The organism is Rheinheimera sp. SA_1, assembly GCF_001669775.1.
Classification (GTDB): domain Bacteria; phylum Pseudomonadota; class Gammaproteobacteria; order Enterobacterales; family Alteromonadaceae; genus Pararheinheimera.
Genome location: NZ_LXWK01000016.1, coordinates 634,386 through 749,728, shown reverse-complemented (window position 1 = coordinate 749,728; position 115,343 = coordinate 634,386). Strand labels below are relative to the sequence as shown.

The window sequence follows — 115,343 nt, the reverse complement described above, 5'->3', positions numbered from 1 at the left end:
AATTGGCGACTTGGTACTGCAGCACTTTGCCGCCATCATTCTGCAACAATTAAAACCGGCAGATTTGCTGGTTCGTTATGGGGGAGAAGAGTTCGCGTTGTTGTTGCCGGATTGCGCGATTAGCGGTGCCGTGTTGTGGATCCATCGATTACAGACGCAGATCCATCGGCAACCTTTGGTCCAGCAGCTTTCTTTCGCCCAGCCTTCATTACCACTGGCGGAGATGCCAGCCGAACCAGCCACAGCGTTGCCACCGCTAAGCATACCCTTGACGGCTAGTTTCGGTGTTACCCAAATTCAGCCTGGAGTCGATTTGGATCAGGCATTTAAACAGGCCGACGCAGCGCTGTACCAAGCCAAACTGGCTGGGCGAAACCGGTTGGAAATCGCCTGAGAACGGAGCGGGTCACTGGTTAAATCAAGCAGCAAAGGCTGCCAGCCTTGCTTTCAAAGCCAATTTTCCATGGTATAGTCATGCGCTGTTATACCCGCATCTGCAATGATTTTGGGTATATACCTCTTGTTCACCCAAACCATAATTAAAAATACAACTAATTCAGGAATGCTATGACGACTTCTACCTTTGTAGTGCCCAATCAACGGCAATGGCTTGGCCACCCGATCGGGCTTTACGTCTGCTTTTTTACCGAAATGTGGGAACGTTTTGCGTTCTATGGTTTAAAAGCACTGCTGTTTTTATATCTGACACAACATCATTTATTTACCGATAAAACCGGTTATATCCTGCTGGGCACTTATGCCGGCCTGGCATATGCGTTGCCGGTGGTCGGTGGATTGCTGGCAGACAAATATCTGGGGATGCGTAAAGCCGTCACTTTTGGTGGCGCGCTGATGGCATTGGGGATGCTTGGCATGGCCTACAAAGGAACCCAGGCAAGTACTGAAGGTGGTGCTGATCAGCTGGCATTACAGGTGATGTATGCATCTTTAGCCTTAGTGGCGGTTGGGGTTGGTTTTTTAAAGCCGAATATTTCGACCATTGTTGGCCGTTTATACAACGACCAGGATCCACGGCGTGACTCTGCATTCACCTTGTTTTATATGGGCATTAATTTAGGTGCGGTTATTTCCAGTTTATTTGTTGGCTGGATTGGTCAGGCGTATGGCTGGGAATACGGATTTGGCTCGGCCGGTATTGGCTTGTTGTTGGGACTGGTGGTGTTTGTCAGCGGTACTAAATATTTGCACGGTCAGGCAGAACCGGCCAATCCTGAGCTGTTAAAAGAAAAAGTCGCAGGTTTGTCACGGGAATGGCTGATTTATATTCTGGCACTGGTTGGCGTGGTCGCGGTGCAACAGATTTTGCAAACCACCATTAACTTCGGTGCACTCGGCCAGTTATTGGGAATGGCGGAAGGTGCTGAAATTACTGCCACTGAAGTGGTCGCCGTGGTAATGACTATCGCGCTGTTAGTGTGGTGGTTTAAATTCGTGTTTATTGAATGCAATGTATTAGAACGCGCCAGTATGATCATGCTGATGGTATTAACCGCCATTTCTGCCGTGTTCTGGGGCTTATACGAACAAACTTACGGTAGCTGGCTGGCCTATTCCGACCGGGTAATGAACAGCCCGACTTTTGATTTGGGCTTTGTCAGTTTTGCCTTTAACTCGTCACAGCTCACTTTTGTGGCCTCGTTATTTATTATTATCCTGGCGATCCCCTTTGCCTGGTTATGGCCATGGTTGGATCGCAAAGGCTTAAACCCGTCGTCGCCGGTAAAGTTTGGTTTTGCTTTATTACTGGCCGGTTTAGCGCACTTTATTCTGCAATACGCAGCGTTGAATCCGGAAGCGAACGGCCTTGCCGGATTCTGGTGGTTTATTCTGGCGTATTTTGTATTAGTGGTTGGTGAGATGGCATTGTCGCCGATTGGCCTGTCAGCGGTAACGGCGTTATCCGTACCAAGGGTCGTCAGTCTGATGATGGGCGTCTGGTTCCTGGCCTCGGCCTTTGGTGAAATTATTGCCGGTCGGTTGGGCGCTCTGGCCTCAATGCCAGCCGGTACACCGGTTCCCGATGCACTGGCGTTGTATGGCGAAGTGTTTGCCGTACTCGGGTGGGTTGGGGTGGGGACTGCCGTCTTTATGTTTGCCATTGGCCCGCTATTGAATCGACTGATCGTGCGGGCGCAACAGCAAACGCAGGCACAGACTGCTAATACTGTGCCGGTTTAATCTATATACCCGCTACGGCTACAACTACGCCTCTGGCGGTAAAGACGCTGGTTGGCGATAGCCGACCGAACCACAAAGCCGGACCTGGTATTGATAACCAGATTCGGCTTTTTTATCCGGGGTGATCACCAGCACTTCGTAGTCATTGATATGGACCAGATGTTCTTGCCCGGACATCACACAACTTGAACGGCCCATACTTTCCAGCTGATACAAAAAGCCAGCCAGAGTGCGGTTCAGCCACGGGATGGTTGGGATGGCACTACCTAAATTGATTTCCACCTGATTGCTGCCTTTGGCATTATGGCTGGCCGTCACTTTAGTGTTTGTAGCTGTTGTTGCCGTTGAATCAGTGGTGGCAGAACCGGTGAGATCATCGCTAGCCACGGTGTTTTGAGGCGTCACGGCTGCATTCGCCGCACTGCGGGCATCGGCAGCACTTATTGCATCGTCGTTGTTTTTAACCGGGACTAACGTTGGCTCGCCATTAAACAGATTAGTTAACTGCGAGCTATCACCGGTTAAATAAGCGCTGGGCAGTACTGCTAAACAACTCATAAACACCGGTAAATAAACAATACGCGCCAATAAAGTTTTCACCGGATAGGCTTCATCACCGAGAAGATGGTGGCTGCGTATGCCAATTGGCCGGAGCAGCAACAACAGCATAATTTTGCCGGTATGCAGGATGGTGTATAACGTTAACACCACCAGCGACAGGCTAAAACTCCAGATCGGTGCCAGCAATAACACCGTCAGATTGACGGTATAAGGCACAACGTCGGTGCGAATACCAATCAGATTGTTGACCTGACTTTCTGCCATCGCAAAGCAAAAGTTACCCAATATTGCATAAAACACCACGATCACGGCTTTACCAGCCAGACTGTTCCAGATCCGCAAAAAGCCTTGCCACATATCCTGGGTTACCGCGCAAAGTAATGCCAGCGCCATGCCATATAACAACCATTGCTGACTGCAAAAGCTCAGAAGCCATAACCCCACACAGACAGTCGCCAGTGCATAACCACGTTGTGCCGGTTGCAGTTTTTGCCAAATCGGCTGGATTTTATTTGTTAACCACATCAGAACTTCCTTGATTGCAATTTATTTACAGCATGGTAGGGGTTGGTTGCGACGTGGTAAATCAATTTTTACCAATGGTCGAAGTTGACCGGGGATTGATCGCAAGCAGTTGCCTTTTGTTGCTGACTGCAAGTAATCTGCAGCGCTATTTTTAACGATCCGTACAGGGAATCTATGAAGTATCTGCTGTTCACAACTGCCATCCTCGCCAGCCTTGCTGTTACTGCCGACGAAGGCCAGTGGCAACCACATCAACTTAAACAATTACAACCGCAACTGGATGCCCGCGGCATTCAACTGAGCGGTGAGCAATTGGCTGATTTATCGCAATATCCAATGAACGCTATCGTCAGTCTTGGTTATTGTTCGGCGTCTTTTGTGTCGGCGACCGGCCTTGTGATCACTAATCACCACTGTGGTTATGGTGCCATTCAGCAAAATTCCAGCAAAGAGCGCAATTTAATGGCGCAGGGCTTTCTGGCCAAAACGCTGGCCGAAGAATTACCGGCCGGCCCACAAGAGCGGCTGTATATCACCGAGCAGGTGCTGGATGTTACCGCGAAAGTCAGTGGTGGGCTGGCAGCTGATATAACGCCGTTAGCGCGTTACCAGGCGATTGAAAATAATCGTAAAACAGTGATCAAAGACTGCGAAACCGACGCGAACTATCGCTGTAATGTGGTGAGCTTTCACCATGGTATGGAATATTTTCTGATCAAACAGCTGATGATCCAGGACGTGCGCCTGGTGTACGCGCCGCCAGAATCGGTGGGCAATTTTGGTGGGGATATTGATAATTACGAATATCCACGCCATACCGGCGACTTTACCTTTTTACGTGGTTATGTAGCGAAAGATGGCAAACCGGCAGCCTACTCCGTCGATAACGTGCCGTATCAGCCAAAAAATTTCCTGAAAGTAAATGCCAGTGGTGTGCGGGCCGGTGATGGTATTTTGCTGGCCGGTTATCCTGGGAAAACCAGCCGTTACCGCTTAGCCGAAGAAATCGACTTTGCCGCGAGTTGGGAATATCCGGCAAACATTCAGACATACACCGAGTTGATTGGCACCATTGAGCGGTTAGGGCAGCAAAATGCCGATTATCAGGTGAAGTATGCCTCGGTGGTGAAAGGTCATCACAACCGGATGAAAAAGCTCAAAGGTTTACTGGATGGCTTTAAGGCCACCGATATTCAGAGCATTAAGCGCCAGCAGCAGCAAGAACTGCAACAGTGGATTGCCAGCTCAGAAGTACCTGCTTATCAACAGGCGGTAACGCAGCTTGGCGCCTTGGTTGCCAAAGAGCAGCAGTTTTTGCAGCAAACCTATTATTTTGATAACGCCAGACGCAGCGATTTATTGCAGACTGCCAGTGATTTGTACCGGTTAGCTGTCGAGCAACAAAAACCAGATGCGGCGCGGGAAATGGGCTATCAGGACCGTGATCTGACGATGTTTCAGGGCAAGTTAAAACGGCTCGACACCCGGTTTGCCGCCGAAGTTGATCTGGCGTTATGGTCGGAGCAACTGGCGGTGTATCTGGCGCAGCCTGAAGCTGTACGCAGCAAGGCACTGGATCAGGCGTTACAGCTTAAGCCTGGCCAAACTCCGGCGCAAATCAGTACCTTATTGCAAGACTGGTATAGTCGCAGCGATTTAACCAGCTTAAGCGGCAGGATGGCTTGGCTGGGTAAAACGCCCGCCCAATTTGCGCAAAGTGATGATCCATTTATTAAACTAGCGGTGGCGTTATTTGAAACCCAAATGCAGCAGGAGCAGCAGAAAAATCAACTGGCCGGTGAATTCGCCAGCGTCAGACCGGCATACATGCAGGCGGTTATTGCCTACAACAAAACCTTAGGTCGCCCGGTGTATCCGGATGCCAACGGTACTTTGCGTATCACCTATGGTCATGTTGATGGCTATCCGGCGGCTGATGGGGTGTATAAAACACCATTTACCACTGTGGCCGGCATGCTGGCGAAACAACAACAAAGCGCGCCATTTCTGGTGCCGGACAAGTTAGTGCAAGCTTATCAGCAGCAACGGTATCAGGGGTTTTATCATCAGGATTTGGCCGCCAAGGCTGATGATAGCTGGTGGTGTGGTGTGGTGAACTGCGCTAAACCTGCCGCTGTGCCGGTAAATTCTGTACCGTTAAACTTCCTGTCCAGTGCCGATACCACCGGCGGCAACTCCGGATCGGCAGTGCTCAATGCCAAAGGCGAATTGATCGGACTGAATTTTGATTCTACTTACGAGTCAATCAGTAAAGATTGGTACTTTAACGAAGCGGTCACCCGCGCCATTCATGTCGACATTCGTTATGTATTGTGGCTGATGCAATATGTGGATAATGCGGATAATTTACTGGCGGAGATGAGCATAGTTCACAACTGACGATGTAGCTGGCAGACAAAAAAGGGCCCGGAAATGTATCCGGAGCCCTTTTTCAAAGATGAAACTTTTGGGGTACATCTATGGTTGGCAGCTGCTAAATAATCATTGAGCCTTTAGGGTTCAGCAGACTTAAAATCGACATCCCTTCGAGACTGGCAAAAGCACGCGCTTCATCGACATCACGGCGTTTTAAGCCCAGACCACTGATAATTTGCTGATCAATTAAATCTTCCAGTTCAAACTGACCAAAAGCAGCATTTAATAATGATAACCGGGACGCCAAATGCAGCACCTGCACCACTTTATTTTTCGGTTGCAGTTGTGGCGAATTAAGGTAATTCAGCGGTTCAATCAGGGAATCCGGCAAGCGCCAAAGTTTTAGCAACGCCACGCTGCAATCGGCATAGCTGAAACCAAGTAGCTCTTGTTGGCGCATCCATGGCAACACACCTTTTTTATAGTGAGCGCACAGCCTTGCCACATCAGGATTCACCTCAACCACCACCAGTTCACCGATATTGTGCAGCAGACCAGATAAATACAATGGCTCGCTTTGTTTGATGCCAACCACGGCGCCTAAAAATTTGGCAATCAACGCCGCATGAATACTGATTTCCCAAAATCTTTCTAAATCAATCACATCGGGCGGTGTTTTCGAAAAAGCCTCAGTGGAGCCATAAGCGACGACCAGGTTGTACACTTGCGTTTCGCCCAGCAGCAGCACGGCTTTGCTAACCGAATCAACCGGGTTGGGGAAATTATATAAAGCGCTGTTGGCAAGTTTTAGCAGACGGGAAGCCAGTGCCGGATCCAAAGCGATAATTTCCGCAATTTCATCCAGGCTACTGATTTTGTTGTCGATGACTTCTTTAATTTTTAAACAGGTATCGGGTAACACAAATACATCACCGACTTGTCTGGCAAATTCAAAAGCGCTCACGCTGTCTTCTCCTGCATCCTACCGGTTTCCTATAGTGTCGCTTTAAACCACCGTTTTACAAGCAAAGCCTTGGTTTTTTTTCCCCAAGCGGTAACATTGCAAACTGGGTTTCGTAAATGGCTGCTTTTTATAGCTTTGTTGGATATTATATAAAAGCTTCAACTATACTCAAAATCATTGAAGATGCAGGTAGGCGGCAACTGAACGAATTCCCATGAGCATAGTTGTCCTATGCGACTGGGATGAGTGAAGGCAGCCAACACCCCTGCAACTTCAAGGATGAAGAGTATATACTCTGCCAGATCCTGGTTGTGCAGACTTCGGCATCATTCCTAAACTGACCAAAATTCCAGAAGGACAGCGTGATTAAGTCAGCCAAAATCCTGTTGCTAATCTTCCCGAGCATGCTGGTGTATGCCGATAATCCACCACAGCCGCCGCTGGTAGTGGCGCATACCGCTGTCGCAGTCGATCGCCTGAGCAAGTCACAACTTCGCAGTATTTATTTAAAACGACAAGTGATCTGGCCGAACGGCGATAAAATCAAAGTTTATATGCTGCCCGCAAAATCGGTGACCCATCAGCAATTTAGCCAGGCCGACCTGCAAATGTTTCCTTATCAGCTGGAGCAAACCTGGCAAAAACTAACCTTTTCTGGCATTGGCACACCACCCATTGAAGTTGCGACCGCAGCGCAAATGTTACAACTGATCCAGACTACCCCTGGTGCCATTGGTTATTTACCGCACGGAAATGAGATAAACAATGCAAAAGTTATTGAAATTCAACCCTAAGTTACTGGCAAAAGCGTTGCTTGCCGTGACATTAGGGCAGGCGCAGCTGGCTATGGCAGCCGACGACTGGCACTGGCATGGTTTTGTCGCACAAGGATTAATGCAGGCCAAAGACAGCAACTTCGTCAATAACGATGGTGATGTGTCGGCCAAACTAACCGAATTTGGTCTGAACTCGGTCTGGCAACTGGACCCATCGTTCCGATTGGCCGGTCAGCTGATGTACCTCGATGGCGGCAACAGATTTCAGCAAGGTTTGCGGATTGATTATTTGTTTCTGAACTGGACCGCCATCAATACCCTGGATTGGCAGGTCGATTTATATGCTGGCCGCTATAAAAACAGTCATTGGCTCTTTTCCAGTACCCGTGATGTAGCGATCACCAGGCCGATGATCGTGTTACCGCAGTCTGTATATTTTGATTCATTCCGTGATATTGCCGTTGGTTCCGATGGGATTGCCCTGCAATCAACCTACAGCAGCACTCTGGGCGAGCTTGATTTGAACTGGAGCCTTGGCGCGACGCCCACCCCGAAAGAGCAAAGTCAGCGCATTATCAGCAATTTTATTACCGGTGCCACCAAGCAAGATTTTGTGCATCAGATCAGTAGTTTTTTCCGGCCGACCGGTTCAAAAAGTCAGTGGGGTGTCAGTTTACTGGATTCAGATTTTAACTACCGTCGCACCATGACCGATATTTTCGCCGATGGTGATTTTACCGTACAGCGGGTGATGCTGAACTGGCGTTACAGTGAAGAGAACTGGGAACTGTCGAGCGAGCTGTTTCAGGAACGGGTATCGGTGTATGGGTTTTACGCCCCAGGTGTGCAGCGCACGCAGTTCGCACAGGGCGCTTATCTACTGGCGCGGTACAACCTGAGTCCACAAACCACACTCTATGCCAGTTATGATCATTTTTATGGCAATAAAGACGACAAAGGAGGCAGTCTGTTACCTCTGCAAACCGGCGGTTTGGTTGCAGATTACTTTGGTTATCAACGTGATACTGCGCTTTCAGTCAGCCATGACTTTGGCGGCAACTGGCGCATCACGGCGGAATACCACTGGGCTATCGGCACCGGTCGGTTGGGGCCGAATGTGGTGCCGGATACCGTTGTGAACCGTTCGAAATACCATCAGCTCTGGGCAGTCCAGCTCATGTACTGGTTCTGATCATGCGGCCGTTTTTAAGCCTGCCGTGGAAAATATTGGGCATTACGCTGGGCGCGTTATTGCTGATGAGTATTTTGCTGACCAGTTTTACCTTGGTAAAAATGGAGCAGGATTTCCGGCTGCAACAGGACAAACAGCTGCAGCTGCGACAACAACAGTTTAACCATCTGAATTTACTGCTGGAAAATCAACTACGCAGTTGGCTTGAGTCTTTTACTGACTTAGTGGAACTGCGCTCGCAACCCGATTTCACCGCTTTTGCCAAAGCTTTGGCCAGTCACTACGATGCGATTGCGGTCCATTTGAATGTCGAAAGTATCTGGTTATTGGATGCCAATCTGAATTCGTTGTATGCCTCGACCGAGCAAATTCCGCCCTCGGTGCTGGATGTCGCGCGGCAGGTGATGACCGAGCAACAGCCGCAATCGGCGATTTTCTGCGCCACCCAATGCACTAAATTAATTCTGGTACCGGTGCAAAATGCCAATGCCGACATCGCAGTAGTAGCGCTCTCCACCACCTTATTGGATATTTTATCGTCGCTGAAACAAGGCATTGGCTCAGAAGTGGCAATAGTTCGAATTGACAGTGCGGACAACAGCCCGTTGCGGCAATTTGAACTATTGTCGTTGTCGAATCCGGAGCTGATGCGACCAGTGTTCCGGGCATTATCGAATCAACCCTCGCTGCAGGAAGCGCGGTCGCAGGGCATTGATGTAGAACTGGCTGAGCAACATTATTTGATTAGTTTACTGCCGCTGCTGGCGCAAAACCGCAGTTATTACCTGGCGCTGGTGGATGACACCACCAAGTTCGTGCAGGCGCAGGCGGCATATCAGCGGCAGATTATTTTGTTTGCCTGTGGTTGTTTTGTACTGCTGGCAGTGCTGATTTATTTCAGCACGCTGCGTTTAAGCCGGCGTTTGCTGGCGTTGGCACAACATTTACCCTTGTTGGCGCAGCGCCAGTTCCGGCAATTCCGGCAGCATAGCGCTTATGATCCTTTGTTATTTCAGGACGAACTGGATGTGTTAACCCAGGCCGCTTATCAGCTCAGTGTGGAATTGGAGCAACTGCATCAGCAAATTGAAGTGAATACCCAGGAGCTGGAAAACATCGCGATGTTTGACCTGCTGACCGGTTTACCCAATCGCAATATGCTGCAATTTCAGTTGAAAAAATGTCTGGCCGGGCTGGAGCGGCAAACAGGCTCTATTGCGGTGCTGTTTTTGGATCTGGATGATTTTAAAAAGATTAATGACAGTAAAGGCCACGCCGCCGGTGATCAGCTGCTGGTTGAAGTAGCACAGCGTCTGCGTGCTTGTATCCGCAGCGCCGATATTGCTTGTCGCTTTGGCGGTGATGAATTTGTAGTGGTGCTGACGCAATCAAACGAACTGGATTACCCCTATCAGGTGGCTGATCGGATTTTTGATGCGTTTAAACAACCGATAAGCCTGGGGGCGCAGCTATTTTACATCTCGACCAGCATCGGCATGACCACCACTGAACATCATGATGTGTCGCCGGATGAACTGGTGCGCCAGGCCGATATGGCGATGTATGAAGCCAAGGATCGTGGCGGCAATGTGGCGCTGCTGTACGATCAGGAAATGTATCAACGACTGGCGCAGCGGTTGGTGCTGGAAAGTGAAATTAAAGAAGCGATTAAATTCAAACAGTTCAGTTTAAGTCTGCAACCACAAATCGAACTGAGCACTGGCCGGCTGGCGGGTTTTGAAGCCTTGTTACGCTGGCAACATCCGGTACGGGGCACCGTGACGCCGGACGAATTTATTGGCATTTTAGAAAATTCACCACAAATGATTGAGCTGGGTTATTGGGTGTTCCAGCGCAGTTTTCAGCTGGCCAAAGAATTGATTGGTAAGGGTTATCCGGACATCCGTATTTCGATTAACCTGTCGGCCGAGCAGTTTTTAGATCCGGCGTTACCAGCGCTGCTGGAATTGTGGCTGGACGATTTGGGTTTATCGGCACAGCACTTTGAGCTGGAGCTGACCGAACGTACTCTGGTACAAAATATTGACATCACCTTAAGTGCAATGCGCCAGCTGAAAGCGCAAGGTTTTTACTTCTCGATTGACGATTTTGGCACCGGCTACTCGTCGTTAAGTTACCTCAAACAAATGCCGGTCGACATTATCAAAATTGATAAAAGCTTTATCTTTGGCATGCTCGAAAACGATGCCGACTATCAAATCATCGTCTCCACCATCGCCATGGTACAGAAGCTTGAACTCAAAGTGGTGGCCGAAGGCGTCGAAAACCGCGCCCAGCTGCAACTACTAAAACAACACCGCTGTGATTTTGGTCAGGGTTATTATTTCGCCCGTCCGTTAAATGAAGCCCAGCTGGCGGAGTTTCTGGAACATAAAGTTCCGAATGGGTATTTGATGCTGACTTGATCGGCGCTTGGCGAAGCGCTTTCGCTTTTGGTATGTTGGACAACGGTTTTGTTGTTTGAAACAACTGCGTTGCGCGGGTTTCGCCTACGGCGAGTTACTTATTTTGCTTCGCCAAAATAAGTAACCAACAAAAGGCGACCCCTGATCGCTCGAAAGCCCGGAAGTTTGGCTCGATTTTGAGGCAAATGCGCAAACTCGCGATTTGCTAACGTCAAATCGCTCAAACAGTGCGCATTTTTAAAACCTCAAAACCGGCCAAACCACCGGCTCGCTTTACGGGGACAAAAGCAGCTGGAAAGTAACTTTGTGCCAAGATCGTACTATTAGACTTTATGGATACAAACCTTAAATGCTTAAGTACTAACCATAAGTCAATTTTCTAAGTCTTGCGGGCGCAATGCCTTCTTTCTTGCCCCCCTGAAACGGGACGAGTATTTATATATTGTTGAAGTTTATATAAAAAGCGGATAGCTTGCTGCATTGAATGTAGCGAAAGGTTGCGGGTTGTTTGCCGTTGAAAAAATACTGTTAAATGCCCAACGAGGGGAAGTGATAATGGCAGAAAGGAATGTCGTAAAAAAAAGACCGAGGAGAACTAATCGGGATCTATTTCTCGACAAGCTCAAGTCGCTTGTGGACAAGGATAGCCCCCTTACAACCAACCAGGCACTGAGAGATGCGCTCGGGTGGGATGAAGACAAATATAGGCAAATAAAGAGGCAGCTTCTAGACGAGGAGCAGATTGTCAGCGGCCGGGGACATGGTGGAAAGATTGGGCTCTCCTTTGGAATAGGATCCAATCCGCTCAACATATTCATCTCGTACTCGCATGCAGACGAGGCACTCAAGGATCAGTTTGTGAAGCATTTGAATCCGTTGAAAAGAATGGGTCTGATTGCAGAATGGCACGATAGAAAGATACTCGCAGGAGACAAATGGGCTCAGGAAATTTCAAAAAACCTTGCAACTTCTAAAATCATTGTGTTGCTCGTGAGCATCGACTTCATAAACTCTGAATACTGCTACGATATTGAGCTAGAGAAGGCTCTTGATCTTCATGAAAAGGGCGCGTCAAAAGTCATTCCCGTTATTCTTCGGAGTTGTATGTGGCAGCACATGCCCTTTGCAAAGTATCAAGCCCTTCCCAAGGATGGAAAAGCCGTTAAGTCGTGGCTTGATGTAGATGAGGCATTTGCGAGTGTTGCGGAAGGTATAAAGAAGACAGTCGATGAGATTCTATTGAACGAGTGATATCGCACATAACAAACACCTTCAAAGTGACGCGCAAGCGCGCATTTGAGGCGAGCGTTATGCAAATCCACAGGGAGAATTGATCAATGACGATCAGAGATGAATTTAATGCGAGATTGCGAGCGGCAATGGACGAATGTGCAAACTTAGGTTACCCGCCCAATCGAATTAGGCAAATGTTTGATGCGTCTCACCCTGTAGAGGTGGCCAAAAGACTTGTGGTCTCTGGCGATTTTCAGGATGGGTTTAGAGCTGTTATAGCAATGGGGCGGCCCGACTTAACGATTGAATCAATAATGCTTGAAGAGCGGTACTCTTCATTATTTACAGCTCAGGAACTACAGGCCGCGCGTTGGCGGCTAAATAATGTCTAGGCAAGTATAATAAGGCGCATCAACTCGAGGCCTGCTGTCGATGGGACGCCAAACCGCAGGCAGTTTGTCGCCCGTGCGCTAATAGTTATGCAATATAAATAAGGTCAAATTATGCATCCAATACTAGAAAAAGCACTTAAGTTACTTTCAGTCACATGCAGTAAATCAGCTCTTCATCCAAGCGATGAAGATCGTATAAAAGTAACTCTTCGAGTTCTCATTAAGAATGGAGTTGTCATCGCTCCAGCTGCTATTGAACAATGGTTAATTGCTAATTCTTGGCAAGCGAAGCCTATTAAAAACATCATCTCTTGGGCAACTGCAATATCTAATGGCGGTCGAGTTCAGCTTAAAAATAAAACAATGGCTCCAACCGAGAAAGAAGTTTGGCAAAAATTAAATGCATAACAATGTGTGCCACAGGGACGCCAAACTGCAGGCGGTTTGTCGCTCATGCGCTAGTAGTTATATGAATACGGTAGATCCGAGGTATATAAATGGAAGGGAAGACAACCTTTGAACTAATTTATTGCTCTATTGAGTTGTTTATTAATTTCTGGGAAGTTACGGTTTGGCCGTTGGTTATATTCGTATCTTTGCTATTGTTTAAGCGTCAACTTCGTCAATTACTACCTAGCTTGAGTCGCTTTAAGTATGGGGACTTTGAAGCTGATTTTGACAAAGATTTGGCACAAGCTGAAGTTAGTTTGGCTCAAACTAACGAACAAATGGGGATACAAACGAATGGTGTCGGTAATAGCTATAACTATGTACTGAACAAGATTAATCAGCTAATTGAAATATCACCTCGCTCAGCTGTTACGGAAGCGTGGAGAGAAGTTGAGGCAAGTACAGCGATGTTAATTCAGGCGCATGGCTACGAGCCGTCAAACGTGCAAATGTCTAAAGTCTTCCGAGGCATTGTTTACGAGCAGAATCTTCCTGTTTCGTTGTATGAAGACTATCGCAGGTTAATGATGTTGCGAAACCAAGCAATACATAAAGAAGAGTTTGTACTTACTGAGAACGAAGCAGAACGGTATGTTAAAACTACTATTGAACTAGCTAGTCTAATTCGTTCGCTCATTCCAGAAAAACAGTAGAACAATTCAGTTCAAGAGGGGCTACCAACGCTTGGCGGATTTGATTTTAATGTGTTTCAGTGGTTAAGGCCGTTATTTTGTTTTTTTTGTAAAGTGTTGTTAGCATCTTAATCGGGCATTAGTTTGCAAAAGCAAAGTCGGTGCAATTGCGCATTTGCGGTACGTTCGGTGGGTTAACCCGTTCGTTACGGCAACGCCGGTTTTCATCGCGCAACTTGCCTTAAAGGGCAGTAAAAGTAATTCAAACCGTTGGCGTCTTGCGCCAACGACCCGGGGTCGGCAGCGTGGTTTTGTTATCGCGCAGTTGTTAGTTTTTAAATTGCACGGCAGGCGCTGGTTGCTGCACGGTTTGCTAACAAGGCGCCCGTGCGCTTGGTTTTAGATTTCGCCCATGTCGCAAGGCGTGAAAGAGAGGGCTCACATGTCCAAGTCAGATTATGCAGAAGAAGCAGTAGCGCTTGAGAAAACAGGAGGAGCATCAAAATCGAATGAGCACATCGTGAGCGTCTGCGCTCTCGTTTTATCGCTTGTTTCGATTTTTGTATCAGGCTGGCAACTGTTCGAAAACAAACGCCAAGCCGAATTTCTCATCTCACCGCACCTGAGTATTCGGACCCAGGTTGGGAACTTCGCTGAAGAAGGCATCTACCTTGATAACGGTGGGTTCGGTCCTGCAAAGGTTCTCTCATTCAAAGTCTACTTCTCTGAACAGGAGTTCGCTGATTTTGCTGGCGTGATGACTCACCTACTAGAGAACAAGACGAAACTTCGACTTTGGTATGGACTTGACGAAGGCACGATTGATAGGCTGTACAACGAAGCACCTCATGCGACCTGGAAGGCTGATGATGTCATTCCCGCAAACTATCGCGGGTCACTTCTCGTGACTCAAAGAGGGATCATGCCCTCGCGAATTACTAGCATACAGTTCTATCGGAAGGTAGTTGGCGTCAAGATTCAGTACTGCTCCATGTCGGGAGCGAACTGCAAGTGGGCGTGTCTCAACCGAGAATGTCAAAAAGACGAAACCTAACCCTTCCATCGAGAGGATTAGTCCCAGCCTGAAGCCGATGTCATTTCAGAAGGAGCGAATCGTTATGTCTATGGATTGGTATGAAGCGGAACAGGAGCAGGCATACTCTGAGTTTGTAAATTCCCTTGCCGCTGAACTATATGATGAACACAAAGAACAAGCAATCGCCGAATTTGTATCAGAGCGTCTCGCGTCATACTATAAAAAGGATGTTCATATGGCAGAGGAAGCAATAATTTTCCTGAAGAAGGCTCAGTCACTTCAAGAGAGTGAGCCCACTGCATCGCTAATATTTTCATCCACAGCTACAGAAGTTTTATTAAAGTCTGTTTTGATAAAACCGATAGTGTATGGCCTTGTCCATACGGAATCGTTGGCTGAGCTGATTTCATCTGGGCTTGTTAAACAAACAGGTATTGATCGATTTAAGGAATTGGTTTTCGGAATTCTCGAGCACCATATCGAGTTTGATAGTGGCGTTAGAAGCTATTGCCGTGAAGGTGCTAGTGTTCCTCTCTGGCAAGAAAGGGAAAGCATTCAAGGCTTGCGAAATAAAGTTCTTCATCAGGCTAAAACTTGCAGTAAAAGTGATGCAGAACAATCTATTAGCGTTACTATTGCCTTTGTAAATCTTACAAGTCTATTGCTGAGTAGCATTGGCTTAAAATTTTCAAAGGGAGGCTTGTTGGTTAGTGAGTGACTTTCATGCCGCTTCTAACAATCGCAGGCGCGGCGGAAAAACAGGGTCAGGTCTTGCGCCGTGCCCGACAGTAAAAAAGACTCACACTGTAAAATGTGGATGTCCGGCGTTGATCAGCTAACGTTTATTGTGGGGCACGGTGCACGGGGCAAGACCTGACCCCGTTGACCCTATGCCAAATCTTAGGCAAAGCAAATGGCTACTAAATCTTTCGCAAAAAGCATCGAGCCCTATGCAGGGCTTCTTGGAGCCCTGCTCGTTTTCTTTTCATGGGTTACTAATAGTTACCTAGTTGATCGAGCTGCATCAGATTCAAGAAGTGCGAATGCAATTGCAGCACAAGAACGACAGTTTGAGAATTTTCGTAGAATTTATGATTGGCAGACAAACGCTGAGCGTTCGTTATCTTTGCTTGTGCAGCGTGGAAACTTGGATGGTGATACATTTAAGACAGAAATGCAAAAACGTTTGTATTGGGCTACGGAACGATTGGGTAAGCTTAATGCTCCCAATTTAGAAGTTCAGTATCTTTTCTCATTTATTCATGAATTAACAAGAAATAGCAATGGGCTTTCCCAGACGCTGCAAATCTCGGATGAAATTCAGATCTTGAAGTTAAACTTTGATATATGGTTCCATGAGATTTCTGATTTGAATAAAGAGCGACGAAAAAGAGAGGGAGGGATAATCGGCACAGGCCTGAGCGTTAATGCTGTACGTGCAGATCAAGTCGAAGAAATGGAGACTTTGGCAAGAGATATAGTAAGCCGCTATGAAAATCTGTACAACAGTGGCTATCTTGACTTCGTTAATACTGCACTAAGGCTCTCATCCGAAATGGTAGTAACGGCAGAATCTATAGCGAGCGCAAGTGCGCGCCAAGCATCCATATTTACGACAATATCATTCTTCCTGTATTTTGTCGGAACAATTATGATCATTTACTCCAAATATCAAGATATCTAAAGAAAACAAGAGAAAAATGCGGACACCTAACAAGGCCATAAACTCGGACGCATTTTTCGTTCCCAGAAAAACAGCAGGAAAAACAGGATTAGGTCTTGCGCCGTGCCCGACAGTAAAAAAAGACACACACACTGTAAAATGTGGATGTCCGGCGTTGATCAGCTAACGTTTATTGTAGGGCACGGGGCAAGACCTGACCCCCGTTGGTTTTGCTACAGGGCGAAGAAATGATCCAACCAAATGTTTCTGTTACTCCATAGTGGTCGAAGTTTAAAACTCACAGGGCATTTTAACAAATGGTATATCAACCTGCCGCAATTGAGGAGATTACATAATGAATGACACTCCAACGCCAGAATTAAACATCGCTAGTGATCTTGACAAGTATGCACGGCGTTATTTAAAAAAAATGTGGGTTAGTAAAGGTTGCAGGTTTATTGCTCATCGGCGCCTTCGAGAAAGAAATCATGCTTCGCAGCTGGTCATATCATTGTTTTCTATTGGAGTTATTGCCGCAAGTATAAGCTTGCTTGTCGTAAGTCCTGACAACAAGAAGCTTTCGGACTTCATTAGTATACTTGCAATAAACGCTTCAATTTTCATTCTTGTCCTCAGCAATCTGGAATTTGCAAAGAATTATAGTGTTGAGGCTGAGAGAATGCTTCGTGGGGCGCAATTGCTGTCAAAAATGCATGACGATTTAGAACTAAATATCAACCAAGGCTCTATAGCGAAAGAAACATTGGCGGTAATAATCGAACATTACAACCAAGTATTGATGGATTTTGAGGTGAATCATGAGGAAATTGACTATCGTTATTTTCAGGTCAATCATCCGTCATACTTTGACCTTGAGAAACTAGGGCTAACTAAGCGTATATTTTATAGAGGTGAATACTTCTGGCATATATGGGGTCCTTACTCAATGTGCATTATTGTCCCACCAATTCTTATATACCTTGCCATTCGGTATATCCCAGAAATTTCATTTTTTAAAGTGTAATAACACTGTGGTTTCTTGGAGACGCTTTGCAATTTAGTTCCGATGGCATGCCTGGTTCTTAAAAAAACTAATATCCGCAACTAAGGCAAAGCTGAGATTCGTTATTTCGAGAGCACCTGATCTGAACGACTATAATTCGCTCAAATTAGATCTACGCAAAAATCTCTGCTTTTAAACCCGATAAAGTGTCACGTATTAAAACAACAAAGCCGCAATCAAACCCCTGATAACGTTTAGCCGCAAACAGCTAATTTGCTAAAATTAGCCAAATATGGCTAATGATCCATATTTCACTCACACACTCCGTCGCTCGTTATTAGCCGAAAATGGCTAAATTTGCATTTTTAGCTGAAAATGGCTAAATTTGGTTTCGGATATAAAAAGGAGTTTTTTTGTGGAGCTTACCCAGCAAGCTATTGCCGTGATCAGTGGTGATATTGTCAATTCAACGAAGCTGAGCTCAGCGCAGTTTGAAACACTGCTGCAGCGGATCAAAGATATCCAACAATTGATCACTGCGGGCAATGTAGCAAACGCACACAGTATTGAGCGGGGCGATGAGTTTCAGTCGGTGGTGCATGATATTGAATGCGCTTTGAAATATACCCTTATTTATCGAATTGGCATTAAAGCGCTTGGTAAAGAATTTGATAGCCGAATAAGTTTTGCCATCGCTTCGCAGGCTGATCTGCGGGCGTTGGTGTCACAATCGATGGGAAAAGCATTTGTGCTTTCTGGTCGTGGTTTAAAAGCCCTGAAGGGTGACAGGTTGGTTTTTAGCTCTGAGAGCCAAGAGCTGACTGAACAGTTTGAGTTGCTTTTTAAGTACCTTGACCGCCAACTCACTGCATTAACTTCGCGGCAATGTGCAGTCATGCTGCCGATGCTGCAAGCAACGGAAGTTTTATCGATTAACGAATTGGCCGAACAGCTGGATGTGGCAACCGCTACTGCGAGTAAGTCACTAAAAGCTTCAGGTTGGCCGCTGATTAATGAACTCAATTGGCGGTTTATCAACCAGGTTGCAGGGCTAAAACATGGCTGAATTTTTAAGTGTGCTGATGCTGTTCTTGCTGATGCACATCCTCTGTGACTTTTACCTGCAACCGCTGCAATGGGTCAAAGCCAAAAAAGCGCACACCTACCGCTCACCGGAGCTGTACTTTCACTCACTGTTGCATGGTGTGGCGATATTAATTCCGGCAATAGTGCTAGGCGTTGATTGGCGCGTCGCTGCTTGCTGGGTTGGTATCGTCGCAGTGAGCCATTTTATGATTGATCTGTGGAAGGTCACGATACCGAATGGTGAGACCTTTTCAGCCTTTATGATTGATCAGGCTTTACATGTATTGGTACTTGCGGCCATTGCGCTTTATCTGACTGGCGGTGTCACGGTGGATGCAGTATTGCAGCACCCGAAGTTCCCGGACGCGGTGATGGTACTGTTTGGTTATTTGCTTATTCTTAAACCCACCTCGATTGTGATTGGAAGCATCTTAAAAAAGTACCCAATATCCAGCGGCAGCGGGGGAAGTCAGGTCAGTGGTATTGTCGCTGGGGGCGAATTAATCGGCTATTTAGAGCGCTTGTTAATTCTGACCTTTACCCTGGTCGGAAGTTATGAAGCCGTGGGTTTTGTATTGGCGGCGAAATCAATTTTCAGATTTGGTGAATTGAATAAAAGCAAAGACCGCAGCATGACCGAGTATGTGTTGATTGGATCCTTAGTATCGGTGGTAATCACAACCCTGGTCGGCACTTTATTGGCACTGGGTTTGGGTCAAAAAATTGGGTAAACAAAAGCTAGTCGCAGGCTCAAACTTCAACCTTTACTACCAATCATAAAAAGCACCGCCCGCATCGCAGGCGGCGCCATCTCCTTAATCACTGAGCCGCTGACAGTTTTAAGTCAGGGACTGGTAATTCAATCAGGTGCTGGTTCACTTTTCCGGTGGCTAAAAACTGTTGGATAAGTGTGAGCACTTGCGGTGAACTTTCCAGCAAATTGTGGCCGCCGTAACGCACTGTCACCAGTTGTTTTGCGGTGAGTCCGGCCACTGCCTGTTGTTGCTCGGCCAGATAAGTGCGGCCGTCGAGGGTGCCACTGAGCACCAGGGTAGGGATAGCGTGGCTGGCTTCCTGACGAAAGGCTTCGCCCAAATCAAGCCCCGGGATGCTGCCGTTTAACTGTGGCATCGGGAAATTCAGCATGCCGCCGATCAGAGCGCTGGGTTGCTGCTGATTAAACAACAGCTGCCGCTTTGGGGAGATGCCGGATGCCAGATCGGTCATTAACGGCATTAATCGTAGCTGGATAGGGCCGGCGGCGAACCCGTCGAAGATGCCGCTGCTGATAAGTTCGGTCAGCATTGGTTTCATCGCCTCGGGTTGCGCTTGCAGACCTTGATATAACTGCAACAACTGACCCAAACGCTGATTCGGATCGGCCAAAGACATTGAGGTCAGCAGTTGTAAATGTAAGCTCTGAAATAAAAATGGGCTGGTTTTACCGTCAGCTTGCGGCAGATAAAGCTGAATGGGTTCACGTTTCAGTTGGGTTAGCACTTGTTGCATCAGCGCTGCAATGTCTGGCCAGCGTGCTTGCTGCGCCGGATCCAGTGCAATCAGTTGTTGCACGCGCTTTAGATAAAGGCTGGTTTGCTCGGGAAGTTTGACGGTTTGGTCTAACCCTTCAACACTGGCTAAGATCAGTTTATCCAGCCGTTCCGGCATTATTTTGCTGGCCGCCAACGCCAGATGAGTGCCATAAGAAATGCCCCATAATGTGAGTTTGTTGGCACCCAGATGCTGACGCAAATCATCTAAATCCAGCGCATTTTGCACTGTGGTATAACCGAGTACATCCGCGCCTTGTTGCTGCCAGAACTGGCTGCATTCCTGGGCTGCTTGTTGGTGCAGCGCCGCAAACTTTTGCTCATCCAGCGGTTGCTGCTCCTGAGCCGGCATGTTCAATACATAAGCCACGTCCACCACCACCTTCGACACACAATTTGGCATGTCGGCGGACAAACCGGTGCCGCGTTGGTCCAGCGCAATCACATCAGCATGTTGGCCGAGGCCAGTAAACAGCGGATAACGCGGGCCTTTCGCCGTGTGAATACCAGAACCGCCAGGTCCACCGGCCAGATAGACCACCGGTGAGCCCGGCTGATCGGTGTGTGCCGGGAAACGCACATAATGCAGTTTAAGCTGACGGCTACCAGCACGCTGGCGGTTTTCCGGCACCATAAAGAATCCACTGAACGCGGCAATGCTATCGCCGTTGCCAGCCGTAAACTTGATGGCTGTTTCGTTGGCGTACTGCCGTGGTTTTTTGGTGACTGCGGCTGTCGAAGCAATGCTGGTTGCGAGTGTCGCTACGCTGCTAGCTGTACCACTGACAGCCAGCGCATAGGCCGGAACAACGCTTGCCGCAACAGCACTGACGCTCAGCAATAATACCCGGCCAATCTTTTGGCGACATTGACTGCTTGTACTTATATATTTCAATAACATAACATGCTCTCCTTGGTTTACTTTGTCGAAGTAAAGCAAGCCCGTTACCGGCCGGCGAGTGCTATTCTGCCAGCGGTATTGGAAAGTACAGCGCAAACGCTGAGCGGTAGTGTTTTTTCCGCTAAATGGCGGACTTTTTCCCCACTCTGGAGTTGTAAATGCAGACGTTGCACCCGACCAAAGTTCATTTTTCCCGTTATGGTGGGATCACGCTGCTGTTGTTGTTATTGGCTTGCCTGTGGCTGGTATTGCGCCAGCCGATGATGCCAGCGCAGTTGCAACAGCTTGCGATTGTGGCCTGGTGTGATGGTCAGCAAGTTCAAGCAATGCCAACAGACTTTCAAGAAGTGGGCTGTCAGCAGCAAAGCGACGTTACTGCGGATCCACAAGGGCGGCTGCTGTGGTTGCAGTTACCATTTGAGTTGCCCTCAGCGCAGCCGCACGATCCCACAGTAGAACCAACAACGCCGCAGGCACTGTTTATTAACGCCAGAGCCTCCAGTGCGGTTTATCTGAATGGTCAACTGATTGGTCGCAATGGTCGTCCTGGTCTGGCGGCAGATGAAGTGCCGGGGGCGATGGATAGCCGTTTTTATCTGCCATCGTCCTTATTGCGCCCTGGCCAGAATCAACTGGTGGTGCAGATGTCGGCCCAACATGGCTGGCTGACACTGGCCCAGCCCATTCATTTTATTGGCATTGGCCCCTATCGCGATGCCAATGCATATCTGCAGCAACATAGCGAACTGGGTCTGGTACTGCTGGGCATTTTACTGACAGGGCTGTTGTATTTCAGTGTGTTGGCGCTGCGTAGTCAGCAATCAGCAACGTCGGTGTTTGCCAATTCGGCGATCATGCCACGACGCTGGCAGAATACACTGTTAGCGCTGCTCTGTTTTTTTGCTGCAGGTCAGTTATGGCTGGAAATGGTGCGGGGTCTGGTGGGATATCCTTATCCTATGCACGATCTACGGCTGCTGGCCATTTTGTGCTGTTCCTGCGGTTTTGGCGGTTGCCTGTTGTTACTTACGGCGCTACGGTATCAACGCGCACAATGGCACTACTGGCTGGTAGCGACTGTGCTGCTGACGCTGCCGGTGCTGCTTTGGCTGGACAGTTTTGATGCGCGCATTGCCGTCGCAACTTTTTTACCGGTGTGCATTGCCGCGGTGTTGGCTGCCTTACGCTGGCGCACGCCCGAGGACGTGGATTATCCGGTTGCGAACGGTGCCGGTAGCAGTGCGTTGTTATTGTTGTTGTATGTGCTGCTCGCGGTGCTGCTAACCGGTATTTTCCAGGAGATCCTGGCCTTTGTACTGATGACACTACTGCTGTGCGCGTTGTTTATTGAGCAGGCGGTGCAACATCAGCACCAGCAGCAATTGCAACTGGCCGATCAACAGTTAATTCTGCAATTACAGCAACAGCTGCAACAACATGGCGCCACCGAGCCAAAGGCGAATCTAACCTTAACCAGTGCCGGTAAAGTGCAGCTGTTGCCGATTGACGAGATTGCTTATTGTCAGGCAGCACGCGACTATACCGAAATCTTGCTGTTGGATGGTCGTCAGCAGCTCTATAGCGGAACGCTTAGAGCGCTGGAAGAGCAATTACCGGCGCGATTTATCCGGGTGCACCGCTCTTACCTGGTGAATGTCCGGCATGTCCGGCAATTTCGTACCACCACCGATACCGACAGTGGCAGTGGTGCGGTGTTGTTACTCGTTGGCGGGCAGCAGGTGCCAGTCAGTCGGCGGTTGATCCCTGCAGTGCGCAGCGCCATGCAGGAGGTTGTTGCGGCTTAGCGCTGATGCTTCAGTTGCTAATCTCAGCGGCCTGATATTCGCCCTCAGGAACTTCAAACTCGGCAGTGGATGCCGCAGCTTCCAACTCAGCAGCGCGTATAGCTGCCAGCCGTGCCAGAACCTGCAAGTTTTTCTCCAGCTTGCGGGCAGGGGGCACCACCATGGTGGTTTTCAGGTTCATCTCGGCGTCGGGTAATGCTGAGAGTGGTAAATGGGTGATCCGCGCTTGTTGAAAGGGCAGGCTGGCGGCTTCGTATAAAATAACTTCGTGGCTGAGCGGGTAGTGCTCGGCCAGCAAGTCAACCAACACCTGGCGATAGGCGGCGCCGGTGGCAAAACGGGCATGGCTTTTATCGCCGGCGATGCCTACTTGCCACAACACCAGATAGGCTGTTGGGTCGATATTACGTTGATAAAACATATACTGGCTGGCTTCAAAATACTGACAACCGACTTTACCCGGGTCAATACCTAGCGCAGCATGTAAACAGTCAGCAGAGCTGATGCCAGGCTCCATATGAGCGGCATAACCTTCGGCACGAGCCAGTTCAATCACTTTATGTGGTGCGTAAGCAAAGACGCCGGGGTGACCATAAAAAGCACAAACAACCTTTTTGCCGAGCCTCACTTCGACTAGCATTAAATCAATCATCTCTTGATAGGTTATATGGCGTGATTTACCTTCAGCATACAGCGGTGCAAAACTACGCACATCTGGATGCATTTCTTTGAGCCAAAGTTCGGTAATGCCATCGGCCACCCCGGCAAAGACCACATCGGCATTTTCAATATAACTGCGTGATAACGGACTGATGTGCGAGCCTAACGTAATACCGGTGCCAACGATCACAATGCTGCCTGGCTGCATGGGAATTCCTTAGAGTGTTATCAAATGAAACTGCTGTTAAGTTCAGGCTTCAGCCAGAGCGGGTTGCGGTTTGTCAAATTGTTGTTCGGAAAATTGTTGGCTGAGTGTGCGCAGGTAGCTGATGTTGTCAGCAGTTGCATGTAATAAATAGCTATTGAGCTCAGCACTTTTTTTAAGCACAGCAGGGGCGTCAACAAAACCAAAGTGTTTGATATGTTTCACGGCGCCAAGGTTGCGTGGGTCTACACAAGCCAATAAAGCCGGTACCTTGGCTCCAATAAAACAGTGTAAAAATAATGCCGTTAATGCTTCGTCGGCATAACCTAAACCCCGGGCGGTTGCACTTAATATAATGCCAAGCTCAAATGGAGCCTCAACAAATGGTTTTTTTATCAGCGATATAAACCCAATGGCATCTTTTTGGTTATGAAGCTGAATAGCAAAAAAATGCCAGCCGGAATCGGCTTTTTTGATCCTTTTCAGGCAGTTCTGAAAAAACACCGCACTTTGTTCTTTGTCAAAACAGGGACCGATATATTGCATCGTGACAGGATCAGCATACAAATTCTGGTACAGCGTCAGTTCTGCCTGGGTCATTGCAGATAAACTTAAACGGGCGCTTCGAATAAACTTTTGAATGGGATAAGTCATAGTGCTGCAGGGTTTTCTTTTTGTTGAGTGGGTTCAAATAAAGTCACTTTATTACGCCCCTGGTTTTTTGACAGATAAAGGGCGATATCGGCATCACGGAACAGTTGCCGCAGTTCATAACCAGAGCGGTCGGTGCAAGTGACCCCAAAACTGGCGCTAGTTTTTATCGGATGGCCACTGCCGCTGCAGTCAATTTGCTCAATCACATCCCGTAGAATTTCCGCCAGCAATGCGGCTTTCTCCGCGGTACAGGCCGGTAAAAAAATCGCGAATTCTTCACCGCCGATCCGTCCAAAAACATCGACGTTACGAACAAATTGCCGGCAATGCTCAACGACCGCTTTTAACACCCAGTCACCGGTTAAATGACCATGTCGATCATTTACCTGTTTAAACCAGTCTAAATCAAAAATAATAAAGGCATCAATCTGCTGGGCTGGTTTGCTGGTCACCAACAATGCGGACACTGTTTTTGTAAAATAGTATCTGTTACTAATGCCAAGCAAACTGTCATTTTCGGCAATTTTTCGGTAGATACTGCTATTACGAAATGCTCTGAAGGCGACATAACTTATAAAAACCAAGGTGGTTAATAGTAAGGCAATCAGTAGTTTTTTATTGTCATTTTCTGCAACAGCCAGTTCATTTTCCAATGTCAGTAAAGTGTTATTTTTCTCCAACAGGGCGATTTGCTGGTTTTTATTAAGGATTTCATTTTTTGCAAGATGATAAGCAGTTTGCTGGAGTGATAGTGTGTTTTTGTAAATTTTGTCAGCTTGTACATACTGTTTGTAAGCTAGCAATGCTTTAGTGTCACGACCCTGTATTTCGTCAAGCTGAGCTTTTAGACGGTACCCTTCGACCATAGGTTCACTAGTAGACAATTGATGCTGCAGTGTAAAAAGCAGTCCTAAGGTTTTTTCAGCTGAATCTGGCTGATTCAATGCCAATTGCGCCTGAGTAAGAAGCACATAATAATGACCTATAAGGTGAGCAAAACCAAGTTTTTCAACTGCGGGAAGATGGGCATTAATAACTTTTTCCACTTGGGTATAGTCTTGATGGAATAGGTAGTATCTGGCTACCAATGCTTGTGCGAACAACGCAGTTAAAGGATCATTCTGGCTAATGCAATAGTCAGCACCTTTTTGCAAACGTTCCAACGATACTTTGTCTGGTGTCAATTCTTGCGTACTGTAATCATTATAAAAAATAGCAACGCATCTGTACCTGCCTTGGATATCATCTTCGATCAATTCCAAGCTAATGTTTTGTGTTTCTTGATAGAGCTTCATGCTCATATATGTTGTTAACGCTGTTACTTTTGCCATGGGTCTAAGATTGGGATCCGAGACTTTGTCGGCCAGAGCCATAGCCTGAAAAAGGTAGCTAAACGCCGCTGTAATATTTTGTCTAACAGTCATTAAGTTTGAAAGTAGTGCTAGAACTTTGTACTCTATATCTATTGAATTACCGGCTAATAAAGATTTTTCATAAAATGTGAAAGCTTTGTCATGTTCGCCGAGATATTGAGCGTGGTAGCCTTGTAAATACAGATAGTATTGTAGATCGTTGGAAGCGAGGTCATACTGACCAATCTGTTGCAATAAAACTTTAAATTGCGCAGGGTCTGATGCTTTAATCTGGTCTATTTTAGCAAATAATTCAGATAATTTTTCATTGGCCAGAACCGGTGTTACTATGAGTAGTAACACCACACCCAAAATAGAAATAAGGCTGTTCACGGAATCTCAGTTATTGTAAATGAATAGATTGTTTCGATGATTCTTGTTCATCTTCCTCTACAGGCTCATCTTCTTGTTCAGCAGGAACCTGTACAACACACTGATATACTATCGTATTCAATAGTGCATTTAAATTTTCAATGTCACCACTTACAACTGCTTCCAGTTGGATATTGTCGATCTCGTCGTTGGTAAATAAAGATTTAAGTTCTGCCGGGGTTAATTGTTGTAATGCCGAGTTGGCGCCCAGTTGTTCGATAACCTGAATAAGTGACATATTTAACTCCAAAATTAGCTACGTTGGATCTATGATTTGATGTTTAAATGGGCATAAAAATCTTTATTAACATCAAAAATTTGTAAAAAATTAACAAGCCCGCTCAGCGTAACCGAACCAGGCTATTTTTAAAAGACATGGATCCATCAAACGAAGAAGGAACATTTAACCTGTTATGGCAAAGTTTTCAACGCTCTGATGGAGTCTAAATCTTTTCAATTTCAGTTAATAGATCTAGCTAAAACTCTATTCCTGAAGTTTCAAATTAATAACTTCGGTATTCTATTTGAAAACACTCCGAAACGGTTTCTGGCAATATCAGTAGTCTGAAATTGCCAGTACCGATCTCGTGGTTCAATTAAAATTTTCAGTTCAGGAGTTGTGGCAAATTGACAGACTGTTGAATTGATTTCTCACACTCATTATTACCAGGCAACTCCTCTTCTTCGGTTGCGTGTTCTGTTACACAACGATAAACCGGAACTTGAAGTAAATCAGAGAGTTTTTCAACATTGCCATTTAACAATGCTTCTAATTGATTTGAATCTGTGGTCGCATCACTAAAAATGTCCATCAATTGCACTTTACTTAATTGCTGTAATGCGGAATTCGTGCCTAGTTGCTCGATAACATGGATCAGTGACATATCTATCCCTAAAATTAGCTGATTGGAAATTCGATTTGATGTTGAACCACAAGCCTAAATCAGTTCTCACATCAACGCTATTGTTAATAGCTCATAAGCCTATTTAGACTAACTGAAGTCGTTTGTTTTGAAAAGAAAAATAGTAACTAGGCGAAATGCACAGATACAAATTATCGTCACATTTTTTTCAATTTCAGTTATTTGAAGAAGTTTAGATTTATCCGTAAAATTCAAAACAAATAGACTTGGTCTACTTTGCGAAAAAACACCGAGTTGGTACTGGCAATCTCAATAATCTGACAACTGCCAGTACCGCCTCGGGGTTCAATTAAAATTTTCAGTTCATGAGTTACTGTAAATTGATAGACTGTTGGATGGTATGTTCTACTTTTTCTTCTTCAGCAGAATCATCATCTTGCGACGCGACTTCCGTTACGCAACGATAAACCGGAACTTCCAGCAACTCTGACAAACCATCAACGTTGCCTTTTAAAAGTGCTTCCAGTTGATTTTTATCGGTAGCCGCATCACTAAACATCGCCATCAGTTGTGCCTGACTTAATTGCTGTAATGCTGCATTGGTACCCAGTTGCTCGATAACATGGATCAGTGACATATCTATCCCTAAAATTAGCTGAGTTGGAACTTCGAATTGATGCTGAACCAAAAGCTTCAGTCGGTTGTAACATCAACGTTTTGTTAATAGGTAATACGCTGGTTAAGACTAACTGAAGTCGCTTGTTTTGAAAAGGAAAAAAACAGGTACTGTGCGAAGTGCTGAAGGACCAATGATTGCTTTAAGGCAGGAGCTGCTGATGCAGGGATTCGGGGCGTTTGCAGCCAGTTGGCAAGTGTAATAACGCTTTTGGAACACTAGGTCAAGGTTGGCCGGTTGGCCGGTTGGGCAGCTTGGCATTGCGGCCTTGTCCTTCAAAAACAGTTGAAGGACAAGGGCTTAACAGTTTTATTTAGTTGGGACTGCACACATCGGGCTATTTTTCACCACATAAGGCTTAATCAGCGGTGCCATGCCTTTGAGCACTTGTAGTGGCAGGGCGGAGGTGAAGCTGAAACCGTCGGCGCCTTTGCCCGGCACAAAAGCGGTCAGAGTGCCAAAATAGTTGTCGCCTAAGAAGAACACAAAAGTGGCAGTGCGGTTGTTAACGGTTGATGCCATCACTTTGCCACGTACTACTTGCGTGGCGACCCGGTTATCACCGGTGCCGGTTTTGCCGCCAATTTTCAGCGCGCTGCCATCGGCTTTGATAAAACTGCCGGTCAACCGCCTCGCGGTACCAAGCTCAGCCACCTGACCCAAAGTTTTCTTCAGCGCCCGTGCCACTTCTGGTCGCATCACCCGTTCACCCGCGCTGGCGTTATATTGCAGCATGGTTTCGTACGGTGTTTTGGCGGCAAAATGCAGGCTGTCGATGCGGATGGTGGGCAGCTTCACGCCATCATTCTGGATAATCCCCATCAGTTCAGCCAGCGCAGCCGGGCGGTCGCCGGAGCTGCCCAACGCCGTGCCCAATGACGGCACTAAGTGGTCAAAGGCGTAACCCAGTTTGGCCCAGCGCTGGTGGATGTCGAGAAAGGCTTCAACTTCCAGCATAATGCGGATGCGGTTGTCGCGGGCGCTACGGTTACTGGTTTTAAACAACCAGCGATACACTTGCTGGCGTTGCTCGCTGCTTTGCGCCACGGCGTCGTTAAACTTAGCATCCGGGTTTTTGTTCATGTAGCTAAGTAACCACAGTTCCAGCGGGTGCACTTTGGCGATATAACCCTGATCCGGCAGGCTGAATTTACCCGGACCGTATTTGTTATACAACTCGTTCAGTTTTTTCGGTGTCAGTTGTTCATCCGGCAGTTTGTCGATTAAAAAACGGCTGAATAGCGCAAAATCAGACTCCGGTAATAAATAGCGGTGCACTGCGGCCAAGCGATCCGGTGTTTGTTTTAAGCCGTCAAAAAATACTTCGAGACGTTCATCGGCCGGTTTTTGCTGGTACTTGCGCCAGAATTTGCGTAAAAATTCGGTGCCTTCTTTATCGATAAACCGGCGCAGGTATTCTTCCCGTTTTGGATCTTTATCGCTGCGCAGTAACAACGAGCTGCTGCCAAGGGTTTGATAACTGCTGGAATATGCCACGATATCGCGCATCAACCGCACAAATGGCAGGTTGTGCGATTGCTGTAACGACTCGGCCACAGTTGGCACCTTGCCGTTTTCTTTATTATCGAAGTTATTAAATACCTGCAAACCACCACCGGTAAAAAACCGTTCGGCAGGGGAGGCTGAATAGGTGCGCTGTAAAGCTGCATCCAGCATGGCGGTCAGGCTGCGATCTGAAGTTTGCGCCATATATTGTGAAGCCCAACGGGTGATATGGTCTTGCGGCGCAATATCCAGATTCAGCAAGTTGACCGGTAATTCGTCAGCGAAACTCTGGTGCAGCTCGGCGACAATTTCCAGGTAAGTGGCCAGCACCCGCAGTTTGGCGGTAGAACCCAGCTCCAGTTTACTATGTTCATTTAAATCAAAAGGTTGATCTGTACTGTCGGTTTGCACCCGCACTCTGTTACCGTCACTGGTTTTTTCAAACAAGGTAAAACTGTACAGTACTTCGGCGGTGCCTTTGGCGCTTAACAGCCGCTCACCAATCAGACCATATTTGGCGGCCGTGTCCGGGTTCGCCAGGCTACGTAAATAGGCGCTGACTTTTTGCTGCACTTCACCGTGTAAGGCGCTGTGAGCGTTGAGATCTAACCGGTCCAGATCGTACATTGGTTGATTCAACAAATTCCCTAAACGCAACCGGGCGGCGTTGATGCCTTTTCGCGCATCCTGTTCGGCTTGTGACTGGTTCGGTTTCGCGCGGACGAAGGTGAGTTTCTGTGACAATGCTAAATCGCGTAAGGAAGCATCGACAATACCGGCGTTCGCCAACAGCCGGATATGGCTGTTGGTGAGCTCTTCCAGATCATCATGGCCTTGCAGCAAATAATAAGAAGGGCGGCGCTGCGCAATCATCAGCGCAACAATCTGGCGGAAATATTGCGCCCGTTCACTGGCGGTTGCCGGTTGTTCCGGGTTACTGAGTAACTGATTGGCTTTGGCAAAATCACTGCCAAACCAGGCATACAGCGCATCACCCACGCCATGCACTTCACCATGGCCTGGTGCTGATGATAACGGCACTGTGTTTAAATAATCCTGCACAATTCGTGTGCGCATACCCATGGTATTGGTGCCGTGTGCATAAACGCGGATGGTACCGGAAATAATCTGCACCGCTTTATCTTTAAAGCTGCGGGTTAAACCCTGCGGCGAGTGGCGGAATTTTTCAATCTGGGTGGCCAAGGTACTACCACCGGCGGACTGGCCGCCCACCGACAACACTTTACCCACTTGACTGGCTGCCGCCATGATAAAACGTGGCCAGTCCATCACCGGGTTGGCCATTGGCGGAATACGCAGCAAATTACGGTTTTCAATAAACAGCAGGCTATGCGCGACGACCAATGGGATTTCGCGTGGGTCACGATAGACCCGTTGTGGGTAATTAAAATCGAATAAGGTTTCGTTACGACAATCGGCTAAAAATAAGCCTGATTGCACTTTTTCGCGATAAGGCGGGAACAAGCCTTGTTCAGCGTAGTGTTGCAGCGCCGGAGAAAATTCAGTTTGTGCCATAATGCGGAAATTACGGTCCAGCAGCCGGGGTAATAATTGCGGCAGTCGGCTGTAACCATGGCGTTCATCGAACGGGCCGGCTTGCGGGTAAACGATGTTGTTGGACGGGCCAGATTTTAATTGATAAGTCAGAGTTTTGGCATAGTCGCTGATGGGTTTGGCGCTGTAGTTGGCGGTGTGCATTTCATATGCAACCAAGACAGTTCCGGCGATCAGCAATAACAGCAACAGCCAGGGAATGAGGCTACGACGGACTTTTTTCGGCTGACGTGCAGTTGTGTCGGCTTCGCTGCTATACGATTTCGGCGCGGAAGGTTCACGGTAGTTATCAAACTGCATTTTTTCAACTGACGGGGGCGTAGGCAACGTAATTTCCATTTAGAGTGGCGGCTGGCTCAGCGGCGGATTTTAACTGGTTTGGCCGGTCATTGCAGCTGAATTTTCTAATCCATCTTCGTTTGTCACTAATGTTTTGCACTAAAACTATACCCAAAATCATTGACGTTGCAGGTAGGCGACGAGTGAACGAGACCCCAGGAGCATAGTTGTCCTATGTGACTGGGGCGAGCGAGCGACGGCAACAACCCTGCAACTTCAAGGATGAAGGGTATACAGATATCAGTGGTGGTGATGACCGCCAACACCGTGCGCATGACCATGGGCAATTTCTTCGTCAGAGGCGGCACGTACATCCAGCACTTCAAAGTTGAAGGTCAGCGTTTTACCAGCCAGTGGGTGGTTGGTATCGACTTCAGCTTTAAACATGCCGATTTTGACGATAGTCACCTGGCGTGGGCCTTGTTCGGTCTCAACCACTGCGGTCATGCCGGCTTTCCATTTTTTGGCGCCTTGCAGATGTTTGACCATCACGCTTTGTACTGCGTCGTCACGGCGCTCGCCGTATGCATCGGCTGGTGCTAACACCAGATCCAGCTTATCGCCGATGGTTTTGTCGGTAAGTGCAGCTTCAATTGCCGGTAACATATTTTGGTGACCGTGCAGATATAACAGCGGTTCGCTTTGGGCTGAGCTTTCCAGCAAGCCGTTTTCATCACTGAGTTTATAGTGCAGTTGCACCACGGTATTTTGGCTGATCTTCATGAATAAAAAGTTCCTGATGGACGAAAAGGCCGCCATTATCCTGAGTTGTCAGGCAAAGTGCGACCTTTTTTTCCGGTTGTCGTTTTTAGTCAGAGCGCTGAACTCCGCTGCATGAATTAATCATGACCACGGTGGTAATGGCGTTTTTCCTCACGACGGCCGTGGTCACGTTCATGGTAAACATAGACTTTTTCATACTGACGTGGCCGGTAATCCACTTCCACAAACTGCACCCGTTGCTGACAGGCGCCGTAATGATGGCAATATTTTTTCCAGTGTTTGCGATGTTTTTTCGGTGCCTGCACCAGCACAGTCTGCACGTATACTGTTTGTGGTGCGAATTGTGGCGCGTAATCCTGATGTACGTGCACCGGTTCACGATAAACAGGTTGTTGGTAAACCGGCTGCTGGTAAACCCGCACCGTCGGTTGACCGACCTGGATTTGACCATAAACGCCCGGCTGAATTTGCCCTTGCACGCTGATGCTGACATCCCGCGCCTGAGCCTGCGGCACCAGTACTGTGCTTAACGTCAATAACCCGGGCAGGATGATTTTTTTCAGGCTTTGCAGCAGTTGCTGCCAGCGGCCGCCTTGGGCATTTTCTGCCAGATGTTGCTTGGCAGGTTGGCGATCCATATTGCTGTTGCCTGCATTGCCGCGGTGATCCAGTTCAGGATTGATGTCGCATTGGATCACGCGGTGAGTTTGCGCAAGTAACAGCTTCGGCTGGTTACTTTGATGATGAGCGCTGTCTGGACGAGTGTTGTTCATATATGCCTCCTGCGGCGATATTCCAACGATGGCGTTGCAATGAATATCGTCGTCAGCCACTGAATCATGGCTGAATAAGGAAAACCTAATTTAAACCCGTCATCCTCGGCTCCGAGGCTCTAAAAAACCTTATTGGCTCCATAACGCCGGATCCAGCCGGTAATATTGCTTGAGTTGCTGATAAAGCGCCGGATGTTGTTGCTGAAATAACTGGCCTTGTTCAAAAAACACTTCGGTGATTACCGCAAAAAATTCCGCTGGATTGGTTGCTGCATAAGGGTCAAATAACGAAGGCAGTCCTTGCGCCAAACGCTGCTGCAACGTCTGAAATTCGCTGCCCAAAACCTTGCTCCACACCCGATACGCTTCAGTGCTGGCCAGAAACGGCGCCCCGTTGGCAGCACCATTTTCCTGATCCAGTTGATGGGCAAATTCATGCAGCACCACATTGTGGCCGTCAGTTGGATCGGCGGCGCCGTGCTGACTGTCTGGCCAAGATAACACCACTTTACCTTGTTGCCAGGACTCGCCGAGCCTGATTTGCACCTGGTCATGCACCACACCGGCTGCATCTGGCTGGGTTTGTGGCACCTGATAAGCCGCCGGGTACACCAGAATAGTTTTTAAATTCGGAAACAGTTGGGTGGGGCGATTCAGCATTAATAAACAGGCTTGTGCAGCAATATTGATGCGGATTTCGTCGGTTATTTCCAGGCCTTCACAGCCAATAAATTGCTTTTCCGCCAGAAACAGCTGAATGAGTTTTTTCAGTCGCAGCTGTAAATCTGCCGGTAATGCACGATACAACGGCAATTGCTGCTTTAAAATTTTGCGCCAGCGGGTTGGAAACGGAGTCGCGGCAATGCGTTGTTTTCTAAGCGATTGCCGCCAAACAGGTGATAACAGCCAGCCAATCATCAGGCTCATAACGACTAAAATAATTGCGGTTTGCCAGTTCATTCAAAACCCAAGTCTAAAGACCCTTGTTAAAGAGACGCTGCCATCAGCGCGGCTATCGTCAGAAATGGGAGAGCGGCCACTATTTTTCAAGGGCAAACTGTTCAGCGTTGTAAAAGCCGGTATTTTTCAGACGCAAATTGCTAAATCCTTGTATACACTGTAGGCAGTGTCATTTTCGGAACCTGCTATGAATATTTTCCAATTACAACAACAACTTTCCATCGCGCAAACCATACTGCGGCAACTGCGGGATCCGCAAATTCAGCAAGATCGCTGGCGTTTTCGGCAGAATTTACAACGCTTGGGCGCATTGTTGGCGTATGAAGTCTCGAAACAACTGCCTTATCAGCAAACAACCTTGCAAACCGGTCTTGGCACTGCCACCGTCGCCAATTTAGAACAACAACCGGTATTAATTTGTGTGATGCGCGCTGGGTTACCGTTTTATGAAGGTTTTCTGCAAATGTTTGACCAGGCTGATAGTGGTTTTGTCGGCGCTTATCGACAGGAAGGCGCCAATGCCAGCGAGCTGGATATTTTCTTAGGTTACAGCGCTGCGCCGGAGATTGCCGGACGGGATTTAATTTTAATTGACCCGATGCTCGCCACTGGTTCGTCATTATTAAAAGTATGGGAGCTGCTCAAACGTCACGGCGAACCCCGCAGTTTACATATTGCGGCTGCAATAGCGGCGCCGGAAGGTCTGGCTTTGTTGCAGCAACAGCTCGACTTCCCGGTTTCCTTCTGGCTTGGCGCTGTCGATCAGTGCCTGAACGAGCAGGCCTATATTGTGCCCGGGCTGGGTGATGCCGGCGATCTATGTTATGGACGCAAAGAATAACATGGGTGTTTGTCCTTGATCACCGAACCGTTGCTGCCATCGACGCTCAACCACAGTCAGCCTGGTCAGCCGGTATCTGGCCATGGCTGGCGGTTATGGTTTAGTCGCCATAACTGGCTAACCTGGCTCGGATTGTGTTTTATTTTGCCGCTGGTTATTTATTACTGGCAGCATTACAGCGAACATTTGCGGCAACAACAGCATGCTGTTTTTCAACAACATGCCGACCGGATCGAACAGCAACTGCAGCAACGACTGAAACATATCGAATTATTGCTGGCGGCGAATGCGGCTTATGTGTCGTCGTCTGAGTATGTCAGTCAGGCCGAATGGCAACATTATGTCGAAAGCTTAAAGTTACCCCAGCTTTACCCGGGTATTCAGGCACTTGGCGTCGTCAGTTACCGTCGGGCGGTCGAATTACCGATCTTACTGGAGCAGCTGAACCGCGAGTTACAGCGCCGCCAGGGGTTAGCGCAATCCGTTGCAACCGTCACTTTGCACCCCGGCGGCGATCGTTCGCACTATGCCATCGTCAGTCATATTCAGCCTGCAACGCCACAAAATAGCCAGGTGCTGGGTTATGACATGCTAACCGACCCATTACGGACGCAAACCGCGATGCGCGCCGCCAGTCTGAATCAGCCGGCCATCACTGGCAAAGTTTCATTGCAACAGGATGGCGAACGGGCGCAGCAACCCGGTTTAGTGTTGATGTTGCCGCTTTATCAACACAATGTGCCTTTAACCACCGCTGAGCAAAAACAAGCGGCACTATTAGGTTTTGTCTACGCGGCCTTTCGGGTGCAGGATATTTTGCCAGATGGCTGGCGTGATCCGGCAACGGTGTTGCCTGATCTACGGTGGTCAAGTGGCTTAGAAGTGGATGCCGGGCAGTTGTTGTTTGAACGTCGCAGCGGGAGTGTTGCCGTAGCTTCGACCGCAACGTCAACCACAACTTCCACCACAACAGCAGCGGCCGCTTCGTTGTTGCCTTCCGTGGCATTACACCAACACCGTCATCTGGATTGGTATGGTCAACCTTTTGTTTTACACATCAAAAATAACCAGATGTTCGAGCGCGAGTTGTTACCGCTGGCCGAATACGAATTGGTGTTGTTGGGCTCTGCTGCTTTAGTGCTGCTGTTTTTGTTGTTGAGCCATTTGAACTTACGCCGGTATCAGGCGGAATGTCATGCGGACCAGTTGCAGCAACACGTGCAGCAACAACGCCAATTACTGTTGCTGGACGAACAACGGCAAAGTCTGGCACTCAAAGCCAGTCAGCTGGCCTGGTTTGAGTTTGATTTACGCACTGGCAGCGCCTTCTATGCCGATATCTGGTGGCGAATGTTCGATTTTACCGGCCCACAGCCGAACCCCGAGCCACAACAGTTGTTTGATTTGCTGCATCCATCGGCGTTGGCGCTGTTTCGGCAGGATTTACAACGGTTACTGGCACATGGCCCGGATCAGGATCTGCAGCATTACCGGTTTGTTAGCCGCCAGGGACGGCAGCTGTATTGTCTGGTGCATTTTTATGTAGTGCGGGCGGCAGAAGGCGATGCGATCAGGCTTTGCTGCACCATACAGGATCAGACGTTGCAGCAACAACAGACGGATACGCGACGCCAGCTGGCGGCTTTGTGTCAGTTGGAAGTGAGCCTGGCGGTGGCACATTGTGCCGCACCTTCAGCCACCGCCGATAGCGGACTATTTTTGCAGCAGCATCTGAGCTGGTTACTGCAGTTTTATTGTGAAGCACTCGCCGGCACTGAGCCTGTGGTGCAGCCTTTACCGTCAGTAAGCTCTCCACCTTCGGTACCAGTGGCCCAAGTCGTGCAACTGATTGCCGATGTGGTGCAGTTGTATCAGCCACAAGCCACAACCAGAGATCTTCAGCTGCTCTGGCAGCCGCAATCTATCAGTGAACTGTTGAAGCTGGATCGCCATCGCGGCTGGCAAATGGCTTGCGGTTTGCTGGAGTTGGCTTGTGTGCTGGCCACGCCGGGTAGTGCCGTGACACTTGAACTGCTGCCATTCCAGACCCGGATAACCTTCCGGCTGCAACTGCAGCTGAGTGACGTGATAGCCCGACAATGCGCGCAAGAACTTGCAGCACTTGTGGTAAACCCGGCTCAAGCCACAACGTTGCTACAGCAACGGCTGCAAGCGGCACGGTTTTGGGCAGCGCAGCTGGCTGGTGAATTCAGTTATCAGCAAACTCAAGCTCCAGAGCAACAATCGCAACAACTGAGTTTACAGTTGCAGTTTCCGGCTGCCGGTTAAACCGGCTGTTTCGCTGGTTTTCGCAAGCGGTACCAAACCCAGCCGGTCGCGACAATCACCAGCGGTAAACTCAAAGCCTGTAAAATTTGCAGGGGTAAGGGTGGATAAAACGCTGCTAACGACGTCAGCGCTTTGTCTAACAACTGCACCGCGTAATAACAAATCGCCACCGTTGATAACCGTTCGACAGCAGTTTGCAGATGCAGCTGCTGGCGAGCTCGTTTATCCATCGACGCCAATAATGCAGTATTTTGCCGCTCCAGCTGTAGGTTAATCCGGGTGCGTAGCAGTTCGGTCGAGCGCCCGAGCCGGTTGGATAAACTGCGCTGACGACTCAACACCGACTGCGCCGTGCGAAATGCCGGGGTTAACCTTCGCTCTGAAAAATCCTGCAATGACATCAGCCCGGCTAACGGTGTTTCACGTAGCGCTTTGAGCCGGTCCAGCGTCAGTTGATAATAAGCGCCACTGGCTTCAAGCCGGGCGCTATTGTTGGCGATCAGATGTTCGGTTTGCGCCGCCATCTGACTGATTTCCTGCAATAGTTGCTCGTCCGAGCCTTGTTTTTGCTCGATGCGGTGGGTGATATCTGACAACTGCTGTTCGAGTTGATGCAACTGGTGCACCGCCTGACGCGTTAATGGCCAGCCTAATAGACTGAGTTTACGATAGTTTCCCAAATCAAACAGCTGCTGGACTAATCGTGCCAGTGCGCTTGGCGACAACCCTTCGTCCTGTACCAGCATCCGGCCGGAGCCTTCAGGGTGTTTGCGAAAATCGGTCCAAATACGTGCCTGATTACTGGCCACCAGACTGGAGATACAGTGTTCGGCGGCAAATAAGCCGGCAATTTCCGGTTCGGACTTGATGCTGCTCGACGGCAGCACAATCAGCTGCACCACTCTAAATAACTGACCTGGCAGCTCGCTGAACCAGTGTAAATCCGGTAGCAACTGCATTGGGTCGACAAAGCTGGCGCTGGCGCCAGGATGAATAAAACTGTAAGTGGAAAACTCGCTGTGCCGCTCCCAGCGCAGCTGAATATCACCCAATTGCAGCTCTAAATCGGTGTCGCCTTCTTGTAGCTCAATGCCGTGTTGCCGGGCCCGTTGTTGCATTAATTGAAACTCGGCGCTGCGCGAACTTCCGTTGAGCGTCAGCATAAAATGACAGATGCGGCAAGGCGCGGTCAGTGCCTTAAAAAAGCGCTGTTGCAGTTCTTTTTCCAGTAAGTCGCGTTGCGGATGATTGCGTAGCCATAATTCAGACATAATTGACACTCCTTGAATTGCGCCGCTTGATGCAGGCTGCTGGCAGTTGGCATGGCGCCAGTCTAGCGATGCCAGATGGCAGTCTCGCGACAATGTCTGTGAACGGTGCTGCAATGGCTATACCAGCAAAAGCATGATGCAAGAAATTGAATTTAAAAGACTTTTAAGTTTGATGTTTCGAGCGGCCTGTGAAATGCCTGCAAATTGCGCAGCAAAGCACAAAAGCAGTGCAAAAATTATGGTTTTTTTGTGGCCGGATGGTTTGCAGCACTGGGCTGTTGGCGTAAAGTCGCTGTAATTGACGTGAAGTTTAAGCAGTTGCTGACGCAGCAGTATACCCAAAATCATTGAAGATTCGGGTAGGCGACGAGGAGCGAGACCCCAGGAGCATAGTTGTCCTATGTGACTGGGGCGAGCGAGCGAAGGCAACAACCCCGAATCTTCAAGGATGACGGGTATATTTGTGCAGAGGTTGTCCGTGATCCCGGTTGAATTGATTTTAATCCTGTTAAGTCCGATTTTTTTCCTGTTTATCGCCTTTGAGTGGTATCAGTCGGAGCGCAAGCGCCAAAGCGTTTATCACTGGCGTGACAGTCTGGCCAATCTCGGGCTGGCTGCAATGCACCAGGCCGGTGATGCGCTGTCGTTGCTGTTGTTATTACCGTTTTTCTTTTGGCTGAGCCAGTTTGCAGTGTATTCGCTGCCGTTTAATCTGACCAACTTAGTGCTGTTGTTTATCCTGCAGGATTTTCTCTATTACTGGTTTCATCGCGCTTCGCATCAAATTCGCTGGTTGTGGGCGTCGCATGTGGTGCATCACAGCTCACGGCTGATGAACTTCAGCACTGCGTTTCGGCAAAGTCTGACTTACCCAATTTCCGGTATGTGGTTATTCTGGACACCGCTGGTGTTGCTCGGTTTTGACGTGCAGCTGGTGCTGGCGGTGGTGGCAATTAATCTGGCGTTCCAGTTTTTTGTGCATACCCGCTGGGGCGCTAATTGGGGCGTGCTGGGGCTGATTTTTAATACCCCAGCATGGCATCGGGTGCACCATGCCTGTAACCCTTTGTATATCGACAAAAATTACGCTGGGGTGTTGGTGATTTGGGATCGTTTGTTTGGTACTTTTCAACCCGAAGTGGCTGAAGTGCCTTGTGTCTATGGCATCACCGAAGATTTTGAATCGGTGAATCCACTGACCATCACTTTTTTTGAATGGCGGCGGATGTGGCTTGATTTACAACAAGACCGGCAGCAGGGCACTGGACTCAAAACAAAAATAGCCATTTTGTTTGGCCCACCCAAAGGTCGTACCGAGGCTGCAGCCAGCAACGAAGCCGGTGATCAACTCCATGATTAATTTAACTTTGTTATCTGTGTTTATTCCGACCTTTTTATTTGTATCTATTACTCCCGGCCTTTGTATGACGTTGTCGATGACACTGGGCATTAGCCTTGGCGTGCGGCGCACTTTGTGGATGATGTGGGGTGAAATGCTCGGCGTGGCACTGGTGGCAACTTCAGCTGTGCTGGGGGTGGCTGCGATATTGCTCGGAATGCCACAGCTGTTAGTGGCGTTTAAATGGCTGGGCGGGGCTTATCTTTGTTATGTCGGTGTGCAGATGTGGCAGTCCAAAGGAAAATTGGCTATTCCGGCGGCTGGTACTGTAATTGAGGTGTCCCGCCGACAGCTTTTTTGGCAAGGTTTTTTAACCGCGGTGTCCAACCCCAAAGGTTGGGCCTTTCATATGGCGTTATTGCCGCCTTTTATCGATGCTAAATTACCGTTCTGGCCGCAACTGGCGGTGTTGATGTGCATCATTCTGCTGTTGGAATTTGGCTGCTTGCTGCTGTACGCCAGTGGCGGTAAAGCGCTGCGGCTGATTTTCGCCCAAGAGCATAATGTGCGGTTACTCAATCGCATCGCCGGTAGCCTGATGTTGCTGGTTGGGGTGTGGCTGGCATTATCCTGAACTGCTGCCAATCTCGAGTAATTCATTGATTTAAAGTAAATTGATTTAAAAGTAATGATTTGCTCGCGCTATCGACTCTAATCAAATCGCCAATTGACGACCAGCTGCAGCTGCTGAAAACTCTGCTGTACCGGCCAGCCATCCCATTGTGCACGATTGGCCTGATGGCTGTTCAGCCGGCTCCATTCCAGCGCCAGCATCCATGCGGTACTTAAAGGCAGCTGCAGACTGATATTCCAGCCATGGCCATTGCCGTTATTGTCATCGCCGGGAAACTGATCCAAATCCTGCTGCTGCCAGTGATCATAGCGCAGGTTTAACCGGTAATTGCCGCCATCATAATGCAGCAGACTAAACCAGCTTTGATAATCCAGCAGCACTGCTTGCGGACCCATTTCGGTACTGCCGGTAAGATATTGGCTAACCAGCCGCCAGTTTTCGCTGAGCTGTTGTTGCCAGGCCAGACTTTGAAATTGCGTATCCCAGGCATATTGGCCATGGCGGAATACCAGCGGATCGCCGTTGTTGTCGTAATGATAAAGGCGCAATTCGGTATCAGATTGATGGGTCCAGTGCAGACCGAGATAGTAGCCGGTGCGATGGTCCAGTTCGCGCGTTGGCTGCACCCAGGCCGGTTGCGGCGCCAGCAAGCCTTCGCGAATACTGGGATAATTGGAAAAACGCACTTCTTCCCCAAGATTGGTTTGAAATGGATGGCTGGCAAAACCACGCCAACTGATGATTGAACCCAGTGGGTCATTACCCTGAAATAAACCAACAACGCCTTGCCAGCTGGAGTTTGAGTTGAAGAAACGGCCGGGTCGGCTCAGGCTAAATTCCAGGCCCCGGGCACGTAATTCTTCGGCGAGCCAGCTGTTGATCACCGAAAAATTGCTGCTATAGGGTGACGACCAGGCGGTATCGGTATTTTCCAGCGACATCGCCGGGTAAAAATATCCGGCTCTAGCACGCAGCCGGTAGCCTGCAATGGGCAAAGGCTGATAGCTAAGCCAGGCTTCGGTGACACCTAAATCGGCGGTTGGAATGCGATGCCACTGGCCATGTAAAGTGGCTGATAAGCTGCTGTCTGTATCAATTTGCAGTGCCAGCAGTTGTGGCCCGGCCTGCACCCCATTTTTTTCATAAGCAAGCTGGCCGGTGCCACCTTGCCACCACGGCTGTAAGCCATGGGGTTGTTGCTGCACTTGCATGACGCTGAACTCGCCTTTACCTTTGAGGGTGATGTTAGGCGTCAGCTCGGCTGCAAGTCCTTGTAAAGGCAGCGCCCCCATAGTGCAGACCACCGCTGATGGCAGCAATTTTTTTGGTAACAGATTCAGTTTATTGATATATATCATGAATAAAGGCGCCTGACCCAGATAGCACTCAAGCATAGCAGTTCTGTTTGTTGGTACAAAACAGTGCTTGCTGGTATTCAGGCTGAATTCGCCTGTTATACTCGAACATCACTGATGCAATTGATAGGTAGGCAGACTGCTATGTTGTTGAAATTATTGAGTTGTGGCTTGTTGCTTAGTGCAACGTTATTACCGATAACGCCGTTGCAGGCGGCTCCGCTGCAACTTCGCATCACCGATCAGCAGGGGCAGCCCCTGGCAGACGCCGTCGTTGAATTACTGGATCCGGCCAATAAAGCCTTTCGCAGTGTCACTGCCGAGGTGGCTCAGCAGGATCTCACTTTCCGACCTTTTGTTTCGGCAGTGCAGGTTGGCACACCGGTGGATTTTCCGAATCAGGACAAAACCCGCCATCATGTTTATTCCTTTTCACCGGCCAAAGTGTTTGAACTAAAATTGTACGCGGGTAAACCCGAAGCGCCGGTGCTGTTTGATACTCCAGGTATTGTCGCGCTCGGCTGCAATATTCACGATTATATGCAAGCTTATGTTTATGTTGGACAAAGTCCATTTTTAGCCGTGACGGATGAGCAGGGCATTGCTAAGTTCGCCGAACTGCCGGCAGCTGATTACCAGCTTAAACTCTGGCATCCGTGGCAAGATCAGGACGTTACAGCGCAATCGGTGAAAGTACCTTTAACTGAGACGGAATTTAAAATCGCGGTCACCCGGCAGGAAAAACCAAGTCGTCCGAAAAAAGGTTTTGGCAATAATTATTAGCGTCAAAGGGGTTGAAATGCCGGGAGGATGGCACCATGTCTGACAGCATCAATCATGGTGCGAACTTTAATCCACTGAGCTTTAATTCACTGAACTTTAATAATCTGCAGAACATTAACCGTCAGCCATAGGTTGACACCAAGGAGAGCAAAAGATGGCAACTGTTACTTTAAAAGGCAACCCAATTACCACACTGGCCGATTTACCGGCTATCGGCAGCAAGGCTCCGGATTTTACGCTGACTGGCGCAGGTCTTGCTGATGTGAAACTGGCAGATTTTGCCGGTAAACGACTGGTGCTGAACATTTTCCCAAGCGTTGACACACCAACGTGCGCAACTTCAGTGCGTAAATTTAATCAGGTGTTAAGCAGCCTTACCAACACTGCGGTGCTGAACATTTCTGCTGATTTGCCTTTTGCCCAGGCGCGTTTTTGTGGCGCTGAAGGCCTTGAGAACGTGTTAAGCGGCAGCAGCTTCCGTTCAACTTTTGGCAAAGATTACGGTGTAGTTTTCGCTACAGGCCCGTTAACTGGTTTGTTATCACGCGCTGTAGTAGTGCTGGATGAACAAGGCAAAGTAATTTACACCGAACAAGTCGCCGAAACAGCGAATGAACCGTCTTATGAAGCGGCAGTGGCTGCTTTAAACTAAACTGTTCGTCGCAACTGAATAAAAACGGGCCGCAATTGCGGCCCTATTTTTTGAGGTTACGTTTTATCGGTCAGATCGTCTTTTGCAATTTTATGATCAACAACTTCCTGGTCAACAATTTCCTTGTCAACAACATCCTGCTGAACGACTTCCTGATCAGCAACTGCTGTATTAATGTCCGGTGTCACCAAGTTCGCTGGTGCGGGCCAGAAACCACCGGCACTTAACTGACGCCAGGCCCATGGCAACCAACGCACTAATGCCGTCGCCAGCCATAACGACCACAACAACATCGCTAACTGATAACACCAAAGTGGCAGTGACCAACTGGTGGCGACCGGCAATTCACCGGTTGCAGCATCCTGATACCATTGTAAGTTTTGCAGATAGGAGCCGTTACCGGTCAGATGCATGTCCGGTTGTGACAACAAGCCATAAGGAATTGCCAGCAACAAGGCGCCGACAGCGGTCAGCGACAGCAGCAATAAACTCAGTTGTTGCAGGCGACCTTTCACGCCCATCAACGGCAGTTGCAGCTGACCTCTTTTGCTCAGACTGAACAGCCACAACGCAATTAACACCGGGATCCATAAACTGACGGTACTGATGCCGGCAAACAATAATAGCCAATGCCTTTTGGTTAATGGCGACGCGATCACGCGCGCTAACACTATCGCCAGCCCCAGCACTACCAATAACATGCCCCAGAATAAAATCGCCGGACCAATTGCAGGTCCATTAACTGCCCACAACCAGCGATCGGGTGGCAACTGCAATTGCAGATAAATATTACCGGCGGCCTGACCTAGATTGATCTCAGGTGTCTGATGTTGCCAGAACGAATCGCTTGGTTGCTGCCAGTTGATACTCAGCTGTTGGGTACCGGGCCGGATTGGCAATTGTAATAATGTGGATGCCGGTGCCGGCAATAGGTCGCTATCGGCCTGCAGTTGAGTAACCTCTGCCGCAGCAGGAAGTTGCAAAGTGTAAGTTTGGGCTGTGCTGGCCGTGATATCCAACACCAACCGCAGTTCAGCACTGCGTTTTCCTTGCTGTTGGCTAAGCAGCGCGCGGTGAATGGTGATGGTTTCGCCGGTAATGGCCGGTGGCTGGCTGATCTGTAACTGCAACTGTTCGCCAGGCCAAGGCCGCCACAGCTGTGGCATCGGGCTTGTGGCATCGGCGATGGCAGCAATGCCACTGCTGCTGATATGCCACTGCGGACCTGCCGCCAGTTGCCACACTTCGGTTAATTGTGGTTGTGGTACTGACGGTTGTTGCGCTGTCAGCTGCAGTTGATCGGCTTTTGCCAGACGCGATACCCAGCTGACCGAGTATTGATCGGGCGCTAATTGCAGCTGAATTTTGCCATCCAGCACCGTTTGTTTACTGATTGGTGTCTCACCTGGCAGCAGTGGCAACGCAATTTGCAAACTGGCGTTGGACTGGCCTTGGCGTTCTAAAGTGGAATGTAGCTGCCATTCCAAGCCAAGTTGCAAACGCCGGGTCAGCACTGCGACTGGTGCAATAGAACTTTGTGACGGATCCAGCCGTTGTTGGGTGGCAATTTTACTGGTGCGCTGCAATTGCAGTTGCTTGCGGCTTTCCAATAAGGATGGCAGATCGTCGGCATTGGTCGTATCGAGGCTCAGACTCCAGCCCTGTAGTTGACTGGTTAGTTGATGCCAGGGGTGGGCAAACTGTAGATTTAACTGCGAAATATTGGCCACGTGAAGTTGCAGCTGCAGCTGATACTGGCCTTTGGGCAACAACAACCAATGTTGTTCGTCCTTGCTGTATAAAGTGGCCGGAAATTGATCCAGGGTGATTTGACTGATTAGATTCAGAGCCACCGGCAACGGCCAGGCGGTATCTTCCTGGCTATGCAAAGTCAGCGTCACTGTGATTTCATCATCGTTGGCGTTCAGATGCAGCTGCGAAATACTGCTGCACTCCGGCAGACATGCGGGACGTTTGAGCAGACGTTGTTCAAGTTCGGCTAATAACTCTGCATCCGGCAAACTCTGACCGAATGCCGGGCTAGGGCTGATGGTTGCGCCCAGTAACAGTAATGCCGGCAACAATGCCATGACCGATACTGACACAGAGCCAGGCGCTGGTTTTTGTACCAATACCTTCCAGTCAACACGCCATAACTGACGGCTTAACAGCCACCAAAAAGCCAACGTCAGCAGCACGGTCACCAACGACCCGAGTCGGTTTAACCAGGCCGGTACCAGATACAATTGCGTTTGTTCTTCCGCCAGAACCGGACCTTGCCAGCGCAGCGTAACCGTTTGCCATTGCCAATCCGGCCGGGCGGGGCCGGTCTGGATCCGCGCTGTTGGATCTTGCGCTAAGGATGGCGTGGGTAGGGGATCAGCTAATTTTTTGCTCAATTTCTGATATTCATTGACGGCAACCGAACTCATGGCACCAGCTACACTCGCCACCGGCGGTGCCGCTGCCACCTGTTGTTCGGCCATTTTTGCGGAGGCCTGACGCTCAGCACGTTCATAAGCTGCGCTACGTTGCTCGTCGGTGTTTGAACTGTTCTGATATTGAATGCTGTGCCATGGTTTTTCCAATTGCGGGTAAATTGCCAGCCGGACTTGATCAATCGCAAACGGCAATAACAGCAGCAATAACATCACCGCGCAAAGTTGGCTGGCCCGTTGCAGCCATTTTAAGGCGCGGCCGGAAGCAATTTTCAGCAGCGCCAATAACGACACCAACACCAGCCACAACCACTGCGGCGCATCAGGACGTTGATACATTAGCAACATGCAACTCAATGCTAATAGCGCCAGTTGCCAGCCAAACATTCGGCCGCAGGCAGTGGCTAACAGCAACACAAAAAAGATGTCCCATAAGGTCCAGTTTTGGATGTAACCACCGTAAATTTCATCGGCACCGGTCGCAGTAAATAAGGACCAGCCGGGTGGCAATTGTAACTGCATTTCTACTTGCGAAAATCTGGCTTGCCAACCGCTGACCGGTAAAGCAGCGGGCAGTGCGGATGGCAACGGCACTGTATTCACTGTGGTCAATAGTAGCGGGTTTTGCCGTAATTCAACCCCAGGTTGTTGTTGAGGTAATTGTGTAATTAGCTGCGGCTCACCGGCAAGTTCGGCTCTGCCAAGTTGATAAGGTGCCATCACCTCTAAGCGGCTGCTGCTGGCTAACTCGCCGGTCAGCGTATCTGCGACTGTCAGCGTATCGCCATTAAAATTAAGCCAGGCGGTTTTATTCAATTGCAGTTGATCCTGACTTTGGGTGGCACCGCGGCTTTGTTGTTCCAGCTGGAGACTGCTACCGACAGTCATTTGATACAACGGATATTGCCGCCAGTGCTGTGGTACCTGCGTTTGATTAGGGTCGAGAGCTGGCGCGCCGCTGATCCGCACGGTGCGAAGTTCAGGCGCTGCCACAAAAGCCAGAATTTCCGTTTCGGGCCATGGAGCTTTAGCCTCTGGCAACGCCAGGCTAGCTAAGGGGGCAAAACTTTGGCTGACTAATTCAACCTGAAAACGCCCGGGTTGCAATTGCAGTCGCAACTGACCATCGGCATTGAGCAAAGCCGGTAATTCGCTGTTGAGTGACAACGCCTGAAATGAGGGTAACAAGGCACCGGATAATACGATTTCACGGGAATTACCGCTGATATCGAGCTGGAGAACGGTAGTGAGGCGTGCCGGAATATGGTCTTCGAGTAACCGAAACACCTGGATCTGTAATTGGTCCTGCGCCAAATCTGCACTCTGTTGGTCGGTAGGTTGTAACCAGACCTGGCGACCGAGTCTTTTCGGTTGGGCGACCTTTTGCTGCAGCCACTGCAATTGCAATATGCCGCTTTGGGTCGGGATCTGCAGATATTCCGGAGCTTGCTGCCAGTGAAATTTCCCGGTTAATCGCCAGTTGCCGGCAGTGAGCCAGATTTGCGGTTCACCATTGAGGTCACGAATAGCGGGTGAGCTTGCTTCGTCTATCCGATTGCGGGCTACAACTTCTTGCGGCCAATGCCGCACATCACCCGGCAAAGTGACCCAGCCTTGTCGAAATAACTGCAGATTGATGCTGAATTCGCCACCGGTGGGGCTGGCGTCAATGCGAGTCTGACCAATCCATAAGCATTGTTGCTCTTCGCCATCCAGCCAGGGACAAGAATGATTCGGATGCTTTGCCAGCACCCATGCCTGCCAGGGTTGTAATGCCGGTGGAATTTGCCCGGGAATATTGCTGTTTTGCAGCTGACTGGTGGTGGCGGTTTGGGCCGATGCCGCAAAGCTAACTAGGCTGCTCATTAGCGTTGCCAGAAGTAACTGGCTGCACCAGTGTGGTAATTTTTGCCAAAACGGATGGTTTAATGTAAGAAATGCCACAACAGCCAACATGGGTGAATCCTTCCTGAGCATAAGGGCACTGCGTTGCCAGTGCCGGTTGATGTCACAACGCAATCATAATATAGCATTGATTTTTATATAGATAACCAGATTGTTGTTGGGGGAAGTTACCGGATATTTACATTTTCCTGTAAATCTCAATGACGGCCATGCCAGCGCACAACTGTAATCTTTTTAGAAATTTATTTTATGAAAAATATCTGATGCATCTCAGGTAGATGCACCTAAGCTCGCTAAACATAAGCTTATTAATAAGCTAGGTTTAAAAATATTCACTGGAATATAAAAATAAAATAGAGTACAACTGTGCGCTGAAGTTTTCAGGTGCAACCACATGACGTTATTTTCTACCCCGCAACCCAAGCGGTTAAACCAACAGATCACCAAGAAATCCGTCACCGCCGCAGCGTTGTTGCAACAATGCTGGCGTTGGTGTTGCCAAGTGGCATTGGTGCAACCATCGCTGCTTAGTTATCTTGAGCCTCTGATCCGGTTCGTGCGACCCACATTTCGGGCGCATTTAAGCCACGCGAAACTGCTGAAGTTACAGCAACAAGGCAACTTCCTGCATCTGACGTTGCGACCTGGTCATCGTTGGCAAGGTTTTATTCCAGGGCAACATCTGCAGCTGGTGCTGGAAATTGATGGCCGTGCCGTCAGTCGTACTTTTAGTATCAGCTCGTCGCTGCAGCTGTTTTTGCAACAGGGACTGATCACACTGACCATTCAGCAGCAGCCACAGGGCGTAATCAGCAACCAGTTGCAGCAATTGTTGCAGCCGCCGATGCAACCGGTGCCAGTTACAGGTTCAGCACCAAAGCTGTCGCTACACCTAAGCGCTGCACGGGGCGCTTTTACGCTTTCCCAACACCAGCCGGCGTTGCTACTAGCCGCTGGCTCAGGCATTACGCCCATCCATGCCATGTTAACGTCCATCTCCCGGCTGACTCAGCCACTGCTGCTCATTTACAGCTATCGCGGTGCTGATCAGTTGCTATTTGCTGCTAGTTGGCGTGAGTTACAGCAAAAATTTCCACTGTTAAAGGTGCAGCTCATTGATACCCAAAGTCGCGGTCGCGTCACAGTCGCTGAAGTGACAGCTTGGTTGCTGCACCAACCGGCTAGTCAGGTTTATCTTTGCGGGCCGGCCTCTTTTAGCCAGTGCTGGCAGCAACAGTTGGCGTTATTGCCTGTTCCGGCGTCGAACATCAACCAGGAATCCTTTGGCTTAGGTGCTGTGCCTTCAGCGAATGGCGATCGAAGACCGCATCACATTACTGTGACTTTGGCCGCACAAAGACTGACCGTTCAAAGCGGCGAGGGCAGTTTATTACAAAGCCTGGAAGCGGCGGGTCTGGATCCGGCTTATGGCTGTCGACGCGGTATTTGCATGCAGTGTCTTTGCCAGAAAAGTCAGGGCTTGGTGCGTAATCTGGTCACTGGCGAGACTTCGGATGCCGGGCCAGGCCAAATTCAGTTATGTATCAGTCAGCCGCTGTCTGCCGTGGAACTGAGCTTGGTTTGAACGTGCTTTCTAGCGGTCGCAATGACCACAGGCGAGCCGCTAAAAATGTGCAGAATTTAATCTCGGAATAAGCAGAATGAACGATCAACAACAGCAATATAAGCAGCAAGATCAAAGGCAACAAACAGCAGTAGAAAATGCGGTAGCAGCGGAGCAAGTTGGCTCGCTTGCAACTGACGGGCATTTTAGCGAAACACAGGCCAGCGCGCTGGCAGCCGATTTAGATGCGCTCGCCCATAAAACTCGTGCTGAAGTGGGCAGTGCCGATAGTCATTATTTGCTCCGAATGCTGCAGATCCAGCGGCTGGCTGCGATCAGCGGTCGATTGTTGATGGTGGCCGGTTTTTGGTCGGCCTGGTGGTGGGGGCTGGGGGTACTGCTGTTGGCGCTGGCGAAAATTCTCGACAATATGGAAATTGGCCACAATGTATTGCATGGTCAGTATGATTTTATGAATCATCCGTACCTGAATTCCCGCAATTTTGAGTGGGATATCGCCTGTGATGCTAAATCCTGGCAACGCACCCACAATTTTGAACATCACACCTATACCAATGTCATCGGAAAAGACCGCGATTTTGGGTATGGATTGCTGCGACTGAGTGATGATTTTCGCTGGCGGTTGCAAAATAGCTGGCAAATTGTCACCTATTTTATGCTCAGTACACTGTTTCAGTGGGGCGTGTCGTACCATGAAATGGCGGCAGAGCGGGTATTTTTCGGCCGGAAAAAAGCCGGTCGGGTGGCGCAAGTCACGGATGCTGAACTTAAAAAAGCCTTTTTTGGCAAAGGTGGCCGCCAGTTGCTGAAAGATTATCTGCTGTTTCCATTGTTGGCGGGACCGATGTTTTTACCGGTGTTGTTTGGTAATTTTCTGGCGAATTTACTACGCAACTGGTGGACGTCGACCATCATCTTTTGTGGCCATTTTACTGCTGAAGTGCATATTTTTAAGCCCGAAGTTTGTGACAACGAAAGCCGTGGCCATTGGTATTACCGGCAAATGCTGGGCTCATCGAATTTTAGCGGGCCGCGCTGGTTCCATATTTTATCCGGTCATTTAAGCTGTCAGATTGAACATCATCTGTTTCCCGACTTGCCGGCTTATCGTTATTTACAACTAGCACCACAGGTCGCAGCTATCGCCAACAAACACGGTATTCCATACCACAGTAACAGTTTTGCCCGGCAGTACCTGAGTGTGCTGCAACGCATTTTGCGTTATTCAGTGCCGGGGAAACAACGTCAAGTTGCCACCACATTATAAAAATTTAGAGAATTAGCTACAGAAGGTTAACTGCCTGCATGTGGTAAATCTGCCGATCCAAAAAACCTGATAGAAACTTGATATTTCGGTTTTTCAGTTGATTTTTCACTGGTAGGTCTTTGGCAATGTCGCTAGTATCAAGTGCGATGTAAAGCAGCCAGATAGGAAAGTTGGCGATGAATTATTACTCTGGATTTTTATTAGGCTTGATGTTGATTTGTTCAAGTCTGTTTTATGGGTTGGCTTTAACCAACAATGACAAAAAATATCAGCCAGTAAGTTCTGTGCTGGACGGGACCTGGCGATTAGTGTCAACCCGGATACTGACACTTGACGGTAAGTTATTGTCGGAAAAGGACTCAACCCAGTTACAGTCGATTAAAGTAGTTGCGAATCAGCACTTCAGTTTTGTCAGTAAAACCACGACCGGTGAATTGTTACAAGCTGCTGCCGGCACTTTTGAACTGGTGAAAAATCGCTATTCAGAATCGGTGGAACTATCGGCTGTGGCAGAGACACAGAAGCAGCAACATTACGAATGGCGTCTGGAACAAGGCCTTTGGTATCAGCGTAGTGAAGCTCAGCAGCAAGTTGTGGAGCAGGTCTGGCAACTGGTTGAAGCAATTTGAAACAACAACCCGATCCGGCACAATACTAATTTGGAAAATATGCACTAAGCTTGCTTTGGATAGACTAAACCAAGAGGCAGCATATGAAAATTCTAACCCTCCTCTCGTGCATCACGCTGGTTTTATTACAAATTGGTTGTAAGCCAGCGCCTGTAACCCCGTCAGCTCCTGCTGATGCAGCGACTCCCCCGGTCACAGAAACCGCTCCAGCTCCAACCGCGCAACCTGCGGCCACGACCACTGAACCTGTGGCACAAGCCTGTGTGTTAAAACTCGGCTTTGAAGCATGGGAACCCTACCAATATGTAGGTATGGATCAAAAACCAGCGGGTCTTGATATCGAACTGGTACAAGCAGTTGCCACCAAAATGAATTGTGAAATTACCCCCCAACAAGGCACTTGGGTTGATCTGATTGCCGGGTTAAAAGCGGGAGAAGTTGATATGTTGCTCGGTGCTTCGAAAACGGCGGCCCGTGAGGAATATGCATTTTTCTCAGAACCCTACCGTAAAGAGCAGTTTGTACTCTTTGTTCGTACAGCCGAAGTGGCAGAACTACCGCAAAATACCATGACCGACTTTTTAAGCGCCGGTAAAAAGCTTGGCATTGTCAGCGAGTACTATTACGGTGAAGAGTTTACGCAGCTATACAGTGATGACAAACTCAAAACCAATTTTGTTGAAGCGTCGTTGAGCGAATTAAATCTGGCACGACTGATCGATGAAGAAATTGACGGTATGCTGGAAGACAGGTTTGTTGCTGCATCCATGCTCAGACGCAAAGGGCTGGACAAAACAGTCAGCCCACACAGCATTACGCTGGGTGATAACGATGTGTATGTCATGTTCAGTAAAACAACGGTAGCTGACAGCAAAGTCGGCGCCTTTAATGCTGCAATGGCTGCGATCCGTCAGAACGGTGAATACGACGCTATTATGGCGCGTTACCAGCAGTAGCTGTGGTCATTGAGTACTGGTTGTTTATCTAGTGTGGATCTTGGGTTGAAGCTGGCGGTTGTTAAAAACGATCTTTTAAAACGCCGCCAGCGTCAGCCATAACCGTATCAGGTTCCAAACTGCCGTTGCAGGATCTCTGCCGTGAAGTTGGCTTTCAGATAAAAGCCACGGGGTAAGGTCTGAATAGGCTGGCCGTCGCTACCAACAGCTGCGGTCAGTGCTTTGGCGTTGGCGGCTTTGGGTCTGAGTTGCAACACTTTACCGTGCGCACCGCGGATCTGATCGATACCGCCGAGCACAATCAGCTCCATTAGTTCTTCCCAGTCTTGCTGCAGTGATAGTTGTTGTTGTTGATCAGGCTGCCACAAAAAAGCTGAACCTATTACCCGTTCAGCCAATGGCAAACTGCGCTCCGCCCACACCGGCACCCAAAGCACCTGTTGTAACTTGCGATAAACCCAGGAGTCTTGCCAGCGTTGCAGGCTCAGATCAGTCAGTGCAGCTACACAAACGTAGGTACTTTCAAGCGGTTTACCGGCGTTGTCGATGGGCAGGGTTTTGAGTTCAATCCCCAGTTGCGGAAAATCAGGCTCTGCTTTGGAACCACTGCTGGCGCCTAACGCCTGCTCCAGCATTTGTCCGACCATACCTTTATCGCGTTTCAGATCCTGGGGCAATGACAACTCTAGCTTGGCGGCTAATTCGCCAAGCGTCAGGCCCGCTAATTGCCGGGCACGGTACATTAATTCAGCAACATCAACCGGGGGCAAAATCATTGGCAGCACCTATGCAATAACTATCGGCAAACTAACATTTTTTTTGGACTTTGACTGGTTATTTTATCGGCAATCCAACTTATGCACAGTGTGCAAGCAACTGCAATGAAGGTGTGATCTACCTAACTCAATGATATTCATCTATAAATTTATAATTCACTGTGGCAACCGGCCACTCTTTCAAAAGTTATTCATGGATAAGAACAAGGATGTGCACAGATTTATCTACAACTCCTGTGTAGAAGTGCACAATGGGTGGCTGTATGTTTACTGAACTGTGGATAACTTTTGTAAACCCATCGCCAAATACCGTTTGCCGTGGCAGCGACTTTGTGAAAGAATCTTTTCACAAGCTGCTGTAAATTAGCTAGAGGTTAGTGTGATCGATGCCGAAGGTTTTCGGGCCAATGTCGGCATAGTGATTTGTAATCACCAGGGACAGGTGTTTTGGGCTCGCAGATATGGACAACATTCCTGGCAGTACCCGCAGGGTGGCATAGACGACGGTGAATCACCGGAGCAAGCCATGTATCGCGAATTAAATGAAGAAGTAGGTTTATCGCCCGCTGATGTAGAAATAGTGGCAGTCACCAAACATTGGCTGAGATATAAACTACCGAAACGGTTAATTCGTCGCGATTCAAACCCGGTATGTATTGGTCAGAAGCAAAAATGGTTTTTATTGCGTCTGACCTGCAAGGACGAAGATGTTAATCTGCTAAAAACTACACATCCGGAATTTGATGACTGGCGTTGGGTCAGTTATTGGTATCCAGTGCGTCAGGTCGTTGCTTTTAAACGGGAAGTTTACCGTAAAGTAATGAAAGAGTTTGCCCCGGTCGCTTTGCCGTTTATTCGTCGTGAAGTTAAAAAAAGTAATGGGGTGAGGTAGCTCACCCTGTGACATCAAGGGGTCGTTATGCTGGGCCAGCTGAGGCGTATTGTACAGGACGTTGCGCAAGAACCATCACTGGCTAATGCTTTAGCCGGTTTGGTCTCGAACGTTAAAAATGCGCTGCAAACGGAGTGCTGCTCGGTTTATCTGGCCGACTACCAACAACAACAATTCATGTTGATGGCCACCGATGGCCTGAATAAAGACGCGATTGGTAAAGTGGCGATTGGCTTTTCCGAAGGTCTGATTGGCTGGGTCGGCCAACGTGAAGAACCGATCAACTTAGCTGCCGCTCATTTACATCCCCGATTTAAAGTGACCCCCGAAGTCAGTGAAGACTGTTTCTCCGCATTTTTAGGTTGCCCCATTATTCATCACCGTAAAGTGCTAGGCGTGTTGACCATTCAGCAATCGGCGTCGCGGGTATTTAGTGAAGATGAAGAATCGTTTTTAGTCACTTTAGGCGTGCAGCTAGCCTCGGTGCTGGTGAATGCTGAAATGCGCGAACTGGCCAGTCAAAGCTCGCCAAAACATGTGCATGTCGGGCAGTTGCAAGGCTTAATCGGCGCGCCGGGCATTGCGATTGGTCAGGGGTTTGTACTGCAACCGGCCAGTGATTTTGATGCGATTTCCCTGCAAAAATCTGACGATCCGGAAAAAGAACTATCGCGCTTTTACCGCGCAGTAAAAGTCACTAAAGCCGAATTTAATCGGCTGGCCGAGCGGATGTCAGGACATTTACCTCCTGACGCGCTGGCGATTTTTGATGTTTACCATCAGCTACTAGATGCCGCGAGTTTGGGCAACGAGATTGAAGCGCAAATTGCTGAAGGCTGGTGTGCCAAAAGTTCGCTAAAACGGGTAGTGGAAAAGTTTGCCCGCCAATTTGACGACATGGACGATGCTTATCTGCGTGAACGCGGTACCGATATCCGTGATTTAGGCCAGCGGGTTCTCAATCATTTACTCGAAACCGAACAGCGTCATCATAAATTGCCGGAACACGTGGTACTGGTGGCCGAAAACGTCACTGCGACCATGTTGGCGGAAATTCCGCGGGCACAGCTGGTGGCTATTGTATCGCTGAAAGGCTCAGTCAATTCGCATGCTGCCATTATGGCGCGGGCCTTGGGTATTCCGGCCGTCATGGGTGTCGACGAACTGCCATTAATGCAATGGCAAGGCCAGCAACTGATTGTCGATGGTTATCAAGGCAATATTCTGGTGTCGCCAGCCGACGCCATTTGTCATGAATACCGGCAATTAATGAGTAAAGACGCCGAGCTGAATGCCCGTTATCAGGCGGAACTACATTTACCGGGGCAAAGTGCCTGTGGCGCCCGCTTTAATCTGATGGTGAACTCCGGGCTTGCCATTGAGCTTGAAACCACCCAATCGGAATTTACCGATGGAGTAGGTTTATACCGGACTGAATTTCCTTTTATTATCCGCAGCCGTTTTCCAACTGAACAAGAGCAGGTCGAACTGTATCGCAAAGTGCTGAATGGTTATCCGGATAAACCGGTGGTGATGCGTACTCTGGATGTTGGAGGTGATAAACCTTTGCCATATTTCCCGATTTCTGAAGAAAACCCATTTTTAGGCTGGCGCGGTATTCGCTTAACGCTGGATCATCCGGAAATTTTCCTGGTGCAAATTCGTGCCATGCTCAAATCAAATATCGGCAATGGCAATTTGCATATTTTATTGCCGATGATTTCCGATTTAGCCGAAGTCGATGAATCGCTGCGGCTGATTAAACAAGCCTGGTTCGAAGTGGATGATGAAGTCAATCATCAGCATGTGGTACCCAAACCCAAAGTCGGGGTGATGATTGAAGTTCCTTCGATTATGTATCAACTGCCGGAACTCGCGCGCAAGGTCGATTTTTGCTCGGTTGGCACCAATGATTTAACCCAGTATTTGCTGGCGGTGGATCGCAACAATCCAAGAGTTGGCAATTTATACGATGCGCTGCACCCATCGGTATTACGTGCCTTACATCAATTAGGACAACAAACCCATGGGCTGCAATTCCCGACCAGTATCTGTGGAGAACTGGCTGGCGAACCGATCGGCGTGTTGATCCTGGCAGCAATGGGTTTTAACCGTTTTAGTATGAACCATCGCAACCTGGCAAAAATCAAATGGTTGCTGCGCCGGATTGATTTATCTGAACTTAAATTATTGTTACCGGAAATTCTGGCCTGTCAGTCGCCAAAACAAGTCCGGCTGCAAGTGCAACGTTTCCTCGACCAAAAACAATTGCTGAATCAACTGCGGGCCTGAGTTGGTTTCATTGCAACTGTAATATTTGGCCGTTACTTTATCGTGGTTTTGCCGCTTGAAAATGTCTGCGCCAGTGTTATCCTGCGACCGCAATCATTCATCCATCGACACAAGGGTAGTGCATGTCTTCCAGCTATATCGTATTCCCACAAATTGATCCGGTTATTTTCAGCCTCGGCCCGCTGAGCGTACGTTGGTATGGCCTGATGTATCTGATCGCCTTTCTGATGGCAAATCTCATTGCCAATCGTGCTGCCGATAAACCAAATTCTGGCTGGACCCGTGATCAGGTCAGCGACTTAATGTTTTTCGGCTTTCTCGGTGTGGTGCTGGGCGGCCGTATTGGTTATGTGTTGTTTTACCAATTTGGCCTATTTTTAGACGACCCACTGTATCTGTTTCGGATCTGGGAAGGCGGTATGTCGTTCCATGGCGGTGTGCTGGGTGTAATGACGGCGATGGTATATTTCGCCTGGCGTACCCAGAAAAACTATCTACAACTGGGTGATTTTGTAGTGATGTTGCTGCCACTTGGTTTAGGCGCTGGTCGGATTGGTAATTTTATTAACGCTGAACTTTGGGGGCGTCCGACCGATGTGCCTTGGGCGGTATTGTTCCCGGGAGCCGGCCCGTTACCACGCCATCCATCACAGCTTTATGAGTTTGTGCTGGAAGGTTTAGTGCTGTTTTTGATGTTGTTGTGGTATCGCTCGAAGCAACCGCCGGCCGGTAATGTCGCTGGATTATTCCTGGCAGGTTATGGCTGTTTCCGCTTTATTGTGGAGTTTTACCGCGAGCCGGATGCGCACCTTGGCGTGTTATCGCTTGGCATGTCGATGGGGCAGTGGTTATGCCTGCCGATGATTTTTGCCGGTGTAGGCTTAATGATTTGGGGATATCTGCGTCGCTCACGTGGAGCTGCGATATGAAACAGTATTTAGATTTAATGCGCCATGTGTTGGCCGAAGGACACCAGAAAACCGATCGTACCGGCACCGGCACCATCAGCGTGTTTGGTTATCAGATGCGTTTTGATTTAAGCCAGGGTTTTCCACTGGTGACCACTAAAAAATGTCATTTAAAATCAATCATTCATGAGCTATTGTGGTTTTTGCAAGGCGATACCAATATCGCTTATCTTAAAGAAAACGGTGTGTCGATTTGGGATGAATGGGCCACCGACAGCGGTGAATTAGGCCCGGTCTATGGCGCGCAGTGGCGCAGCTGGCAAACGCCGGACGGCCAGGTGATTGACCAAATCAGCCAATTAATTGCCGATATCAAACGTACACCGGATTCACGTCGGCTGATCGTCAGTGGCTGGAATCCGGCGGTGTTGCCTGATACCCGATTGTCACCGAAAGACAATGCCGCTGCGGGTCGTCAGGCGTTGCCACCTTGTCATACTTTATTCCAGTTTTACGTTAATGACGGCAAATTGTCTTGCCAGTTGTATCAACGCAGTGCCGACATTTTGTTGGGCGTGCCGTTCAACATCGCCAGTTATGCATTGCTCACGATGATGGTGGCGCAAGTTTGTGAATTAGAGCCGGGCGATTTTGTGCATACTTTTGGTGATGCGCATTTGTATCTGAATCATTTGAAACAAGTTGAGCTGCAACTCAGCCGTGAGCCTTATCCATTGCCAACGATGAAGATCAATCCGGCGGTTACCGACATTTTCGGTTTTAAGTTTACCGATTTCGAATTGCAGAATTATCAGTCGCATCCGGCAATCAAAGCGCCAATTGCGATTTAAAGCTGTGATTGCTGTTGGATAGCGGAGGGCTGTTGCTAAACAGCGACCTGTCTTAAAACTGTCATCGTCTGGTGTCACAACTGTCACAGACATTTTGGATAATAGCTTTACCAGACACGGATTGAAGTGAAAGGTAACATTCCTGCGATACCCTGCTTGTCTTGTTTTTAACCGGCTGAATTCAGCCGGTTTTTTTATGTCTAAAATTTTTAATCAAATTTCTGCAGTTTTTTTTTGCGGCCTTTAAACCATGCCGCTATGGTGTACGACAAACCTTTCAAATCAGTTACAAATCCGGAAGTTTACATCGAATGCAGGATCAGCTCGAAGGCTGGATACAGCAGGCTAAAAATGGTGATCAGAAAAGTTTTTATCTGATATATCATCATTTTAAAGGACGCGTTTTTGCAGTTTGCTTACGATTGCTCGCCGATAGAGCACAAGCTGAAGATGCCTGCCAGGAAGCTTTTGTCAGAGTCTGGCAGCAGTTACCTGGTTTTCGTGGCGACAGTGCGTTTTCGACCTGGTTGCATACCATAGCCAGTCGCTCGGCAGTGGATTTGTTTCGCAAAAACAAAGTGTCGAGGTTAAACCTGGACGTCGAGGTGCCGGACATTGCTTTTGAGCTTGATCATGCCGATCCGCAACTGGAGCAGGCCATCTTGCGCTTACCGGACCAGGCCAGAGCTGTGTTCGTGTTGTTTGCGCTTGAAGGCTATCTGCATCAGGAAATTGCCGAAATGCTGCAAATTGCCGAGGGCACCAGCAAAGCACAATATCATCGTGCTCGTCAGCTATTAAGAGGTTGGTTAGATGAAAACTGAACAGGATTTACAACAGCGCCTGGCACAATTGCCGGACAGCATAGAGCCGCCACGTGATTTATGGCCGGAACTAGCCGCCAGACTGGCACAGACGCCACAACAAATGCCGGTTGAGGTAGCTCCGCCGTCAACCAAAGTTCAGACGGGCTGGTGGCTGGCAGCTGCAGCAGCGGTACTTTTCACCGTATGGGCACCTTGGCAGCAGTTTGGAACCGAACAACAGCTTGCCAATAATGATGTTTATACCCAACAACTTGCTGAAAATAATGGCGAGTTTTCCGGAAGCTCTACCACGACAGCACCTGTTACCGTAGGCGGCTACCAGCAAGCACATGTTGCGGGTCGGGTCCGGGCTTCGAGTGAAACGCAGTGGCGGCTGAGCAACGATTACGAACAACAACGGGCTTTGCAACTGTCACAGATCAGACAAGTTCCGGAAGTTTATCAGGACTGGAAACAACAACTGAAAATTTGGCGGCAGGCGACAGATCTCGTGCTACTGGCACTGCAATATCAACCGGATGAACCCGGATTACTACGACAACTTTCCCAGTTGCAGCAACAAGAATTGGCTTATTTACAAAAAGTGGTCCTTGCGGATCAGACCTAATCAGGAGAATTACTATGACTATTATCAAAAGAGCTACCATGAAAACATTTGCCCCTAATCGTATTGCGCTGTTATTAATTAGTGCTATCTGCTTGGCGCAGCCAGCGCTTGCCGCTGAACAAATTAACGAACAGCGTGATGTTCGGGCCAACGAAAAAATATACATCGAAAACATGCGCGGCAATGTCGAAATTAAGGCCGTTAGCAAAAATGTGTTTAGTGTCAAAGGCAAACTTGATGAGAAAGCTGAAGGCTTTGAGCTGATTTCTAAAGATGGCTTTACCCGTTTTGAAGTGAAAATGCCGCAAAGTACCTACAGCAACTGGCACGACAGCAATGATAAAGAAGGCTCGATGTTGCAGATTGAGGTGCCGGTCGGCAGTCAGATTGAATTTAGCGGTGTAAATGCCAATGTCACGGCCAGTGGTGTGGAGGGCGGCAGCAAACTGACCACAGTTAACGGTACCATTGTCGGCAAACAGTTAAAAAATGACATCAGCCTGGAAACAGTGAATGGTGAAATCGACAGCATTGATAACTCTGGCCGGATCAAATTGAATACTGTCAACGGCGAAATTGATGATCAAGGCTCCAGTGGCCGTCTGTCGGCAGAATCGGTGAATGGAGAAATTAAGCTGCAAAGCAAAGCGACGGAAATTGATGTGTCAGTCGTGAACGGTGAAGCCGATCTGAAACTGGAAGGCACTGAGCGACTGGATTTCAGTGCGGTGAACGGTGAAATTACTGCCGACTTAAAAGGTAGTCTGACTCCTCGCATCAACACCAGCACGGTCAGTGGTTCGGCCAAGTTAAAACTGGAACCAAAACTGAGCGCGCGGTTTAAGCTGGAGGCCAGCGCCGGTGGTGATATCGACAATAAACTGACATCACAAAAAGCTGACAAAGCCAAATATGGCCCGCGCCGTAGCCTGGAATTCAGCACTGGTAGTGGCGATGGCAGTATTGATATGTCCACAGTTAGCGGCGATCTGACGGTAGAAGCACGCTAATTACCAACAGATGGTTGTTGTGTTGCCACAACAACCATCGCTGCTTTTGTTCGTATCACACAGTAATACTCACAATTGTTATCTAAAGTGTCAGGCAAATTTTAATAGCGGTAATTCAGCTGCATGCCCAATACCTGGGCATGGTTTTTAAAAGATGCCTGCAACTGCGATTTATAAATGCGTTGATCATTGGCATTAAACTCATGCTCGTCAATTGTTAAAGCACTCATCCACATGTAACCGTAGGCAAGATCCAATGTCCAGTGGCTGTCGATTGTCCAGTTGGCGCCGATGGTCCACCACAAACGGTCAGCAGTCGGAACCCTGGCTGTTTTGTGACTTTGTGAGATCGGATTTTCGTCAAAAGCGACACCGGTTTTTAGGCTTAGATCCGGTTGGTATTGCCAGGTCAAACCAAGCGCTGTTGACCAACTATCGCGCCAGTATTCCGGGATGTAACCAATGTAGCCCGGCTTAGCCAGATTTTGCGGTTGGCTGGTCGAAAGTGACAGCGATGGATTGGCATCGTCACTGACAATTTCAATATTTTTAAAAGCGCTCCAGCCGGTCCAGTTGACACTGGCTTGCCAGGACCAGTCGGTGGTAAGTTGCTGATCCAGACTCAGTATCATATTGGCCGGCGTCGTTAAAGCCAACCTGCTGGCTTCAACAAGCTTCGGTTGTGCTGCCAGTTTGCCGGTTGCTTTGTCGATGGCAGGTAGTTGCGGAGCAACCACAATAAAATTTGGTGAGCCAGCAACATTGGCACCGGTGATTGGGGTATTGGTGATGACCGAATCACCCCGTAGTTGGAATTTCAGCTCTGAGTGGTAAACGATGGCCACTTTCAGGCCAGATAGCGGCTGACCGTGCAAGCCTAAACTGTAACCTGCGGCGACATCGTCACCTGACACTTCATAATGGCTGTCACAATAAGCCGCATTGTAGACATCCCGCTGATAAATAGCGTTAATTTTGCTACCGGTTTCGCACAATCCATTGTGATCTTTGTATTTGGATAAGGTGCCTTCAGCATGATTCAGATTCAGACCTAAACCAACTGACCATTGTGGTGTCAATTCATACGACACTGAGCCTTGTAGTGCCAGCACCTGAATCGCCGTTTCGTCGGCGAAATAGCGGCCGGCCCAGTCATTGTCATAGTCGCTGGACAAGCCAAAAGGCACATAAAAGCCGAAGCCGTAGTGGATGTCGTTATTCAGTTCATCAGCAAAAAACGCAAAAGGTACCGCTTCAATTAAACTATTTTTACCTGAGCTGCGACCAATCACAGAGGTGCCGTTGGCATTGGCAGCGGCAACATCGCGGTATTGGGTATCTGCGTCAATGATATTCAGGCCGCCAGACCATTGTGGTCCTTTGAGCTGACTAAGCGCAGCCGGGTTTGAGTAGACCAGACTGGCATCGCTGATTTGCGCGCCACGGCCGGCATAAGCATTGCCCATACTACTGACCGATTGTTCATAAAGTTTGTAGCCTTCGGCATGCGCCAGGCCGGTGTGCAGCAAACAGGCAATCGCCACTGCAATAGACGATGGTTTAAACATAGTTCTTCCTGAGGGTTGATAAAAATTGGTCACAGATCTTGGTTATAGTTCGTGGTCAGACCTGTGGCGGCGCAGTATAGAGCCTGTTTTACTTAGAGTACATGCTCTAAAACTCGTGAAATATGTGAACTGTCGTGCCGGGTGTTGAGCTAAATCACTAATAGATAGTGATTTTCGCTAATGCTCTGAAATATCTTGTTGCACTCTAGGCGTGGTGAATTGATTTATCTTAATGATTTAAAAGAATAAAATAATGCTATTCAAGCATGGCATGCCAGATGCTATATCGGTCACAGTGAAGTTTAAAATTGCTCTTAAAGCCAAGGAAATGTTTATGAAAACCCCATCAAAATTAGCCAGTGCCATCAGTGTGTCGTTACTTGCATCAGTTCTGTTGCTGTCAGGCTGTGAATCTGCTTCTGGCAGCCCGGACACTGAGAAAAAAGATGTGGTGGTTAGCATTCCGGTTGAAGCCAGCAAAGTAAGCCGCGGCGCCATTAGCAGTACTTACCGCACCACCTCGACGTTAGAAGCTAAAGCCGATGCTGAAGTGAACAGTAAAGCGACCGGTCTGGTGAAAACCGTTCTGGTGGAAGAGGGGGATCATGTAGAAGCAGGTCAAGTCCTGGCAACTTTAGACACTGAACGCCAACGGATCCAACTGGCGCAAGGTAAAGCCGAGTTAGGTCAGCTGAAAAGCGAAATGGACCGGATGGAAAAAATGTATCAGCGCAAACTTGTAAGCGCTGATGTCTATGACAAATTAAAATGGCAGTTAGAATCGATGACCGCCGCTGTCGAGATGCAGGAACTTTCATTGCGCGATACCGAAATCCGCGCCCCGATATCTGGCGTGATCGCCCGCCGTTATGTCAAAGTCGGTCAGCTGATCACCGAATATTCATCAAAAGCTTTGTTCCACGTGGTGTCACAACAACGTCTGGAAGCTGTGATCAACTTACCGGAACATCAATTACAACGCGCCAAAGTTGGCCAGACTGCTTATCTGAATTTTGCTGGCATGCCACAACATCAGGCGCAAATAGTGCGGATTTCACCGGTGGTTGACGCGACGTCAGGTACAGCTCGGGTAACAATCGGTATTGATAACAATGATTTAGTGTTAAAAGCGGGCATGTTCGCCCAGGTTGAACTGCAGTATGACGCTAAAGCCGATGCCTTGCTGGTACCAAAACGTGCCGTGTTAGCGATGGACAACACCAGCTCAGTCTTTGTGGTGAATGATGGCAAAGTCAGCCGCAAAACGGTAAAAACCGGTTATGAGTCAGATGCCTTCCTGGAAGTAATCGAAGGTTTGGCTGAGGGCGATCAGGTGGTTACTGCTGGTCAGGCGAGTCTGAAAGATAAAAGCGCCGTCAATATCGTCAACGCAAAAAGCTAACCACTTAGTCATCTGTTGCCCGGCTTCTGTGCCGGGCGCACTCCCACAATAAAAACTACAGGAAGAATTCGATGAAACTGGTCAATCTGGCAGTTGCCCGTCCCGTTACCATCTGGATGTTTACACTTGGCATTATGTTGTTCGGTCTGGTGGCGATGGCAAGGCTCGCCGTCAATCTGTTACCTGACTTATCTTACCCAACGCTAACTATTCGCACCGACTATCTGGGTGCTGCGCCGGCTGAAGTTGAGCAGTTGGTCAGCAAACCAATTGAAGAAAGTGTGGGTATTGTCAAAGGCATTCGTAAAGTACAGTCGGTGTCGCGCTCCGGGCGTTCCGATGTGATTATGGAATTTGAGTGGGGCACAGATATGGATCTGGCCGGTCTCGAAGTCCGCGAAAAACTAGATGTGCTTTGGCTGCCGCTGGATGTGAAAAAGCCACTGTTACTGCGCTTTAACCCAAATCTTGACCCAATCATCCGGTTAGCACTGAGCCGCAATGAAGGTACGGTCAGCAAAGATGCAACAGCGCCAGCAGCTGACAAAAACAATACAGCACTTGCAGCGCCACAGGCACTGTCACAATCACAACAAGTTGTTCTGCGTACTTATGCCGACGAAGAATTACGCCGCAAATTAGAAGCCTTGACCGGCGTTGCCGCTGTGCGCCCGGACGGTGGTTTGACCCAGGAAATTCAGGTGCTGGTCGACAATGAAAAACTGTCGCAGCTGAACCTGGATATCAGCGCCGTCAATGACCGGTTAAAAGCCCAGAATATTAATCAAGCTGGTGGCCGGTTGGAAACTGCCGCCAACGACTATCTGGTCAGAACTATCAACCAATTTAATACCCTCGATGAAATGCGTAACCTGTATATCGCGACCGTGAACGGCAGTCATGTACGGCTCAGTGATATTGCTGAAGTGAAAGATGCCTTCGTTGACCGGCAGAGTATTACTTATGTCGATGGCCGCGAAGCCATTGAAATTGCTTTGTACAAAGAAGGTGATGCCAATACGGTACAGGTTGCGAAAACTGTGCTTGGCAAACTGGAAGAACTGCAAAAAAATCTGCCGGCCGGTTATGAATTAAAACTGGTGTATGACCAATCAACCTTTATCAGCGATGCGATAGCCGAAGTCAAATCCGCAGCCATTTCTGGTGGTTTGTTGGCGATGCTGGTGTTGTATCTGTTCCTGCGTAATCTATGGACCACGCTGGTTATCTCTATTTCCATTCCGCTGTCGATTATCGCCACTTTTAACCTGATGTATGCCCAGGATATCAGCCTGAATATTATGAGCCTCGGTGGTATTGCGCTGGCGATTGGTATGCTGGTGGATAACGCCATCGTGGTGCTGGAAAATATCTCCCGCTACAAAGAACAAGGTTATTCGGCGATGGAAGCGGCGAAAAAAGGTGCCAGTGAAGTGTCGATGGCGATTACTGCCTCAACGTTAACCACAGTTGCGGTATTTTTCCCGCTGGTATTTATTGATGGTATTGCCGGTCAGTTATTTAAAGATCAGGCCTTAACCGTGACTTATGCCTTGTTGGCTTCGTTAGTGGTGGCGTTGACGCTGATCCCGGCGATGGCGGCGCATGAGCGTAGTTTTGGTAGCACCACTGTGACCACTGAAACGATGAAAAAAGCCCGGCCACAACGTTGGTATCAATGGCTGGTGTGGGGGTTAAAGCTGCCATTTGTCGGCGTGAGCTACTTAATCTCGATGCTGATTTCGTTCTTTACCCTGATTTGGCGCGGTCTGGCCAAAGGCTTGGGTTTTGTGTTTAACCCATTTCTTAACCTGGTGCAACGTGGCCTGGTGAAACTGGAACAAAGCTACCGCTGGTTGTTGCAAAAATCGCTGCAAGCCAAAAGCCTGGTGTTGGTGCTGACGCTGGTCATCACCGGTGTTTGTTTTAGCTTAGCGCCAAGATTAGGCTTTGATGTGATCCCGGCGATGAGCCAGGGCGAGTTTTACGTTGAAGTGCAATTGCCGGTCGGCAGCGCCATCGAGCGTACGGATGTGGTACTGAAACAACTGGCGCAAGTTGCCAAACAGCAAGCTATCGTCGAACGTACTTATGCTCAGGCCGGTACTGGTCAGCAGATGACAGTGGATCCCTCAATCGGAGGCAGCCACTGGGGCCGGTTAAATATCGTATTAAAACCAACGGCTTTGGCTGGTGAAGAACAGCAACTGATGCAGTTGTTGCGCGATACCGTGGCGGCAATGCCGGATGTGACGGCAAAAATTGATACGCCAGAATTGTTCAACTTAAGCACGCCAATGGAAATTGAAGTGGCTGGCCATGAACTGGCTGCGCTTAAAACCGCCGCTGCTGAATTGGCGACAAAACTTGAAGCGACAGACCGGTTTGCCGATGTGAAATCCAGTCTGCGTGACGGTCAGCCGGAAATTACCCTGCATTTTGATCATCAGCGTCTGTCGCAACTTGGAATGACCGCATCTGATGTGGCAAAACGTGTTGCCAACTACGTCGGTGGCGAAGTGGCGGGGCAGTTCTCAATTGCTGATCGCAAAGTGGATATCCGGGTTCGTTTGGCCGAGCAATATCGCAATTCAGAGCAAGAACTGGCACAAATCATTATCAACCCACAAAGTGAATTGCCGTTGCCGTTATCGGCTGTTGCGACCATCAGCCGCGAAATTGGCCCCAGTGAAATTACCCGTATCGGTCAACAACGCGTTGCGGTGATTAGTGCCAATCTGGCCTTCGGCGACATTGAACAAGCTGCTGCTGAAGTGCGCCAATTACTTGGCAATACGGTGCTGCCTTACGGCGTGACGGTGCGGATGGTTGGCCAAAGTGAAGAAATGGAACGCTCGTTTAATTCACTGGTGATTGCGCTGACATTAGCGGTATTCCTGGTGTATCTGGTGATGGCATCACAGTTTGAAAATTTGCTGCAGCCACTGCTGATCCTGTTTACGGTGCCACTGGCTGGTGCCGGTGCGGTACTTGGCTTGTGGTTAACCGGTACCCGAGTGTCTGTGATTGTGTTCATCGGCCTCATCATGCTGGCAGGTATTGTGGTCAACAACGCTATCGTATTGATCGACCGGATCAACCAGTTACGGGATGAAGGGCAAGAACTCGACACTGCCATCGTAGACGCTTGTGCCACGCGGTTAAGACCGGTGCTGATGACCACTTTAACCACAGTGCTCGGTTTGTTACCGATGATGTTTGGTGGCGACGGTGCGGAAATCCGTGCCCCAATGGCCATCACTGTGATTTTTGGTTTGTCTTGTTCAACCTTGTTAACACTGCTGTTTATTCCGGTGATTTACCGGATGACCGCGAGCAACATCAGGGTGAATAACACGGCTATCAATACTCTGGTGCAGGAGTAAGGCGCATGGATTTTAAACCTTTAGCTATCACCAGATTGGCGCTGAAACGCCCGGTCACCCTCTGTATGGTGTTTTTATCGATGCTGGTGTTTGGCATGCTCGCCAGCCGGATGTTGCCACTGGAAAATTTCCCTGGCATCGATATTCCGGAAATTTATGTCAACGTGCCTTACCCGAATGCCACGCCGGCTGAAGTGGAGCGGCTGATCACCCGGCCGGTGGAAGAAGCACTCTCGACCGTCACCGGTATTAAAACGATGCGCAGCTTCACCCGTGAAGACGGCATGGATGTTGGCCTGGAATTTAACTGGGAAGAAAACATCAATACCAAAAGCATCGAAGTGCGGGAGCGGCTGGACAGTATTCGCCACTTGCTGCCGACCGATGTGGAGCGGGTGCTGGTGTTTCAGTTTAATACCAACGATATGCCGATTTTTCAGCTGCGGATTTCCAGCGAACGTGATTTATCAATGGCGTATGATTTATTGGAACGTCAAATAAAACGCCCACTGGAACGTGTTCCAGGCGTTTCCAAAGTTGAATTATACGGCGTCGACAAACGCCAGGTAACGATTCGGTTGCAGCCGGAGAAAATCCGTAGCTTGCAGGTGGATGTTGCTTCGTTGATGAATATTTTGTCGCAACAAAACTTTGCGATGACCGCCGGCGAAATCCGCACCACTGAAAGCAGTGTGCTGGTAAAACCGGTGGGTGAACTGACCACGCTGGATGAAATAAAACAAATCCCGATTGGTCGTGGCATTCACCTGGGCGATATTGCCGAGTTGCAGCTTGAACTGCCAAAACGAGTCGAAGGACGCCGGCTGAACCAATCGTTTGCAGTGGGCATGAACGTGTTCAAAGAATCAGGTGCCAATCTGGTTGATGTGTCCAAAGCTGCGTTGGCGGTGATTGACGCAGTGGGCAAAGATCCGGCGTTTACTGGCATCAACTTGTTTGTGATGGATGATACGGCTAAGGGTGTCACTGATTCGCTGTCGAATGTATTAAGTTCCGGCATCATGGGTGCGGTGTTGTCCTTTATCGTGTTGTATCTGTTTCTGCGGCATATGCCGACCACTTTTTTGGTGGTTATTTCAGTGCCGGTATCAATCACCATCACTCTTGGCATTATGTATTTCCTTGGTTACAGCCTAAATATCCTCAGCATGATGGGATTGATGCTGGCGGTCGGCATGCTGGTGGACAACTCGGTAGTGGTCACCGAAAGTATTTTCCGGGAACGTGAAGCGGACAGCGACACCGTGCGGGCGACCGAGCGGGGCGTGTATCGGGTTAGTCTGGCGGTACTAGCCGGTACTGCCACCACGGCGATTGTGTTTCTGCCCAATATTATTGGTCAGAAAGTGGATGTGACGGTGTTTCTGGAACACGTAGCGGTGGCTATTACCATTTCGCTGGCGGTTTCACTACTGGTGGCGTTGACGCTGATCCCCTGGTTATCAACCAAAATCAAAGGCATGACCACGCAACATGCCATTACACAAAGTGCTACTGACCGTTTTTACAGTCGTTGCCTGCACTGGACTATGCGTAAACCGATCGCTTCAACCTTTATTGCTTTTGGATTATTAGCGAGTATCGCCATTCCGATGAGTTTTATTTCCGGTGGTGATGAAGACGGTGGTGATAAAAACCGCCTGTTCCTGAATTACAACATTCAGGGTAATTACAGCCTGGTGGAAGTCGAGCAATCGGTGAAAACCATGGAAGCTTATCTTTATGGCAATAAAGAGAAATTCCATATCGATTCGGTGTATAGCTATTACACGCCGGGATTTGCGGTGTCGACCATTATGTTTAAGGACGAATTACCGCAAACTGTAACGCAAATTAAAGATGCGATCCGCAAAGACTGGCCGCCGATGGTGCTTGGCAAACCGCAATTTGGCTGGGGCGATTCTGGTGGAGGCATGCAAGTGCATTTGTCCGGCCCTTCGACTGGCAAGTTGATGGAATTGGCAGACAATCTTATTCCGGCCATTAGTTCAGTCAAAGGTCTGGAAGATGTGCGCTCAGAAGTCAGTCAGGCCAAATTTGAACTGCAAATTAAGCTCAACCCAGACAACTTGCAGCGGTTTGGTCTGAACGCCAAAGACGTGGCGGATATGGTGAGTCTGGCGCTGCGCGGCACTAACTTACGGACTTTCCGCACGCCGGACCAAGGTGAAGTGCAGTTGCGGGTTTTGTATGACGAAACGGTGAGTTTATCGCAGCAAGCTCTGGCCGCTATTCCGGTGAAATTGCAGGACAATCAGGTGGTGCGCCTCGATGAAATTGCCACTTTGAGTTTTGTGCAGCAACTGGGTGAAATTCGCCGGATGAACCGCCAGACCGGCCTGGCGATAGGCATGAATTTGCATAAAGACTTAAAAATGGACGATGCCAAAAAAGAATTGACCAAAGTAATGGAGCAGCTACAACTGCCAGCCGGTTACAGCTGGTCGTTTGAAGGCAGTTTCCGGTATCAGGATGAAGCGCAGGGCATAATGCAAATTAATATGTTGCTGGCGGTGGCGATGATTTACCTGGTGATGGCGGCGTTGTTTGAGTCGCTGTTATTGCCAACGGCGGTCATTGGTTCCTTGTTGTTCTCGTTTGTTGGCGTGTTCTGGGCGTTTTTAATTACTGGCACCACCATGGGCATTATGGGGATGATTGGTATGCTGGTGTTGATGGGTATTGTGGTCAACAACGGTATTGTATTGGTCGACCGGATAAATCAGTTGCGTGAAGAATCGCCAACGGCAGAACTGGTATCCTTAATTATTGAGGCTTGTGAAACGCGGTTACGCCCAATTCTGATGACGGTTTCCACCACAGTGCTGGGTCTTATTCCGTTGACCTTCGGTGATGCAGCGATTGGCAGTAACGGCCCAAGTTATGCGCCAATGGCGATTGCGATTATCGGCGGCTTGATTTTCTCCACTTTAACCAGCTTGCTGTTAGTGCCGCTGACCTATTGGGGATTGGTGCGGATGGGCTTACGCTGGCAACGGTTTACCAGTCGCGCCCGTGGCCGGGTGGATAAAATTATCAGCGTAAAATCTTAAACTGAAGTAACAAAAACCGCAGCATAAAAAAAGGGCAACCGCAGTGGGGTTGCCCTTTTTTTATCAGCTTTTTTGTGCGGTTGCCACAGACCTTAGCAGACTCTACCAGTTGCTTGAAATTTGACCAGGAATTAAAGCTGAACTAGCTTTTATTCACCGACAACAAGGACCAATGTTGTTTATACCCGAATCTTCAATGATCTTGGTATAAAGGTTCAGCTTCATTGATGGAAGTGCACTATGATCAGCCGACTGCTCTATCGTATCGTACTGTTTTTTATCCGTTTACCTAAAAGTCTGACTTACCTTCTCCTCGGCGTGCTGGTGGTGTTGCCGTTGTTGGCCACTTTTGCCGCCAAAATTTACCAGCAATGGGATGACGACCCCGACCGCGGCGCGCTGGCGATTGCCGAAGGTAAATTTGGTGAAAACTACAGTACGCCTGAATATCTGGATCAAGGCTGGGACGCCAATGGCAGCCTGTGGTTTTACAACACCACCCAAGGTTCGGCCTTTTTGCCGTATGACTTTTTACTGGCGTTAGAACAACCGGAAAAAAGTGCTTTGAGCTGTGAGCGCAACGGCAAAAATAACAGCTGGTTTTTATGTCCGAAATTTGTTGATGATTATCGCTATCTGCCGCAAAAATCTACTTTTTTTAATCCTGATGCACTACCGGTCGGCTTTGTGAAGGAACGGTATCAGGGCAAACAATATGTTGGTTTAACCTGCAGCGCTTGTCATACAGGTCAGATTAATTATCAGGGGCGTGCGCTACGGATTGATGGTGGACCTGCGATGGCCGATATGGTCGGGTTCTTAACTGCGATGGCTGATGCGATGAGCCAGACCCAGCGTAAACCAGATAAAGAAAATCCGCGATTAGAGCGTTTTATCGAACAAGTTCTGGCTCTGAACAATGATTTTAGCAGCGCCGAACAAGTCGAAGCCGAACTGGATAAGTGGACGGCAACACGGCAGCTTTACAATACTGTTAATCACAGTTACATATGCTTAAACAGCGATGACAGTAGTAAGGACTGTAAAGATAAAGAAGCAACTGAATATACAAAACCACTTCGTTACGGCTATGCCCGGCTTGATGCGTTTGGCCGTATCTATAATCGGGTGCTGCAACATGCGATCAATCGCCAGCAGCTAGAAAAAATTCTGAAAACGGTCACCCGATTTAATGGCGCAGAGCGGGTGCTGAGCGATGCCGAAGTCGACTTGGTGCTCAAAGGTGTTGGCGATCCCAAAGATGCGGTGTTAAAAGACGAGCAGTTTACGCAAATTCTGGCGAATTTACGCTCCAATACACCGGGCTATCCGAACTTAAATCAGCCAAATATGTTCCGGATCCGTAACGCCATTTTTAATACGCCAAATGCGCCGGTTAGTTATCCATTTTTGTGGGACATTCCCTACTCCGACTATGTCCAATGGAACGGTTTAGCCGGTAATTCATTCCTTGGGCCTTTGGGGCGTAATGCCGGCGAAGTGATCGGGGTATTTGCCATTCTGGATTGGCATACTGAAACCGGCGTCAGTAAGTGGATGAAAAACTTTAATTTATCGTCGCTCCTGACTGGGCAGAGTAACAAAGAACAAGTTATTAATTTTAAATCATCGGTCGACTTATTTAATCTGGAGCGGTTAGAAAGCCACTTACTCACCCTGATGTCACCGCGCTGGCCGTTCTGCCGTAATAGTCAGAGTGGCGACTATTATCTGCCAAATGGTCCGCTGAGTCAGGCGGTCGATTTACGGGATTGTGCCGGGCAGGATTTACGGATTAATCGGCCACAAGTTGAAAAAGGCAAAGTGATTTACGCGCAGAATTGTCAGAGCTGCCACATCGTATTAGACCGGGAAGCTGGCGATCGGCTGATGGTGTCGAATATGGTTGGCATCCAGGATCCGCAAACCACTGACGAAGCCATGGCCCACAACAGTGTGAAGTACCACGGTAAATCCGGCAATCTTCGAAATACCTATCAGGAAACCGATGTTGGTTATTTGGTGGTGCAGGAAGATGCCCCAGTGGTGCAAATTCTGACGGCAGCGACCAAAGGGGTGATCGCTACCCCAGATCCGGATAAATGGTTGCCGGTGCGGCTTTATGACTGGGTGTATTCGTTGGTGCGTTCAGCCAAAGATAATCCAGTTCAAAATAGTCTGAAAGCCGGTAACTATCAGCCGGATACCACCGCCAATCCTTATAACAGTCTGCTCGCCTATCGGGGCCGTTCACTCAATGGCATTTGGGCCACCGCGCCTTATCTGCACAATGGTTCAGTCCCTACTTTGTTTGATTTGCTGAGCTGCGCAGCGGACCGTCCAAAAACGTTTAAGGTTGGCGCCCGAGAATTTGATCCGGTAAAAGTTGGTCTCAAAACCGAAGGTTATGATGGATTCGAGTTTGATACCAGTTTGGCGGGTAACAGTAACAAAGGGCATGACTATGGCGCTTGCAGCTTAAGTCAAGACGATCGAATGAGCCTGATTGAATTCTTAAAAACGCTGTAATGGCGGCCAGGAGAGCTTATGCAACACAGGGATTATTTAAGCGAGTTTGATGCTGCCCTCGAAAATGAGCGCTACCCGCTGGTGCAACAATGGATCAAGAGCGAACACCGGTTGGCTTTTTTCGCCCAGCTGCGGGCGCAACGGCCGGTGTTGCAAACGCCGCAATGCACCTTGGTGGCCAACTATGTAGATGTGGCCGATATGCTGCAGCTACCCAAGACTTTTACCGTTGATTTATATAAACCAAAAATGGGTGTGACAGCGACCGATGCCGGATATCTGATGGCGCATGACGACGATGCTTTGCATTACCGTGAAAAGTCGATTATGCAAGGGCTGCTCAACCGCGATGATTTACCTGCGATTCGGCAGCAGGTCGCTAAAAATGCGGCCAGCATTTTACATAAAGCTAAGGGTGAGATTGAGTTTGTGAACCAATACTGCCGGATGGTGCCAATGTTGCTGGTGCAGCAGTATTTTGGACTGGATGGCTCAGACGAACAGGATCTCATTCGCTGGTCGTACTGGAATCAGTATGATGCGTTTCACAATCAGCCAATTGATCTGCTGTCGGATCGGGATCATGATTTGATTATCAGCGAGCACGCGAAAGTCTCGGAAGAGTTGGTGGCTTATATTGCGGTACTGATGGCCCGGAAAGTGGTCAGCGTGCGTTTACTCGGTTTATTGCAACTGGTTTTAAAATTGCCGGCAATTCTACTGTATCGCTTATTTGGTATGACGATGAAACCGAAGCGCGACAATATGGTGGTGCGGATGGTGAAATCAACCTTTGCCAGCGACGTCGATTTTTCATTAGTGCGGGTCGGAGTAAACGCCGGCGGGCTGCTCATCGGCGCTATTGAAACCACCTCACAAGCGGTGGCGCAGACAGTGCAGTTTTTCCTGCAGCGGCCAGAGTTGTTGCAACAAGCTAAAAATCTGGCGCGGGAGAACGATGTTGCCGGTTTTGATGCGATGGTGTGGGAGGCGTTACGTTTTGTGCCGATAAGTCCAGATATTTTCCGCAAAACCGCCGCAGATTATGATATCGGCCTGGGCACTTTTTATCAGACCCGGATTAAAAAAGGCACTATTGTCCGCTTACTCACGCAATCGGCGATGTTCGACTCTTTTGCCTATCAAAAGCCCGATATTTTTAATCCACAACGGGATGTAAATCACAATTTTGTCTTTGGCTACGGGCCGCATCAATGTCTGGGGAAATACGTTGGCATCGAGCTTATTCCAGAGATGGTGAAACAAGTTCTGCTTCTGGAAAATTTGCAGAGTAAAGGTGATATTTGTTATGTAAATCAACAGTTTTTTCCGGACAGACCTGGGCCATTCCCAGAGAAGTACCAGTTGCATTGGCAAGTAAGCTAAAGCTAAGGCTTGCCGCAGCACTGGCCCAGCAGCTACAATGCGAGTCTTCCTGCTTGGGGGAGTAATCTGTTGCTGGTTTGTCCGGCTTCGTTGTGGTCAACATACTTGTGCCTCATGCACATGGCTACAACGACATTAGCTTTGCTTGCTAATGTCTGATGAGACCTGAGACAGCACTGTGGCCCAAAGCGGGAGTCGCAGCGTTGTCTTTTGTCTGTTATCCCGCTGAGCCCATATATGGACGCATTATTGTATTCCTTCACCGGCGTGGCTATCGCTGAGATCGGTGACAAAACCCAACTCCTTTCGTTATTTTTAGCGGCGCGATTTCGCTCCCGCGGCGCCATTATTGCCGGTATTCTGGTGGCGACTTTACTCAATCACGCTGCTTCAGCCTGGTTTGGCGCCTGGGTGGCGCAATTTATTCCGGCAAGCTGGCATGCCTGGTTACTTGGCGGGTCCTTTATAGCCGTCGCACTTTGGTTGTTGATCCCGGACAAAGACGACAGTGGCGAAAGTGAAGTGTTAAAATACGGTGCTTTTGCCGCCAGTTGCTTGCTGTTTTTTGTCGCGGAAATTGGTGATAAAACTCAAATCGCCACTGTGTTGCTAGCGGCGGTCTATCCACAAACCTGGCTGGTGATTATCGGTACTACGCTGGGGATGTTGGCAGCCAATGTGCCGGTGGTATTTGCCGGTCGCTGGATTTTAGAAAGGTTGCCACTGGCCTGGGCGCGACTGGCGGCTTGTGCTGTGTTTATGTTGCTCGGGATTGGCACTATTGTCGCAGGGCAGCTATAAATAGGACTTGGCTGAGAGCTCATCTTGCTAGTGATCAGTTGAACGGCTGCAGAGCATCTGCAGCCGTGTGCAGGTTAAACTTTTTTAACCAAGCTCAAGCCAGGCTGCCTTGTTCCAGACTGCGGATCTTCGCCTGCGCTTGTTCCCAGTTTCTTGTCAAACGTTCAATGGTCGAAGCACTGTTGGTTTTGACAAACGACACTTGTTCCAGCAATTGTTGGTTTTGCTCTGAGAGCTGTTGCTGTAACACCTGTGACAACTGAGCTGCTTCACGTAGTTGCGCCAGATTTTCCCGCAATTGTTTAATCGTTTCGCGCTGCGTCGAATGATGCTCTGCGGCGCTGGCATTTTGTTGTTTCAGCAGAATATTGGTTTCCTGCAACTGCCTTAATTGCGCTTCATGGTCTGGCATTTCGGTTTTAAGTGTGGCAATCAGTTGCGCCTGCGTGGCCAGTTCCTGTTGCTGCTGTTGTAACTGTGATTGCTGTTGTTGCTGGGTTTTTAGCGCTTGTTGTAGTTCCGCTTTCACCGCAGGCAATTCGGAGTTCTGCAGCTGTTGTTGCAGATTTTCATACTCAGCCTGCAGATCGGATAATTGTTGGTGCTGCTGTTGTTGTTCTTGAACTAACTGGGCTTTTTGTTGTTCCAGTGTCTGTTGCTGCGCTGCTTGTTGCTCTACCCGCTGCAGATATTGCTGTTCGCTTTCCTGATGTTGTTGCAACTGCGCATTCAGCTGTTGTTGTAGCTGCTGCACTTGTTGGTCGACATCGGCGCCGTTTTGCTGCTGGAAGGAGATTTGTTGCTGCAACTGATTCACTTGCTGGTTCGCGGCGGTTACCGCTTGTTCGCTTTGGGTCAGTTGTTGCATCAATCTGGCCAGTTCCTGGCTGCTTTGTTGCTGAATTTGTTCGCTGGCTGCGAGCTGTGTGATGAATTGCTGCAGTTGTTGTTCATGGCTGGTTGTTGCTTGCGCGAACTGTTCAGTATTTGCCGCCAACAAATCTTGTTGTTGCTGTAGTTGCAAGCTGAGCTGTTGTTGCAAAGTTTCAGCGGCGGCCAGTTGCTGAGTGCTGCTTAACAGCTGCTGTTGTAAGGTCTTGTTTTCCACCGCGGCTTGCTGTTGCAGTTGCTGACTGTGGGTCAGTTCCTGTGCCAGTTGTTGTCTGGCTTGCTCACTATGTTCAAGGCGTTCAGCAAGTTGCTCGCTGCTTTGTAGTTGTTGGCGCAGGCTTGCTATTTGTTGTTGCTCGGCCAATATTTGCTGCTGTTGCTCAGCTAACTGTTGGCGGATAAGCGCTATTGTTTGTTGATATTCTGCCGTTTCCGTCTGCGCCTGATCCCGCTCATTGTTGGCGGTTTCCTGCATTAATTCCAGTTGACCAAGTTGTGCCGTCAGTTGACCAATTTGTTCTTGCTGCTGCTGAGCCGCGTTTTCAACCTGGTTTTTTTCTGTTGCCGCTTGTTGGAGTGCCTGATCCAGTGCTGAAATTTCTAATTGTTGCTGGGCGAGCTGGCTGGTGAAAAATACCTGGTCATCGGCTGATTGCTGTAATAGCAGCTGTAGCTCACTATTTTGTTGCATGACCGAAAGCAGTTCGTGCTGTAGCTGAGCAGTAAACTGCCGCGTGAATGCAGTGGCTTGCTGGCGAAAGGCGTTAATAAAATCGCTGCTAAAATCCGGGATTTGTTGTTCGTTTTGCCACAGCGTTAACCAGGTCTGTATTGCCCCAGCTGGTGCCTTCAATTCGGTAGCAACGGTTTCAATATCAATGCTTTGTCCCGCAGCTTGCCAAGAGTCGCAAAGTTGTTTTACCTGATCATAACTCACCATCGGACCTGTTCCTTATCACCACATCAGAAAATTCGAAAGCACGTCGATAAATTCCCGCCACATTTCTGTCGGAAAATAGCTGTAGCTAAACTTGAGATTTGAAAATTAGCAGCGGCTAAATGGCATTGGATTGTAACTGGATGCTGAAAATATGGCTACAACCGATGTTCGTGTTTTTGTTAAAAAATTCATCAATAAATAACAAAAAACCACCGACGGCGACCTTACTGCGGCTGCTTGCCGGATCTAATGCCTTGGCCAATAATGAACCTCGTCACCTGTTGATATCGGCAAAACGGCAGCTGTCCTTCGAAAAAACAGCAGATAACGCACAATCAATAATCCAAGGAAAACAAATCATGCAATGTCTAAAGCACTGGCGCTATATGGTTTTATCAGCGCTGTGTTTGCAGTTCTCAGCGGTGCAGGCTACTTGTACGCTGGAACAATTAACCTGGCTCAGTGGTGAATGGCAGGCAAGTATGGGCAAATCAACTGTGCTTGAACGTTGGCAAGTACTAAGTGCCGACACTTTTGAAGGTGAAGGTCAGACGATAGCGGCTGATGGCAAAGTGAAGCAGCAGGAAAGTCTGCGTTTGGTGCAAATGCAGCAACAGATTTTTTATCTGGCGAAGGTGGCGCATAACCCGTTACCCGTAGCTTTTAAACTGGAAGAATGCACAGCCGGGCGTCTGAAGTTCGTGAATATGGCGCATGATTTTCCAAAACAGCTTGAATATATATTGAAACAGTCCGCACCAGAACAAACAGCAAAGCGTGCGACAGAAAATCAGCAGCTGCAGGTGCATGTCAGCGATGCTGCCGGTAAAAGTTTTACCTTGTTATTTTCGAAAAAACAGTAACGATTGGAAACAATCGCCAACGACAGCCTAAAGTCGCATCGGGCGGCCGCATGGCGGCAAAGGTTCCATTCGCAGCAATACTTGACTATAATGCTCGGCTATTTTCGAAAGTCCTTAAATACGTCCTAACTGAGCAACAACTTTGATGCAAACTCCAGTACCAGCCTCACGTAAATCAGCACCGGTCGCCCGCATGGCCGCCGATCGCGATTTGTTTTCTTATCCTAAATACTGGGCTGAATGTTATGGCACGGCGCCATTTTTGCCGATGTCACGCGAGGAAATGAAAAAACTCGGCTGGGACAGCTGCGATATTATTCTGGTAGTGGGTGACGCATATGTCGATCACCCGAGTTTTGGCATGGCGGTGGTTGGCCGGATGCTGGAAAGTCAGGGCTTTCGGGTTGGCATCATAGCCCAGCCGGAATGGAACAGCAAAGACGCTTTTATGACGCTTGGCAAACCCAATCTGTTTTTTGGGGTGTCTGCCGGCAATATGGATTCGATGATCAACCGCTACACCGCGGATAAAAAACTGCGGCACGATGATGCTTATACCCCGGGCGATATCGGTGGCAAGCGGCCAGATCGCGCCGTGCTGGTGTATTCGCAGCGCTGTAAAGAAGCATACAAAGACGTGCCGGTAGTGATTGGTGGCATTGAAGCCAGTTTACGCCGCATCGCCCACTACGATTACTGGCAGGAAAAAGTCCGCCGTTCGATTTTGTTTGATGCCAAAGCGGAAATTCTGATTTACGGCAACGCCGAGCGGCCATTGGTGGAAGTGGCGCATCGGTTAGCGGCGGGTGAGACTTTCGACACCATGCAGGACATTCGCGGCACCGCAGTTATTCGCAAAGAGCCGTTGCCAGGCTGGCGTGGCGTGGATTCCACCGCCATTGATAAAATCGGCAAAATTGACCCTATTCCAAACCCTTATGGTGCGGATGATGTTGGTTGTGGCACTTTTTCCGAATTTGCCAAAGAAGGCATCGATTTAACCCAGCCGCAAATTGTTGAAGCCAAACCAATTATGGTGCAACCGGCCAAGCCAAAGCCGTGGGAGCAAACGTACGTCAAGCTACCGGCGTTTGAGCAGGTCAGCGTCAACAAACCTTTGTATGCGCATGCTTCACGGATTTTGCATCAGGAAACCAATCCTGGCTGCGCGCGGGCGATTTTTCAGCGCCATGGCGATCGGCATATTTGGGTCAATCCACCGGCTTATCCGTTGACCACTGAAGAAATGGACGGTGTATTTGGTCTGCCGTACAAGCGGGTGCCGCATCCGGTGTATGGCAAAGAAAAAATTCCTGCTTATGAGATGATCAAAACCTCGGTCAACATTATGCGCGGCTGCTTTGGTGGCTGTTCGTTTTGCTCTATTACCGAGCACGAAGGGCGGATTATTCAAAGCCGCTCGCAAGAATCTATCCTCAAAGAAATTGAGCAAATCCGTGACACAGTGCCTGGCTTTACCGGCGTGATCTCGGATTTAGGTGGCCCAACCGCCAATATGTACAAATTACGCTGTAAAAACCCGAAAGCCGAACAAACTTGTCGCCGGCCATCCTGCGTGTATCCAACCATTTGTGAACATATGGACACCGACCAAAGCCCAACGGTTGATTTATACCGCGCGGCGCGCAAAATTACCGGTGTGAAAAAAGTGCTGGTGGCGTCTGGTGTACGTTACGACTTAGCGGTCGAAGATCCAAATTATGTGCGCGAATTAGTGCAGCACCATGTCGGTGGTTATTTAAAAATTGCTCCAGAGCATACCGAAGAAGGGCCATTGTCGAAGATGATGAAACCCGGCATGGGCGCTTATGACAAATTTAAAGCCATGTTCGACAAGTACAGTAAAGAGGCCGGAAAAGAGCAGTACCTTATTCCGTACTTTATTTCGGCGCATCCTGGTACCACAGATCAGGATATGGTGAATCTGGCGTTGTGGCTCAAGGAGCGGGATTTTAGGCTGGATCAAGTTCAAAACTTCTATCCAAGCCCGATGGCCAATGCCACCACCATTTACCATACCGAACTCAATTCGCTGAAAAACCTTAAAGGCAACAGTGAAAAAGTACCGGTGGCCAAAGGTGAGCGCCAACGCCGCTTGCATAAAGCCTTACTGCGTTACCATGATCCAAAAGGCTGGCCAATGATCCGCGAAGCTTTGCGTAATATGGGATTAGCGAAACTTATCGGCAAAGGCAAAACCTGTTTAGTGCCGGAAGAAACCAGGGATGAGCTAAAACAAAAAGCCAAACCGGGTGGCCAGATTGCGGTGACTAAACATACCGGGATGAACCCAGTGAAAGCAGCACTGATTAAAAAGCAGCAACAAACCGGTAAATCCTCCGGTCAAGCGTCTTTTAATCAGGGTAAAGCCAAAGGTCCGGCTTCAAAAGCAAAATAGCTGTGAAGTGAAGGTAAATGCTCATGAAATCAGCGCGAAACAGACTTGATGATTGATGTGTTTGCCAGATTAGGACATTGAGGTAGGGTGGGTAAGCGAAGCGCCACCCACCATTCATCGCGGAACACCTGCGTGCGATGGCGCTGCGCTTATCGCACCTACGTTTTTACTGTCGTAACTCAATTTTATCGTCCTGTGCTAGCATGGTGGCGTTTTAGTTTTTCGGAATAAGTTTGACATGAAGTGGCCACTGCACCGGGTGCAAGTTATTAATTTTATTCAGTTTCATTTGAAGAATTTGCCAGCTTACGGCAAGGCAGGTTGGGTCTATCTGAAAAGTGGCGCTTGGTGGCGGGATCTGCTGAAGTTCGCCCGTTGTGCTTCTCATTATCTGCAACAATTGCCACGCTGGCGTCTTGTTGCACTTGGTGCTGCCTTATACCTTCTAATGCCGCTATCGGTCACTCCATACTGGCAACTGCAACTACTGACATCGCAAACCGTGGAAACCGAACCGCCACTAAAGTCATTACTGGCGTTTTATCAAAAGCATGGCGAAGCGGTATTACCTGCGTTACAAGCACAGCTGGAACTGGATAAACTGCGTCGGCTGGAACAGCAGCTGATCGCCGACAACGCGACTTTTTCATCGCAAGCGCGGGATGAGAAGTGGGCGGAAGCCACCGAATTTATGATTGCGCATCTGGCGCAAAATGTGACCGACAATCAGCTGCGTATTCTCGATTCTGAGTGTCGCAATAATTTATGCCGGATTGAGCTTTATGCCCCAAAAGGCCTGACACCAGAATTTCAGGCATTGGTGCTGAAATATGCCTCGACGCTGAAACGGGGTGACTTAGAGTTTCATGATTTAGTACCAGGCAAAGACCGGATTATGCTGGAACTGAAATCGGATAAAAAACTCAAATATGGTTTTTGGGCCAGCCGCCAGTTAGAACCTGCCGAAAAAGCGCAGTGGCGGGAAGACATTCGTGCCTGGTTGCATCCTGCGCCCGCCAAGGCAAAACCGCAAGCTAAGGCAAAACCGGAGGCAACAACAAAATGACCAGTACCGTGATCAAACGCAAAGTGCCAACAGTTGTTTGGTTGCCTGTCGGCTACTTGTTGCTGGCTGCCATGCACGCCATCGTGTTGCAACTGTTGCCGGTACCGGCGGCAATGCCTGATGAACTGGCCGTCACTTTGCAACAACAGCCAGTGAAGCTTGCTGAGATTGAGCAGAGTGTCGAGCGCTTAACTCAGCTGAAAAAGCTGGCTGACTTATAACAGACGGACTTGTAACAGGCTTACCCAAAGCGCACCGACAACATATCCAAACTGCCATAAGTCAGGGCATCGTTGCTAAAGGTGATTTCATCTGACTGCAAACTAGCGCCTATCACATACAACAGCGGCAAATAATGATCCGGATGCGGCACCGCAAACCGGGCAGCTGCGCCTTGGGTTTGATAGTTGATCAGCGCTGGCCAATCCCTTGCCAGGAGTGCCTGGCGGGCAAAGCCAGCAAATTGCTGTGCTGCGAGCGGCGGTGGGCCATCGTGCCAGTCGATTCTAGCCAGGTTATGCACAATATTCCCTGAGCCCAAAATCAGCACCCCTTGTTCACGTAAAAACGCCAGTTGCCGACCCAAAGCAAAGTGCCATGCCGCTGCTTGGCGGCTATCGATGGATAACTGCAACAGCGGAATATCCGCATCGGCAAAGGCATGACATAACACCGACCAGCTGCCGTGGTCAAAACCCCAATGGTGATCGGCGCTGATTTCAAGTGGTTTTAACTGTTCGATAATGGCAGCCGCGAAGGCTGGATCACCAGGCGCCGGATACTGTTTGGCAAATAGCGCCGGTGGAAAACCGCCAAAATCGTGAATGGTTTTAGGAGATTGCTGCGCGGTTATTTTCAAGCCTGGGCCATACCAATGCGCCGAAATCATTAAAATGGCTTTGGGTCGGTGTGCACCTGCTAAATCTGCCACTAATTGCTGCCAGCCGGCAGTCCATTGATTCTGCTCGATGGCATTCATCGGACTGCCATGGCCAAAAAAAATTGCCGGTTGAAGTTGCATCAAAATATCCTGGTTAAGTCAGTGCGTGGTGCGCTTTAACTTTGAGTTAAAGTCATAGTTCCACATCAGCTTACCTTTAACAGGGCATTGGCATTAGCTCATTAAATCTGTCACTTCATGCGATTTAATCGTTTAATTACCAGATTAAAGAGCATCATCGGTTAGAAAATTCGACCTGTTAGCGCTGTGGTTCTTTTTCCACATCCGGCATAGGTGGATGTAAATCGGCATACAACACCACTTGATTGCGGCCTTGCGCTTTACCATGATACAGCGCTTCGTCGGCGGCATTTTGCCAGTAGCGCAGATCCTGATTTTGTAAATCGAGCTCGGCGACGCCAAAAGTGGCGGTTACGCTGATTTGGTGTTGTTGATATTGGATTATCTGTTGTTGCAGTGCCAGCCGTAACATCTCACAAATAATCACTGCGCCGGTGTCGGACGTGTCGGGCAGCAGCAGCACAAATTCTTCACCGCCAAAACGCGCCAGAATATCCTGCTGCCGTAATCGTTGTTGCAGGATGGCGGCGATAGTTGCGAGCACGATGTCACCTGCTTCATGGCCGTAGTTGTCGTTGATTTTCTTAAAATAATCAATATCGATCATCACCAGCGTTAACGGCTCAAAATTGCGGCTACGCTGACGTTGGATCATCTTGTAATACTCATCAAAAGCCAGCCGGTTCGGTAGTTTGGTCAGAAAATCGGTGCGTGCCTGTAACGCCAGCTGTTGATTGGCCTGCGCCAGTTCTGAGGTGCGTTCACTGACTAGTTTGTTTAATTTGCCTGCGATGCGTTGTAGTCGTTGTAGCCGTAGCCGGATCACCAGTGCAACCAGCACCAGTACTGTCAGACTGGCCAGCAGCCAAACCAGTTTGTACATCCACCAGTGCCGGTTCACTTGCAGATAAATCCGCAGTGGCGGTGGCGGGTTACTCGCCGAAACTACTTCCACTTCCAGCGTGTAACGTCCGGGAGGTAAATGGCTGAAACTGGCCGAATTCTGATGCGATTGATGCCGCCATTCGTCACTTAAGCCACGTAAACGATAGCGATACTGGTGGAATTTACTATGTTCAAAATCGAGCAGACTAAAGCTGAAGTTGAGCATTTTGTGCCCGGCAGGAATACGCAGTGGTTGTTGTTCGGACGATTGTACTTGCCAATAACGATGATTATCCAGTTGTAATGCCGACAACGCCAGTTTGGCGGTCACCTTCGGCGCAATCAAATCTTTGGGGGAAAAACTCAGCACTCCTTTGGCGGTGCCAAGATAAAAACTGCCGTTGGCGTCCGAGGTTAAGGCGCGAGGTTCCAGCAATAACGACGGAATACCATCCTGTTCGACAAAACTGCGGATTTGCTGTGGCTGGTTTTGGTTGGCGTACTGCAGTTGTGCAAGACCACGGCGGGTGGTCAGCCATAAACTATCTGCCGAGCGTGCTTCGATGGCGATGACGCGTTGATCCGGCAGACCATCAGCGGTGGTCCATTGTGTGAGTTGCTGTGTTTCCGGGTTAAGCTTTAACAAACCGCGGTCACTGCACAACCAGATTTCGTGGTTCGTGGGGGCCGCGACGCAGGGTAAGTTATTGGTCGGCAGCACTGGCAATGAACTGGTGGCGGTGTTGAATTGGCGAATGCTTTGATCTTCAGGATCAAAGCGATACAAGCCACTGCTGGCGCTGGTCAGCCAGATCAGGCCGTCCGGGGATACCGCACTTTGCTGAATGCCATCCGATTGATGCCGGGCGATGTCGAACTGCTGCCCAGGTTGATCCGGCGTTTGCGGCTGCCAGCGGATCAGGCCATGCTGCCACAATCCCAGATTTAAAGTGCCATCGCTACTATGGCTCAATGACATCAGGCTGATGTCTACCTCATTGTTTAGTAGAGAAAAAGGTCGGATTTCTTTGATAAAGCCTTTTTTGCCTTCCAGCCGGAATAAACCAGCATTGGTGGCAGCCCAGGTGTCGCCGGACGGATCAACTGTCAGGCCAGTGACCAGACGGACCTGACTATCTTCCGGAAATGGATGCATTTTCCATTGTTTTTGCTCCATGTCAAAACTGAGGACATGTTGTTCCAGCCCCAGCCACAAAGTGCCACGGTGATAATACTGACTGGCGATACGGTGTAAACCTTGTTCAAAATGGGAACGTTGTTGCTCGTCGGTCAGCAGATTAAAACGGTCTTGCCGCACACTTAATGTAAACACGCCACGGTTGCGGGTTGCTAACCAAATCAGCCCATTTGGATCGGACAACACATCCCTGACATCGACGGCATGCAGCAGTTTCTGTAGTTGCTGGCGATAGCTAAAAGGCGCCTGTAGCTGATATAAACCGTCGCTGGTGCCGATTAACAACTGGCCTTTCGGGCTCAGCGCCAGCGTATTACTGCGGGCAACCTGCGCCTGGTGATGTGGCAGCGGTTTGATAGTTTGACTGCTATGTTCCAGTAAAAACAAGCCATCGCTGCTGGCAAGCCAGACTCCGCCTGCCACCGGCAATAGCGTGCGCACTTCCAGATAACGACTGGTTTTGCCCGGGTAATCGACATCCTGCATCGACCAAATCCGCTGCCGGGTTAAGTCGACGCTGACTTGTACCATGCCAGCCGATGTTGCAAACCACAATTCACCATCGCTACTTTGGCTGATTTGCCAGATCCGTAATTTTTCAAATAGTTGGAGAAGCGCGGGAGGTAATTGCTGGCGTTGTAGTTGTGGGTCAATAAAATACACACCAGCGGTGGTGCCAACCCAGAGGCGTTGTTGTTGATCCTGAAAAGTCGCCTGAATTTGATCCAGATTGCCAAGCTGGCCATTCGCTGGTTGGGCCAGGCTGCCGGCCAGCTGCCAGTGTTGCTGAGTACGGCGATCTGGCGCCAGCATCACCAGGCCATAACCCCAGGTGCCAACCCAGAGCCGGTCTTTATCATCCACCAGCACGGTACTGATACTCAGCTCTTCGCTCGCGGCCGCTTTTAACAAATGAAAAGCTTCCAACTGATAACCATCAAAACGCTGTAAACCGTCTAACTGATTGGCCAGCCAGATAAAACCCTGCTGATCCTGTGCCATGGTAAAGCTGGTCACCGGCGCATTCGGGAATTCATCCGCCAGTGAACTAAAACGGATTTTCGCCTGTTCTTTGGCCTGAACTTGCAGCGCCGTGCTGCATACCAAAATACCCAGCAATACGACACCACTGAACCAGCAACTGAGACGACATAACTTCAACATAAAGGCCATTTAACAAAGCGTGGTATACGACTGAGTATGTCAGCTGTAGCGCGCTTGTCCAGAACGCTTTTCGGCTGGCGTTGTGAAAAGGCCTGTGGCAGAGCGGGACTGTGAGCGCTATCAGACAGACGAGATCTGAAGGTGTGTTAGGGTGTTTTTGGGAACATTTGACCTGGCGGATCCACAGGGATTTGTTGTGTGCTATTTACGAGGACGCCGTGCTTTATGACATCATCAGTCACACCTGCTGCCGCAGACCCGCAACAGATAAAGCTGCATTGGCATGCCATGGCGGCAGAAGCAGTCGCAGAACAACTAAAAACCGGAACTGACGGTTTGGCGGTTGCAGAGATAGCAGCCTTACAAAGCCAATACGGTGAAAACAGTTTACCGGTGGCGGAAATTCGCAGCAATTGGCGGCGGTTGTTCAGTCAGTTTCACAATGTGCTGATTTACGTCCTATTGGCATCGGCGCTGATCACAGCGTTATTACAACACTGGGTCGATACCGGGGTGATTATCGCGGTGGTGCTGGCGAATGCGCTGGTTGGTTATCTGCAGGAAGGCAAAGCCGAACAAGCCATGAATGCCATTCGGGAGCTACTGGCGCCGCAGGCGGCAGTCCTTCGTGATAACAACCGTCAAAGCATTGAAGCCAGCCAATTGGTGCCCGGTGATGTGGTGTTGTTGGCAGCCGGCGACAAAGTACCGGCTGATATCCGTTTGTTTGCTGCAAATAGCCTGACCGTACAAGAAGCGATGTTGACCGGCGAATCGTTGCCAAGCGCTAAAGATTTGGCGGTTGTGGAGGCGGCAGCCGCATTGGGCGATCGGCAGAACATGCTGTATGCCGGCACGTTAATCAGTACCGGGCAGGGGCAAGGCTGGGTGGTCGGTATCGGTAAGCAAACAGAGATGGGCCGGATCAGTGAGCTGCTGGATAAAGTCGATACTCTAAGCACGCCTCTGGTGCAGCAAATGGACAGTTTTGCCCGCCGTCTGACCGGGTTTATTCTAATCATCGCTTTATTGCTGCTGGGCTACGGCTATGCCTTTGGTGAGTACCTGTTGGCAGATCTCTTTGTGCTGTTGGTGGGGTTATCCGTGGCAGCTATTCCGGAAGGTTTACCTGCGGTGATGACCATCACCCTGGCGATTGGCGTGCAAGCGATGGCGAAACGTCAGGTGATTGTCCGGCAATTACCATCGATTGAAACCTTAGGCGCGGTTTCGGTGATTTGTACTGACAAAACCGGTACTTTAACCCGTAACGAAATGCGGGTGACCGTGGTGCAAACGGCCGCTCAGGTGTTGGAAGTTGTTGGCGAGGGTTATGCTCCGGTTGGCACATTAAAGCCGGTAAATTCAGACAAGACTAAGCAGGTTAAACCCATAGCGCCAGATCAGGCGCTACAGCAGATTGCCATGGCCGCTTTGCTTTGCAACGATGCCCAATTGCAGCAGCAAGACGACCAGTGGCGCGGCGAAGGCGATCCAATGGAAGTGGCGTTATTGGCGTTTGCCGCAAAAGCGGGCGCTGGGGAAGACATCAAAACGCAACAGCCACGGTTGGAGACGCTGCCATTTGATGCCGCGCACCGCTGGATGGCAACTTTGCACCAACAGGGTGATGCGCAGCAGCTTTATATCAAAGGCGCGCCGGAAGCGGTGTTTGCCTTGTGTACCGCGCAGCGGCAGGCCGACGGTAGTCAAGTCGCACTGGACCTTGGTTACTGGCAACAACAGATAGATAGTCTGGCAGGACAAGGCTTACGGGTGTTGGCGTTTGCCTGTCAGCCGCAGCAAAGCGTCTTATCCGAACTCAAACTGGCTGAGATTGGCCAACTAACGCTGCTGGGTTTGACCGGCCTGATCGATCCACCAAGACCCGAAGCAATTGCGGCCATTAAAGAATGCGCCACGGCTGGCATTGTGGTCAAAATGATCACCGGCGATCATGTCAAAACCGCAGCGGCCATCGCCAGTCAAATTGGCTTAGAAAACCCGGCGCAGGTGCTAACCGGTGTCGATCTGGATAGTTTGTCGGACGACGAATTAAAGCAGCAGGCGCTTAGTTGTAATGTATTTGCCCGTACCAGTCCGGAGCACAAACTACGCTTGGTGACGGCTTTGCAATCGCATGGCCTGACGGTCGCGATGACCGGCGATGGGGTGAACGATGCGCCCGCGCTAAAACGTGCCGACGCTGGTATTGCAATGGGCGACAAAGGCAGTGCCGCAGCCCGCGAAGCCGCCGATCTGGTGCTGGCGGATGATAATTTTGCCTCTATTGTTGCTGCCGTGCAGGAAGGCCGGACTGTCTATGCCAATATCACCAAAGTGATCCGCTGGACTTTACCAACCAATGCCGGCGAAGCCTTAACCGTGATCCTCGCCTTATTGTTTGGCTGGACGTTGCCCATTACTGCCGTGCAGATTTTATGGATTAACCTCATCACTGCAACGACCTTAGGTCTGGCGCTGGCCTTTGAACCCGCCGAGCCACAAAGCATGCAACAACCGCCCAGAGATCGCAATGCCAGTTTGCTCAATCGCAGCCTGGTCTGGCACATCATCCTGGTCGCACTGCTGTTTTGTGCTGCTGTTTATGTGGTCTTTGGGTATGCGATAGCGCAAGGTGGCAGCGAACAGCTGGCCCGCACCATGGCGCTGAATATGCTGGTGGTGCTGGAGGTGTTTCACCTGTTTTACGTGCGCAATATGAGCAGCAGTGTGCTGAACTGGCAGTTGCTCAAAGGTACCAAAGTGGTATGGCTGACGGTGATACTGGTGATGGTCGCACAGCTGGCTATTACCTACATTCCTTTGCTGCAACCGGTGTTTGGTACTGAAGCTATCGGCTGGCAAGGCTGCCTGATGATCCTTGGTATTGGCGTGTTGTTTTACCTGATACTGGAAGTTGAAAAACAGCTGCGGCTGCGCTGGTTTCCTCCGCTGATCACCGCGAAGCAAGAGTCGCAGGCGCCGGTTTAATTTTGCTGAGTTCGGTTACGCACAGACGAAGGTTGGTGTTTTTGTTAGTCTGCGAGCAATGGCTGAACACTTCAGCGCTGCCTCCGGAGAATTGTATGACCCCTTACCGGCATCATGTTTCAGGCTTTTTCACCAACCTTGCTCCGGCTGAGTCCACCATGAGTACGTTAGCGCAACGTGGCTTCAGCGCCGCCCAACTGCAGATTTACAGCGGCGACGCCGATTCACCTCTGGCGCCTGATCCTTTAGCAAAAAGTAATGTGGTGCTCAAAGATATGTTGGTAGATGGTGCTATTGGCACCGCTGTCGGCACCGGTCTTGGCGGCCTGACCACCATCGCTTTAGTCGCGGCTAATGTAAGTTTGTTTGTCGCAGCCCCAGTGTTAGCGCCATTGATGTTATTAGGCTGGGGCGCCAGTCTTGGCGCAGTCGCCGGTGCTGTGGTTGGCGCATCGGCCGGCAGCGGCGAACCTCAGGGCCAATTTGCCGATTTGATTATGGCCGCGATCAAACATGGTGATGTGGTACTGGTGGTTGAAACCCACAGCGAAGAACAAACCGCCATCGCCCGTGAAGTGATAGCTGCTTCGGTTGGTGAGTTTAAAGATTTGAATATGTTGGTGCCAGTGACGGCCTAATGATGATCCAGTGACGACTTCGTCATGGATTGAAAAAGAATCTCAGGCTGACAAAATAATGCCCAGGATCCGAATAACCGGAAAACAATTCAGGACGCCTAGCAATTTAATAAGGAGTGAGAGTGGGGTTGCAGTCTGTGTCTGATCCTCAGGCAAATAACATTAGAATTAACTTATGATAGAATTGTAAGGTGTTAATCTACCCTCTGCATGATCTTAACAGCATTACAGATCCAACTAAGTAAGGAGTGTTTGATGCCTATATCTAAAAAGTGTGGTCTGGTTCTGGCTTTGTTGCTGACGGCCATGGTCAGTGGCAGTGCACTGGCCGAAACCATTTGGATTGATGTGCGTAGTAGTGAGGAATTTAGCCAAGGACATTTGCCTGGCGCAGTCAATATTGTCCATACCGAGATCAGCAGTAAAATTGGTTCGGTCACCCAAGATAAAAATGCTGAAATTAAGTTGTATTGCCGCTCTGGCCGGCGTAGCGGACTTGCCGAAGCAGCGCTGAAAGAACTGGGTTATACCAAGGTGCAAAACGCTGGTGGCTACGAAGAGTTATCAGCGAAACAACCGAAAAAACCATAATCTGCCACAACGTTGGATCTTAAGAATCTCGAACAAAAAGGCCTGCGACATCGCTGTTGCAGGCCTTTTTTCATGGGATGAGATTCGTACTAACCCTTATTCACGCGCTTCAAAATAAAACGGCAAACGTTTAGTTTCTTTGCCATTTAGCTCATTCATGCTGGCGGCGTCAAATAAACGGCCGTTGACCATGGTCATCGATACCTTGTCGCTGTCCTGAATATTGGCGAGCGGGTTGCCGTCGATCACAATTAAGTCTGCTAGTTTGCCTGCTTCCAGCGACCCTAATTGATGGTCCATGCCAAAGGTTTTTGCCGGGTTAATGGTGGCAGTTTTTAGTGCTTGCAGCGGTGTCATACCGCCCTGGGCAAACATCCAGATTTCCCAGTGTGCACCCAAACTTTCACGCTGGCCGTGCGCGCCGATATTGGTGATGACGCCTAAGTCACTCAGCTCCTTCGCCGACTTGGCGATGCTGAAATGGTTATAGTGATGCAAAGGCGCAGTCGGGCGGCGCATGCTGCGTGGCCGTAATTCGTCCATCGGTACAAATTTGCTTAAACGTGGGTGTTTCCACACTTCAGTTTTGTCGTACCAGTAGTTTTCGCCCCAAATGCCGCCATAAGCCACCACCAGCGTTGGGGTGTAAGCGGTGCCGCTTTGTTGCCATAACTGTTTCACGTCGTCGTATAATTTGGCCGCCGGCAGTGAATGCTCCAGCGTGGTATGGCCGTCGACCACCATGCTTAAGTTATGCTGCAGCAGTGAACCACCTTCCGGCACTACCATCATGTCCAGATCCCGCGCCGCTTGAATGACTTGCTGGCGTTGATTCCGTCGCGGCTGGTTGTAGCTTTTCACCGAGAACGCACCGACTTTTTTCAGCCGCTCTAAATGAAACTTGGCATCGTCCAGACTATCAACATGCGAGGTGTAACCCGGGCCATAAGCACCGTACAAAATGGTGCCGGTAGAGAAAATCCGCGGGCCGACGATTGCACCGGTTTTTTGCAGTTCGCTGGCGGTGAAAATTTCCTGGGTATCATTCGACGGGTCGTGAATGGCGGTGACACCGAGCGCTAAACTGGCGTAGTTGGCATAGTTTTGCTGTGGAATAAGCTGATTCACACCCTGTCCACCGTGCGCGTGCGCATCAAACAAGCCCGGCATAATAGTTTTACCAGTGATATCAATCACTTTAGCACCTGATGGAATTTGCACCTCGGCTTTGCTGCCAACGGCTTTAATCAGGTTGTTTTCGACGATCACCACGCCATCCTGAATGACGGTATCGCCATTCATGGTAATGACCTGGCCGCCAGTGAACGCCACCACGCCTTCAGGTTTGTAAGCGTCAGCTTTAAAACCAATGTTCAGGCCATTTTTAGCGGTGAAGTCTTTTTTGCCTTCAATCGCAAACACTTGATTAATATCAGCATGATAAAGCTCTGGCCCTAAGTTCCAGTACAGCTGTTGGCTATTACCGCTCCAGCTGATGTTTTCGCCAGCACGCACCGACAATTGTTTCACCGGGAACTGGGTATCCGAGCCGCCAATATCAATCACCGCGCCACGCTCTGCAAAAGGTGTCACATAAACTTTAAAGCGATCGGCAAAAGCGACAAACTTGCCATCCGGCGATACTTTAAATTCGGTGCCGTATTTGGCGCTATATAACGTACGTTGGGTCTGTTTGGCTAAATCGATGCTCAGTAAAGTTGGCGAGGCGCCAAAATCCTGGGCGAACACGCGGTCGTTGCGATCAGAAAAATGCGGTGCATAACCATTGCGGCTAATCAGCGTTGGCTCGCCACCAGCCACTTTTACTGCATACAAACCAGTGTTTAACGACCATTTTTTATCGAGCAAACTACCGGCGCCGCCTTTGCGGAACACGATGGTGCTGCCATCCGGGCTAAAAGTTGGTTCGACATATTTGCCCGGAGCTTTGACGACGTCAGTCACTTTGCCGCTGCGTAAATCCAGTACTTTTACTTTGCCCTGATTCTGATCATGCCAGCTGACATAGACCAGCTTTTTACCGTCGCGTGAAAACTGTGGATACAGCTCAAATTCGTCGTTTTGTTTAGTCAGGCGTTTTGGTGTGCCACCTTTAGCATCGACCTGATACAAATGGCCAAGCGCCGAATAGACAATGGTTTTGCCATCCGGGGAAGCTTGCACAAACCGCAGCATTTTCACGTCAATCTGCTCTTGATCCAGCTCTTGCTTTACGCGCACTGCGGTCTGAATTTGTTTTTCGGTATTGATGTTAAAGGCGATGTCTTTGACTGATTTGTCGGCCAAAGTCAGGGTCTTAATTTTGCCACCAGCCCAGAACACAATATTTTTATTGTCCGGAGTAAAACTTAACGTTGGGTATACGCCATGAATGGCCCAGGTTTCCTGCATGTCGCGATCAAGTTCGCTATACAATTCAGTCTGTTCGCCTGAGTCTAAGTCATAGATAAATAACGTGGTTTTGAAATCGACGCGGCGGATATATGCCAGTTTTTTGCCATCCGGTGATGGCGTAGGCCGGACAGCGCCGCCGGCACCTTCCAGCAACACTTCAATTTTGCCGGTTTCGCGTTCAAAGCGTTTAATCACATAAATGCCTTGCTCGGAGTCTTTGCTGTAGTGAAAGGTGTTGCCTGGCGTATTGTCTTGCGAGAAGTAGACATATTTACCATCCGGCGAAAAGGCCGGTTCGCCTAAGTCTTTTTGGTCATTGGCTTTTTCGGTCAACATTACGCCGCTGCCACCGGTTTTATGGTATTGCCAGATTTCGCCGGCGCCCAGGCTTCGGGTATTGGTAAAGTGTTTGCGGGCGACGATAAACTCGCCATCCGGGCTCCAGTCTGGGCTATTGAGCAAGCGGAAAGTCTCGTTGGTGACGGCTTTGGCATTGCTGCCATCTACGTTCATTACCCAGATATTATCGCCACCACCTTCATCGCTGGTGTAGGCAATATACTTGCCATCCGGGCTAAATTTCGGCTGCATCTGCCAGCCGATATCATTGGTCAGTTGTTTTGGTGTACCGCCATTGATCGACATCGAATATAAATCACCCAGCAAATCAAACACCACCGTTTTGCCATCCGGGCTGATATCCAGGTTCATCCAGGTGCCGGTTTCAGTTTTAATATTGATGGTTTTAAACTGGCCTTGTGGCTTATTGACGTTCCACTCTGGTTTTTTGCTGTCGGTGTCGGCTTTAGTGTCGGCGGCTTGCAGGGTAAAGCTGCTGCTGACGGCCAGGGCCAGCAGGCTGAATTGCCATGATTTCATCGATGTTCCTCAGATGGGGATGTTGATTTGAATTAAGATCGCCTGTAGTCGGCGACTTGGTTTTAAGTTTTTAATAACAGCTTAACTTGCCACAGATAGCTGAGTTTGGGCAGAGCTTTTGACGTTGCCTGCGCTGACTTACCCGGCAAAACCGACAAACTACTGTCGATTGCGCAGCTTTGCGGTATATTTGCCGGAGACAGGCTGGAAAGTGTAAAAAGTAATGAGGGTTGTGAAGCGAAATGGATTCACCTTGTATCGCCAGTTGTAAGCTCAACAGCGACAAAATTTGCATCGGTTGTTATCGCCATATCGAGGAAATCGTTGATTGGAATAAAAGAACCGATGCTGAGCAATTACAGATCATCGCTCATTTGGCCGAACGAAAAAGCAAAGTTGATAACGAAGCGCATCAACCAACCAGTGCCATTACCCAAAGTGAGTGGCAGCAGGCCAAAGCTAAATTGGCTTTACAACGCAAAATTCGATTGGAGTGACAACAAGGGCAGTAAATTGATCCAGCGCAAGCACGCCGCTGCTGTTGCTGCCAAATGCTTGCTGGATAAAATATTCCCAGCCTAAAATAACCTACTCTATATCACAGAACCCAATCAAACTGGCAGTGCAGCTATTGTAAGCATGCAAGGAGTATTATGTTATTAGAAGCAGTCTGGATTGGTTTTGCCTTTAGTCTTGGCATGTTGGTGCGGCTCATCGGCTTACCGCCGCTGATTGGTTATCTCGCCGCCGGTTTTGTGATTACCCTGAACGCTGCTGAACTGCAATTGCCGCCTACCGGCAAAAGTATTATCGACCACGTCGCCCATCTTGGCGTGTTGCTACTGTTGTTTACTGTTGGTTTAAAACTGAATGTCAGAAGTCTCGGCAAACCCGAAGTGCTGGGCGGCAGTGTGCTGCATTTTGTGGTTTCCGCTATTTTATACGCGCCAATCATCTACCTATCTTTTGAACCAAATTGGTTTCACGCCTTGATGCTGGGCGCGGCGCTGGCGTTTTCCAGCACAGTGCTGGCAGCAAAAGTACTGGAAGGAAAGCGGGAAATCCGTGCTTTCCACGGCCGGGTGGCGGTTGGTATTTTAATTATGCAGGATTTGTTTGCGATGGGGCTGATGAGCTTTTCGCAAGGCGTCGCGCCATCGCCCTGGGCATTATTAGTCTTTGCCATCCCGTTGTTAAAACCGCTGCTGTTTAAGCTGATGGATTTAACCGGTCATGACGATTTACAGATTTTGTTCGGCGTATTACTGGCCGTGGTGCTGGGTGGCGGCGGTTTCCATCTGGTGGGCTTAAGTTCCGAACTTGGCGCTTTGGTGTTTGGGGCGCTGTTATCCAGCCATTCCAGAGCAGGTGAGCTTTCCAAAACGCTGTGGGGTTTAAAAGAGTTTTTCCTGGTTGGTTTTTTCTTAAATATTGGCCTCGGTGGGTTACCGGATCAACAAGCCTGGTTATTTGCCGCGTTGATGACGTTGCTGTTGCCGGTCAAAGGTGCGTTGTTTTTTGGCTTGTTGATTATGTTTAAACTACGGGCCCGCAGTGCCTTTTTAACTGGTTTGACACTGACCAACTACAGCGAATTTGCGTTAATCGTTGCGAGTGTGGCGATGCCGCAGTTTTTGATCCCACTGGCATTAACAGTAGCATTGTCCTTTGTGGTGTCAGCGCCGCTCAATCGTTATGCCCACCCCTTATACGAGCGCTGGGCATCCAGGCTTATTCCGTTTGAGCGTAATATTCATCACCCGGATGAACAGCCGGTATCCTTGGGCGATGCCGAAGTGTTGATTATGGGCATGGGCCGCACCGGCACTGCCGCTTATCAATATTTGCAGCATAAAACCCATTTGGCGGCGCTGGATTCGGATCCGGCGCGGGTCATTAAGCATCAGGCGCTCGGTAATAATGTTTTTTTTGCTGACGCTGAAGATCAGGTGTTCTGGCATGGTTTGCAGTTAGGTAATCTGAAAGCGGTGATGCTGTGTATGAGCGATTTGGAAGCAAAACTAATTGCCGCGCGAAAACTGCGCGACGCCGGTTTTGTGGGTTTGATTGTGTCGCATAGCATGCATTCAGATGAAGCCGGCGCCATTATTGCCGCCGGCGCCGACCACACTTATTTGACGATGTCAGAGGCGGGTTTGGGTTTAGCTGAACGGGTACGGCAGCATATAGCTTTATGACGCTGATGGCTTATTGACTGTTAAAACGGTAGCCTACGCCAGCCTCGGTTTTTATGAACTGTGGCGTTGCCGGATTATCTTCGATTTTCTGCCGCAGTGTGGCCACATGCACCCGCACATACTCTGGCCGTCCCTGATACATTTCGCCCCAGACCTGGCGCAAAATCTGATTGTGGGTCAATACATTCCCAGCATGACGTAATAACAACATCAAAATATCATATTCGGTTTTGGTCAGGTGCAGCGGGACGCCGCCTTTGCTGATTTGCCGTTGTACCGGGTCAATCAGCACATTACCAAACTGCAAGGTTTGCACTGTGCCCTGATGTTGGCGCAAAGCCGCTCGAATGCGTGCCAATAACTCGCCGGCACTAAAAGGCTTGGTGATGTAGTCGTTGGCGCCAGCGTCCAGTGCCTGAATTTTGTCTTGCTCTTTGCCACGCGCCGAAATCACAATCACCGGCACTGCGGTCCACTGGCGAAGCTGTTGCAGCACTTGTTGGCCGTCCAGATCGGCGAGACCTAAATCCAGCAATACCAAATCAAAAGTCTGGCTGCTCAGGATCTGTAGTCCGGTCTGGCCGCTGCCGGTACTTTGTAGGTGAAAATTCTGGCTTTGTAATAAGGTCTGCAAAAAACTCTGTACCGCCAGATCGTCTTCAATAATCAATGCCTGTAAAGTCATGCACGCCACTCCAATGTTGCGTTGACCTGAGTTGCCGCATGCACAGAAGTGGGCAACAGCAACCGGAATTGCCCCTGATGTAAAGCTGCCACCGTCTGGCAAATTAAAGTCCCTAAACCATGGCTGCGATCCGGTATTGCTTTGTTTTGCGACGCCAGCGGATGGCTGAGCTGCAGGCTGTATTGACCGGTGGATGACTGAGTTTGCGCACTCAGTTGCAATTCAAAAGGTGCCTGGCCATATTTCACCGCGTTTTCCAGCATATTGGCCAGCGCGATTTCCAGTAAATCAAGGTTACCGGATAGCTGTAGCGGTGCGCAGAGTTGAAAATCTGCCCGCACTATTGCGGTTAAGTCCGGCCTGCGGGCCAGTGCCCCGGCAATCAGTTCGTCAGAGCTAAAGCTTGTAAACTGCAGGCTGTCGCTACTTAGCTGCGCTTTACTCAGCTCCAGCACTTTTTCAAAATGTAAGTCCAGCAATTTGCTTTGCTGATAAATATTGGCGGCTTGCTGCTGCCGCTGATCAAGAGTTAGCGGCACATCAGTATCGGCCAGCATACTGGAAGCACCCATAATGGTAGCGAGTGGGGTGCGTAAATCGTGGGATAACGAGCGCAGCAACATGGCGCGGTGTTGCTCCAGTTCCATCTGCAACTGTTGTTGTTGTGCTTGTTGTTGCAGTTGCACGTTACTGGCGCTTTGGCTGAGCAGCGACTGTGCGGCATGAATGAGCGGCTGATGGCGTCGATACACATCTTGTTGCAGTAGCATCCAGCCTGCAACTTTTGGTTGGCCCAGTGGCAATACTATCTGACCGACAACTTGCTGTGGCGGTGTTGCACTGGGTTCCAATACCACGGTCGCTTTTAAACGGCGGGTCAGCAGCCTTGCTGCATATTGGCACTGCGCCGACCAGTCACTGTAGGAATTCACGCCTTTAGCCAGCATATACATAGCGCGCATTTGCGACATGGCGAGGCGGGTTTTATGCAGGCGGCGCTGATTTTGATCCGACAGATAGCTGATAAAAATACCTAAGCTTAACATCACCAGAAAACTAATCAGATTGCTGGAATCGTCGACGTGCAAGGTGTAATAAGGCGCGACAAAACACCAGTTCAGTAAGCCAACACAAAGCACCGTTGTCGCGATAGCCCAGCTTTTACCAAATTGCTGCGCCATCCAGGCAATCCACACCAATTGCAGCATAGCGACGTCGGTCGGGCTGATAAAGTCGCGCAGTGGCAACAGCAGTACGGTAATCAATACCGGAATGACCACAGTGCCAGCCAGTGCCGTTGTTTTGCCTAATTTTTCGCGAGCAAACCAAGTCATGTAAATAAGGTCATGTTAATAACGCCAATAAGAAGGAGTAAACAGAATCAGCAAGGTCAGAATTTCCAGCCGGCCCATCAACATCCCCAGACTTAACCACCATTTCGCACCATCCGGCAAACTGGAAAAATTACCGGCCGGGCCAATAATGCTGCCAAGACCTGGGCCGACATTCGCGACAGCCGTCGCAGCACCGGTGACTGCGGTGACTAAATCTAAATCATAAAAGGATAACGCCATCGCCAGAAAGGCGATAGTGGCAAAGTAAACAAAACAAAACGCCAACACTGTGCCAAGCAACTGATCATCCACAGTTTTATTACCATATTTTTGAACCCAGACTGCTTTGGGATGTACCAGTAATTTCATTTGTTTGACCAGTAATAACGCCGCCAACTGGATGCGAAAGATTTTTAAGCCACCAGAAGTCGAGCCCGAACATGCGCCGGCAAAGGTCAGGTAAAAAAACAGCATAATGGCGAGGTTGCCCCACAAGGTATAGTCCTCTGAGGCATAACCACAAGTGGTGATAATCGACACCACATTAAACAAGCTGTGGGTCAAAGCATCAAACCAGTTCCGGTCGTTCTGGCTCACCTGGTAGAAGGTCAGCAGCAGAGTCGCTACCAGTACAATGCTCAAAAACGCCCGCACTTGTGGATCCAGCCACAAGGCCTGGCGATGGCCTTTCACCATACTGACAAAAAGTACAAATGGCAGCGCAGCGGCCAGCATAAAAAAGCTGCTGATCCAATAAATATGGGGTTGTGATTTGTAGACACCAAATGATGCGTCGTAATTGGCGAAACCGCCGGTGGCAACGGTGCTCATGGCGTGGGTGATGGCGTCAAACCCGGTCATGCCGCCCACATAATAACTGAGCATGGTGCAGACGCTCAGCACCAAATAAACCAGCGCGATGGCCGTCGATAAGCTGGAGCTACGTGGCAAAATTTTATCTGAGGTGTCGGAACTTTCGGTTTTAAATAACCGCATGCCGCCGATTTTCAGCGCCGGTAACACCGCAATTGCCATCACAATAATCCCGATGCCGCCAATCCAGTTCAGCACGGCGCGCCAGAACAACAGGCCTTTTGGCATATGGTCTAAACCGGCAAAGACCGTCGAGCCGGTAGTGGTAACGGCGGAAACGGTTTCAAACCAGGCGTCGGTAAAACTGCAGTTGGGCAAAATCAGCCAAATTGGAATAGACGCAAACAAACAGAGACTGAGCCAACTTAACGTGGTCAATAAAAACAACTGCCGACTTTTCATGTCACTGGCAAAACGGCCTTTGTACACCAGCGAATAACCAACAACTGCGGTACCAGTGGCACTGCTTAAAAACACCCAGAAAATACTTTCGTGGTAAAAAACTGCCACCAAAACTGCGGCCATTTTGATACCAGCCAGCATCAGCAATAAATAACCCAGTACCCGGTATATTAAAAAACGGCTATGGGTGGATTTCGCAAGCTCGGGATAAAATGTTGTACTCATGGGGGACGTTACGGCAGCGGTGGATGTGTTAATGGTACTGTTTGCCGGGGTGGGGGGTTATCAAGATTGTATTAAGATTTTTGGATAGAGGATTGGTGTTAGCTTTGGTGATGAAAGGACAGGCAACGCAGACGCGCCGTGAACCCATCCATGGGGGCTATGCTGCGGCATCCATGCCACAGACGGTCTGCTTATGCCTGACCTTTCATCGCCATTATGCATATCAAAGTAGTTCGTAGATAAAGGCCGTAGGTCCGATAAGCGCAGCGTCATCGGACACTGGCACTGTCATCGGGTATGCAATTTGTTGCAAATCAACAGCCTAATTACTGCCCTGACGCATCAGAAATTGTTTAATTTCGTCTTTGGCATGCAGAATATGGCTGGTCAGTTCAGCACAAGCGCCTTTGACATCACGCTTACGACACAAATCTAATAACCGCTGGTGCTCTGAGCTGGCTTTTTGAATGCCACCAGCCAGTTGCAGGTGCATCCGGATATAACGGTCGGCATTTTTATTCAGATTACCAACAATTTCATAGCTTTGCGGCCGCGTCGCTTTATACAGACAGCTGTGGAATTCGGTATTGAGTGTCGGCCATAGATTGGCGTGATCAGGGCTTTGCAATGCAGCATCCAGCCTTGCCAATGTTTGTTCAGCCTGGTTTAAATCGTTTTCGGTTAGCAGCGGAATAGAACGTGCCAGCAAATCGGCCTCAAGTAAGGCCCGCAGTTCAAACAACTCGTCTATCAGCTCCGGACTGATTTCAGTGGCCGTGGCGCCTTTATGCGGTTCGAACTTTACTAAACCTTCGGCTTCAAGTTGCAGTAACGCTTCGCGGATTGGAATTCGGCTGACATTCAGCTGTTCAGCCAAGGCTGCCTGACGCAAGGGTTCGCCGGCTTTGATCTGACCGGATAAAATTTGCGAGCGAATTGCTTCGACGACGACCTGGGTTCGGGTTTTAAATTCGAGTGCCATAACTTTCTTGGTTGCCAGTAAATGTAACCAGTGTACTGACTACCAAAAAAAAGGCTAGCCGCTGCCAGCCTTTTGTTAAAAATTCACCAGCGATTGCTGGAAAATTCGACATTGACAGCGTTATCTTACTGATCTGGATAATTTTGCTGGCACAGCGGCCGCAAAAATCGTTGCAATGCAGCAAGGCCAACCGAGGTAGTGCGAAGGTCAGTCGATGCCGGAAAAGGGCCGCCATGTTGCATTGCCGGGCAAACTTCGACGCCGGTTGGCATCTGACCGATAATCAATCGGCCGGTGTGGTAAGCCAACTGCTGTCGAAGTTGCTGGTGCTCTGGCTTTGTTGCGTCAAATGCATGCAAGGATGCACAGAGCTGGCCTGGCAACGTTGAAACAAAGTCTTCAAGTTCAGCGAGCGACTGGTAGCGGATGGCCAAAGCGCAGGGGCCGAAAATTTCTTCCTGCAATTGGGGTCTTTGTTTAAATTCCGCCAACGTGCAACTGTAAAGCAGGGCCTGCGCCTGACGTTCAGCACTGGCACCTTTAGCAATCAACGTGGCATGTTCGGCACGATGTTCTGCGCCCGTCTGATAACTTTGGAAAATGCCTGGGTGCAATAAACTTTGCGCAGGAATTTGGCTGATGGCTGCAGTCGCAGTTACCAGCAGCTGTTCGCCTGCAGCGGTTTGTGGCACTAACCACAAGCCAGGTTTGGTACACAACTGGCCGCCGGAGCCGGTGGTTGATGCCACCAATTGTTGTGCCAATACAGGTGCAACTTCGCTGCTAAGTTCCGGCAAGATCAGTTGCGGGTTTAAGCTGCCAAGCTCGGCGTAAAATGGTATTGGATCAGGTCTTTGATTGATGGATTGGCGTAGTGCCATGCCAACCCGCATCGAGCCGGTAAAAGCAGCTGCTTTAATTTCTGGCTGCTGTACCAATTGATGGCTGATGGCATAGGACTTGGCTTGCAACAAACTCACCACGGCCGCTGGCATGTTACAAATGCGGATGGCTTTTTCAATCGCCCGCATCACCCATTCACTAGTCGCCGGATGGGCGCTGTGTGCTTTGACAATCACCGGGCAACCTGCAGCCAGCGCCGAGGCGGTATCACCACCGGCCACGCTAAACGCCAGCGGAAAATTGCTGGCGGCGAACACCGCGACTGGCCCCAGCGGTATTTGCGTCAGGGTTAACGCAGCTTTAGGCGGAGTACTTTGCGGATCTGCATGCTGCTGGCAAATGGCTGCTTGCAGCGTTGTTTCAAGATTGCTGGCAAACATCTCCAGTTGCAAACAAGTGCGGTTCAGTTCGCCTTGCAGCCGGGCTGTCGGCAAAGCAGTTTCCAGCGCGGTGACTTGCAAAAGTTCTGCGCTGTGTTCTTTTAACTGCGCGCTGATTTGCCGCAAAAAGTCAGCACGATCCTTGGCGCTGCGGGCGCGATATTCGATAAATGCCGCAGCTGCCGCCTGACAGGCCTGGATCAGTTCGTCATTTTGACAATCAGCAAACCGCCATGGCATCGCTTCAAAAGTTGTGGCATTGATCGCAGGGAAAAAATCCGGTACTAAAGCTTGCCATTGACCTGCCAGATAGTGCTGACCAGTATGCGCAGGGAACAAAGTGTTAGTAGGTTGCATATTAAATTACCTGAAAACCATAAGCATAAGGGTCGTTGTCATCGACGGTGATTTGATTGGCGCCAAACACCTGCGCCCAGCCTTCGATACCGGGTAATATTGCCGGGATACCGGCAACTTCGGTCACGCCTTCGATGGTGCCGGTAAATTGACTGCCGATAAAACTTTCGTGCACGAACTTATCCCCCGGCTGCAGTAAATCTTTGGCAAATAACTGCGCCATTCTGGCGGACGTGCCGGTGCCACAAGGCGATCGGTCAATGGCTTTGTCACCATAAAACACCGCATTGGCGGCGCTGGATGAACTGTGTTTGGGCACGCCAGTCCATAGCAGATGAGACAAGCCGCGTACTTTGTTGTCTAGCGGATGCACGCAATCTATGACTTTGCGGGCTGCGTCCCGTACTTGTGGGCTCCAGCGTAAAAGCTCAGCAGCACTGTGCTGATCAACACCTTTAAATTTGCCCTGAGGTTCAATAATGCCGTAAAAATTGCCGCCATAAGCGATGTCCATTTTTAACCAGCCAAGTTCCGGTGCTTCAAATTCGACATCTTTGGCATATAAAAAAGAGGGAATATTAAAAATTTTCACTGCCGTAACTTTATCGCCCTGGCGCTGATATTCCACTTGCAACTGCCCGGCAGGCACGTCGATGATCAGTTTGCCTTCGATTTTAGGTTTCACCAGACCGGCTTCCAATGCTGCGGTGACAGTACCGATGGTGCCATGGCCACACATGGGCAGGCAGCCGGAGGTTTCAATAAACAAGATCGAAAAGTCAGCGTTTTCGGAGCAAGGCGGATACAAAAAAGCGCCTGACATCATGTCGTGGCCACGGGGTTCGAACATCAACGCCTGACGGATCCAATCAAAACGCTCGATAAAATCCAGCCTTTTTTCACCCATAGTGCTACCGCGCAGTGCCGGATGACCTGAAGTCACCAACCGCACCGGATTGCCACAGGTGTGGGCGTCGATACAAAAAAACGTGCCTTGTTTCATATCACTGCTCCTAATTTTAAACCTTGGTTTGACGCCAAATTGCTGATCTGGCAATGACGCCCGGAACTAAAGTCAGGGCGTCTTAGTTGTTTTTGTATTAAATTTTATTGACTGAATTTGCGAAGGTCAGGACGCGTGAGTATGGCTTCGGCGAACAAAGTTTCCACCCGCTGCCGCTCCAGACCAGTTAAAGGCAGTCTTGGCGCGCGTACGGTCTCTGAACCACGACCAGCCAGTTGCTCAGCCAGCTTGATGCATTGCACCAAAGTTGGAATGGTATCGAGGCGTAGCAGGGGCAAGAACCAACGCCAGATGGTCAAAGCTTCAGCGTAACGACCTTGTTTGGCCAGGTTATAAATGGCCACTGATTCTTGTGGGAACACGTTGGTTAAACCAGAAATCCAGCCGGTGGCGCCGAGCATCAGGCTTTCCAGTGCAATATCATCGACGCCGCTGAACACGGTAAAACGGTCGCCAAAACGGTTGTATAACTCGCTAATGCGACGGGTATCTTCGGTTGATTCTTTCACCGCCACAATATTCGGCTGCTCTGCCAGAATGGCCATACTATCGAGCGAAATATCCACGCTGTACGACACCGGGTTGTTATAGACCATCACCGGTAGTGCGGTGTTTTTCGCTACTTGCAATAAATGGTGAATGGCTTCATGCGGCTGTGATTTATACACCATACCCGGTAACACCATCAGGCCATCAATGCCGATTTTTTCAGCATCTTTGGCATAACTGGCTGCTAGGGCGGTGGTGGTTTCGGCGACACCGGAAATCAGTGGCACCCGGCCTTTGACCACTTCTTGGGCTGCAGTAAGCACCTGACGTTTTTCAGCGGCGGATAACGAGCAGTTTTCACCGACGGTACCGCAGACGATAATGCCATGCACACCCTCATTGATCAGCCGATCCAACATCTGCTGACTGGCATCTAAATCCAGCGACTGATCCGAATGAAACTGCGTACTGACCGCTGGATAAACACCTTGCCAATTGACCTTCATTTATTACTCCTTAAGTTTGCGATTATGAGTTGTGATCGAAACAACTTACTGGCATGCTAAGTCATCTGAAGATTGTATACAATATCCAATTTGGTGAAATATGCAGATTAATACCAAAATCGTTACTGGACAGAGCAGTTCGGAGCCTGATGCCAATTCCAGCTTAAGTGCAGAAATAACTGTGGTGATTGGCGCCGGGGTGATTGGTCTGGTGACGGCGTGCCGTTTACAGCAACAAGGTCAGCAGGTATTGTTATTGGACCCAAATGGGGTGGGAGCCGGTTGTTCCTTTGGCAATGCCGGCCATTTGGCGACTGAACAGGTATTTCCGCTGGCAGATCCAGCTCTGTTACCAAAGTTGCCGGGCTTCCTGCTCGATCCACTCGGCCCATTAGCCATCCGTCCAGGCTATTTCTGGCGGGCGTTACCGTTTTTTTACCGGTTTCTCCGACAAATGTTGCGAGGAGCCAGGCAGGCCAATACCGAGGCATTAAAGGTATTATTGCAGGATGCTATTGCGGCCTGGCAACGGCTGGCAAACGACGCAAGCTGCAGTGATTTACTTCGTTATCAGGGCAGTTTGCTGGTCTTTGAGCAAAGCACATTGGCGCAAGTGGAGCAGGTGGCGCAAGGTTATCGTGCGCAAGGTGTGGCATTAAGTATTTTGACCCAAAAGCAGCTGCAGCAAAATTACCCGGGGCTTTCCGGTGCTGTGCGTTATGCCATTCTGTTTGAGGAAGTCGGTCATACGCTGTCGCCTTCATTATTAAATCAGCGGTTATATCAATGGTTTCTAGGGATGGGCGGGCGATTTGAACAACAAAAAGTGCTGGCGATTGCACAGGCAACAGTACCGGCGTTAGCATCGTCAGCCACGGCGCCGCTGCAATTAACCTTAGCGACAAAGCAGATCACAGCAAAAACAGTGGTGCTTTGTACCGGTGCCTATAGCAAGCAACTGCTAAAGCCTCTCGGCTATCAGCTGCCACTTGAAGCAGAACGCGGTTATCACCTGATGACCAGCCCACCATCAATGCCTGCAATCCCGGTCGCTTCTTTTGATCGAAAAATGATTATGACGCCGATGCAACATGGTTTGCGCCTGGCGGGGACGGTGGAATTTGCCGGACTGAAAGCTGCCGATAACTGGCAAAGGGCAACTTTGCTGCGGCGTCACGGCGAAGCCTTATGGCCAGAGCTTGCAGGCTCGATCAGTCAGGTGGGACCCGAAGCCTGTTGGTCGGGACTAAGGCCAACATTGGCTGATTCGCTACCGGTGATTAGTCGAAGTCATCTACCAGGGTTGTGGCTGCATTTTGGCCATCAGCATTTAGGGTTGACGCTGGCGGCAGTCAGCACCGAATTGTTAATCCAAAACATGCAAGGTGATGCAGCCGCGCTTAAAAAAGCACTGCCTTATCGGGTGACCCGGTTTTAACTAACCACTTCAATGAACCACCTCAATCGCGATGGATGCTGCTGTGTTGTCGTATCGGGTTTCGATAGGGCTACGGCAGCAAAAAGCTGAGAAAGTGTCAAAATAATTTACAGCGACTCAGCATCGATCCTGAAGTTGTACAGTACCTTTCATACCCACACGGCGCTATACCAGCGTCGTGGCTCGGCTAACTGCTTTAGGTAAATTAAGGCATTGATTTTGCTTAACGTTCAGACTTTTGTCAGCGTTGTCATGCGTCTAGGCGCAGAGCGTTGACCCATCACTTACCATCGGGGGTCGCAGGCGGCTTGTATGCTGCGCTAGCGTCCCGATTACGACCAAGGACAAAGTCGGAAAACTATGCAAATCAAAGCGATGTTGCTACTGGTATTGATGTTGTTCAGCTCAGCCGCACTGTGGCGCATTTCCAGTCTGACCGATTTTCAAATGCTCGGCACCCTGGTGCATCGGGTTGATACCACCGAGCCGTTAATCGCGCTCACTTTTGATGACGGCCCGACGCCGGGCAAAACCGAACAAATTTTGCAAATCCTGGCCGCGGAAAATATTCCGGCGACGTTTTTTCTGACCGGTTCCGAACTTGAAGCACACCCACATCTACTGACCCAAATTCTGGCCGCTGGCCATCAGGTAGGTAATCACAGTTACAGTCATCAACGGATGTTATTTAAAACGCCTGGTTTTATTGCCCGCGAAATTGAAACAACCGATGCGTTGCTCAAAGCCGGTGGTGCACCCGAACCTTATTATTTTCGGCCGCCTTATGGTAAGAAACTGTTTCTGCTGCCGCGGTATCTGGCGAAACATCAGCGGATTGCTGTGACCTGGGATGTTGCGCCGGAGAATTTCCCGCAGCTGACTCAGGATCCAAAGTTATTGGCTGAATATACCGTCACACATGCGCGGGCGGGGTCGATCATTTTGTTGCACGTAATGTACGACAGTCGCGCTGCAACCTTGCAGGCAGTACCTGCAATTATTCAGGGTCTGAAAGCCAGAGGGTTTCGGTTTGTCACTGTGGCAGAGCTGCTCAGTCGACGACCAACAAATGACATCGCGCGATTGATTAATCCAGTTGACCAGTCGCCAACAGAATATCCGGTTGCTGTAAGAGACTGAGTTGAATGCAGATTTTCAACGCTTCCACCACTAAAGCCGTACTCATACTGGCACTTTGATGATGTGCCGCCTGTTCCGGGCTATAAGGGATATGAATAAAACCAGCCCGCACCTGTGGTTTAGCGGCAAGCGCATGCATCAGTCCGTAAAACACATGATTGCAGACAAAAGTACCGGCGCTAAAAGAAACTTCAGCCGGAATACCGTTCAGTCGTAACTGTTGCACCAAGTGTTTCAGCGGCAAGGTGCTGAAATAGGCCGCCGGGCCGTCGTCGGCCGTGGCAGTCGCGAGCGGTTGTTGCCCTTGATTATCGGCAATCCGCGCATCGTTGTAATTAATTGCCACTTTTTCCAGACTAAATGCAGTTCTGCCACCAGCCTGACCAAGTGCTAACACCAGCGACGGATCCAGCGCGGTCAGTTCAGCATCAAGCACCGACAAACTTTGGGTAAACACACAGGGCAGCTGTCGCGCTCGAACCACAGTTTCGTCATCTGGTTGCCAACCATCCAGTTGCTTTACGGCGTCCCAGGATGGATTGCTGGCTTCACCGCCAAAGGGTTCAAAGCCGGTTAAAAGTATTGTTCGCATTTGGAAGTCCTGTTCGGGTGCTGCTGAAATATCAATATGTTCAAGCCCTAAATGTTCAAAAGCCTAAAACGCCAAAAAATACAGCAGGAAAATGTTACAAATCAACAAAATAACCGCAGTTGGCGTTTGCGCTTTAATCACTGCATGTTGATCTTTGAGTTCCAGTAACGCAGCTGGCACCATATTAAAATTCGCCGCCATTGGTGTCATCAAGGTACCGCAGTAACCACAGAACATGCCGATCGCTGCCATCACCGCCGGATTGGCGCCATGTTGCATGATCAATACCGGAATTCCAATACCGGCAGTGATCACTGGAAAAGCGGCAAAGGCATTGCCCATAATCATCGTAAATAACGCCATCGCAATAGCGTAAGTTGCGACAGCGATGAGTTTGTGATCGACCGCCAGATAAGTTTCGGTCAGCACGGCCACTGCCTGGCCAACACCAGCGTTGTTAAACAATAAGCCAAGCGTTGCCAATAGTTGTGGCAACAACACCGCCCAGCCCATGGCTTCAAGTAAACGTTTAGCTTCGATACCGCCTTGAGCCGGGCTTTCCCGGGTCAGCCAGCAAGCGGCGATAAAAGCCACCACACAGGCAAGCCCAAGGCTGACCAAAGTTAGATTTTTTGGATCCAGTAAGCGCCAGTTGTCGTTACCAATCAGCCCCAACACCAGTACGCCAAAGACGGTGATAAAAGGGATCAGCAAAGCTGGCAGAAAGATTTTTTTACCAATGCGCGTCAGTGATTGTTGTAGTTGCTCCGGCGCCAACATTTTCGGCACGGCGCTACTGAGGGCACCAAAACCGGCCAGCAGCGCCAGCAAGACTACCATCAGCCCGACCACTTCATGCGGCAGGTAATCGCCGATTAAAAATACTAAGGCATAACAGCCCCAGAATGAAGCTGAGGCAAAACGTCTCGGTTGCTCTTTATTCAGCAGTGTTAAAATCGCAGTCCAGAGTAAAATCAGTCCGACTAAAATGTACAAAAAAGATAAGGAAATCATGCTTGATCTCCCGACTTTGTGGCAGGGCTGGCCGCGGATGTTGTCGAATTCACCTCGACACTGGCAGCTTGCGCCTGCAACCGGCGTAACATCTGATCCATTTGCCGCAACCGATAAGCATGAATGGCAAAAGCGCATAAGGCTGTTGGAATGCCCCACAGTGCAATATGCAGCGGATTGGTTTCAATACCAGATTCGCGCAAAAAGGTGTGCATCAACACGATGGCACCAAAGGCGACAAAAATATCTTCGCCAAAAAACAAGCCGATATTGTCGGTAGCCGCCGCCATCGCTTTGACTTTCTCCCGAATGCGCTCAGGAATGCTCGGCCAGCGCTGCTCAGCTAAAGCTTCCGCCATTGGCGCCAGCAGCGGTCGAACCATTTGCGGATGACCGCCCAAACTGGTCAGTCCCAAAGCCGCCGTACTTTCCCGTGCCGCCAGATACACGGTCAGCAAACGGCCAACGGTCGCACCTTTAAGGTTTTTGATAAAATTCTGCGCCTGTTGTTTCAGGCCATGGCGTTCGGCTAAACCAATCACGGCAAGCGGCAATAACAAAATCACCGGTAAAGTGCGGGTTTTTAAAAAACCTTCACCCAGCTGCGCCAAAATTTCGCGAATGGGCATCAAGGCAGCAAGTCCGGTGATAATGCCAGCCACCAACACCACCAAAACCGGGTTGAACTTCAGTAAAAAGCCCAGCATCACCACGCCGATGCCAAGCAACGGCCATAAATTTACAAGGTCCATTGTGCCTCTGATGAAAATGATTTGAAGGTTTTTGCTTTGATCAAAATATGCTGCTGTAACAGTGCCTGATGTAGCTTCTGCGCTAAAGTCACCGCTTGCGGACTGTCGCCATGTAAACATAAGCTTTCAGCGTGCAGTGTGATGAAGTCGCCGCTCAGCGCCTGTACCTGCCGCTGTTGTACCAGCTGCAAACTTTGCGAAATGGCGGCGTCGGCCGTTAACAATGCACCGGCATGGGCTCGTGAAACCAGCTGGCCATTCGCCTGATAAGCACGATCAGCAAAAGCTTCGGCTATCACCGGTAGTTGTTGCTGCAAGGCGGCTAAATGCAACGGACTTTGCGCCAGCGTCATCAAAGGCAGCTGATACTTGCTACACAGCTCCAACAACATTGCCCCGAGTTGTGGATCTTGTGCGGCGACGTTATACAAAGCGCCATGCGCTTTCAGATGGCATACTGCTACACCTTCTTCGGCAGTCAGCTTCAGGAAATAATCGAGCTGTTGACCAAGGCTGACCCGTAATTCCGGCAACGGCATGTCTAATGCTTTTCGACCAAAATTTTGTCGGTCAGGGTAAGAAGGGTGGGCACCCACAGCAACGTTGTGTTGCTTGCATAGCTGAAGCGCCTGCCGTATTTCAGCTTCTGAACCAGCATGCGCACCGCAGCTAATATTGGCCGACGACAACCAGGGCACGATAGCTCGGTCGTCATACCCTTCGCCGATATCGGCATTCAAATCGATTTCCATTTTATTTTGCACAATATCTGGCATTTAGCGGCATCACTTTAAAAAAATTGGCGGACAAAAAGCTGCTTGCACCATAGCAGCTTGATACTTGCCTGCAAAGCTGGTTTGACCCCTTGATTATCGTGGAAATTTGCGGCCAATACATGAGATTAGGTACACTGCTGCTTTCAATGAAAGGGCTTATAGACAAGATGCACAATCATCCATCAGTAGCGAAAACAACGAGCATAATTGAAATTCGGCCAGCGCAATTAGCAGAGCTTGCCGCCGTCGCTGCGCTGGAAGAACAAGTTTTTGCCACTGCGGTGTATCCGGATTTTTTCTTTCGGCAGGCCTATGACTTGTGGCCGGATTTTTTGCTACTGGCCTGGCAAGGCGAGCAGTTGCTTGGTTATTTGCTGGCAGCGCCAGGTCAGCAAGGTGTTGCCAGTCTCGGTATTTTGTCGCTGGCGGTGTCCGAACAAAGCCGTGGTTTGGGGGTTGGGCAAGCGTTGTTGCAGTATTTACTGCTACATTGTCCGGCTCAAACCCATCAATTGTGGCTGACGGTAGCCCCTGATAATCTGGCGGCGCTACATCTGTATAAAAAATCGGGATTCATTGAGCAAAATTATAGTGAAGATTACTACGGTAAAGGGGAACCCCGTTGGTTGCTGGTGAAGCATCTTTTGGCCGAACCTGATGACAAAAATGAGCATAAAATTCCATGAAAACAGGGCGCTAAGCCGCGCCAATGCTGGATTTAAACAAATGCTCGACGTCTTCGAAAACCCTCGCTATAATGCCGCGTCCTATTAAACAATGGATCTGGTTGGCTAGTGCTGAGTAAGCGAAACATGCCAGATTTAAGCATGATGGCGTAAACCCCACGCCCGTTTTTGATTTTGAGGTAACAAGATGCAAGTTTCTGTTGAAACCACCCAGGGTTTAGAGCGCCGTATTAACATCACGGTTCCAGCCGCTGCAATCAGCACTGAAGTAGATAAAGAACTCCGCCAAATTGCAAAAAATCGTCGTATCGACGGTTTCCGTCCAGGCAAAGCGCCTGTTGGCATGATCAAAAAAATGTTTGGTCTGTCAGTACTGCAAGACGTGGCATCACGTCAGATGCAAAACCATTTCTATCAGGCGATTATCGCCAACAAACTGACACCAGCTGGTGCTCCGACTTTTGCTCCAGGCCAACTGGCTGAAGGCAAAGATCTGGAATTTTCTGCCACTTTCGAAGTGTATCCAGAAGTTGAACTGAACGGTTTAAGCAAAGTTGAAGTCAACAAACCAACTGTTGAAATTTCAGCTGACGACATGGCAAAAATGATCGAAACGCTGCGTAAGCAACACGCCACTTGGGCTGCTTCTGATAAAGCGTCTGCTGCAGGCGACCGCGTGAAGATGGACTTCGTAGGCTCAATCGACGGCGAAGAATTCGAAGGCGGCAAAGCTGAAGGTTTCAGCCTGGACTTAGGTCAGGGCCGAATGATCCCAGGTTTTGAAGATGGCATCATCGGCAAAAAAGCTGGCGAGCAATTCACCATTGACGTGACTTTCCCAGCTGAATACCACGCAGAAAACTTAAAAGGCAAAGCGGCTCAGTTCGCTATCACACTGCAGTCTGTTGAGACGCAAGTGCTGCCAGAAGTGAACGAAGAATTCGTAAAACTGTTTGGCTTAGCTGAAACAACGGTTGAAGCGCTGCATGCAGAAGTACGTAAAAATATGGAACGCGAACTGAACCAAACCATCAAAGGCAAGGTAAAAGAGCAAGTGATCAAAGGCTTACTGGCTAATCACGAGCTGGACGTGCCACAAGCACTGATCGAAAGCGAAGTTGACGTATTACGTCGTCAGGCGCTGCAGCGTTTTGGTAACAACGTTGACGCGAAAAACCTGCCAGAACTGCCAGCGGCATTATTCGCTGATCAGGCTCGTGACCGCGTTAAAGTTGGTTTGCTGTTAGGTGAAGTGATTAAAACCAACAACCTGCAAGTAGACGACAGCCGCGTTCAGGCATTAATCGCGACTATCGCTTCAGCTTACGAAGATCCACAAGAAGTGGTGCAGTACTACAACAGCAACAAAGAGCTGTTACAGGGTATGCGCAACGTGGCTTTAGAAGAGCAGGCGATTGACCTGGTTCTGGCTCAGGCGAAAGTGACTGAGCAAGCTGCTGAGTTTGACGAAATAATGAATCCACAAGCTGCCAACTAACATTGACTTTGCTTAGTTAGACGGTTTTAATGGCTCGGGCAGCAGTGTTCGGGCCATTTTATTTTCTGCCGCATTTTTCCAGGGGATCCAGCTGATGGTGTTAAACCAAAATATGAATGAATTAGTGAATGCATTAGTACCGATCGTGATCGAGCAGACGGCTAAAGGTGAACGCTCTTTTGATATCTACTCGCGTTTACTGAAAGAGCGGGTGATTTTTCTGACCGGTCAGGTTGAAGATCACATGGCCAACTTAATAGTCGCGCAGTTACTGTTCCTGGAATCTGAAAATCCGGAAAAAGACATCTACATCTATATCAACTCTCCAGGTGGTTCTGTCACCGCCGGCCTCGCCATTTACGACACAATGCGCTATATCAAGTGTGATATCGCCACCGTTTGTGTCGGACAAGCAGCCAGCATGGGGGCATTCCTGTTATCTGGTGGTACCAAAGGCAAACGTTATTGTCTGCCAAATGCCCGGGTGATGATCCACCAACCTTTGGGTGGTTTCCAGGGCCAGGCCACAGATTTTGAAATCCATGCCCGGGAAATTCTGACCATCAAGGAAAAATTAAACCGCCTGATGGCCGAACATACTGGCAAGACTTACGAAGAGATTGTCAAAGCCACGGAGCGGGATAATTTTTTAAGTGCACAACAAGCCTTGGAATATGGTCTGATCGACACCATCTTTGTTAAAAGCGAAGCCAAGTAATTTTTGACCGATCTTATTAGGTAAGTTTGCAAAAAAGCACAACGGATTGACTGTTATACCCTATAGCATTGAAGTTGCAGGTAAGGTAGGCGGCAACTGAGCGAATCTCCAATAGCATAGCTGTCTATGCTATTGGAGTGAACGAAAGCGGCCAACACCCCTGCGGCTTCAAGGATGACGGGTATAAGTGCTTCACAATTGAATTGGCGGTGGTCGGAAGGAAACGACCATTGCAACGTGAAAGAGGTAGTTCCATGTCTGATCACCGCACCGACGGCGACAAAAGCAGCAAACTGTTGTATTGCTCATTTTGTGGCAAATCACAGCACGAAGTGCGTAAGTTGATCGCAGGTCCACAGGTGTATATTTGTGATGAATGCGTTGACCTGTGCAACGACATTATCCGTGAAGAAATTAAAGACATTTCGCCGAAGCGCGATGGTAATAAATTACCGACGCCACGCGAAATCCGCACCCATCTGGATGACTATGTCATTGGCCAGGAACATGCGAAAAAAGTTCTGGCAGTTGCAGTGTACAACCATTACAAACGGTTACGCACCAGCACCCACAAACAAGATGTTGAACTGGGCAAAAGTAACATTTTGCTGATTGGTCCAACTGGTAGCGGTAAAACGCTGCTTGCAGAAACTTTAGCGCGTTTACTGGATGTGCCATTCACCATGGCCGACGCGACGACGTTAACCGAAGCCGGTTATGTTGGTGAAGACGTCGAAAATATCATTCAGAAGTTGCTGCAAAAGTGCGACTACGATGTCGAAAAAGCCCAACGCGGTATTGTCTACATCGATGAAATTGACAAAATTTCCCGTAAATCAGAGAACCCATCAATCACCCGTGATGTGTCAGGTGAAGGTGTACAGCAAGCGCTGTTAAAACTGATTGAAGGCACTATTGCTTCGGTTCCGCCGCAAGGTGGCCGGAAACATCCACAGCAGGAATTCCTGCAAGTGGATACTTCGAAAATTCTGTTTATTTGTGGTGGTGCTTTTGCCGGCCTTGATAAAATTATCGAGCAACGCAGTGCCAAAGGCTCCAGTATCGGTTTTGGTGCTGAAGTAAAAAGCAAAGAATCAAATCGTTCTTTGACCGAAAGTTTCCGTGATGTTGAACCGGAGGATTTGGTGAAATTCGGTTTAATTCCGGAATTTATCGGCCGTTTACCGGTGCTGGCAACTCTGACAGAACTGGATTTAGCAGCCTTGATGCAAATTTTAAGTCAGCCAAAAAATGCGCTGGTGAAACAGTTTGCCGCTTTATTCCAGATGGAAGACGTTGAACTTGAGTTCCGCGAAGATGCGCTTAAAGCCATTGCGCAAAAAGCGATGGAGCGTAAAACTGGTGCCCGTGGTTTACGTTCAATCCTGGAAGGCGTATTGCTTGATACCATGTACGAGCTGCCATCAATGCAGGATGTCAGCAAGGTGGTGATTGACGAAACCGTCATTCGTGGTGAATCGCAGCCAATCCTGATTTATGAAAATCCGGAAAAAGCGGTGGCAGAATCACACTGAACCAGATAAAAAGGAGCTTCGGCTCCTTTTTTGATCGCTGTGCTGATGAACAAAAACTGCCAAAAAGCCGTATCCCTTAGTGGAAGTGGTTTTCGGCAAGAAAAAACAGTGCCGCAAAGTGGCTTTCCAACCAGAAATACCTAAGTGGTTAACAGAGCCTAATGTTTTGCCAGCATTTTTTCAGCAGGTGCATTGAAGTGACAGATCCTGACCCCATATACTCAGATATTCACGCCTGCAGTAACTAATTCGAGAGAGATTGAATGACAGAAGCAACAGTCGAACGTTTGCATATGCCGGTTCTGGCATTACGCGATGTTGTCGTCTATCCCCACATGGTAATTCCATTGTTTGTCGGGCGGGCGAAATCTATAAAATGCCTTGATGCTGCGATGGACAACGAAAAGCAAATTTTCTTAGTCGCGCAAAAAGATGCCACGCTGGACGATCCGGCCGAAGCTGACTTGTACCGGGTGGGTACTGTCGCCACTATTCTGCAACTGTTGAAGCTGCCCGATGGTACCGTTAAAGTGCTGGTGGAAGGTGGCCGTCGCGCCAAACTTGTCAACTTCACTGAAACTGACGAGCTGTTTATGGCCAATGTCGAAGTGGTTACTTCGCCGGACATGGATAGCCGCGAGCAGGAAGTGTTTCTGCGCTCAGCGGTCGGCCAGTTTGAAGGTTACATCAAGCTCAACAAAAAAATTCCGCCGGAAGTTTTGACCGCCTTATCTGGTATTGATGACGCTGCACGCCTGGCTGATACCATGGCCGCGCATATGCCGCTGAAAATTGATGACAAACAAAAAGTGCTGGAAATCATCGATGTCACCGAGCGTCTGGAATTCCTGATGGCGATGATGGAAAGCGAAATCGACATCCTGCAGGTGGAGCGTCGCATTCGTGGTCGTGTCAAAAAGCAGATGGAAAAAAGCCAGCGCGAGTATTACCTCAACGAACAAATGAAAGCCATTCAGCGCGAGCTGGGTGAGCTGGATGATGCGCCGGACGAATTTGAAGCCATCAATCGTAAAATTGAATCGGCACAAATGCCGGAAGAAGCCAAAACCAAAGCTTCGGCCGAGCTTAGCAAGCTGAAAATGATGTCACCGATGTCGGCGGAAGCTACAGTGGTGCGTTCTTATATCGAGTGGTTAACGCAAGTGCCATGGAAGCAACGCTCCAAGGTGAAAAAAAATCTGGCGCTGGCCGAAGAAATTCTCAATTCAGACCATTATGGTCTGGATAAAGTCAAAGAGCGGATCCTTGAGTATCTTGCGGTGCAACAGCGCGTGAATAAACTTAAAGGCCCGATTTTGTGTTTAGTTGGTCCTCCTGGCGTTGGTAAAACCTCGTTAGGCCAATCAGTTGCTAAAGCGACAGGCCGTAAGTATGTGCGGATGGCATTAGGCGGCGTTCGTGATGAAGCTGAGATTCGCGGTCACCGCCGTACTTACATTGGTTCGATGCCGGGCAAAATCATCCAGAAAATGGCCAAAGTCGGTGTGCGTAACCCACTGTTTTTACTAGATGAAATCGATAAGATGGCATCAGATTTTCGTGGTGACCCTGCCGCAGCTTTATTAGAAGTGCTGGATCCGGAGCAGAATTCGGCCTTTAGCGATCATTACCTGGAAGTTGATTACGACTTATCAGACGTGATGTTTTTCGCGACCAGTAACAGTCTGAACATTCCGGAAGCTTTGTTAGATCGGATGGAAGTGATTCGGCTGGCCGGTTATACCGAAGATGAAAAACTAAATATCGCCAAACAGCATTTGATTAATAAACAAATTGAACGCAATGGTTTGAAAAAAGGCGAAATTAGTATCGAAGATAGTGCCATCGTCGGCATCATTCGATATTACACCCGTGAAGCCGGTGTTCGAAGCCTGGAGCGGGAAGTTTCAAAACTTTGCCGTAAAGCAGTGAAGAAAATTCTGCTCGATTCCACGGTGAAAACCGTGGTGATTAACCAGAATAACCTGGAAGAGTTCTTAGGCGTGCAACGTTTTGACTATGGCAAAGCCGAAGACAGTAATCGTATTGGGCAGGTAACAGGTCTGGCCTGGACATCGGTCGGCGGTGATTTATTGACGATTGAAGCTGCTGCAGTGGTTGGTAAAGGCAAGCTTACGCACACTGGATCTCTCGGCGACGTGATGAAAGAGTCGATTCAGGCCGCCATGACAGTGGTCAGAAGCCGTGCTGAAACGCTGCGTATCAATGAAGATTTTTACGAAAAACGTGATATTCACATTCACGTGCCGGAAGGCGCTACGCCTAAAGATGGCCCAAGTGCAGGTATTGCGATGGTGACGGCATTAGTTTCAGCTTTAACCGGTAATCCGGTGCGCGCTGATGTGGCGATGACCGGCGAAATCACCTTGCGTGGTGAAGTCTTACCGATTGGTGGCCTGAAAGAGAAATTACTGGCGGCCCATCGTGGTGGTATTAAACGCGTATTAATCCCGCATGATAACGTCCGTGATTTAAAAGACATTCCGGATAACGTCAAAGGCGACATCGAAATTTGTCCGGTACAGTGGATAGATCAGGTGCTTGAATTTGCGCTGCAAGAGCCGCCGACCGGTATGTCTGTGGTAAATGTGGAAAAAAGCAGCGTAAAAGCGAAAAAAACCCAAAAAAATGTGGTTTAGGGGCTTTTCAATTACGCAGGCTGTGCTAATTTAGGGGCAGTTTCGTTGCAGCCCTTGTGCGACAAGGGCTAGCGAGACGCAAGGAAATTTTCAAGTCCATTGTATTTGTGCTTGCAAGCATTTCGGATGCTTGATATAACAATGCCGACATTACAAAAATGTACTTACAATTTGGTTGTAGAAAATAATAACAATTGAAGGGGATGATATTGTGAACAAGTCTCAACTTATCGACAAAATTGCTGCTGGTGCAGACATTTCTAAAGCGGCAGCGGGTCGTTCTCTTGACGCGTTCATCGAAGCCGTTACTGAAGCTTTAAAAGAAGGTGATTCAGTTGCTCTGGTTGGTTTTGGCACTTTCGCAGTACGTGAGCGCGCAGCCCGTACTGGCCGTAACCCACAAACTGGTGAAACTATCCAAATCGCTTCTGCGAAGATCCCTTCGTTCAAGCCAGGTAAAGCGTTAAAAGA

The 115,343-nt window shown here is 49.2% G+C and carries 89 protein-coding genes and 1 pseudogene (2 of these 90 cut by a window edge); 57 read left to right on the top strand and 33 right to left on the bottom strand.

Annotation, left to right across the window (positions count from 1 at the left end; all coding sequences use genetic code 11):
• Window positions 1-394: the final stretch of a GGDEF domain-containing protein gene (locus A5320_RS15260; RefSeq protein ID WP_068066471.1), read on the top strand. The gene continues 839 nt to the left of window position 1, outside the view; the window shows 394 of its 1,233 coding nt (coding positions 840-1,233); its start codon lies off the left edge, out of view; it ends in the stop codon at window positions 392-394.
• Between the two features lie 173 nt (window positions 395-567).
• Window positions 568-2,199 (top strand): peptide MFS transporter, encoded by a 1,632-nt coding sequence (locus tag A5320_RS15255; protein ID WP_068066469.1) that lies wholly within the window; start codon window positions 568-570, stop codon window positions 2,197-2,199.
• A gap of 24 nt (window positions 2,200-2,223) precedes the next feature.
• On the opposite strand, the gene A5320_RS15250 is transcribed toward A5320_RS15255, so the two are convergent.
• A complete protein-coding gene (locus tag A5320_RS15250; protein WP_068066466.1) occupies window positions 2,224-3,285 on the bottom strand; it encodes a hypothetical protein in 1,062 nt (353 codons plus the stop codon).
• Window positions 3,286-3,459: 174 nt separating this feature from the next.
• On the opposite strand from A5320_RS15250, the gene A5320_RS15245 reads away from it, so the two are divergent.
• A complete protein-coding gene (locus tag A5320_RS15245; protein ID WP_068066462.1) occupies window positions 3,460-5,685 on the top strand; it encodes a S46 family peptidase in 2,226 nt (741 codons plus the stop codon).
• 94 nt (window positions 5,686-5,779) lie between these two features.
• Here A5320_RS15245 and A5320_RS15240 read toward each other — a convergent pair whose 3' ends face one another.
• Window positions 5,780-6,625, bottom strand: a complete 846-nt coding sequence (locus tag A5320_RS15240; RefSeq protein ID WP_068066459.1) for an HDOD domain-containing protein — start codon at window positions 6,623-6,625, stop codon at window positions 5,780-5,782.
• 362 nt (window positions 6,626-6,987) lie between these two features.
• Here A5320_RS15240 and A5320_RS15235 point away from each other — a divergent pair, with 362 nt between their 5' ends.
• The 12 genes from A5320_RS15235 to A5320_RS15175 all read left to right on the top strand — a co-directional run bounded on the left by A5320_RS15235 (window position 6,988) and on the right by A5320_RS15175 (window position 19,245).
• Window positions 6,988-7,419, top strand: coding sequence for a hypothetical protein (locus A5320_RS15235; protein ID WP_157605914.1), 432 nt, complete (start codon window positions 6,988-6,990; stop codon window positions 7,417-7,419).
• Window positions 7,391-8,593 (top strand): hypothetical protein, encoded by a 1,203-nt coding sequence (locus tag A5320_RS15230; protein ID WP_068066454.1) that lies wholly within the window; start codon window positions 7,391-7,393, stop codon window positions 8,591-8,593. The genes A5320_RS15235 and A5320_RS15230 overlap by 29 nt, the downstream gene beginning before the upstream one ends.
• Before the next feature lie 2 nt (window positions 8,594-8,595).
• Complete coding sequence (locus A5320_RS15225) at window positions 8,596-11,019, top strand: putative bifunctional diguanylate cyclase/phosphodiesterase (protein WP_082971799.1); 2,424 nt, start codon at window positions 8,596-8,598, stop codon at window positions 11,017-11,019.
• 555 nt (window positions 11,020-11,574) lie between these two features.
• Window positions 11,575-12,270: a toll/interleukin-1 receptor domain-containing protein gene (locus A5320_RS15220; protein WP_157605911.1), complete on the top strand. Its 696-nt coding sequence runs from the start codon at window positions 11,575-11,577 to the stop codon at window positions 12,268-12,270.
• Between the two features lie 485 nt (window positions 12,271-12,755).
• Window positions 12,756-13,052 carry a DUF1889 family protein gene (locus A5320_RS15210; protein WP_068066445.1) on the top strand — a complete coding sequence of 99 codons (297 nt, stop codon included), beginning with the start codon at window positions 12,756-12,758 and terminating at the stop codon, window positions 13,050-13,052.
• 89 nt (window positions 13,053-13,141) lie between these two features.
• Window positions 13,142-13,747 carry a hypothetical protein gene (locus A5320_RS15205; protein ID WP_068066442.1) on the top strand — a complete coding sequence of 202 codons (606 nt, stop codon included), beginning with the start codon at window positions 13,142-13,144 and terminating at the stop codon, window positions 13,745-13,747.
• A gap of 421 nt (window positions 13,748-14,168) precedes the next feature.
• Complete coding sequence (locus tag A5320_RS15200; protein WP_157605909.1) at window positions 14,169-14,780, top strand: hypothetical protein; 612 nt, start codon at window positions 14,169-14,171, stop codon at window positions 14,778-14,780.
• Between the two features lie 64 nt (window positions 14,781-14,844).
• A complete protein-coding gene (locus A5320_RS15195; RefSeq protein WP_068066436.1) occupies window positions 14,845-15,480 on the top strand; it encodes a hypothetical protein in 636 nt (211 codons plus the stop codon).
• 195 nt (window positions 15,481-15,675) lie between these two features.
• The gene (locus A5320_RS15190; protein ID WP_068066433.1) at window positions 15,676-16,446 is read left to right on the top strand and encodes a hypothetical protein; all 771 of its coding nucleotides are present in this window, start codon (window positions 15,676-15,678) and stop codon (window positions 16,444-16,446) included.
• A 334-nt stretch (window positions 16,447-16,780) separates the two neighbouring features.
• The gene (locus A5320_RS15185; RefSeq protein WP_068066429.1) at window positions 16,781-17,449 is read left to right on the top strand and encodes an SLATT domain-containing protein; all 669 of its coding nucleotides are present in this window, start codon (window positions 16,781-16,783) and stop codon (window positions 17,447-17,449) included.
• 394 nt (window positions 17,450-17,843) lie between these two features.
• Window positions 17,844-18,494: a hypothetical protein gene (locus A5320_RS15180; protein WP_068066426.1), complete on the top strand. Its 651-nt coding sequence runs from the start codon at window positions 17,844-17,846 to the stop codon at window positions 18,492-18,494.
• Window positions 18,487-19,245: a DUF3307 domain-containing protein gene (locus tag A5320_RS15175; protein WP_068066423.1), complete on the top strand. Its 759-nt coding sequence runs from the start codon at window positions 18,487-18,489 to the stop codon at window positions 19,243-19,245. The genes A5320_RS15180 and A5320_RS15175 overlap by 8 nt, the downstream gene beginning before the upstream one ends.
• An 88-nt stretch (window positions 19,246-19,333) precedes the next feature.
• On the opposite strand, the gene A5320_RS15170 is transcribed toward A5320_RS15175, so the two are convergent.
• The gene (locus A5320_RS15170; protein WP_082971798.1) at window positions 19,334-20,965 is read right to left on the bottom strand and encodes an alpha/beta hydrolase; all 1,632 of its coding nucleotides are present in this window, start codon (window positions 20,963-20,965) and stop codon (window positions 19,334-19,336) included.
• Window positions 20,966-21,123: 158 nt separating this feature from the next.
• Between A5320_RS15170 and A5320_RS15165 the strand changes: the two genes are divergently transcribed.
• Window positions 21,124-22,770, top strand: a complete 1,647-nt coding sequence (locus A5320_RS15165) for a LytR/AlgR family response regulator transcription factor (protein ID WP_068066421.1) — start codon at window positions 21,124-21,126, stop codon at window positions 22,768-22,770.
• A 10-nt stretch (window positions 22,771-22,780) separates the two neighbouring features.
• Here A5320_RS15165 and A5320_RS15160 read toward each other — a convergent pair whose 3' ends face one another.
• The 10 genes from A5320_RS15160 to A5320_RS15115 all read right to left on the bottom strand — a co-directional run bounded on the left by A5320_RS15160 (window position 22,781) and on the right by A5320_RS15115 (window position 33,488).
• Entirely contained in the window at window positions 22,781-23,638 is an 858-nt protein-coding gene (locus A5320_RS15160) for an SAM-dependent methyltransferase (RefSeq protein ID WP_068066418.1), read from the bottom strand.
• A gap of 42 nt (window positions 23,639-23,680) precedes the next feature.
• Window positions 23,681-24,289 carry a GNAT family N-acetyltransferase gene (locus tag A5320_RS15155; protein ID WP_068066415.1) on the bottom strand — a complete coding sequence of 203 codons (609 nt, stop codon included), beginning with the start codon at window positions 24,287-24,289 and terminating at the stop codon, window positions 23,681-23,683.
• A complete protein-coding gene (locus A5320_RS15150; protein ID WP_157605906.1) occupies window positions 24,286-26,034 on the bottom strand; it encodes a GGDEF domain-containing protein in 1,749 nt (582 codons plus the stop codon). Before A5320_RS15150 ends, A5320_RS15155 begins: the two co-directional genes overlap by 4 nt.
• Before the next feature lie 10 nt (window positions 26,035-26,044).
• Window positions 26,045-26,311 (bottom strand): hypothetical protein, encoded by a 267-nt coding sequence (locus A5320_RS15145; protein WP_068066410.1) that lies wholly within the window; start codon window positions 26,309-26,311, stop codon window positions 26,045-26,047.
• Between the two features lie 367 nt (window positions 26,312-26,678).
• Window positions 26,679-26,957 (bottom strand): hypothetical protein, encoded by a 279-nt coding sequence (locus tag A5320_RS15140; RefSeq protein ID WP_068066408.1) that lies wholly within the window; start codon window positions 26,955-26,957, stop codon window positions 26,679-26,681.
• A 349-nt stretch (window positions 26,958-27,306) separates the two neighbouring features.
• On the bottom strand, window positions 27,307-27,573 hold the full coding sequence (locus A5320_RS15135) for a hypothetical protein (RefSeq protein WP_068066406.1): 267 nt from the start codon (window positions 27,571-27,573) through the stop codon (window positions 27,307-27,309).
• A gap of 348 nt (window positions 27,574-27,921) precedes the next feature.
• Complete coding sequence (locus A5320_RS15130) at window positions 27,922-31,020, bottom strand: transglycosylase domain-containing protein (RefSeq protein WP_068066871.1); 3,099 nt, start codon at window positions 31,018-31,020, stop codon at window positions 27,922-27,924.
• A 252-nt stretch (window positions 31,021-31,272) separates the two neighbouring features.
• The gene (locus A5320_RS15125; protein WP_157605900.1) at window positions 31,273-31,755 is read right to left on the bottom strand and encodes an FKBP-type peptidyl-prolyl cis-trans isomerase; all 483 of its coding nucleotides are present in this window, start codon (window positions 31,753-31,755) and stop codon (window positions 31,273-31,275) included.
• Window positions 31,756-31,871: 116 nt separating this feature from the next.
• Window positions 31,872-32,528: a hypothetical protein gene (locus tag A5320_RS15120; RefSeq protein ID WP_068066401.1), complete on the bottom strand. Its 657-nt coding sequence runs from the start codon at window positions 32,526-32,528 to the stop codon at window positions 31,872-31,874.
• Between the two features lie 129 nt (window positions 32,529-32,657).
• On the bottom strand, window positions 32,658-33,488 hold the full coding sequence (locus A5320_RS15115; protein WP_197490131.1) for a zinc-dependent peptidase: 831 nt from the start codon (window positions 33,486-33,488) through the stop codon (window positions 32,658-32,660).
• Window positions 33,489-33,675: 187 nt separating this feature from the next.
• On the opposite strand from A5320_RS15115, the gene upp reads away from it, so the two are divergent.
• Complete coding sequence (gene upp, locus A5320_RS15110) at window positions 33,676-34,329, top strand: uracil phosphoribosyltransferase (protein ID WP_068066398.1); 654 nt, start codon at window positions 33,676-33,678, stop codon at window positions 34,327-34,329.
• A gap of 15 nt (window positions 34,330-34,344) precedes the next feature.
• Window positions 34,345-36,618 carry a CHASE domain-containing protein gene (locus A5320_RS15105; protein ID WP_068066395.1) on the top strand — a complete coding sequence of 758 codons (2,274 nt, stop codon included), beginning with the start codon at window positions 34,345-34,347 and terminating at the stop codon, window positions 36,616-36,618.
• Here the strand turns inward: A5320_RS15105 and A5320_RS15100 are convergent.
• Entirely contained in the window at window positions 36,615-37,889 is a 1,275-nt protein-coding gene (locus tag A5320_RS15100) for a DUF3422 family protein (protein ID WP_068066392.1), read from the bottom strand. The genes A5320_RS15105 and A5320_RS15100 overlap by 4 nt on opposite strands.
• A 136-nt stretch (window positions 37,890-38,025) precedes the next feature.
• Here A5320_RS15100 and A5320_RS21985 point away from each other — a divergent pair, with 136 nt between their 5' ends.
• From A5320_RS21985 to A5320_RS15090, 3 genes are all read left to right on the top strand, one after another.
• On the top strand, window positions 38,026-38,187 hold the full coding sequence (locus tag A5320_RS21985) for a hypothetical protein (RefSeq protein ID WP_197490130.1): 162 nt from the start codon (window positions 38,026-38,028) through the stop codon (window positions 38,185-38,187).
• Between the two features lie 150 nt (window positions 38,188-38,337).
• A complete protein-coding gene (locus tag A5320_RS15095; RefSeq protein ID WP_082971796.1) occupies window positions 38,338-39,249 on the top strand; it encodes a sterol desaturase family protein in 912 nt (303 codons plus the stop codon).
• Window positions 39,242-39,862 (top strand): LysE family translocator, encoded by a 621-nt coding sequence (locus A5320_RS15090; RefSeq protein ID WP_068066389.1) that lies wholly within the window; start codon window positions 39,242-39,244, stop codon window positions 39,860-39,862. The genes A5320_RS15095 and A5320_RS15090 overlap by 8 nt, the downstream gene beginning before the upstream one ends.
• Window positions 39,863-39,939: 77 nt before the next feature.
• Here the strand turns inward: A5320_RS15090 and A5320_RS15085 are convergent, their stop codons facing one another.
• Window positions 39,940-41,220 (bottom strand): hypothetical protein, encoded by a 1,281-nt coding sequence (locus A5320_RS15085; RefSeq protein ID WP_157605894.1) that lies wholly within the window; start codon window positions 41,218-41,220, stop codon window positions 39,940-39,942.
• Between the two features lie 141 nt (window positions 41,221-41,361).
• On the opposite strand from A5320_RS15085, the gene A5320_RS15080 reads away from it, so the two are divergent.
• Complete coding sequence (locus tag A5320_RS15080; RefSeq protein ID WP_068066383.1) at window positions 41,362-42,000, top strand: methylamine utilization protein; 639 nt, start codon at window positions 41,362-41,364, stop codon at window positions 41,998-42,000.
• A 154-nt stretch (window positions 42,001-42,154) separates the two neighbouring features.
• The gene (tpx, locus tag A5320_RS15075) at window positions 42,155-42,652 is read left to right on the top strand and encodes a thiol peroxidase (RefSeq protein WP_068066380.1); all 498 of its coding nucleotides are present in this window, start codon (window positions 42,155-42,157) and stop codon (window positions 42,650-42,652) included.
• A gap of 56 nt (window positions 42,653-42,708) precedes the next feature.
• Here the strand turns inward: tpx and A5320_RS15070 are convergent, their stop codons facing one another.
• Window positions 42,709-46,956, bottom strand: coding sequence for a hypothetical protein (locus tag A5320_RS15070; protein ID WP_157605891.1), 4,248 nt, complete (start codon window positions 46,954-46,956; stop codon window positions 42,709-42,711).
• Between the two features lie 433 nt (window positions 46,957-47,389).
• Here A5320_RS15070 and A5320_RS15065 point away from each other — a divergent pair, with 433 nt between their 5' ends.
• The 4 genes from A5320_RS15065 (at window position 47,390) to A5320_RS15050 (ending at window position 51,432) form a co-directional block, all read left to right on the top strand.
• Window positions 47,390-48,580: a flavin reductase family protein gene (locus tag A5320_RS15065; protein ID WP_068066374.1), complete on the top strand. Its 1,191-nt coding sequence runs from the start codon at window positions 47,390-47,392 to the stop codon at window positions 48,578-48,580.
• A 76-nt stretch (window positions 48,581-48,656) separates the two neighbouring features.
• Window positions 48,657-49,847: a fatty acid desaturase family protein gene (locus A5320_RS15060; protein WP_082971795.1), complete on the top strand. Its 1,191-nt coding sequence runs from the start codon at window positions 48,657-48,659 to the stop codon at window positions 49,845-49,847.
• A gap of 176 nt (window positions 49,848-50,023) precedes the next feature.
• On the top strand, window positions 50,024-50,476 hold the full coding sequence (locus tag A5320_RS15055) for a hypothetical protein (RefSeq protein WP_068066371.1): 453 nt from the start codon (window positions 50,024-50,026) through the stop codon (window positions 50,474-50,476).
• An 83-nt stretch (window positions 50,477-50,559) separates the two neighbouring features.
• A complete protein-coding gene (locus A5320_RS15050) occupies window positions 50,560-51,432 on the top strand; it encodes a substrate-binding periplasmic protein (protein ID WP_068066368.1) in 873 nt (290 codons plus the stop codon).
• A gap of 107 nt (window positions 51,433-51,539) precedes the next feature.
• Here the strand turns inward: A5320_RS15050 and mutH are convergent, their stop codons facing one another.
• The gene (gene mutH / locus A5320_RS15045; protein ID WP_068066366.1) at window positions 51,540-52,208 is read right to left on the bottom strand and encodes a DNA mismatch repair endonuclease MutH; all 669 of its coding nucleotides are present in this window, start codon (window positions 52,206-52,208) and stop codon (window positions 51,540-51,542) included.
• A gap of 379 nt (window positions 52,209-52,587) precedes the next feature.
• On the opposite strand from mutH, the gene rppH reads away from it, so the two are divergent.
• The 7 genes from rppH (at window position 52,588) to A5320_RS15010 (ending at window position 59,595) form a co-directional block, all read left to right on the top strand.
• A complete protein-coding gene (gene rppH, locus A5320_RS15040; protein WP_068066364.1) occupies window positions 52,588-53,100 on the top strand; it encodes an RNA pyrophosphohydrolase in 513 nt (170 codons plus the stop codon).
• 27 nt (window positions 53,101-53,127) lie between these two features.
• Window positions 53,128-55,392, top strand: a complete 2,265-nt coding sequence (gene ptsP / locus A5320_RS15035) for a phosphoenolpyruvate--protein phosphotransferase (protein WP_068066361.1) — start codon at window positions 53,128-53,130, stop codon at window positions 55,390-55,392.
• A gap of 122 nt (window positions 55,393-55,514) precedes the next feature.
• Window positions 55,515-56,321 carry a prolipoprotein diacylglyceryl transferase gene (lgt, locus tag A5320_RS15030; protein WP_068066358.1) on the top strand — a complete coding sequence of 269 codons (807 nt, stop codon included), beginning with the start codon at window positions 55,515-55,517 and terminating at the stop codon, window positions 56,319-56,321.
• The gene (locus A5320_RS15025) at window positions 56,318-57,151 is read left to right on the top strand and encodes a thymidylate synthase (RefSeq protein ID WP_068066355.1); all 834 of its coding nucleotides are present in this window, start codon (window positions 56,318-56,320) and stop codon (window positions 57,149-57,151) included. The genes lgt and A5320_RS15025 overlap by 4 nt, the downstream gene beginning before the upstream one ends.
• A 311-nt stretch (window positions 57,152-57,462) precedes the next feature.
• Window positions 57,463-57,975, top strand: a complete 513-nt coding sequence (locus tag A5320_RS15020) for an RNA polymerase sigma factor (RefSeq protein WP_068066352.1) — start codon at window positions 57,463-57,465, stop codon at window positions 57,973-57,975.
• Window positions 57,965-58,585, top strand: coding sequence for a hypothetical protein (locus A5320_RS15015; RefSeq protein ID WP_068066349.1), 621 nt, complete (start codon window positions 57,965-57,967; stop codon window positions 58,583-58,585). Before A5320_RS15020 ends, A5320_RS15015 begins: the two co-directional genes overlap by 11 nt.
• A gap of 38 nt (window positions 58,586-58,623) precedes the next feature.
• Entirely contained in the window at window positions 58,624-59,595 is a 972-nt protein-coding gene (locus A5320_RS15010) for a DUF4097 family beta strand repeat-containing protein (RefSeq protein WP_231916743.1), read from the top strand.
• A 101-nt stretch (window positions 59,596-59,696) separates the two neighbouring features.
• On the opposite strand, the gene A5320_RS15005 is transcribed toward A5320_RS15010, so the two are convergent.
• Entirely contained in the window at window positions 59,697-61,163 is a 1,467-nt protein-coding gene (locus tag A5320_RS15005; protein ID WP_068066346.1) for an OmpP1/FadL family transporter, read from the bottom strand.
• Between the two features lie 334 nt (window positions 61,164-61,497).
• On the opposite strand from A5320_RS15005, the gene A5320_RS15000 reads away from it, so the two are divergent.
• The 6 genes from A5320_RS15000 (at window position 61,498) to A5320_RS14975 (ending at window position 73,741) form a co-directional block, all read left to right on the top strand.
• A complete protein-coding gene (locus A5320_RS15000; protein ID WP_068066343.1) occupies window positions 61,498-62,565 on the top strand; it encodes an efflux RND transporter periplasmic adaptor subunit in 1,068 nt (355 codons plus the stop codon).
• 71 nt (window positions 62,566-62,636) lie between these two features.
• The gene (locus A5320_RS14995) at window positions 62,637-65,951 is read left to right on the top strand and encodes an efflux RND transporter permease subunit (RefSeq protein ID WP_068066340.1); all 3,315 of its coding nucleotides are present in this window, start codon (window positions 62,637-62,639) and stop codon (window positions 65,949-65,951) included.
• A 5-nt stretch (window positions 65,952-65,956) separates the two neighbouring features.
• A complete protein-coding gene (locus A5320_RS14990; protein WP_068066337.1) occupies window positions 65,957-69,025 on the top strand; it encodes an efflux RND transporter permease subunit in 3,069 nt (1,022 codons plus the stop codon).
• A 240-nt stretch (window positions 69,026-69,265) separates the two neighbouring features.
• Window positions 69,266-71,554 (top strand): di-heme-cytochrome C peroxidase, encoded by a 2,289-nt coding sequence (locus A5320_RS14985; protein WP_068066334.1) that lies wholly within the window; start codon window positions 69,266-69,268, stop codon window positions 71,552-71,554.
• Between the two features lie 18 nt (window positions 71,555-71,572).
• Window positions 71,573-72,940 (top strand): cytochrome P450, encoded by a 1,368-nt coding sequence (locus A5320_RS14980; protein ID WP_068066331.1) that lies wholly within the window; start codon window positions 71,573-71,575, stop codon window positions 72,938-72,940.
• A 237-nt stretch (window positions 72,941-73,177) separates the two neighbouring features.
• On the top strand, window positions 73,178-73,741 hold the full coding sequence (locus A5320_RS14975; protein ID WP_068066327.1) for a TMEM165/GDT1 family protein: 564 nt from the start codon (window positions 73,178-73,180) through the stop codon (window positions 73,739-73,741).
• 94 nt (window positions 73,742-73,835) lie between these two features.
• Here A5320_RS14975 and A5320_RS14970 read toward each other — a convergent pair whose 3' ends face one another.
• Window positions 73,836-75,572, bottom strand: coding sequence for a hypothetical protein (locus A5320_RS14970; RefSeq protein WP_068066324.1), 1,737 nt, complete (start codon window positions 75,570-75,572; stop codon window positions 73,836-73,838).
• A gap of 359 nt (window positions 75,573-75,931) precedes the next feature.
• Between A5320_RS14970 and A5320_RS14965 the strand changes: the two genes are divergently transcribed.
• The 4 genes from A5320_RS14965 (at window position 75,932) to A5320_RS14950 (ending at window position 80,141) form a co-directional block, all read left to right on the top strand.
• Window positions 75,932-76,435: a DUF6265 family protein gene (locus tag A5320_RS14965; RefSeq protein WP_157605888.1), complete on the top strand. Its 504-nt coding sequence runs from the start codon at window positions 75,932-75,934 to the stop codon at window positions 76,433-76,435.
• A gap of 193 nt (window positions 76,436-76,628) precedes the next feature.
• Complete coding sequence (locus tag A5320_RS14960) at window positions 76,629-78,854, top strand: YgiQ family radical SAM protein (protein ID WP_082971819.1); 2,226 nt, start codon at window positions 76,629-76,631, stop codon at window positions 78,852-78,854.
• 238 nt (window positions 78,855-79,092) lie between these two features.
• Window positions 79,093-79,920 carry a hypothetical protein gene (locus A5320_RS14955; protein ID WP_068066316.1) on the top strand — a complete coding sequence of 276 codons (828 nt, stop codon included), beginning with the start codon at window positions 79,093-79,095 and terminating at the stop codon, window positions 79,918-79,920.
• Window positions 79,917-80,141 (top strand): hypothetical protein, encoded by a 225-nt coding sequence (locus A5320_RS14950; protein ID WP_068066313.1) that lies wholly within the window; start codon window positions 79,917-79,919, stop codon window positions 80,139-80,141. Before A5320_RS14955 ends, A5320_RS14950 begins: the two co-directional genes overlap by 4 nt.
• A gap of 20 nt (window positions 80,142-80,161) precedes the next feature.
• On the opposite strand, the gene ygiD is transcribed toward A5320_RS14950, so the two are convergent.
• Together ygiD and A5320_RS14940 are read right to left on the bottom strand one after the other, a co-directional pair.
• Entirely contained in the window at window positions 80,162-80,941 is a 780-nt protein-coding gene (gene ygiD, locus A5320_RS14945) for a 4,5-DOPA dioxygenase extradiol (protein ID WP_068066310.1), read from the bottom strand.
• Between the two features lie 178 nt (window positions 80,942-81,119).
• Window positions 81,120-84,185: a ligand-binding sensor domain-containing diguanylate cyclase gene (locus tag A5320_RS14940; protein WP_197490129.1), complete on the bottom strand. Its 3,066-nt coding sequence runs from the start codon at window positions 84,183-84,185 to the stop codon at window positions 81,120-81,122.
• A 228-nt stretch (window positions 84,186-84,413) separates the two neighbouring features.
• On the opposite strand from A5320_RS14940, the gene A5320_RS14935 reads away from it, so the two are divergent.
• The 3 genes from A5320_RS14935 to A5320_RS14925 all read left to right on the top strand — a co-directional run bounded on the left by A5320_RS14935 (window position 84,414) and on the right by A5320_RS14925 (window position 88,411).
• Entirely contained in the window at window positions 84,414-87,182 is a 2,769-nt protein-coding gene (locus A5320_RS14935) for a cation-translocating P-type ATPase (RefSeq protein WP_068066305.1), read from the top strand.
• A 95-nt stretch (window positions 87,183-87,277) separates the two neighbouring features.
• Window positions 87,278-87,820 carry a hypothetical protein gene (locus A5320_RS14930; RefSeq protein ID WP_068066302.1) on the top strand — a complete coding sequence of 181 codons (543 nt, stop codon included), beginning with the start codon at window positions 87,278-87,280 and terminating at the stop codon, window positions 87,818-87,820.
• A 255-nt stretch (window positions 87,821-88,075) separates the two neighbouring features.
• Window positions 88,076-88,411: a rhodanese-like domain-containing protein gene (locus A5320_RS14925; RefSeq protein WP_157605885.1), complete on the top strand. Its 336-nt coding sequence runs from the start codon at window positions 88,076-88,078 to the stop codon at window positions 88,409-88,411.
• A 96-nt stretch (window positions 88,412-88,507) separates the two neighbouring features.
• Here A5320_RS14925 and A5320_RS14920 read toward each other — a convergent pair whose 3' ends face one another.
• On the bottom strand, window positions 88,508-91,705 hold the full coding sequence (locus A5320_RS14920) for an amidohydrolase family protein (RefSeq protein WP_068066299.1): 3,198 nt from the start codon (window positions 91,703-91,705) through the stop codon (window positions 88,508-88,510).
• 105 nt (window positions 91,706-91,810) lie between these two features.
• Between A5320_RS14920 and A5320_RS22460 the strand changes: the two genes are divergently transcribed.
• On the top strand, window positions 91,811-92,287 hold the full coding sequence (locus tag A5320_RS22460) for a hypothetical protein (RefSeq protein WP_442966056.1): 477 nt from the start codon (window positions 91,811-91,813) through the stop codon (window positions 92,285-92,287).
• Between the two features lie 71 nt (window positions 92,288-92,358).
• Complete coding sequence (locus A5320_RS14910; protein WP_068066293.1) at window positions 92,359-93,903, top strand: cation:proton antiporter domain-containing protein; 1,545 nt, start codon at window positions 92,359-92,361, stop codon at window positions 93,901-93,903.
• A 10-nt stretch (window positions 93,904-93,913) separates the two neighbouring features.
• Here A5320_RS14910 and A5320_RS14905 read toward each other — a convergent pair whose 3' ends face one another.
• From A5320_RS14905 to A5320_RS14875, 7 genes are all read right to left on the bottom strand, one after another.
• Complete coding sequence (locus A5320_RS14905) at window positions 93,914-94,588, bottom strand: response regulator (RefSeq protein ID WP_068066290.1); 675 nt, start codon at window positions 94,586-94,588, stop codon at window positions 93,914-93,916.
• On the bottom strand, window positions 94,585-95,922 hold the full coding sequence (locus A5320_RS14900; RefSeq protein ID WP_068066287.1) for a sensor histidine kinase: 1,338 nt from the start codon (window positions 95,920-95,922) through the stop codon (window positions 94,585-94,587). Before A5320_RS14900 ends, A5320_RS14905 begins: the two co-directional genes overlap by 4 nt.
• Before the next feature lie 15 nt (window positions 95,923-95,937).
• Window positions 95,938-97,422, bottom strand: a complete 1,485-nt coding sequence (locus tag A5320_RS14895; RefSeq protein ID WP_068066284.1) for a TrkH family potassium uptake protein — start codon at window positions 97,420-97,422, stop codon at window positions 95,938-95,940.
• A 322-nt stretch (window positions 97,423-97,744) separates the two neighbouring features.
• Window positions 97,745-98,404 carry a GntR family transcriptional regulator gene (locus tag A5320_RS14890; protein ID WP_068066281.1) on the bottom strand — a complete coding sequence of 220 codons (660 nt, stop codon included), beginning with the start codon at window positions 98,402-98,404 and terminating at the stop codon, window positions 97,745-97,747.
• Window positions 98,405-98,529: 125 nt separating this feature from the next.
• On the bottom strand, window positions 98,530-100,044 hold the full coding sequence (locus A5320_RS14885) for an aldehyde dehydrogenase (NADP(+)) (RefSeq protein ID WP_068066278.1): 1,515 nt from the start codon (window positions 100,042-100,044) through the stop codon (window positions 98,530-98,532).
• A 1-nt stretch (window position 100,045) separates the two neighbouring features.
• Window positions 100,046-101,047 carry a 4-hydroxyproline epimerase gene (locus A5320_RS14880; RefSeq protein WP_068066276.1) on the bottom strand — a complete coding sequence of 334 codons (1,002 nt, stop codon included), beginning with the start codon at window positions 101,045-101,047 and terminating at the stop codon, window positions 100,046-100,048.
• A gap of 104 nt (window positions 101,048-101,151) precedes the next feature.
• Complete coding sequence (locus A5320_RS14875) at window positions 101,152-102,063, bottom strand: dihydrodipicolinate synthase family protein (RefSeq protein WP_068066273.1); 912 nt, start codon at window positions 102,061-102,063, stop codon at window positions 101,152-101,154.
• A 100-nt stretch (window positions 102,064-102,163) separates the two neighbouring features.
• Here A5320_RS14875 and A5320_RS14870 point away from each other — a divergent pair, with 100 nt between their 5' ends.
• Window positions 102,164-103,501 carry an NAD(P)/FAD-dependent oxidoreductase gene (locus A5320_RS14870; protein ID WP_068066270.1) on the top strand — a complete coding sequence of 446 codons (1,338 nt, stop codon included), beginning with the start codon at window positions 102,164-102,166 and terminating at the stop codon, window positions 103,499-103,501.
• A gap of 360 nt (window positions 103,502-103,861) precedes the next feature.
• A complete protein-coding gene (locus tag A5320_RS14865) occupies window positions 103,862-104,641 on the top strand; it encodes a polysaccharide deacetylase family protein (RefSeq protein ID WP_068066267.1) in 780 nt (259 codons plus the stop codon).
• Here A5320_RS14865 and pcp read toward each other — a convergent pair.
• The 4 genes from pcp to pxpA form a co-directional block, all read right to left on the bottom strand.
• Window positions 104,589-105,233, bottom strand: a complete 645-nt coding sequence (gene pcp, locus A5320_RS14860) for a pyroglutamyl-peptidase I (protein WP_068066263.1) — start codon at window positions 105,231-105,233, stop codon at window positions 104,589-104,591. The genes A5320_RS14865 and pcp overlap by 53 nt on opposite strands.
• Before the next feature lie 63 nt (window positions 105,234-105,296).
• Window positions 105,297-106,247 (bottom strand): DUF979 domain-containing protein, encoded by a 951-nt coding sequence (locus A5320_RS14855; RefSeq protein ID WP_068066260.1) that lies wholly within the window; start codon window positions 106,245-106,247, stop codon window positions 105,297-105,299.
• Window positions 106,244-106,999 (bottom strand): DUF969 domain-containing protein, encoded by a 756-nt coding sequence (locus A5320_RS14850; RefSeq protein WP_068066258.1) that lies wholly within the window; start codon window positions 106,997-106,999, stop codon window positions 106,244-106,246. Before A5320_RS14850 ends, A5320_RS14855 begins: the two co-directional genes overlap by 4 nt.
• Window positions 106,987-107,775, bottom strand: coding sequence for a 5-oxoprolinase subunit PxpA (gene pxpA / locus A5320_RS14845; protein ID WP_082971793.1), 789 nt, complete (start codon window positions 107,773-107,775; stop codon window positions 106,987-106,989). Before pxpA ends, A5320_RS14850 begins: the two co-directional genes overlap by 13 nt.
• Window positions 107,776-107,921: 146 nt before the next feature.
• Here pxpA and A5320_RS14840 point away from each other — a divergent pair, with 146 nt between their 5' ends.
• The 6 genes and pseudogenes from A5320_RS14840 to hupB form a co-directional block, all read left to right on the top strand.
• A complete protein-coding gene (locus A5320_RS14840; protein WP_197490127.1) occupies window positions 107,922-108,461 on the top strand; it encodes a GNAT family N-acetyltransferase in 540 nt (179 codons plus the stop codon).
• A gap of 187 nt (window positions 108,462-108,648) precedes the next feature.
• A complete protein-coding gene (tig, locus tag A5320_RS14835) occupies window positions 108,649-109,959 on the top strand; it encodes a trigger factor (protein WP_068066253.1) in 1,311 nt (436 codons plus the stop codon).
• A 94-nt stretch (window positions 109,960-110,053) separates the two neighbouring features.
• A complete protein-coding gene (gene clpP, locus A5320_RS14830; protein WP_197490126.1) occupies window positions 110,054-110,677 on the top strand; it encodes an ATP-dependent Clp endopeptidase proteolytic subunit ClpP in 624 nt (207 codons plus the stop codon).
• Between the two features lie 254 nt (window positions 110,678-110,931).
• Window positions 110,932-112,212 carry an ATP-dependent protease ATP-binding subunit ClpX gene (gene clpX / locus A5320_RS14825; protein ID WP_068066250.1) on the top strand — a complete coding sequence of 427 codons (1,281 nt, stop codon included), beginning with the start codon at window positions 110,932-110,934 and terminating at the stop codon, window positions 112,210-112,212.
• 263 nt (window positions 112,213-112,475) lie between these two features.
• Window positions 112,476-114,801, top strand: a pseudogene (gene lon, locus A5320_RS14820) (endopeptidase La); the annotation flags it as partial.
• Between the two features lie 282 nt (window positions 114,802-115,083).
• Window positions 115,084-115,343, top strand: partial view of a nucleoid-associated protein HU-beta gene (hupB, locus tag A5320_RS14815; protein ID WP_031565609.1) — the 5' portion only. 13 nt of this gene lie beyond the right edge of the window; only the first 260 of its 273 coding nucleotides appear in the window; it begins with the start codon at window positions 115,084-115,086; its stop codon lies off the right edge, out of view.

Excerpts from the sequence above, each read along its gene's own strand:
- A5320_RS15255 (WP_068066469.1), top strand. The coding sequence starts at position 568 with ATGACGACTTCTACCTTTGTAGTGCCCAATCAACGGCAATGGCTTGGC.
- A5320_RS15250 (WP_068066466.1), bottom strand. The coding sequence starts at position 3,285 with ATGTGGTTAACAAATAAAATCCAGCCGATTTGGCAAAAACTGCAACCG.
- A5320_RS15245 (WP_068066462.1), top strand. The coding sequence starts at position 3,460 with ATGAAGTATCTGCTGTTCACAACTGCCATCCTCGCCAGCCTTGCTGTT.
- A5320_RS15230 (WP_068066454.1), top strand. The coding sequence starts at position 7,391 with ATGCAAAAGTTATTGAAATTCAACCCTAAGTTACTGGCAAAAGCGTTG.
- A5320_RS15225 (WP_082971799.1), top strand. The coding sequence starts at position 8,596 with ATGCGGCCGTTTTTAAGCCTGCCGTGGAAAATATTGGGCATTACGCTG.
- A5320_RS15220 (WP_157605911.1), top strand. The coding sequence starts at position 11,575 with ATGGCAGAAAGGAATGTCGTAAAAAAAAGACCGAGGAGAACTAATCGG.
- A5320_RS15210 (WP_068066445.1), top strand. The coding sequence starts at position 12,756 with ATGCATCCAATACTAGAAAAAGCACTTAAGTTACTTTCAGTCACATGC.
- A5320_RS15205 (WP_068066442.1), top strand. The coding sequence starts at position 13,142 with ATGGAAGGGAAGACAACCTTTGAACTAATTTATTGCTCTATTGAGTTG.
- A5320_RS15200 (WP_157605909.1), top strand. The coding sequence starts at position 14,169 with ATGTCCAAGTCAGATTATGCAGAAGAAGCAGTAGCGCTTGAGAAAACA.
- A5320_RS15195 (WP_068066436.1), top strand. The coding sequence starts at position 14,845 with ATGTCTATGGATTGGTATGAAGCGGAACAGGAGCAGGCATACTCTGAG.
- A5320_RS15190 (WP_068066433.1), top strand. The coding sequence starts at position 15,676 with ATGGCTACTAAATCTTTCGCAAAAAGCATCGAGCCCTATGCAGGGCTT.
- A5320_RS15185 (WP_068066429.1), top strand. The coding sequence starts at position 16,781 with ATGAATGACACTCCAACGCCAGAATTAAACATCGCTAGTGATCTTGAC.
- A5320_RS15175 (WP_068066423.1), top strand. The coding sequence starts at position 18,487 with ATGGCTGAATTTTTAAGTGTGCTGATGCTGTTCTTGCTGATGCACATC.
- A5320_RS15170 (WP_082971798.1), bottom strand. The coding sequence starts at position 20,965 with ATGTTATTGAAATATATAAGTACAAGCAGTCAATGTCGCCAAAAGATT.
- A5320_RS15165 (WP_068066421.1), top strand. The coding sequence starts at position 21,124 with ATGCAGACGTTGCACCCGACCAAAGTTCATTTTTCCCGTTATGGTGGG.
- A5320_RS15160 (WP_068066418.1), bottom strand. The coding sequence starts at position 23,638 with ATGCAGCCAGGCAGCATTGTGATCGTTGGCACCGGTATTACGTTAGGC.
- A5320_RS15155 (WP_068066415.1), bottom strand. The coding sequence starts at position 24,289 with ATGACTTATCCCATTCAAAAGTTTATTCGAAGCGCCCGTTTAAGTTTA.
- A5320_RS15145 (WP_068066410.1), bottom strand. The coding sequence starts at position 26,311 with ATGTCACTTATTCAGGTTATCGAACAACTGGGCGCCAACTCGGCATTA.
- A5320_RS15140 (WP_068066408.1), bottom strand. The coding sequence starts at position 26,957 with ATGTCACTGATCCATGTTATCGAGCAACTAGGCACGAATTCCGCATTA.
- A5320_RS15135 (WP_068066406.1), bottom strand. The coding sequence starts at position 27,573 with ATGTCACTGATCCATGTTATCGAGCAACTGGGTACCAATGCAGCATTA.
- A5320_RS15125 (WP_157605900.1), bottom strand. The coding sequence starts at position 31,755 with ATGAAGATCAGCCAAAATACCGTGGTGCAACTGCACTATAAACTCAGT.
- A5320_RS15120 (WP_068066401.1), bottom strand. The coding sequence starts at position 32,528 with ATGAACAACACTCGTCCAGACAGCGCTCATCATCAAAGTAACCAGCCG.
- A5320_RS15115 (WP_197490131.1), bottom strand. The coding sequence starts at position 33,488 with ATGAACTGGCAAACCGCAATTATTTTAGTCGTTATGAGCCTGATGATT.
- upp (WP_068066398.1), top strand. The coding sequence starts at position 33,676 with ATGAATATTTTCCAATTACAACAACAACTTTCCATCGCGCAAACCATA.
- A5320_RS15100 (WP_068066392.1), bottom strand. The coding sequence starts at position 37,889 with ATGTCTGAATTATGGCTACGCAATCATCCGCAACGCGACTTACTGGAA.
- A5320_RS21985 (WP_197490130.1), top strand. The coding sequence starts at position 38,026 with ATGCAAGAAATTGAATTTAAAAGACTTTTAAGTTTGATGTTTCGAGCG.
- A5320_RS15095 (WP_082971796.1), top strand. The coding sequence starts at position 38,338 with ATGACGGGTATATTTGTGCAGAGGTTGTCCGTGATCCCGGTTGAATTG.
- A5320_RS15090 (WP_068066389.1), top strand. The coding sequence starts at position 39,242 with ATGATTAATTTAACTTTGTTATCTGTGTTTATTCCGACCTTTTTATTT.
- A5320_RS15085 (WP_157605894.1), bottom strand. The coding sequence starts at position 41,220 with ATGATATATATCAATAAACTGAATCTGTTACCAAAAAAATTGCTGCCA.
- A5320_RS15080 (WP_068066383.1), top strand. The coding sequence starts at position 41,362 with ATGTTGTTGAAATTATTGAGTTGTGGCTTGTTGCTTAGTGCAACGTTA.
- tpx (WP_068066380.1), top strand. The coding sequence starts at position 42,155 with ATGGCAACTGTTACTTTAAAAGGCAACCCAATTACCACACTGGCCGAT.
- A5320_RS15070 (WP_157605891.1), bottom strand. The coding sequence starts at position 46,956 with ATGAGCAGCCTAGTTAGCTTTGCGGCATCGGCCCAAACCGCCACCACC.
- A5320_RS15065 (WP_068066374.1), top strand. The coding sequence starts at position 47,390 with ATGACGTTATTTTCTACCCCGCAACCCAAGCGGTTAAACCAACAGATC.
- A5320_RS15060 (WP_082971795.1), top strand. The coding sequence starts at position 48,657 with ATGAACGATCAACAACAGCAATATAAGCAGCAAGATCAAAGGCAACAA.
- A5320_RS15055 (WP_068066371.1), top strand. The coding sequence starts at position 50,024 with ATGAATTATTACTCTGGATTTTTATTAGGCTTGATGTTGATTTGTTCA.
- A5320_RS15050 (WP_068066368.1), top strand. The coding sequence starts at position 50,560 with ATGAAAATTCTAACCCTCCTCTCGTGCATCACGCTGGTTTTATTACAA.
- mutH (WP_068066366.1), bottom strand. The coding sequence starts at position 52,208 with ATGATTTTGCCCCCGGTTGATGTTGCTGAATTAATGTACCGTGCCCGG.
- ptsP (WP_068066361.1), top strand. The coding sequence starts at position 53,128 with ATGCTGGGCCAGCTGAGGCGTATTGTACAGGACGTTGCGCAAGAACCA.
- lgt (WP_068066358.1), top strand. The coding sequence starts at position 55,515 with ATGTCTTCCAGCTATATCGTATTCCCACAAATTGATCCGGTTATTTTC.
- A5320_RS15025 (WP_068066355.1), top strand. The coding sequence starts at position 56,318 with ATGAAACAGTATTTAGATTTAATGCGCCATGTGTTGGCCGAAGGACAC.
- A5320_RS15020 (WP_068066352.1), top strand. The coding sequence starts at position 57,463 with ATGCAGGATCAGCTCGAAGGCTGGATACAGCAGGCTAAAAATGGTGAT.
- A5320_RS15015 (WP_068066349.1), top strand. The coding sequence starts at position 57,965 with ATGAAAACTGAACAGGATTTACAACAGCGCCTGGCACAATTGCCGGAC.
- A5320_RS15010 (WP_231916743.1), top strand. The coding sequence starts at position 58,624 with ATGAAAACATTTGCCCCTAATCGTATTGCGCTGTTATTAATTAGTGCT.
- A5320_RS15005 (WP_068066346.1), bottom strand. The coding sequence starts at position 61,163 with ATGTTTAAACCATCGTCTATTGCAGTGGCGATTGCCTGTTTGCTGCAC.
- A5320_RS15000 (WP_068066343.1), top strand. The coding sequence starts at position 61,498 with ATGAAAACCCCATCAAAATTAGCCAGTGCCATCAGTGTGTCGTTACTT.
- A5320_RS14995 (WP_068066340.1), top strand. The coding sequence starts at position 62,637 with ATGAAACTGGTCAATCTGGCAGTTGCCCGTCCCGTTACCATCTGGATG.
- A5320_RS14990 (WP_068066337.1), top strand. The coding sequence starts at position 65,957 with ATGGATTTTAAACCTTTAGCTATCACCAGATTGGCGCTGAAACGCCCG.
- A5320_RS14985 (WP_068066334.1), top strand. The coding sequence starts at position 69,266 with ATGATCAGCCGACTGCTCTATCGTATCGTACTGTTTTTTATCCGTTTA.
- A5320_RS14980 (WP_068066331.1), top strand. The coding sequence starts at position 71,573 with ATGCAACACAGGGATTATTTAAGCGAGTTTGATGCTGCCCTCGAAAAT.
- A5320_RS14975 (WP_068066327.1), top strand. The coding sequence starts at position 73,178 with ATGGACGCATTATTGTATTCCTTCACCGGCGTGGCTATCGCTGAGATC.
- A5320_RS14970 (WP_068066324.1), bottom strand. The coding sequence starts at position 75,572 with ATGGTGAGTTATGATCAGGTAAAACAACTTTGCGACTCTTGGCAAGCT.
- A5320_RS14965 (WP_157605888.1), top strand. The coding sequence starts at position 75,932 with ATGCAATGTCTAAAGCACTGGCGCTATATGGTTTTATCAGCGCTGTGT.
- A5320_RS14960 (WP_082971819.1), top strand. The coding sequence starts at position 76,629 with ATGGCCGCCGATCGCGATTTGTTTTCTTATCCTAAATACTGGGCTGAA.
- A5320_RS14955 (WP_068066316.1), top strand. The coding sequence starts at position 79,093 with ATGAAGTGGCCACTGCACCGGGTGCAAGTTATTAATTTTATTCAGTTT.
- A5320_RS14950 (WP_068066313.1), top strand. The coding sequence starts at position 79,917 with ATGACCAGTACCGTGATCAAACGCAAAGTGCCAACAGTTGTTTGGTTG.
- ygiD (WP_068066310.1), bottom strand. The coding sequence starts at position 80,941 with ATGCAACTTCAACCGGCAATTTTTTTTGGCCATGGCAGTCCGATGAAT.
- A5320_RS14935 (WP_068066305.1), top strand. The coding sequence starts at position 84,414 with ATGACATCATCAGTCACACCTGCTGCCGCAGACCCGCAACAGATAAAG.
- A5320_RS14930 (WP_068066302.1), top strand. The coding sequence starts at position 87,278 with ATGACCCCTTACCGGCATCATGTTTCAGGCTTTTTCACCAACCTTGCT.
- A5320_RS14925 (WP_157605885.1), top strand. The coding sequence starts at position 88,076 with ATGCCTATATCTAAAAAGTGTGGTCTGGTTCTGGCTTTGTTGCTGACG.
- A5320_RS14920 (WP_068066299.1), bottom strand. The coding sequence starts at position 91,705 with ATGAAATCATGGCAATTCAGCCTGCTGGCCCTGGCCGTCAGCAGCAGC.
- A5320_RS14910 (WP_068066293.1), top strand. The coding sequence starts at position 92,359 with ATGTTATTAGAAGCAGTCTGGATTGGTTTTGCCTTTAGTCTTGGCATG.
- A5320_RS14905 (WP_068066290.1), bottom strand. The coding sequence starts at position 94,588 with ATGACTTTACAGGCATTGATTATTGAAGACGATCTGGCGGTACAGAGT.
- A5320_RS14900 (WP_068066287.1), bottom strand. The coding sequence starts at position 95,922 with ATGACTTGGTTTGCTCGCGAAAAATTAGGCAAAACAACGGCACTGGCT.
- A5320_RS14895 (WP_068066284.1), bottom strand. The coding sequence starts at position 97,422 with ATGAGTACAACATTTTATCCCGAGCTTGCGAAATCCACCCATAGCCGT.
- A5320_RS14890 (WP_068066281.1), bottom strand. The coding sequence starts at position 98,404 with ATGGCACTCGAATTTAAAACCCGAACCCAGGTCGTCGTCGAAGCAATT.
- A5320_RS14885 (WP_068066278.1), bottom strand. The coding sequence starts at position 100,044 with ATGCAACCTACTAACACTTTGTTCCCTGCGCATACTGGTCAGCACTAT.
- A5320_RS14880 (WP_068066276.1), bottom strand. The coding sequence starts at position 101,047 with ATGAAACAAGGCACGTTTTTTTGTATCGACGCCCACACCTGTGGCAAT.
- A5320_RS14875 (WP_068066273.1), bottom strand. The coding sequence starts at position 102,063 with ATGAAGGTCAATTGGCAAGGTGTTTATCCAGCGGTCAGTACGCAGTTT.
- A5320_RS14870 (WP_068066270.1), top strand. The coding sequence starts at position 102,164 with ATGCAGATTAATACCAAAATCGTTACTGGACAGAGCAGTTCGGAGCCT.
- A5320_RS14865 (WP_068066267.1), top strand. The coding sequence starts at position 103,862 with ATGCAAATCAAAGCGATGTTGCTACTGGTATTGATGTTGTTCAGCTCA.
- pcp (WP_068066263.1), bottom strand. The coding sequence starts at position 105,233 with ATGCGAACAATACTTTTAACCGGCTTTGAACCCTTTGGCGGTGAAGCC.
- A5320_RS14855 (WP_068066260.1), bottom strand. The coding sequence starts at position 106,247 with ATGATTTCCTTATCTTTTTTGTACATTTTAGTCGGACTGATTTTACTC.
- A5320_RS14850 (WP_068066258.1), bottom strand. The coding sequence starts at position 106,999 with ATGGACCTTGTAAATTTATGGCCGTTGCTTGGCATCGGCGTGGTGATG.
- pxpA (WP_082971793.1), bottom strand. The coding sequence starts at position 107,775 with ATGCCAGATATTGTGCAAAATAAAATGGAAATCGATTTGAATGCCGAT.
- A5320_RS14840 (WP_197490127.1), top strand. The coding sequence starts at position 107,922 with ATGAAAGGGCTTATAGACAAGATGCACAATCATCCATCAGTAGCGAAA.
- tig (WP_068066253.1), top strand. The coding sequence starts at position 108,649 with ATGCAAGTTTCTGTTGAAACCACCCAGGGTTTAGAGCGCCGTATTAAC.
- clpP (WP_197490126.1), top strand. The coding sequence starts at position 110,054 with ATGGTGTTAAACCAAAATATGAATGAATTAGTGAATGCATTAGTACCG.
- clpX (WP_068066250.1), top strand. The coding sequence starts at position 110,932 with ATGTCTGATCACCGCACCGACGGCGACAAAAGCAGCAAACTGTTGTAT.